Below are 115,343 nucleotides of genomic sequence, written 5' to 3'. Positions count from 1 at the left end.
ATTGCCGTTGTCTATCAAAGCAGGCTTGGTGCAGGACATTATCAACTTCGTGCTGACCTGTATTGTGTTTGCGGTAGCAACCTACTTTATCGCTTATTTCATGATTGGCAAATTCCAAATGGCAACGCCGGGGCGACTGGGGAACTATACGGATGAGGAGTCTCAGGAGGCTTCCAACGCGGGAAGCACAGCGACAGATGGTGTGGCGGCTGCTTCTACGCAGAATCAACTGGCTGCTGATATTATCAAGACGCTTGGGGGAGAGCAGAACATTGTCGAAGTGGATGCCTGCATGACCCGTCTGCGTGTGACGGTGAAAGATACGGATGCCGTCGGAGACGAAAAGACGTGGAAAGCGCTGGGTGCCCTGGGCTTGATTAAAGTAGACAATGGGGTTCAGGCGGTTTACGGACCGAAGGCCGATGTGCTTAAATCAGATATACAAGACATACTCAACAGGTGATTCGTTTTGAAATTGTTAACCTTAAATACACATGCTTGGATGGAAGAAAACCAGCTCGAAAAGCTAAAGCAGCTGGCTGCTTTTATTGATGAACAGCAGTTTGATGTCATTGCCTTGCAGGAAGTGAATCAGTCCATAGAAGAAGCGCCTTTGTCACTGGACGATTTGGGCTCTTACTATAGTGCTGATCCTGAAATCGTCATTAAGCGTGATAACTATGCCTATGTGCTGAACAGGTTATTGTCCAATGCCTATCATTGGACGTGGGCTCCCGCACATGTTGGTTTTGTCAAATACGACGAGGGTTTGGCGATTTTGTCCAGAACACCGATTACAGATACGGTGAACGAATATGTTTCCTCGCTTCGCGATTATGACAACTACCGCTCGCGTAAAGTTGTGGGCATTCAGACTGTGGTGGACGGCGTGCAGTCCTGGTTTGTCAGTGGACACTATAACTGGTGGAATGATGAGGAATCCTTCCGTGGACTCTGGGATCGTACTACGGAAATATTGAACCCTTTGGCGCCCGCTCCTGTTTTCATGATGGGGGATTTTAATAATGCTGCCGAAGTGCGTGGAGAAGGATATGACTATGCATTGCAATCCGGTTGGTCGGATACTTATTCGAACGCAGCCGTACGTGATGAAGGGCATACCGTCATCAAAGCCATTGCAGGCTGGGAAAGCAACGCGGAGCCGCTGCGGATTGACTATGTTTTTTCCAATAAGGCCCTGCAGGTTCAATCTTCAACTGTTGTGCTGAACGGGAAGACAGGGGCGGTTGTATCCGATCATTTCGGGCTTGCCGTGGAAGTGAAGCTTTAATTCATAGGAAAAGGGAATGGGCCGCCTGCTTATGCAAGTGGCCTGTTTCTTGAGGTTTGCGATTTTAATCGAATGAAATATTGGATCACAATCGCAATAAACACCAAAATCATATTGTAATAAAAGGGGGCGTTTATGTTAAAACGTTCAAGGAGCACACCTGCGACGAGCGGAGAAACAATGGCCCCTAATTCAGAGAAAGAGGCAACATTGCCGATAAACAGGCTCCTATGTTCCTCGGGAATGACGTCTCCTAGCTGTGAGTAAAATGAATCGAGATAACTGGCTCCGCCAATGCCTCCTATGAACATCCCCAAGTATACAATCCACTGCTCCGTGAACCAAAGAAATAAAACGATTTCCAGCATGATGAATAACAGACCGATCATACACAGGATTAAGCGATCTTTGAGTATATCAGATATTTTTCCGATCAAGGGTGCCGATACAAAGGTTGATATGCCGATGATTGTAAAAGCTAGGCTGATTTCTGCTGGACTCCAGTGTAGCTTGTAGGTTGCATATATGGAAAAATACGTTAAAAAGATAGCGAATGCACTCATTTCAAGGAAATGAACGGTGGAATAGAGCAGTAACTGTTTCGTTAGCATGGTTTTTCTTTTGGATTCCTGAGGAAGCGAATGCTGTTGTTGAGGCTGTGCGGGGGAATTGAAGAAGAAAGTCATTCTTGAAACAGCTACGAAGGATATACAAGAAAAAAGAGCAACGATATAAAACGGAACCGCTAGAGAAAAATAAGAAACGATCACTCCACTCATAAGGGGACCCAAAATCATACCCGCACCTTCACTGCTGCTGATATATCCATTAAGCGTTCCTCTATTTTCCATGGTGCTGATGTGGTTGATCGTGACTCTTACAAAGACAGTTAATCCTATAGCCACCAAGCCTTGAAGAAGTCTAAGAATGGATAAAATGATAAAGCTTTCTGCAACCGGGAACAGAAGCATACAAACGATTTCAGCGATGAGCAAGCTCAACCCCAGGCGTTTTGCGCCAACCTTTTCATAAATCCGTCCTGCCAGGCCTCCACCCACAAATCTTCCTACATAAAACAGAGAAAATAAAATACTCATACGGAATGCGGATATCCCGAATTGTTCTACATAAATAGCAAAGAGTGGAAGGATCATACTCCCACTCATGTTAGCAATAAGGCTGATAACGATCATGCAGGCGATATTACGATTTAAATATAAGTGTCTTTTCATATTCTCGAAACCTCTCTTTGATCTTGCATCATGGGAACTGTTTTACGGCTTGCTCCTGATAACGCATGAATGGCTTCAAATCGAGCTAGGATGAATATGAAATAAGCAGGGCACAAGGAGAACGGGTTCCCACTTAAGATACGCGGGTGTATACCCCACTGTGCCTAAATTCCAATGCTTTTATGGAGGGAGGGAGCAGTTGGTTGGGTGTATAACAAGGGTAGGGTGCAGCCTTTAAGCGGGATATCTGCCGCCAGGTGGCGGCCAAGCCCCATAAATCCGGCGCAGTAGTACGATTTCGCCCAAATGGTAGGAGTTGTGGGAAGCGATATTCCGCAGCAGTCCCGCTTTCGTCTCACCGGGGAAATGAGCCAGTGAATCATCCAGCTGCGCGGTTTCAGCAATCTGTACCGCTCGATCTACGCCTTGTAAAAATTCTTGAATGACAGCCTGCCATGCCTCTTCGCTTTGCGGTCCTGTTTCTTCAGGCCAGCTTTCCATGACATTGCCCGGAAGCTGAGGCTTCCGTCCTTCCAAATGCTCCAGCATAAATTGCTGCCAGTAGATCATGTGCTTCAATAGCTGATAAATGCTGTAGGGCATTTCTTCATTTTTCTTCCCTGCCAGTTCGACATCAATGTCTGGTAATGCCCGGGCCACTCGAATATGTCCGCGTTCACCGACCAGCGATTTAACCAGTGTTTGACCGAATAATTGGTTTGCATCTGACATGTATCATCATCCCTTCTATAGAGAGCCGTAGCTAATGAGTTCTCATTTAACGATTATACAATTTAATATTCAAAAATAAAACAGTTCAAAACCTAAAATCAGCGGCTGACGTTGAGGAAAAGGGGAGTGGAAGAACGTAGGGATTATGGAGAAACGAAATGCAAAACTTTTTAAAATTGATATATTTACAGATTATGGTATGTGTGCTATGTTTACTATGGAAGCGACACCATGAGTTGACATATTACGAGATTATTTATCATATTTTACACAGAAAGGAAAGATGAGAATGAAAAATTTGCTCAAAAAGGCAAGCGCATTTATGCTGGCGTTTACTCTGCTGCTTGGATTGATAACAACAGCGCCCGTTCATGCAGACGACACCGCACTTTTCACAATTGAAGGCGAAGATGCCCAGCTCACCTCCGATCTTCAAGTGGCGACTGAAATTTACGGACAACCCAAGCCTGGATTCTCCGGGAGTGGATTTGTCTGGATGCAGAATTCCGGCACAATAACCTTCACAGTGACTGTCCCGGAAACCGGCATGTATGCGATCTCCACTCGGTACATGCAGGAGTTGAGTCCTGACGGCAGGCTTCAATATTTAACCGTTAACGGCGCTACCAAAGGTTCGTATATGCTGCCTTACACGACCACGTGGTCGAATTTCGATTTTGGCTTCCATAAGCTGAAACAAGGAAGCAACACCATCCAACTGAAGTCCGGTTGGGGATTCGCTTATTTTGACACCTTCACTGTGGATTATGCTGATCTTGATCCCTTGAATGTGCAGCCTGTCCTCACCGATTCTAAAGCCACACCGGAAACTCAACGTTTGATGAATTATTTAACGGAGGTTTACGGCAACCATATGATCTCCGGTCAGCAGGAGATTTATGGAGGCGGCAATGACGGCAATACGGAGTTGGAGTTTGATTGGATTCACAATTTAACCGGAAAGTATCCGGCAATCCGCGGCTTCGATTTGATGAACTATAATCCGTTGTACGGTTGGGAGGACGGCACAACCGATCGGATGATCAATTGGGTAAATAACCGGGGCGGGATCGCGACAGCTTCCTGGCATATCAATGTGCCTCGCAATTTCACCGCCTATCAGCTCGGGGAGCCTGTGGATTGGAAGAATGCCACCTACAAGCCGACGGAAACCAATTTTAATACAGCCAATGCGGTGGTTCCCGGTACCAAAGAATATCAATACGTGAAGATGACTATTAAAGATTTGGCAAAACAGCTGCAAATTCTGCAAGATAACAATGTGCCGGTTATTTTCCGTCCCTATCATGAGGCGGAGGGCAACGGCGGATTGAAAGGGGAAGGCGCGTGGTTCTGGTGGGCTTCGGCAGGCGCGGATGTGTACAAACAGCTGTGGGATCAGATCTATACCGAACTTACAGAGACGTACGGCTTGCACAACTTGATCTGGACCTACAACAGCTACGTGTACAGCACTTCTCCCGCATGGTATCCCGGCGACGATAAGGTAGATATTGTCGGCTATGATAAATACAATACGGTCTACAACCGCTATGACGGTTTGTCCGGCGTACCCAATGAGGATGCCATTACTTCGATTTTCTATCAGCTTGTTGATTTAACTGGCGGCAAGAAAATGGTGGCCATGACGGAGAACGACACCGTCCCAAGCGTACAGAATCTGACAGAGGAAAAGTCGGGATGGCTCTACTTCTTGCCCTGGTATGGCGAGCATCTCATGAGTTCCGCCTTTAATTATCCAGCCACCCTGAAAACGATTTATCAAAGTGATTATGTAATCACGTTGGATGAGCTACCCGATTTAAAGGCTGACGATAAAACCCCAAGAGCGTCCATCACACCTACAAGCGTCGAATTTGACACATATGCGCCCAATCAAAGCGATAAAGCCATAACCGTGAATTTTAACGACAATACATTAACCGCTCTCCGAGCAGGCGACAATGCATTGACCGTGACTCAGGATTATACCTTGAACGGAAATACGCTGCTGCTGAAAAAAGAATTCCTGGCTGGATTGCCGGTTGGCGAGCATTCGATCGTCTTTGATTTTAATCAAGGAAAAGATTCCGTATTAAAAGTCAAAATTGTCGATTCAACACCGAGCGCTGCGATTTCGCCTGTGAATGCGACATTTGATAAAGCGGCGAATCCAGGGCAGGATCTTTCCGCATCTCTTACCTTAAACGGACACCAGCTTGCAAGCATAACGAATGGAAATTATACGCTTGCATCAGGCCAGGATTATACGGAATCAGGCGCTGATGTCGTTCTGAGCAAATCCTATCTTGCTACGCTGCCGCTGGGCCAGAATGCGATAACCTTTCATTTCAACGGAGGAAATAACGCTGTTCTTACAGTAAATGTTGTGGACAGCAGTGTTCCTGTACCCGCAGGAGACTTGACGATCCAAGCCTTCAACGGGAACACGAGTGCCTCCACCAATGGAATTTCACCCAGATTCAAATTAGTCAACAACGGTGATTCTGCGATTCAGCTTAGTGATGTAAAACTCCGGTATTACTACACGATTGACGGGGAGAAGGCACAGAGTTTCTGGTGCGACTGGTCCAGTATCGGGAGTGCGAATGTAACCAGCAAATTCGTTAAACTGGCGACTCCAGTTGCCGGAGCCGATTATTATCTGGAAATTGGCTTTACGAGTTCGGCTGGAACGCTTAATCCCGGCCAGAGCGCAGAAGTTCAAGCTCGGTTCTCCAAAACCGACTGGTCCAATTACAACCAGGCTGACGATTACTCGTTTAAGGCATCCAGCAATCAGTTCGCAGACAACGAACAGGTTACCGGATATATGAACGGTCAGCTTGTATGGGGGATTGAGCTGTAAGGAGGTAAGAAATACGGGTTGGATCGGGGGTTATCCCCTGCTCCAACCCGTATTCAATCCAAATGCCAGCTTGGTAGCACTCACGATTACGTGTGGAGTAGTGGCGGCGGATAGAAATGAGGATTAAAAAATAGTTGATAATTATTCTCAATTGAACTAAAATAAAATTGTTTCAAAGGAAACGAAATATCATGGTTTGATATGTTTTTGTATATATACGGAAATGTTAAAGGGGAGCTTTTCGTATGTATATTGTTTCCTGTGAAACAAACATGGGTTATAATGAAAGGAGGAGTACGCCAAAGGAGTGACCATCTGTTTGTATGGAAAAAGCCACGTCAATTCAGCATATCTGTGATTTGCTAATTAAAATGAATCACCAGTTGGAGCAGCATCAGCAGAGAGAGAGCATGTCTTTTCTTGAAGAAATCCATGAGCATTTTGAGGGGATTGCCGGGCTTAATCTTACTGATGTCCACGTGATTGACTGCATCGGGAGACATGAGCCGATTAATGTTACGACATTAGCGGAACGGATTGAGCTTAGCAAAGGTACGGTTTCGAAAGTCAGCACCAAGCTGCTCAAGGAAGGCTGGATTCGCAGAACCCAGCTTAACGACAATAAAAAAGAAATTTATTTCCGCCTGACCCCATTGGGGAAAAAGCTCTTTGTCGTGCATGAACGGCTGCATGCCAAGGTGCAGCGTCAGTTATTTGAATTTTTAAGTCGTTACAGCTCGGAGGAATTGGCTGTCTTGAAACGTCTGCTGTCCGATGGCATTGGTTTTTTGGAAGCTGTGGAGCGGCAGGACAAGAGTCTGGAATCAAAGGACATGTAATAAAACGAATTGCACCTGTTTAATCCTGTGTGATAGACACATGTGGGGGATACAGGTGCTTTTCTATTAGTGTAACAGCCTTTTTGCTTCCGTATAGAGCACTTGCACAAACTTTTTTGTGTTAATTCGCGCTTGGGATAGAGAAGGCTCCACATTATTTTGCAGCTCCAGCATTTTTTTGCGAATTTCCGTAAAATCAAAAAACTTGGACGCATAATTTTCGAATTTGGGATGGGTATAATCGGTTAATCCAAGCGATACAATATGGCTTAGCGTCTGGAAAATAGCGCGGCGGACACGCTGCTCCGACGCCTTGATTTCCTTGCTTAGCTCTGCCGCAGAGGCCGAGGCTCCCAATCGTTTCAACGCCACATTGGCGAATATATCCTTCAGCGGCGGGAGCAGATGAGGTGATAGATTGCCTGTTTCCTCCTCATACTGGTCCAGATATTCCAGCATGTCCAGCAAATCCATACTTCCCGCCTCACCGATCATTCCCATTTCGGAAAGCAGAAACTGTCCAGAGGTCACAATATTTCGAGTCGGTTCCAGCGTTGCTGATGGGCCATTCGAGGTGAACATCGACAACCCTTGCAGTGTGCGCTGGATATCTGTAATCGACTGCTGCATTCGCAGACGTTCGGCCACCTTATGAATCACTGCAATAATCTCCAGTCGGTTCAAGGGCTTGGCGACATAGTATTCAATACCGAGCGAGTAGGCCTCGCCGATCATGTTCTTGGATTCAATCCGAGAGATCATAATGATTTTTCCACTGAATTGATCACCGAGCGCGCGCACCGTCTGAATGCCGTCACGAAGCGGCATCAGCAGGTCAATCAATAATACATCAATCCGGTTCAGCTCCAGCAGGCCGCTGTTCACATAGGAGCCGTCCTCTGCTTCCCCAACGACCTCTCCCAGACCTTCGTCTTCAATAATGTCTGCCAACATAGAACGAATCCCTTGATCGTCATCCACAATATAAAAACGCATCGGACTATCTTCCTTTCTCCGTCAGTTTCCGTAAAGGCAATATGACTCTAAAAGTAGTCTGTGCCCTACCTGCATTCTCTTCTTCATTCTGTAGCAGTTCAATCGTTCCTTCAAGGCTCTCCGCAACCTCCCGCACATAAAACAATCCCATGCCGGTCGAAGGCTGTCCTTTCTCATCATACTTGGTCGTGTACCCCGGTGTGAAGACCATTTTCTGTTTGCGCTGAGGAATACCTGGGCCATTATCGGTGACACTAAAGGATACTACATCCTCTGTTCCCGGCTGAAAGCGAATGGAAACGTCAATCCTTCCGCTGTCTTTCATCGCCTCAACTGAATTGGATGTCAGGTTATTAATCAGTGTCAGAACTGTATAAACATGCAGCTTGGGCAACAAAGGATCGAAATTCAGGGTGAAACGGATAAACTTGTTCAGTGATTGGGCATATTTGCTGTTCGTTCGGATGATTAGCTCGCCGAGCTCTTGCGAAGCCATGTAATGGACATCACTTTCGGAATCAATAAGCTTGGACAAACCGGCAAAAATCCGCTGGCTGTCCTTTTTTATCTCATGGACTTGTCCGGAAATACGAAGTGCCTGTCTGGCGTAATGATCTTTGTCCTTCAGAGATTCCTCCTGCTGCAGCTCACGGTACAGCTCGTAGCTTTCACGGGTGATTTGCTCTGCGTGCGACAGGGTTTTGCCTAGCTGGACGGACTCCTCGTACAGGTCTGATACCAGGAGTAAAATCCGCTCAGTCTGCTGTCTTTGCGCCTCTTCATGCTGGATGGACTGGTTCAGGCGAATCATATTATAGAATCCAAGCACGAAGAAGCTGCGAATCATGGCGATGAGAACCACCTTGCTGATTTTGATGATGTCCCAGAAATCGCCGTCAATGCTTCGCCGGACGCTAAGTTCCGCTACGCTTGCGGCAACCTCTATCCCCACAGACAGGATGCCCACGCGGAGCGCGCGGTAAGGCTCGGCATTAATGCCCAGAAGCTGGAAGAGCAAACCGTAAGCCATGTAATAGAAAAAGGTAGGCCCATGCAATGTCATCAACTCTTCAAAGGAAGACCCGGGATAAAGGTACTGATTAAGCAAGATGCGAAAGGCGACTACAGCTATTCCTGTAAGCACTCCCGATAACGCAGGTGGAATATGCCGAATCGATAATAGAAAGAAAAAAAATACAGGCGTACCGAAGCTGAGACGAAATGTATTAGAAAACGGGTGAATATTCAGCTCACCTGCCAATGGTACAAATATAAGCATCAGCAGGAAAAGGAGTGTATTCATTTTCATTCATATTCACCTCCGTGTATTTATTTCAGAAAGGCAATGTAAGATAAATTCACAGGCACCTCGTTAAAGCTTGTGAATTTATAGAAAAAAATAAATAAATGTGTAGATAATTGTCGGTTTTTATAGTTCAGATTGTAGTATAAATAACATCATTTGAATATTAAGAGCAACATAATGCAAAAATATACAGCCAGGGGGGTACAAAGTGAAAAAGATAAATTTGACGATGCAAATCTTTATTGGACTGGCTTTAGGTATTTTTGTTGGCGCTTTATTTTACGGCAATCCAGGGGTGGAAGTCTACTTAAAGCCAATCGGCGATATTTTCATCCGTCTGATCAAAATGATTGTCGTGCCCATTGTAATTTCAACGCTCATTATCGGCGTAGCTGGCGTCGGGGATATGAAAAAGCTGGGCAAGCTCGGCGGCAAGTCTATTCTGTACTTTGAAATTGTGACGACCATTGCGATCCTTTTCGGATTACTCGTTGCGAATCTGGTTCGTCCCGGGGAAGGCGTGGACATGTCCCACCTGGCCAAGAGTGATATCCATAAATACGTGGAGACGGCGGAAACTACAGGTCACAGCTTCATAGATACCATTGTCAATATTGTTCCTACTAATATAGTTCAAGCGCTGGGCGCAGGGGATATGCTGGCTATTATCTTCTTCTCCGTCTTGTTCGGACTAGGAGTAGCGGCGGTTGGCAACAAGGGCAAACCTGTGCTGAATTTCTTCGAAGGCGTAGCCGATGCCATGTTCTGGGTGACCAATCAGGTTATGCGCTTGGCTCCATTCGGTGTATTCGCACTGATTGGAACGACAGTAGCCAAGTTTGGGCTGGCCTCATTGTGGCCGTTATTGAAGCTTGTTGTGTCGGTGTATGGGGCCATGCTGCTATTCATTGTGATTGTTTTTGGAATTATCGCCAAGCTCTGCGGTACTCGTCTCTGGACCATGGTCAAAATTTTGAAAAGTGAGCTGTTGCTTGCCTACTCAACGGCCAGCTCGGAAAGCGTTCTGCCCAAGATCATGGAGAAGATGGAGAGGTTCGGATGTCCGAAAGGGATTACTTCCTTTGTCATTCCAATAGGATATTCCTTTAATTTGGACGGCTCCACCTTGTATCAGGCGCTGGCTGCGATCTTCATCGCCCAGATGTATGGTATTAATCTGCCGATCACTACACAGATCACGCTGGTGCTGGTGCTGATTATTTCCTCCAAAGGTATCGCAGGCGTACCGGGCGCCTCCTTTGTCGTTTTGCTTGCTACACTGGGAGCAGTGAACCTTCCGCTGGAAGGCTTGGCCTTTATCGCTGGTATCGACCGTATTCTCGATATGGCGCGTACGGTAGTCAATGTATTAGGCAATTCGCTTGCCGCCGTGGTTATGTCCAAATGGGAAGGCGAGTATGATAAGAAAAAAGGTGAGGAATACGCCGCTTCCTTAAATAACAGCCAATGAGCTGAATGATTAACGAAAAAGAACACCCTTGCGAAGAATGCAAGGGTGTTCTTTTTGTCCCCTCTTTTGTAAATTTTATGATTTTTTCGACATATTTCGATGTTTTATGTATGAATATTTAGGCATAGGGGCTTGAAAAATAGTTCTTTTTACCTAATTAAATTAAAGTTTAATTTATAACGATTATTGATTAAATTCCGATATTAAACTATACCGTTTTATATATTGGCCTAGAAGGGAAGATCATATATGTTTCTCAAGAAAAATGAGACCCACTCACTTGCTCCTTTGGTAGAAGAAAGCCGCAAACTATTGCAAAAAACACAGCAGAAGGATTATTCCGCCACAATACGAGTTGCCTCAGCATCTTCCGAGGTTCAGGAAATCGCAAACAATGTCAACCAAGCGCTTGAGTCCATCAAAAATGATGCCAGGCACATCGACATCCGTTTGAAGCTTGTTACCAAGGCCATAGAAGTCGGCTTATGGGATATGGAAGTCATTGCGGGTGATCCTGTCAATCCAAGTAATACATTCACATGGACAGATGAATTCCGTTTCATGCTGGGGTATCAGGATGAAACGGATTTCCCCAATGTATTGGACAGCTGGGCATCCCGACTGCACCCTGAGGATCGTGAATGGGTAGTGACAGCTTTGTCAGATCATTTGCTGGATCATTCGGGTAAGACTCCTTACGACATTCAGTATCGCTTGAAGCTGAAGCATGGAGAATACCGCTGGTTCCGGGCCACCGGAACGACGATTCGTGATCACCAGGGGGTTCCGCTTCGTATTGCGGGCGCTCTGCTGGATGTACATGACCAGAAGATCAAGTCTGAGGAATTGGAAGCAATGGTTACCAGATATGACCTTGTTAACCGTGTATTAATCGAAGCTCCATATGACATTATCCTGGTTGACGGAGATGTGGAAAATCCAAATAGTAAATTTTGGTGGTCGCCGCAATTTCGCAATACGCTGGGTTTTAGTGATGAGAAAGACTTTCCGAGTGCGCTTAGCAGCTGGAGTTCGCGCTTGCATCCAGATGACGTTGAAATAGCGCTTAAAGCGTTGAACGACCATTTGAATGATTATTCAGACCGCACCCCCTATGAAGTAACTTGCCGTTTGCAGAATAAAAATGGCGAATATCGCTGGTATTATAATAGTGGAGGAAGCATACGTGACAGCAAGGGAGTGCCAATTCGCATGGCAGGTACTATCCGTGATGTAACGTTGGAAAAACAAAAACAGTCCGTTGCGGACGAGCTCACGCTCAAAATACAACATCTCTCCGATTCCATTGCGGAAATGGTGAACGGCGTCAATTCAGTTAGCAATCAGGCGCAGGAGCTGGCTACGGCCCAGGAGCAATCAACAGAGGCAGCGAATCAAGCCAAAGTTAGCGCAGAAGAGACGCAAAACATCTCCAATTTCATTAAAGAGATTGCCAATCAAACGAATCTGCTCGGTCTAAACGCTGCAATTGAGGCTTCGCGTGCGGGTGATCAGGGACGCGGCTTTGCCGTGGTTGCAGATGAAGTGAGAAAGCTTGCCATTCACAGTGCTGACGCGACCGGAAATATCGAGACCAGTTTGGACGAAATGAAGACGCTCATCGAGCAGATTTTGCATAACATCAGCAACATGTCTACACTGACACAGACACAGGCCGCGCTAACGCAGCAGGTGAATGCAGCTACGGACGAAATTAACAGCATGTCCAAAGCATTGCTTGATTTTGCGAGAACGATGTAAGTTTTTGTGCAGGAATAAGGCCGGGCTTTAAGCTCGGTCTCTTTACTGTTTTTGGAAGATCCATTATACTTTTTGAGGATAGGTCTGAAAGCTGCCTCCTAATAAGCTTGTGTGGAAAAGAGGAATATACTTGAACCTGATCAGTTCAATATTGGTTGGAATTGTGGCTCTGGAGCACGTGTATATTTTGATATTGGAAATGTTTTTATGGACGACTCCGCGGGCGATGCGTACGTTCGGCACCTCGAAGGAGCTGGCGGAAGCAACCAAATCTCTGGCGGCAAATCAGGGATTGTATAACGGTTTTTTGGCAGCTGGATTGGTGTGGGGCTTGTGCTACCCGGATGCTGTGATTGGCTGGCAAATTCAGCTGTTCTTTGTCATTTGCGTGGTGGTGGCTGCGGTGTATGGTGCACTGACGTCCAATAAGTCTATTTTATTGAAGCAAGGATTGCCCGCTATTCTGGCATTAACCAGTTTGCTGGTCTTCTAAAAGAAACAGACACTCTTGAAGACACCCTTAATGGGTGTTTTTTTGCTAAATTCGATCACATAATGTCTGTACTGCTAATGAAAAGGGTATTATGCAGTTTTTAATTGATTGTAAATCCGACTATTCCGATTTATAATAACTTTTATTACAAACTCAGAGAATTCGGAGGCTAGAGCGATGCGTCGTAATGGGATTGGTGTATTGGTATTGATGGTATTGATGTTGGTAGTAAGTGCATGCTCCGGCGGGAATTCGGGCACCTCGTCTGCGACGGATGGCAGTACGTCCAATGCAGATGCCACGACAGCAGATAATGGACAGCCCAAGGATGGCGGCAGCCTGATTATTGGCGTGCAATCCGATCCGGTGGTACTGAATCCGAACTATGCGGGGGACCGGGTAAGTCTGACGATAGATCAGGCTATATTCGCACCTTTGTTTCAGGTGAACAATGGCAAGAAGACATTTTATTTGGCAGATAGCCTGACTCCTTCGGCTGACAAGCTGACTTACACGCTGAAGCTGAAAAAAAATCTGACTTGGCATGATGGCGAGAAGCTGACAGCCGACGATGTCGTTTTCACCATTAACAAAATTTTAGACGAGAAGCAGCACAGCTTCTTGAGAAGTAATTTTATAATTAATGGCAAGCCGGTGCAGGTGAGCAAGGTTGACGATACAACGGTGGAGTTCAAGCTTCCACAAGCAGCTCCTGCTTTTGAAGCGACACTTGTACAGGTATCCCCGATTCCGAAGCACATTTTCGAGAACGAAGCGGATATTGAGAAAAGCACGAAAAACAACACTCCGGTTGGATCGGGGCCTTTCAAATTTAAAGAGTACAAAACTGGCGAGTACATCACGCTGGAACGGTTCGATAACTATTTTGGCGGCAAGCCTCATCTCGATTCTGTAACGTATCGGATTGTAAAAGATTCGAATGCAGCGAGCTTGGCGCTCCAGAATGGTGAAATCAATGTAAATTATGTCGATCCGCAAAATGTGGATACCATTAAAGCAACGGGTAAGTTTGACATTTATCCTTACAGCGAAGGCCGCTTGGCTTACCTGATGTTCAATGAAAACAGCGACACCAAGCAGCTCAACAAAAAAGAAGTACGTCAGGCGCTGTCTTATGCGCTGAATCAGGATGAATTGATCCAGGTATCGTATGGCTCCAAAGATTATGCGGATACTGCAAAGTCCGCTTTGACACAGGATGTGCTGTATCACACGAATGACGTTCCATTTTTCAATAATGATGTAAACAAGGCAAAAGAGCTGCTGAAATCGGCTGGAGCCGAAGGGCTGAAGCTGCGCATTATCATTCCGGGCGGCAACAAGGTACAGGAAGCACAAGCGCTGTATATCCAGCAGAAATTCAAGGATATTGGCGTTCAGTTGGATGTGAACAGCATGGATTCCTCGGCATGGTCGCAAAAATTCGTCGATACGAATGCCAAGGACTTCGATCTGGCAATCAGCGGCTATATCATGGGCTATGACCCGGATGCGTACCGTATCCTGTACAGCACCGGATCTTCCTCCAACTATTCGCACTATTCCAACAAGGAAGTGGATAAGCTGCTGGAAGAGGGCGCAGGTGAGTCGGATACGACCAAACGCGGCGAAATTTACAAAAAGGTACAAGAAATGTTGGCTGACGATGCAGTCATCTATCCGATTGCCTACACCAAAACGATTGTGGCGTTCGACAAGCAGTATGGCGGTATTGAGCAGGCTGTGCTGAAACCAGTCGTGATTTTCGAGGATTTGTCCAAAATTTATCACAAATAAGACAGGGTTTTCAAAAATAAGCTGGGAGAACCAGCTTATTTTTTTCGAAAACAGCAAGGGAAGGGGAATGTATGAGACAGCTCATCGCCAGAAGATTGCTGCAAGTTATACCGATGCTATTCTTCATATCCATCATCTGCTTTGGCTTGATCAAGCTGGCTCCAGGCGATCCGGTTCTCTCTTTTGTTACACCGAATATGCACCTGGAAGATATAGAACGAATGAGGCATAGCCTGGGGCTGGATCAGCCTGCATATGTACAGTACGTGTTATGGCTTAAAAAAAGCCTGACAGGTGACCTCGGCTATTCGCTAATCAATCACCAGCCTGTGCTGGATCAGATTCTGGATCGCCTCCCGGCTACCGCCGGATTGATGGGGGCATCCATTATATTGGCGGTTCTGATTGCCATTCCACTTGGCTTGCTGGCCGCGGCCAATCGGAACCGTTGGATTGACAAGCTGATTAACCTGATGTCATACATCGGAATTTCCGTACCGCTTTTTTGGCTCGGTATTTTACTGATTTATTTGTTTGCTATTTATCTCCATTGGCTTCCAAGTACAGGGATGCGGACCATTGGAACAGACTCTGTGCTGGATGTACTCAAGCATGGTATTCTACCGTGTTTTGTATTGGCCTTCAGCTTTTTATCTGTATATGTGAGGTATATTCGTTCCAGTACGATTACGCAGCTTAAGGAAGAATATGTACAAATTCAATATGCGTTCGGGTCTGGCAAACGGCTGGTTTTGTTTCGGCATGTGCTCAAGCACGTGCTGCTGCCTATTATTACACTGCTCGGTATGTCGGCTGCAGACCTGGTTGCAGGGGCCATTGTAACTGAAACGGTCTTTTCCTGGCCGGGGATTGGCTCGCTGGGCATGACGGCGGTGAAGGGGATGGATTATCCTGTCATTATGGGGATTACTTTATTTTCCGCGCTGTTCCTGATCCTGGGCAATCTCCTTGCGGATATCCTGTACAGCATCGCGGACCCGAGAATTAAATCAACGAGGTGAACTCATGAATCGGAGCAAATGGCGCAACATCGGGATCGAGCTGCTGACGAGCAAAATGGGCGTCGTCGCCCTCATTATATTGATCGTATTCTCGCTGGGTGCGATTTTCGCGTTTTTATCGCCGCAGGACCCGAATAAGCTGAACGTGCTAGAGCGTCTTCAACCGCCTGGAGCGGCACACTGGTTTGGAACGGACGATTATGGCCGGGATTATTTTACAAGAGCGCTGTACGGCGGTCGTGTATCTTTGCTGGTGGGCTTCGCGTCCATGGTTATTGCGACCAGCATCGGCGCAGCGGTAGGTGTGGTGAGCGGCTATTTTGGCGGGTGGATCGACAATCTGCTCATGCGGATGTTGGAGCTGCTCATGTCGATTCCGTCTTTTCTGGTTATATTGCTGCTTAGTGTGTTTTTGAAGCCGGGGGTTGGCAATATCATTGTCATTATCGCCCTGCTCATGTGGATGAATATCGCCCGGGTGGTACGGGCAGAAACAATGACGCTGCGGGAAAGGGAGTATGTGCTATACGCCAAAGCTTCGGGACAAAGTACGTTTGGCATTATTCTCAAGCACATCGTTCCCAACCTGATTCCGGTGATTATCGTAGGGGCGACGAACAATATTGCTTCAGCGATTATGATGGAATCATCACTGAGCTTCCTCGGCTTTGGTGTTCAGCTGCCGAACGCTACGTGGGGCAGTATGCTGAATAATGCCCAAGGATATATTGCTCAGGCTCCATACATGGCGCTTTTTCCAGGTCTATTTATTTTGCTGACTGTGCTGAGCTTTAATGTACTGGGTGATGTGCTGCGTGTGGGCTTTGAACCCAAGCTGGTAAAACGATGATTCATAGTTTTATATATCTATAGTCCATAATACAGACCCATTACAAATGGCTCCAGGAGCGACAGGAAGGAGCGACAACACAATGACAGAACATCTGCTGTCCGTCGAACAGTTGGAGGTCTCGTTTTTCACTCGTGAGGGGGAGAACCAGGCGGTTCGCGGGGTTAGCTTTCATATTGATGCTGGAGAAACAGTAGGGATCGTAGGAGAATCCGGGAGCGGCAAAAGCGTCACAGCGAAAGCCATCATGTCGATGATTGCCCCGCCGGGCAAGCGGCTGAATGGCGATATCCTTTACCGGGGAGAAAGCTTGACAGCTTTGACGGAAAAGCAATGGCGTAAAATACGCGGAAACCAAATCGCAATGGTGTTTCAGGACCCGATGACCTCGTTAAACCCGGTGAAGAAGGTCGGCTACCATCTGATCGAGGTGATTCGCAGACACCGGGGTCTGAGCAAGGAAGCGGCTGCGAAAGCCGCAGTGGAGCTGCTGCGACAGGTGGGGATTACCGAGCCGGAGCGGCGGATGAACCAATATCCGCATCAATTCAGCGGAGGGATGCGTCAGCGGGTGATGATCGCGATGGCGCTCTCGTGCAGCCCGGAGCTGCTGATTGCTGACGAGCCGACCACGGCGCTGGACGTCACGATCCAGGCGCAAATCCTGGAGCTGCTCAAGACATTGAAGCAGCAATCCGATATGGCGATCGCCCTGATCACCCATGATTTGGGCGTCGTCGCCCAGGTGTGCAGCCGTGTCATCGTCATGTACGGCGGCATGGTGATGGAGGAAGGACGCGTGGACGATATCTTCTATCGTCCGGCCCACCCGTATACGCAGGGCCTGCTGCGTTCCGTGCCTCAGCGCACGAACGGCTTCCGCGAGCGGCTGGTGCCGATTGAGGGTACGCCGCCGGACCTGCTGAACCCGCCATCGGGCTGTCCGTTCATGGAGCGGTGCCCGCACGCGTTCGCCCGCTGTGCGGAGCGGCCCCCGATGATGGAGCTGCGCCCGGGTCAGCGAGCGGCATGCTGGCTGAACGAGCCGGATGCTATGCCTGCCGGAGTCTATGAGACGCCTGACACGGGCAGTGCGGAAGCAGAAGGGAGGGAATGACGTGAGTGGAGCAGTGAGTGAAGGCAATCATGTAGCGGGTGAGCGTCAGCCGTTGGTGGAGGTACATCAGCTTAAGAAGCATTTTGTGACTGCCAAGGATTTGTTAGGGCGCAGCTCCGAGGTGCTCAAGGCGGTTGACGGCGTGAGCTTTCAAATCAAGCGTGGGGAGACGTTTGGATTGGTGGGCGAGTCAGGCAGTGGCAAATCGACCGTTGGGCGCTGCCTGACACGGTTGTATGATTATACGGAGGGCACGGTACGCTTTGACGGTCAGGATATTTCCAAATTGAACGATAAGCAGCTCAAGCCGCTGCGTCGGCGTATTCAGAGTATTTTTCAGGACCCGTATTCCTCGCTTAATCCCGGTATGAACGTGCTTGAACTGATTGGCGAGCCAATGGATATCCATAGATTGCATCAAGGAAGTGAGCGGAAAGACGCAGTTGTGGCTTTACTGGAAAAGGTAGGGCTGAAGCGGGAGCATTTGTACCGCTACTCGCATGAGTTTAGCGGCGGGCAGCGCCAGCGGATTTCCATTGCTCGCGCGCTCTCCGTGAACCCCGAGTTCATCGTCTGCGACGAGCCGATTTCAGCGCTGGATGTGTCCATCCAGGCGCAGGTTATTAACACGCTGGAGGATCTCCAGCAGGAGTTTGGGCTGACATATCTGTTCATTGCCCATGACTTGTCGATGGTGCGTCATATTTCAGACCGAATCGGTGTGATGTACCGTGGGCGACTGGTAGAGGTAGCTGATGCGGATGAGCTGTATGAGCAGCCGGCTCACCCCTATACGCAGGCGCTGCTGTCATCTATCCCCGTGCCTGACCCAAGAGCGGCCGGAGAGCGGGAGGGTGTGAGGGGAGGCTTCGCTCAACCAGATCGTTCATGGTCATGGGACAAGGATAGCAACGGTGCAACCGAGTTACGTGAGATCAGTCCCGGTCATTATGTAGCGTATCCGGTTAACCGTTAGGTTAAGGTCGGTGTGCGATGCACGTGACCATAAAGGAGGTAAAAACGATGACTACTTCAACGAACAGAGTACGTATTTCCCAATGGGATGCGCTCTTGCTGGAATCATTACGCTCATTGGGCTGGTCCAATGAGGAGTTAATCCGCCGGGTGCAGCAAAACGAGCTGCCAACGGACGGACCATCCGATTTTGATTATGCGGAGCTTGCCACCGGGCTGGCGTCCAAAGAGCCGGAGGTATTTGTCAGCGCGGTAACGGACGGATACCAGATCAAGTACAACACAATACGGGGGATCAACTCGTGGATTGCCGCTGCGTTCGGGCGCGAGCCAGAGCTGTCTCTGGAGGAAGGAAGCGAAGCTGTTACATCCGAACTGACGCAAGCCGAGTATGAACGGCTGGAGCGGGTGCTGTCGTTTGGTTGGGGCATACAGGAAGTGCGGCCTGCGACTGGTGATACTGCGGGTTTGTACCGGATAGTGCCTGCTGTGCAGACGAACTAAACCGTGGGTTTTGAGTAAAGCCACTTTGCCGGAAATGAAAACGAGCTGACCGATGAGGCCAACTCGTTTTTTAATATAATCCTTCTTTATTCTTTTCATACAACACGACCAGACTATTGTGAATGATCCGTGTCATGCAGTAAAATACGGCCATTCTGGTGGTTTGCATAATATCTCCCAACAACATGGACATCGATTCCATATCGGAAAAGTGTCGGATAAGAATCCGGTTAATAATCCCTTCACCAAACCAGACAAAATATAGCGGAACAATCATTCTTTGAATGTAACGCGCTTTGCGTTCCAATCCTGAATGGAGCGCAAAGTGCCTGTAGATATGGGTAAATGTATTGGAGAATCCCCACAAGTTGATAAGAGGAATCATACGAACAATGGCTCCAAAGGTGCGAATCGGATAATCGGAATGCTTTTGTCGGATGGCTTTATGTACTTGAACTAGCCAGATCAGATAGGTTACAAAACACAGGTAGTACAGAACGAAGTTAAAAACAGTGAATTTTTGCTCCAGCTCGTATAGATGCTCGTAATAAAAATCATTTGCGTTAATATACACCAACGTAAAAATAAAGATGAGCAATTCGCATATAACTGCCACTGCTAACAAGGCTTGATGCACACTGCCAATGGTCTTCGATGGGAATGCTTTGGAATCTGAATCATTCAAGATGTACTTCCTCCTAGTCTAGTTGCTTCAAATACACGATAGCATCCTCCAGTGTTTCTACGGGAATAATGCGCAGCTTGAGTCTATGCTCCTTTTGAACTCGGGCAGCTTCTGCTTCATTGCCTTCCTCACCAAGCCATTCATAATCTGCCGGTACAAAAAATAGATCAACCTTCGCAGCCTCGGCTCCCAGCAGCTTTTGCTCCAGCCCGCCGACGGACCCGACATCTCCGTACTCTTCCATCGTGCCAGTGCCTGCGATTTTGTGACGTCCCCCATCTGAAAAGTCGATGTTATTGGCTTCCTCATACAGTCCGATGCCTGTCATCAAGCCCAGGGAATTTCCCGCAAGCTCCTGCAAATGAGTCAATAGCTCCGCATAGCGAGCATCCTCCAATTCGCTTATATTCGAGAAAGTCGCCGTAGCCTCACCTGTTTCGCTATCTATTACACTTAATTCCGTCGCTGCATGTACGGCTTGCATCGCCGAATATTTTAGTGTGTCCGTCTCTGTGAGTTCCTTCCAATAAGAGTCCACTTCATCAGGGGCAAGGGATTCAAATTTAATCTCTCCCCCGGATACATTTTCACTGGAATATACATTCCAACGCTCCAGGAGATTGTTGGCAATCCCCGATTGAACAGACGCAAAAAACACGCTTCCCTGAACGCCAAGATCTTTGACCGGATGCATCTCTCCCTGCAAAATATACTGTGCGGGCATAGGCCGTGTTGCAACAAAAGCAGCGATAGCCGGGATTAGCAACAGGGCGAAGATGAGTAGATGTTCTTTGTGTATGCTAAATATCCTTTTGAAGAGATATGGATTGCGGCTTGGCATCCGATTCACAACCTTTCCATCTTTTCTCATACGGTATATCATCGGTTGAAATCGACAGAAAGGTTACATTTTTCACCATAAATGACCGATAAAAGTACAGTGATATTCATATTTTATGGTAAATCAGGAAAGGGGATATTTTAAATCTAATGAGTGAACAAAAAATACATAAGGGTGAATGTGAAGGTGAGGCGCTCGTCGTTGAACTGGAATCCGCTGAGCCAAACACAGTGTTTGAACGTCCACGAAGAATTATTTTAACCTTGGCTACAGGGTTTGCTTTATTGATCCTTGGTTTGTTCCTGTCGCTAATCACAGGTATATTTCCTATCAGCTATGCAGAGGTATTGGAAGTGTTATTTTCTTCAAATCCCAATCCCACGCTTGTGGAAGTTGTATTCCAGATTCGTATGCCACTTGCATTGGATATGTTGTTGCTAGGAGGATGTCTGGCCGTTTCAGGAACTCTTTTACAATTACGAACAGCTAATCAATTTGCATCACCAACCTTAACCGGACTTATGCCTGGGGCAATGGTAGGGCTATGTGTTGTCCTTTTGCTTGGGATGGACATAGATTCCTTTGGTAGTATGGCCCTTTGTATTGCAGGAGCGGTGTTAGGGGGATTCATTGTATTTACATTGAATAAAATCCAGTTCATTCGAGGACGGTCTGCGGGAGTTCATTTATTCATGATTGGTTTTATTATTGATGTTTTCCTTCGTTCAACATTTGGATTTATTATGTTACTTGGAGAATATGGAGAATATCAGCAAGAGTGGGCAATCTCTCAGGGAGGCTGGGGAATAAGAGAAGGATCATTCACGTTTTGGCTTGCACTGCTAACAATCCTCGTTGTGGTATCTGTCTTTGCATTCCCCAAGCAGCTTAGTCCGTTATACATTCCCTTCGCGATTGTGTTGACCGCCGTTACTGTGTGGGCATGTGGTACCATCGGATATATAGGACTTATTGTGCCTTATTTCATGCGTTGTATGATAGGAAACCGTCCACGGCTTCTCATTTTGGGTTCCATTTTGTGGGGGGGCGGTCTGTTGATGCTGGCCAAAGTCATTTCTGCTAAAATCAACGAGCCGGTTGGGCTTCCCGTAACCCCGGTGCTGGCCTGTATCGGCGTACCCTTTTTGATCTTTATGGTGTGGAGGGAATGGAAAAGGTTCGATTGCTAAATCAAAAATCATGCTCTCTTTTTTTATGCTATAGTTTTCATAGATCATGAAGAGAGTTGAGGTGCAGCATGACATCAATGACTATTGTTGAACCATCCGTCAAACCAGGATTAGCAGCTTTTCAGGCAGTCGCCGAAGATCAGGAAGAGGTTCAGGAGTTGATTTTAAAGACGGCCAGATGGCTGCACAGCAAAGGCTCCACGCAATGGGGCAACCTGCTCAAAGGGAAAGATGATCACAACCTGGGCGGCGCTATTGCGCGGGGAGAAGTGATTATTTTCCGCACATCAGAGGATCATGCATTGGCAGGTGCTGTGATCTTGCAGCAGCAGCCCAGTGCGTGGGACCGTAAGTTGTGGGGGCTAGACGATGCTGATTCCGAGGGAGGAACCTCCGTATATTTGCATCGTTTGGTTGTGGATCGAGAGAGGGCCGGGAAGGGACTAGGCCATGAATTGATGCAATGGATTGAACAAGGCATCCGTTTCACAGGCAAGGATCGAATACGGCTGGATTGTATTGCGGGGAATGACAAGCTTAGCCAGTTTTACAGACAATGCGGCTATACGTATAGAGGTGAAACGGACGGCTATAATATTTTTGAGAAGATGCTAATAGAGATGTAGGAAATACAATTTGAATGGAGTACAGGGGCTGTTCCGGAAGTCATCAAAGATGACGGTGGGGCGGCCTCTTTTTGTATTTTTTTAGGATCAGCTCACTCTATTCGAATATACGGCTAACCATAAATTAAAGTGTTTTATAAATAAGTTTATTCACTTATTAAAACATCATAAATGAATATTATAAACATATATTACGTCATATATATTGAAATGACCTCCTGATATGTGTTACAACTTTAGATAAGACATATTGATCAATTCAGGCATGTATCTCGATAAGTGGAGGGAATGAATTCAATGTTGAAAAGAGTGTACTCATTTAACGAAGGTAAGTTGGGGATGAAAGCGCTACTAGGAGGAAAAGGCGCCAATCTCGCGGAAATGACGACACTAGGTCTTCCGATCCCTCCCGGCTTTACGGTGACTACCGAGGCGTGTCGAGCCTACTTTACTTCCGGCGGCAAGCTCCCGGAGGGCTTATTGGGCGAAATCGTAATTGCCCTGCACGATGTTGAGGAAGCCCAGTCGGCTATATTCGGAGATGCGAAGCGGCCTTTGCTGGTATCTGTCCGTTCAGGCTCGGTAACCTCGATGCCCGGTATGATGGATACGATTCTGAATCTGGGTCTGAATGATGAAACCGTGCGTGGACTGGCGAAACAGACGGGAAATGAAACCTTTGCCTATGACTGCTACCGCAGATTTATCCAAATGTTTGGTGAGGTCGTGCTAGGTATAGACGCCATCCATTTTGAACACCTGCAGGAGCAGAACAAGCAAACCAACGGGCGTGCCAGTGACCAGGAGGTTAGCGCAGGAGAATGGAAGCAATTGATCGCAAAGTACAAAGATCTGGTCGCAGAGCGCAGCGGCCAGCTGTTTCCACAGGATGTATATCAGCAATTGCAACTGGCGGTGGAAGCTGTGTTCCGCAGCTGGAACAATATGCGTGCCAAGGTGTACCGGAAGGCTTACGGCATCCCGGATGAACAAGGGACAGCAGTGAACATTCAGGCCATGGTGTTTGGCAATCTCGGCAACGACAGTGGAACCGGGGTACTGTTCACCCGCAATCCCTCCACAGGTGCTAAGGAATTGTACGGCGAGTATATGGTGAATGCCCAGGGCGAGGATGTTGTTGCCGGAGTGCGAACACCCAATCCTATTGCCCAGCTTCTGGAGGAGCAGCCGCTAGTCTATGATCGTCTGGAAGAGCTGGCTTCCTTGCTGGAGCACCATTACCGGGATATGCAGGATATCGAGTTTACGATTGAGAAAGGCAATTTGTATCTGCTACAGACGCGCAGCGGCAAAAGAACGGCGCAGGCGGCTGTAAAAATAGCTGTAGATTTGGTGGAGGAAGGGATTATCAGCCAAGAGGAGGCGATCCAGCGGATCGAGCCGTCCCACATGGATCAACTGCTGCATCGCTCCATTGATACTTCCACACCGCTGGTTGCGATTGCCCAAGGTCTGCCTGCCTCGCCCGGCGCAGCGAGTGGGCGTATTGTCTTCGACGCAGATACGGCAGAGAGCTGGACGAAGGATGGGCAGAAAGTCATCCTGGTCAGTGTGGAAACCTCACCCGACGATGTTCATGGGATCATTGCCGCTGAAGGTGTGCTGACGAGTCGAGGGGGGATGACCAGCCATGCTGCCGTGGTTGCGAGGGGGATGGGTAAACCCTGCATTTGCGGCTGTGACGCGCTGAGCATTGATCTGGATAGTCGGAGCGTCAGCATCGGTAACCTGACCTTCCAGGAAGGGGAAAATATCTCAATCGATTCGACCTCCGGGCAGGTGTACGAAGGCAGTCTGTCCCTGAGCGAGCCGGTCATTACACCGGAACTGCTGAAGCTGCTGGAAATTGCGGATGGCATTCGGACGTTGAAGGTCTACACCAATGCCGATACGCCACATGACGCAGTCAAAGCGCGGGAATTTGGAGCCGAAGGCATCGGGCTTTGCCGGACGGAGCATATGTTTTTCTCGGGCAATCGTCTGCCTATCGTTCAGGCGATGATTTTGGCGGATGATCAGGAGGAGCGGATTACTCATTTGAATCGTTTACTCCAAATGCAACAGTTTGACTTTGAGGCTATGTTCAGTGCGATGGACGGTTTATCGATGACGATCCGCCTGCTGGACCCGCCGTTGCATGAGTTCCTACCGAATCTGGAACAGCTTCAGGAGCAACAGCGGGAGCTTGAGCTTTCTGGCGGCCATGCGGAGGAACTGCGACGTCTTAAAAATACCATCTCCAAGGTGCACGAGCTGCGGGAAATCAACCCTATGCTGGGTCTGCGCGGTGTTCGGCTGGGCATTCTGTTCCCAGAAATATACGACATGCAGATTGAAGCGATCTTTAAGGCCGCGCAAGCGGCATTGCGCAAGGGCGTGGATGTAAGGCCGGGGATTATGATTCCGCTGGTTGGCCACTCCAATGAACTCAAGCAAATGAGGGAACTGGTTGATAAGGTAGCCGCTCAGGTGCTTAGCGAGGAATTCAAAGGGTTCAGATATCGGGTAGGCACGATGATTGAGGTGCCAAGAGCCGCCCTGCTGGCAGATAGCGTGGCCCAGTACGCCGACTTTTTCTCCTTTGGAACCAATGATCTGACCCAAATGACCTTTGGTTACAGTCGTGATGATGCTGAAGGAAAATTCCTCGGCTCCTATATGGAGAAGAATATTCTGGAAACCAATCCCTTCCAGGTGTTGGATCAGGATGGCGTAGGCAAGCTGATCGAATGGGCTGTTGTCAAAGGCAGAGCAAAAAAGCCTTTTCTGGAGACAGGTATCTGTGGTGAGCATGGCGGGGATAGCGAGTCAATTCTCTTTTGTCACCGCAGCGGACTGGACTATGTTAGTTGCTCCCCGTACCGGGTGCCGTTTGCCCGCATTGCCGCTGCTCAAGCAGCCTTGCTTGTCAGAGCGGAGCAGCCTGAGAGAACGTTGTCCGCTTTGTAGCTGAACCATTTCAATAGTATATTGTGTAAAATGAACAAGGCAGCCTTGATCCCAAGGCTGCCTTGTTCGTTATGCATTATATTTTACACACATATCTCGGATCGCGTCTCTTCCTTCTACATATGATGATAGAGAACATTTTTGTAAGCGTTTTAAAATAGCGTGACATATAACTATGCGAAGCTACAGGAGGCGATTACGATGGACGATTACATGAGCTGGATCAAGCTTGGCTTTTTTCTCAGCGTTCTGTTTTTACTGGCAGCGGCATGCAGTACCTCTCCCAAGCTGGAGAGCACAGAAGGTAACAAAGTGCGGCTGACCCTGCAGGTCTGGGGTAATCCTGCGGAGGTGAAGGTGTACCAGCGGGTATTGGATGCATTTGAAAAGGAAAACCCGAATATTGAGGTTAAGCTGGTGCCTGTGCCGGGAGACCAATATGAGCAAAAGCTGCTGACACAGCTTCAGGGAAGTCGCGGACCGGATGTGTTTTATTCGTATGAACCGACGATTGCGCGTTTGATAGAGGCGAAGCAGGTACAGCCTTTGGGTGAATTTCTAACAAGTGATGCGAGTGATGTGAAGGCCGAGGATTTTCCAGAAGGATTGTGGGGCCCGGCGAAGCGTGATGGGGAAATCTATGGGATCACTCCTGACTCGAATCCGATGGTGATGTATTACAACAAAAAAGTTTTTAAAGAAGCAGGTGTGAAGACACCGCAGGAATATGATGACGAAGGCAAGTGGAACTGGGATGCCTTTGAGGAAGTCACATCGAAGCTGAAGGCTGCAGGGAAGCAAGGCTATATTGCGGAAAACTGGTGGGCTCACTGGTATTCATGGGTGTGGTCGAACGGCGGCCGGATTTTTGATGAACAAGGCAAGTATGTACTGGACCACAATGAAAAGGGCAAGGAAGCCTTCCGCTTCATGTACGATATGGTGAGCAAAGGAAATGCAGTATACCTCGGATCACTTCCCAAGGAACAAGGGGCAGATGCGATGTTCATGTCCAATCAGGTCGGTATGCTGGCGGCGGGAAGATGGCTGGAGCCCTTGTTCAGTCAAAATCAAAACCTCGACTTTGATTATATCTACTGGCCTTCCAACACAGGCAAAAATGAACCTGTCGCTATACCGGTTGCCTATGTAGCCGTGAACAAAAACAGTCCGCATCTGCAAGAGGCCATGAAGCTGGCGTCATTCTATGTTTCTGTGAAGGGACAGGAGGCGCGACTGGTTGAAGGCGGGAATGCCATGGGTACGCTTGTCGCCGCAGATGAGAGCATTATGAAAAAGGCGACGATTGAGCATTCCAGCTATTTGACCGAAGGACGCAACAGAGGCCATGCACATGGCTCCGCACTGGCCTATGATGCTCAGGTACCGGGATTAAACTCGGATATCACGGAGACGATGGACCTGATGTTCCTCGGCAAGCAGGATGCTGCGGCAACGATAGAGAAGCTGAATCAGATCATATCCAAGGCGGTCAAGTAGGCACGGGATACAGCCGTGACGCGCTATCGTCCGTTTCTATCCGCCCAGCCGTTTCCGATGGCCTGCGGCCGCTGCAGGTTGCCGTCGCTTTGCTGGTACGGGCGAAGGCCATAGCCCTGGTTATAGGGGGGATAGGCGCAGGAGGCAGGATTAGGCTGCGGCTGATAGTGAGCGCTCTGAGTTGCCTTTTGACAGCCTTTTGGCGGCCCGATGATCACGGTTTGATTCAGCGGGGCAAAAGCCTCTTTTACTTTGGCTTCATCAAGGCAGTAGACATGCGCGAATACTTCGGCCGGCGTTAACCGCAGCATGTCGGAAGCGGGAATGATCTCGGGTACCGGTGCGTCGAAAATCGCCAAAAAATGCGTTCCGTCGGCGGCGGCGGTGTCATAATGCCACCAAGCTTGCGGCACGCTGGCCGTCTGACCGGGCCGGATGGCATAATGCCGAAGTTCCTTAGTGAACGGATTAATGATGGAAACGATGATTTCGCCCGAGATGCAATAAACGAGTTCCGAAGCGTTTTGGTGGTAATGCGGTTCGATAGCATTGCCCTTGTCCAGGTAAGTATCCAGCATCGACATGTTCCCCAACGTATTCAGCTGTTTGATGGACAATAAGTTAAAGTAATTGCGTTCGTCTTTGATGAATGCCGGGTTGTTTCTCAAGTCGAACGCAAATTGTGCGGAAGGTGAAGTAAAATCCATATAAGAAACCGCCACGGTCGTCCCCTGCCTTTCCTTTCGCTTTGGCGTCTCAATTTCTACTGAATATATATGCTTGCGGCGGGGGGAATATGTCCCCGTATTTCTTGACATAATGGCCCAGCGCCAGAAGTGGCCAGATGTACCGATAGCTGTGATAGTGGACGTAAAAATACCCCGGTAAACCGGCACCGGTCGGATACGCGCTTGCCCAGCCGTCTTCGTGCAGCAGTTCGATCAATCTGGCGGCACCTCGCTCGATCTCGGGCGTAGGCCGGTTGTGCACCGCGATCAGCGCGTCGAGCGCCCAGGCCGTTTGCGAAGGCGTGCTGGCGTAAAGCGGCACATAACGCTCCGCCTGATCGCTGCGGCACGATTCCCCCCAGCCGCCGTCCGCGTTTTGGATGGCAAGCAGCCAATCCACCCCTTTGGTTACAGCGGCATGATCGGAAGGAAGCCCCACGGCCTTCAGGCCCGTTAGCGCCGCCCAAGTCCCGTAAATGTAGCATATCCCCCAGTGGCCGTACCATGAACCGTCCGGCTGCTGATGGCTGATCAGCCAGTCGGCCCCGCGTTGGATAAAGCCGTGCCGGACGCCGAGCTTGGCGAAATTCCCCAGGTACTCCAGCGCTCGACCGGTAAGATCCGCCTCCGACGGATCGGTGGCCGCCGATTTTGCCCCTTCGATCGCCAGCCAGGTGAGCATTTCCTTGTTGGTGTTTTTTTCAAAGGCCGGCCAGCCGCCGTCGTCGTTTTGCATCGATATCACCCAGTTTAGGCCGCGGTTCCAGGATTCGAGATAAGCGGGATCGCGTTCAGACAGGCTGTGGATGGCGCGAAGGGCGGCCGTGGAGTCGTCGACGTCGGGGATGATCGTATTGGTGTCGGAAAACCCCCAGCCGCCGGGGGCGGTGCCGGGATTGTGAATCTGCCAATCTCCGGCTTTGCGATGCTGCTTGGACCGTAAATAGACGGCAGCTTTTTGCATCGCGGAATGCCGGACGCTCACTCCGGCTTCCTGCAGCGCATAGGCCAGTAGGGCGGTATCCCAGACGGTGGAGGGGGAGTTTTGGATGGTGGTGTATCCGCCAGTCTTACAGCACATGGCGGACAAGCCGTCAACCGCGTGCGTGATCACCGGATGCTGTGGGTCGTATCCGAGGGCCAGCAGCGCGAACACCATCAGCACGGTGCTGCTGGCGTACGTGTACAGGGTTCCGTCTCCCTCAATCCGTTCCAGCATATACTGCTCCGCCTTTTTTACCGCCGCTTGATGGATTCGCTGCGGTGTGCCGACCAGATGGCCGAGTGTGGACTGGATATACTCCAGCAGCTTGCGGTTTTCCCGGGAAAGCGGCTCCTCGGCTGGGCTTCGGTTGGTATAAAGCTCGCTTAAATCGGGAGTATGGGCGGTTTTAACGGAAAAATCCCGATCGGCCATAATGAGCAGCGGGACCAGATGGACGCGGGAATAGGCGGAAAAATCAAAAAAACTGAGCGGTAAAGAGGAAGACAGCAGCAGCATTTCAAACGGAATGAGCGAAAGCGAGGCGGGCCATTTCCTTTGCCCGGTCGCAGCCAGCAGCGTTTTGGTCAGCAGGCTCGCCGCTTTTCCGATCCCGCCCCGGTCCAGAATGTATTGCTTCGCCCGCTGAACCGGTTCGTCCTTTGGCTGACTGTACCCGGAGCACAACAACGCGTAATACGCTTCGACCGTCGCAGAAAGATTGCCTTCTTCCTCGTCCTTATACCACCTCCAGCAGCCTTCAGGTTGCTGCGCGGCAAGGATGCGGTCATGCAGCCTCCGGATCAGGTCCTCCTTCTCCGCGTTTAACGTGCGAAAAAGAATGATTACGAATGCGTCGAGCATCGTCCCGTTTTCGAAACAAAAACGCCAGGTGCCGTCCGGCTGCTGTGTTTGGATGAGCTCGCCGGACAGCCGGCGGATCTCCTCGTGGATTCCGATAATATTTTGGCCCATTCCCTGCCCCCTCCTTGTTATCGTCATCCCCATTATATGAGGCTCGGGAAACCGATTTTCGTGTTTGTAAAAAATATACCGAGGAAGCGACATGGCGGAATGCGGGCGTAAAGTGGAGACGGTCATCGCGACCACTCGTTACAGGCTGCTGTTCCGTTTTTTTCACGCGCTATCGTCCGTTTCCCTGCTCCTTTTGGTGCTTTTTCCGATACTGTAACGGGGTATGCCCAGTGTATTGCTTGAATACACGGCCAAAGTGAGCGATGCTGTCAAAGCCCGTTTTTTCAGCAATGGAAGTCACTTTCCAGTTTGTTTCTCTCAGATACGCCCGTGCCTGCTGTACCCGGACATCCTGAAGATACTCTACTAAGGTAAAGCCTGTGGTTTGCTTGAAAATACGGCACAAATACGTGCTGCTAATAAAAAAATGCCCTGCCAGTTGATCCAGCGACAGCTTCTCGGCATAGTGTGCATGCAGGTATTCAATGATCGAATATACTCGCTGCTGCTTCTCGCTGCGTTCCGGTGCAATGGTATCGGGAGCGGCCGATTGTATGCGTCTTATTCGGATAAGCAATTGGAGCAGCAAGCTTTGGAGATACATTTGGCGGTATGCATGCTCTTGATGGTATTCATCCAGCATTTGCCGGAACAGGTGCTCCAGCTCGCGTTGTTCCTCCGCCGAAGGTCGCAGCAGGAAGCTTTTCTCAGGTAGAAGAAGCGGGTTGTGGTCGCTGGACGGAGCGACAGGCATAGGCGTGGCTACAAACGATTCATCGAAATTGATTAAAATTCGCTCATGGCTGCCGCTCCCCTTGTTGCTTGTACGGTGAAAATCGTGTTTGCTGATCCAGATCAAATCGCCCTTCTGTAGCGCGTATACCCGCTGATTAATGTAGTAGTATCGTTCTCCTGCCAGCAGATAGTAGATTTCATGCGCTTGGTGGACATGGTCGGCGGACATGCTGAACGGGACCGTCCGCAGCGCTTGCTCGATGGCAAAACGGGGGGTGGTGATCATATTGATAGTCTCCTTTAATGAAAGAATGCACGAGGATAATATATGCATACTTTTTGAATTAATTCACAATAAAAGCGAAGATTTTGCTCTTTTTTATACTATAAAATAAAAGCAATTCATGTAAAGGGTGTGAACCAATTGGCTAAAATCAAATATGCACTTGTGGGCACCGGAGGCAGAGCCGAATTTTTTTACGGTGAAGTTGTTACCGTTTTCAAGGATACCTCGGAGCTGATCGCGTTCTGTGATGTCAATCAGACGAGAATGGATTATGCCAATCGACTGCTGCAGGAGAAATACGACCATGAGCCGATTCCGACCTATAAAGCTCATGAATTCGACCGGATGATCGCGGAAACGAAGCCGGATATCGTGATCGTCACGACCGTTGACCGGGTACATCATCGGTATATTATCCGGGCGATGGAACTGGGCTGTGATGTCATTTCCGAGAAGCCGATGACCGTGGACGAGGACAAATGCCAGGATATTCTGGACGCCATAGACCGCACGGGACGCAAGCTGCGCGTCACCTTTAACTACCGCTATGCGCCGCATAATACGAAAATCCGCGAGATTATTATGGACGGGACGCTTGGCGATGTCTTGTCGGTCAATTTCGAATGGCTGCTGAACACACAGCATGGTGCGGATTATTTCCGTCGCTGGCACCGGGATAAGCGCAATAGCGGCGGTCTGCTGGTCCATAAATCGACGCATCATTTTGACCTGATGAACTTTTGGCTCGGCTCGAAGCCAGAGACGGTATATGCGATGGGCGATTTGAAATTTTACGGCCGGGAAAATGCCGAGCAGCGCGGTGTGACGGAGTTCTACCAACGGGCTTACGGCAGCAAGGCGGCGGAAAATGATCCTTTTGCGCTGCATCTGGACCGTAACGAGCATCTGAAAAGCATGTATCTGGATGCGGAGCATGAGGATGGCTATCTGCGCGATCAAAGCGTATTTGGCGACAATATCAGCATCGAGGATACTCTCAGTGTTATGGTGAAGTACAAGAACAAGGCAGTGATGAACTACTCGCTAAATGCTTACCTGCCTTGGGAGGGCTTTATCATCGTATTTAACGGCACCAAGGGACGGATGGAGGTTCGGGTATCCGAGCAGTCCTACGTTAACTCCGGTGGCAGCAAGGCAGATGAAGGAGCGTTAAAAGAGAAGACCATCACGATTTATCCTCACTTTGCCGCACCTTATGAAGTCGAAGTAGAGGAAGGTGTAGGTGGTCATGGTGGGGGCGATCCAGTCATGCTGCGGGATATTTTCGATAAGCCGGCAGAGGATCGTTTTCATCGTGCGGCTTCACATATCGATGGCGCATGGTCCATTTTAACAGGCATCGCTGCCAACCGCTCTATGCGTACAGGTCTGCCAGTGAAGGTGGAGGAACTGGTGCGTTTGTAGCGAGGCAGCAATGGGATAATAATCAGGTAGCCCCCTCCGTATTGGATTCGCGGAGGGGGTTGCTTTTTCATTGATGATCCGTCGTCAGCTTACGGGTTCCCAGTTGTTGTACAGGACGATGGTTATTGGGAAAAAGGGTGGCGAACCGGCTGATTTGGTCTGCCGACATTTCGATAGGCTGCTCCAGGACTATCCAGTTCACATGCTCGGTACATGGCGGCGTAGTCAGTGATCCGCTGTAGCGAATCGAGTGCAGGTCCTTCGGCAGAAGAGCCGCGAGATTGATTTCCTCCAGAGCTGCTTCCTTGGAAACATCTGTTGGCAGTTTGGACCAAATACGGCTAAAAGCTTTATTTTCATTGCCGTTTTGAATGAGTACTCCTAAGACGGCTGTGCTACCGTTGTCGCTCTGATGGACGAAATGCAGCTCCATATCGGCATTTTTCCCATCTATTTGGTGCTCACTGGGGTGATGAAAATGAAACTGCTTTAAAGTAAATTTAGTACCGTCCAGTACAATATAATTACTGGGGCTGGCTGCATTGATTTGAACGGTGTGTCCATTATTGAGTATGGATACTTTCGTATTGGTGTAGTGAACCTGTATCGGTTGCTGCGTTTGCGAAGCTTCCAAACGGGTATACTCTATATTGACAGGTGATTGTTCTTGGCCGTTACCACAAGCGGCAAAATTTTTTTCCAGCTCTCCCCAATGCTCGGGTCCCTCATTTCCCTCATAAGACCAGTGCGGACTTTCCTGAACGACCGCGTGTACATTGTCAGCTGCTAGGGCTGAGGTGTTGGTGGTGCTAGAAGTCGTGGACTGAGGAGTACATCCTGTTATCCATACGACCAAGAAAATGGAAAACACGCTGGATAGACAAACTTTCCAGTTTTTTTTCATGGCTCTTTAACCTTCTTCCAGATAGAAAATGTGGAACTTTTTACATTGTAAAATAATTCACAAAGTCTCCACAAGGGTACAAGGACTTAGGAAAGAGCTTGAATATATATTTGTTTTCCTTGGGTAAAAATTATTATAATCTGTAGTGTGCATTACAAGATAATTCCATATAGCCGTTAAAGGAGAGATCACATGAAAGCAGCAGTTGTTACAAAAGACAACAAAGTCAGTATAGAAGAGAAGCCTTTACGCTCTTTGAAACATGGAGAAGCGTTAGTCCGGGTGGAATATTGTGGGGTTTGCCACACAGATTTACATGTCAAAAATGCAGATTTTGGTGATGTCACAGGCAGAGTTCTGGGGCATGAAGGCATTGGAAAAGTTATTGAATTAGGTGAAGGAGTAACCAGTCTTAAAATAGGTGATCGCGTAAGTATTGCCTGGATGTTCGAAAGCTGCGGTCACTGCGAATATTGCTTAACCGGGCGGGAAACGCTGTGCCGTGAAGTCAAAAATGCCGGATACACGGTAGACGGTGCAATGGCAGAACAATGTATTGTCACAGCTGACTACGCGGTCAAAGTACCGGATCGTCTTGACCCTGCCGCTGCAAGCAGTGTAACTTGCGCAGGGGTTACAACATATAAAGCAGTTAAAGTAAGTGAAGTCAGACCAGGACAATGGATCGGTATCTTCGGCATTGGCGGCTTGGGCAACCTGGCTGTACAATACGCAAAAAACGTATTCAATGCCAAAGTTGTAGCCTTTGACATCAGTGATGAAAAACTCGAACTGGCCAAAAAAGTTGGTGCCGACTATGTCGTTAATAGCCTGAAAGAAGATCCGGTCGCCCGGGCCAAGGAGTTAACGAACGGTGCTGGTCTGGATGCAACTGTGATTACTGCTGTTGCCAAAACACCTTTCAACCAGGCAATCGACGTTGTGAAGGCTGGCGCGCGTGTTGTAGCTGTAGGTCTTCCAACCGATAAGATGGATCTGGACATTCCGCGTCTGGTTCTGGACGGCATTCAAGTGATCGGCTCCTTGGTCGGCACTCGTGAAGACCTCAAAGAAGCGTTCCAGTTCGCTGCAGAAGGGAAAGTCGTCCCTCTTGTACAAAAACGTCCGATTGAAGACATTAATCATATCTTCGATGAGATGGAGAATGGCAAAATCCAAGGGCGCATGGTCATTGATTTCACGAAATAAAATGATGCCGATCACAGCTCCATAAGTACAGATTGGAATGGAGTTTTCCAAGCGCGTAAGCGCCTGCTGATTGATTGCGGGCGCTTTTTTCTATTGAACCGCTCTTTTTTACTTTACAGCTTGTTCAGAATGTTATCCTCCAAAACAGCGGATTTATCCCCGTATTCTTTAATAATATGCTTTTCTCCCCAGGCACACAGGGCATCCAGAATACTTTTCAGGCTACAACCGTATTCACTAAGCTCGTACTCCACTTTGGGAGGGACCTGATTGTAGCTGATTCGATTGACGATGCCGTCCTGCTCCAGCTCCCGAAGCTGCTGAGTCAGCATTTTTTGTGTAATAGAAGGCATTAGTCGCTTTAATTCACTTGTCCGCATCTTTCCATGTGTCAAATGACACAGAATCACGCACTTCCATTTCCCCCCGATCACCTCTAATGTCGCCTCAACCGAAATGTTGTATTTTTTCTGTCCCAATGTCGATCCCTCCATGTGCTTCACTGCGTGTTATACATATCTTAACTGCCTATTTTGATCTAAATAGTCTTTGATTAAGGGTACTTTTTGGTACCTATATTACTAAAAAGTACGTACTGTTCATACTTGCTTGAATAATTCATAATAACATCTGCTGGTCGAAGATTTCTATAGATAGGGGTGAAAAACATGTCGTCAGATCAACAACGAAGTATTTGGCCGCTGCTTGCTTTAGCTGTAAGCGCCTTTGCCATAGGAACAACCGAGTTCATCAGCGTAGGGCTGCTTCCCCTGATCGCACAGGACTTGCACATATCCGTAACCATGTCCGCGCTAACTGTAACGTTGTACGCATTGGGGATAACGATTGGGGCGCCTGTCCTGACCTCACTAACATCAAGTGTTCCCCGTAAAACGCTGCTGCTGTGGATCATGATTGTATTTATAATAGGCAACAGCCTTGCTGCGGTTTCCGGCGGAATTGTGTTGCTGCTGATCGCACGCGTCATCTCGGCATTTTCTCACGGAGTGTTCATGTCCATCGGTTCTACCATCGCAGCCGACCTTGTGCCGGATGATCGGCGGGCCAGTGCTATTTCGATCATGTTTTCCGGGCTGACTGTAGCCACAGTCACGGGTGTACCTCTGGGCACCTATGTTGGGCAGCAATGGGGCTGGCGGGCCGCCTTCATGGCGATTGTAGTCGTTGGTATAGTGGCACTTATCGCCAATCTGCTGCTGCTGCCGTCTACGCTGCGCAAAGGGAACAAGACTCCTTTCCGCGAGCAGGTCAAACTGGTTGCCAATGGTCGCTTGCTACTCGCATTTATCATTACAGCCCTGGGGTATGGAGGCACGTTTGTCGTGTTTACTTATTTATCTCCATTACTTCACGACATAACCGGATTTAAGCCCAATACGGTAACGTTCATTCTTTTGCTGTACGGCATTGCGATTGCCATCGGGAATGTTATAGGCGGAAAAGCTGCAAACCGCAAGCCGCTTTCAGCTTTATTTTACATGTTCCTGATTCAGGCTGTGGTTCTGTTCCTTCTGCTGTTTACCGTACCTTTTAAAACGGCGGGGCTGATTACGATCTTTTTTATGGGATTGCTTGCATTTATGAACGTGCCTGGTTTACAAATATATGTAGTGATGTTAGCGGAACGTTTTGCCCCCAAGGCTGTGGATGTTGCCTCTGCCGTCAATATTGCAGCCTTTAACGCAGGGATCGCGATCGGAGCTTATGCAGGCGGGCTTGTGACTGACTCGTTGGGACTCATTCATACGACATGGATCGGTGCCATTATGGTTTTTGTAGCGGTTCTGCTCACAGGCTGGAGTCGTATACTAGAAAAAAGGGATACAACTGCCTTGGTAGGCTAAAACTTATAAAAATTGGAGAGGAAGATATGGAATGACACAAAACTTGCAAAGCACAACAACCTTGCACAACGGAGTTCGCATGCCTTGGTTTGGCATCGGGGTCTTTAAAGTGGAGGAAGGCTTGGAGCTGGTAGATGCTATAAAGGCTGCTATAAAGCATGGGTACCGCAGTATAGATACAGCTGCAATCTATGCGAATGAAACAAGTGTAGGACAGGCCATTCAGGAAGCTCTTCAGGAGAATAACCTGTCGAGAGAAGAGTTGTTTGTCACGTCCAAGGTGTGGAATGCAGATTTAGGCTATGAGGAGACACGGGCAGCCTATGAGGCAAGCCTGAATAAGCTGGGCCTGGATTATCTGGACCTGTATCTGATTCATTGGCCGGTCCAAGGAAAATATAAGGAAGCCTGGAGAGCGTTGGAGTCCTTATATAAAGAAGGACGGATCAAGGCGATCGGAGTCAGCAACTTCCAGATTCATCATTTGGAGGACCTCATGAAGGATGCAGAGATTAAACCCATGGTCAATCAGGTGGAATTCCACCCGCAATTAACGCAGGTAGAGCTGCTGCAATTCTGCCAAAAGCACAGCATTCAATTGGAAGCCTGGTCCCCGCTTATGCAGGGCCAATTGCTTGATCATCCGGTGTTGCAAGACATAGCAAGCAAGTATGGTAAATCGGTGGCCCAAGTGATTTTGCGCTGGGATGTACAGCAGGGAGTTGTCACCATTCCCAAGTCTACCAAGCCGCATCGGATTATTGAAAATGCCGACATCTTTGATTTTGAATTGACGCGCGACGATATGGAGCGAATTCAGGCGTTGAATGCCAATCTTCGGGTAGGTCCTGATCCGGATAACTTCGACTTTTAAATTCAGCTTATGATAAGGCGCCGTTTCTTTCTTCGTTGAAAGGAACGGCGTTTTTGTTCATATGAGTATGGAGTCACAGCATTCCACCCCCGCCATATGCTATGATAGAGTTATGGAAAAAGAGACGGTTTGGAAGCTTGTGAAAATGAAAACACTCCGGAGGGCCTCATGAATAAAACAATTGCAGATATAGCCCACATGGCCGGTGTGGCCAAGAGCACGGTATCCCGATATTTGAACGGCGGGGCTGTCAGCGTGGATACGAGACGTAAAATTGAAAAGGTGGTCAAGGCCACGGGGTATGTGCCCAATACCTTTGCCCAGAGCCTGAAGGCGAAGCGTACCAATATTATCGGAACCGTTGTGCCGCGTCTGGATTCGTTTGCGACATCTCATACACTAATGGGGATAGATGAGGAGCTGCGTTCCCGGCATTATCAGATGCTGATCTCCAATACGAGCCAGGATGTAAAGCGTGAAATCGAAGCCCTCTATGAGCTGGGGCGGCAAAAGATTTCCGGCATTATTTTGCTGGCTGCTCAAATTACCGATGACCATCTGACCGCGATTCGTGACATTCGTATTCCGGTGTTGTTAGTGGGCCAGCAGCATGAGCAGATTCATAGCCTGATCCATGACGACTACCATGCGGGCTATGATATCGGCGCTTATGTTCTCTCGCAGGGACACCGTGAAATTGCCTACGTCGGTGTTACGGAGAAGGACGTTGCTGTCGGCGTACAGCGTAAAGAGGGCTTTAGGCAGGCTGTTCGGGATGCATTGCCTGCAGGTTCACATACGGACGATGCGTTGCGGGCTGCCGGGTATGATATCAGATACTATGAAACCGGATTTAAAATGGCCGATGCACGGATTGCTGCGTCTGCCATCTTGGATCAGTTCAAGCCGTCGTTGATGGTGTGTGCTACGGATAATATTGCGCTTGGCGTGATCAATGCGGCTTATTCCAGAGGGATTGCCATCCCGTCGGATTTATCGGTGACCGGCTTCGGGGGATACGATATTACAGAGGTTATTCACCCTGCGCTGACAACCGTGCAATACCCGTATATGGAGGCTGGACGTGTAGCGGCACAAAATATTATGCGGCTGGTAGAGCATAAACCGGTAGAGCAAGTGACAGTCATGAATTATGCACTTATTGAAAGAGAAAGCGTTGACAAACGCTAAACAGGTGGATTATAATTTCTACGAAACCGGTTCCATAGCACTCGGGCACTAGTGGAATCGGTTGCAAATCCATGGATGAAATATTTTTTTAATCAGATCGGAACCGGTTCCGATGTATTTTTTTAATGCGTTTGGAACCGGTTCCTGTTACGAGAGTTTTAATAAAAATGAGGTACATCTATGAAAATGACAAACGAACAGAAGTATCGGCTGATTGAACAGGCAGAGCCAGGTGAAATAGCCAGCTTGCAGGAGAAGGTCAAGCAATGCCATTGGCGGCAGACGTTTCATATTCAGCCATCGACAGGCTTGCTCAATGATCCCAATGGCTTTTCCTATTACCAGGGTGAATACCATTTGTTCTATCAGTGGTTCCCTTTGGGAACGGATCATGGGATGAAGTACTGGTATCACTTGAAGTCCAAAGATTTGGTGACATGGGACAATGCAGGCATTGGCATCACACCAGGGGATACCTTTGATTCACATGGGGCTTATTCGGGCAGCGCGCTGGAACATGAGGGCAAGCTGTATATGCTGTATACGGGAAATACACGGGATGAAAACTGGATCAGACATCCTTATCAATGCATGGCTGTTATGGATGAGAGCGGTCTCATTACAAAATGGGAGCACCCTGTCATTTCCAATGTACCGGAAGGGTACACAGACCATTTTCGTGATCCCAAGCTGTGGAAGGACGGCGACAGCTTTTACTGTGTGATTGGTGCACAAAGAACGAATGCAACAGGCTGCGTCGTCCTTTATCGATCAACGGACCTTCATTCGTGGCAGTTTGAGGGAGAAATACGCACAGGACTTGAGTCGTTTGGCTACATGTGGGAATGCCCGGATTATTTTGAACTGGACGGCTCGGGAGTATTGGTCTTTTCTCCTCAAGGCCTGGAGCCTTCTGGGGATGAATACCACAATATTTATCAATCAGGGTACATCATCGGCAAGCCGCTGAATACCGAGACAAGGACATTGGAGCATGGGGCGTTCCGCGAGCTGGATCGAGGCTTTGACTTCTATGCGCCGCAAACCATGGTTGATCCGCAGGGGCGGCGTATTATGGTGGCATGGATGGGATTGCCGGATATTGACTCTCCGACAGACCCGAACGGTTGGGCGCATTGCCTGACGCTGCCGAGGGAACTTATCCTTCATGAGGGTAAACTCTTGCAGCGGCCTGTCCCTGAGCTGACTGCGCTGCGTAGAAAGCGTGAGGATCGGGTAGCTGACACGTTATCGTCAGAGAGAAAAACCTATGAGGGCTTCACGGGTACGGCCTATGAGCTGATTTGTGAGGTTGATCTTTTGAGCGCCAAGGCGTTTGGTATTGAATTCCGCGCGAGTGCAACTGAGAGAACGGTGATTAAATATGATGCCGTCAGCCGTAAGCTAGTACTGGACCGTTCGCAATCGGGCGAGCCTGTGGCGGCTTCGTATGGCGAGGTACGGCAGTGTGCATGGAATGAAGACCATATCAAGCTACATTTGTTTGTAGATATGTCTTCGGTTGAGATTTTCGTCAATGATGGGGAAGAGGTGTTCACCAGTCGTATTTTTCCGCACCGAGAGAGTGACGAAATACACTTTTTTGCTGACAAGGGAGAGGCTCTCTTCCAAGCGGTAAAATGGGATTTTACGGAGTAGGCTAATTCACCAAGTGGATCGTTAATCATCAATAACATAACGGAATGAACGAGAGGATGGACATCATGGCAGAAAACCGGGAAATTGCCAAAGAAGTGATTGAAGCGATGGGTGGGAAGGAAAATATTGCATCCTTTGCCCACTGTGCGACACGTCTGCGGATTATGGTGCATAACAAGGAGAAGATTGATCAGAAAAAGGTTGAGGAGATCGACAAGGTCAAGGGAGCTTTCTTTAATTCGGGTCAATATCAGATTATTTTTGGTACAGGGACCGTAAATCGGATTTTTGAAGAGGTTGAAAAGCTGGGGATCACGGGTTCTTCTAAAGAAGACGTGAAAAATCAGGCGAAAAAAGAAGGAAACGTATTCCAGCGTTCCATACGCACCTTCGGTGACGTCTTTGTGCCGATCATTCCTGTGCTGGTCGCTACAGGGCTGTTCATGGGTCTGCGCGGCTTGCTCACACAGCCGCAAATTCTCGCTCTGTTTGGCATGACGGCAAAGGACATTTCACCTAATTTTCTATTGTTTACACAGGTGCTAACGGATACCGCTTTTGCTTTTCTGCCTGCGCTGGTCGCCTGGTCAGCCTTTAGAGTATTCGGCGGCAGCCCGGTATTGGGTATTGTGCTTGGTCTGATGCTGGTGAACCCGGCTCTGCCCAACGCTTATGGTGTGGCGGACGGCTCGGCCCACCCCTTGACGATGCTCGGATTCATTCCTGTCGTGGGTTATCAGGGCTCGGTATTGCCAGCCTTCTTCGTGGGCTTGATCGGAGCCAAGCTGGAGCGGGCGCTGCGCAAACGGGTTCCAGAAGCGCTGGATCTGATCCTTACACCGTTTTTGACACTGTTAATCATGATTACACTCGGGCTGTTTGCCATCGGTCCGGTTTTCCATTCCTTCGAAGAATGGGTGCTGCACGGAACGACATTTGTACTTGATCTGCCTTTTGGTATCGCAGGGATTATCATCGGTTTCTTGCATCAAATTATCGTCGTTACGGGTGTGCATCATATATTTAATTTTCTGGAAATTCAACTGCTTGAAAAGACTGGTGTGAACGCATTCAACGCGATCATTACCTGCGCCATGGCTGCTCAAGGTGCCGCTTGTCTGGCAGTTGGACTGAAAACGAAGAACGCCAAGCTGAAAGCGTTGGCACTTCCTTCCTCGCTGTCTGCTTTTCTCGGGATTACAGAGCCGGCTATTTTCGGTGTCAACCTGAGATATATGAAGCCTTTTGTTATGGGGCTGATCGGTGGGGCAGTTGGCGGCTTCATCGCCTCCATCTTCCATTTGGCGGCAACAGGTATGGCCATTACAGTCATTCCGGGCACGTTGCTCTACATGAACCATCAGCTTCCGCTTTACATTTTGGCGAACTTGGCTGCTATGGCTGTAGCGTTTGTCTTGACCTGGATGTTCGGCTATAACGATAAAATGCTGGAGGAAGTCAAAACAGCGGGTTCCTCCAATTAACACCGTCGTGGTGGTACGAATAAGCACACGTATATAAATGAACTGTAAACGGTCGTTCTGTCTTGGAGAGAAGGTATCCAAGCGGGGCGGCCGTTTTTCATAGACTTTATCATTTATGTATCCGGTTATAAGGGACTTCTTTCTTGTTTCCTTCTAAATCTTCCACCCAAGCTTTTGAAGGCCCCAGGCCCTCCCTTCATGCTCCTACGCAGATTCCTCTTCATCGGCTAAAGATTCTTCCCCACAGTCGCTATTCTCACCATATTCTTCAATTGTTAATTCGAATTCATTATTGAGCGGTTTGACGGCTGAAGAATATAATGAAGTTATCGAAAATGCGATACCGATAGAATCAATTGCTGTTGAAAAAGAAAAGACTCAAACCGATCAAAAAATCTCACCGATGGCATCATTGGCATCTTGGCAATTTAGTCACTTTTCTCGAAACGATGGGGGTATTTACTCTAATAAGTTTTCAGTTAATAACGCAGCTACCTTGAATTTCCATGTGGTACAATGGGTAGATGGTAGTTCTTGGTCTCGTCCTGAAGTAGGTTACCTTATTGTGAACAAAAATTATTTGGGAGAGGTTTTTGCCGTTTATGGAAGATATACAGATGAAAGTAGGGATTTTCAACTGAGAGCTCCAAGTGCTGGAGAATATCAGGTAATGGTACTTAACCTCAATGATTATACGATTTCAGGAAATGGATACGTCACGTTTTAATATTATTTTATTTAACGATTGTTAAGTTTTTTATGAACTTGTTATAATACTAATATTTTCAAAAATATGTAATACATCTTTGGGAAGGGAGATGTGTGTGTGAACAAGCGGCTAAGAACAATTGTTGTAGTTTTAGGTCTAACTGTTCTTGTCGGAGGAGTTATAACCGTCATTCAAAGTCAAACATTTGCCAATGAGACCATAACCGGCGTTAAGGTTACCGACAATTCTAACGTCAATGAAACCAAAGCCAGGGCTAAAGCAACCGACGATTCTAACTGGCTCTCACCAGAGAGAAAGAAAGAACTAAATCATCTAGCTCAATCTAAACAACCCCACATCCTGTTAACTGAGCACGGGGATTTTTATCCGGTTAAGGTTCCCAACAAGTACCCAAGTGATCAGGTTGCAAATTTGGACAATGATGGAGAAGAAATAACCGCTAAAACAAAGCAGGTCATTTTAAGAAATTTCACCTACGAAAAAAAGAGGAAGAAAATTGATTTTCCCAGGAACGAGGAACGCTCAAAAAAATGAGCGTTCTTTTTTCGTATCATCCATCTTCCCACAATCCTATTTCTATAATTTGAACACGCCCTAAACGATCGAAGAGCGCTCATCCAGAAATTCGGACGGGGAGCAGCCTGTTAACCGTTTGAAGATTCGATGAAAATAGGAGACATCACTATAGCCGACATACTCTGAAATTTCACGAATCGTCAGCCGGGACTCGGTCAGCATGTAGATGGCCGTTTTGATGCGCTGCGTATGTACATGCTCGCTGATGGTTTGGCGTGTTACCTCACGTAGCAGTGTGGCGGCGTAATTGGGTGTTTTGCGGATGACGTCGCCAAGCTCTTCCTTCGTCACTTTTTCCCGATAATGATTTTGGATATACTGTTTCATATACTCCACATGCCGTTCTTTTTCGCTGGAAATGACGCCTTTGTTCCATTCCTGATTGGTATAAATCATCGTCTCGGTCAGTAGACAGTCAGCCATCAGTTCATAGTAGCTTGGGCGCTCCGTCCATTGGTAATATACCGACTTGATCCGTTCATGCAGCATATCGTAGCATCCGAGCTTGATCGACAGCGGCTTGTCTATATTCAATATGGGAAGTACGTTATGCGTACATGTTTTGCGGCAATGTATCACATACTTGGTATGAAAAAGCGTAGGGATGCTCTTGCCATAGTAGGGTAGATGTCCAGGCAGAATCAGGACCTCTCCCTTGCCGAGAATGAACTTGCGATCGTTCACCCAATATACACATTTTCCAAAGGTGACCAAAACGAACATGAGGTTGTTGTTGTCGCTACCTGGACCAGCCTTTTCGTACCAGTCTACGCCATGGTCCTGTCGTATGTCCAAGATTGTAATCATGAAGCCACTCTCCATGTCTTAAAAATTCACTATACTGTACTATAATACAGTCATCATACTATAGTTCATAGTCTTGTCGCACCGGTATAGGTAAAATAAAGTCATAAAAAGTGTAAATAGATAGAACAGCAAGATGGAATAGAAACCATACTGGAATTACGACCAAATAGTAAAGACATTCAGGAGGATGACATTTCTATGCTTAAAACGAAAATTATTTGTACGATGGGACCTGCCTGTGACTCCGTTCATTTGTTAAAGGAAATGATTCAGGCCGGTATGACAGTAGCCCGCTTGAACATGGCTCACGGGGAACTGGAGGATCACGTTAAACGTATTGAAAATGTGAGACAGGCTGCGAAGGAACTGGGTACCTTTATTCCTGTCATGATGGATATCAAAGGACCTGAAATACGGATCGGCAAGCTGAGAGAAGCATCCTGTCTGCTGAAACCAGGCAGCCAGCTGATTCTGACAACAGAAGAGATTTTGGGGGACGAGCACCGTATTTCGGTGAATTACCCGGATATGCCAAAGGACATTAAACCAGGCGACCGCATTTTGATTGACGATGGTTTGGTTGATCTGACTGTAGCCTCTGTTGAGGGTACTGAAATGATTTGTAATATTGTAAGCGGCGGTGTTTTGAAGCCGAGAAAAGGTGTGAATCTGCCAGGGATTCATACGACTCTTCCAGGCGTGACGGAGCGCGACGTGAAGCACATCCAATTTGGGGTGGAGCAGCGTATCGAGCTTATTGCGGCTTCTTTTGTGCGTAAAGGCGACGATATCCGTGAAATCCGTGAGATTTTGAAAGGACATCAAGCCGAGCATGTACAAATTTATTCCAAGATTGAAAATGCCGAAGGCATGGAAAACCTGGATGATATTATCGAAGCTTCGGATGGTATCATGGTAGCCCGTGGTGACTTGGGCGTTGAGGTGCCGATTCAAGACGTGCCTGTGATGCAAAAAGAAATGATCGACAAGTGTAATCTGGTCGGCAAACCGGTAATCGTAGCTACACACATGCTGGAATCCATGCAGGTCAACCCGCGTCCGACGAGAGCTGAAGTAAGTGACGTATTTAATGCGGTTATGCAAGGAGCCGATGTAGTGATGCTGTCGGGCGAATCTGCCGCAGGTAAATACCCTGTCGAGTCCGTTCGCACGATGGCTGCGGTAGCTGCCAGAGCGGAATCACAGTTTGATTACCAGGAGCAGTTCGATAAGCGCAGAGCGCGCCAAAGCACGAACATTACCGAAGTGATCAGTCAGGGTGCGGTTAGCTCCTCTCTTGAGCTGGATGCCAAAGCGATTATTACCTCGACTGCCAGCGGATTCACGGCGCGGATGGTGTCCAAATATCGTCCGAAGGCTCCGATTATTGCGGTTACCCCGAACAATACGGTGTTCGCTAAAATTTGTCTGTTGTCCGGAGTATTCCCGGTCAAAGGGGATAAAGTAGCGACAACGGATGAAATGTTCGAATCCTCAATCCGCAATGCCCTGAATGCAGGGTATATCCAAAAAGGGGATACCATCGTGCTGTCAGCGGGCGTTCCTGTTGCAGAGGCCGGTGCGACGAATCTGATCAGAGTACATCAAGTATAGGCTAAATATAGATAACAAAAAGGCGCTGATTCCCCGTGGGACCAGCGCCTTTTTCGCGTCTCAAGTTTACAGCCCAAACACACTTTTAGCAACGACCTGTGTCAATTCTGCCTTATGAGCTTGATATTGCTCCAGCGTAATGCTCTTATTGGCCAGTCGTTGATCCAATTGCTCCGTTAACTGAGCTACCTGCAAGTCAACGACAGCCTGAGCGTCCCGTTTATGGGTTGAGGCAATATCCGCCAAGGTTTGACCGTTATATAGTGCATCATACAATTGTTCATCCGAGGATATGCCCAATGTATCCAGCAGCTTATCATCCTTGGATGCTTCATTATCCTGTACCTGCGGGGCTCTCTCCGGAGCCAGTGCAGCAGCATTAGCCCGACTTCCCCATGTAGAGGACTGCCCAATCGACAACGCCAGCAACAGTGTGCAGATGACCATTATTCGTTTTCGATTCATAAGTGTAAATCTCCTTTTGTTTCATTAAAATTGTGACAGGGTGCGAACGGTATATGGATATCCAACGGGAGTCATGTTTATGCCTTTAGTCCATCCGGCTTATGTAGTTACCAGATTGTAAATACATCATACACGCCCAATCTTAGCGCAAGCTTAAGACTCGTTTAAAATAAACTAAAAGAGGACGTTATAAACACCTTTTTTTCTTTGACCAAATTTTTCGTATCCCATGCAGACACAGGAGTAGTAGTGGTAAAATAAGGCCTATGGATAAGATATAAGGTGTCCATATTTTTGCATCCCAGGATTGCTGGTATGGGACATTTGGATATATGATCACTGACATGACGATCAGGATCATCCCGAGAGGGAAAATCAGTGGACGATAATCTTTCAAATTAAAGATTTGGGCAGTGGCTATCATAATAGAGTACATATACAGAGCCAGCCTGAAAAAGAGCGAGATAAACCACATGGCGGCCATAATCGCTTCAATACGCTGTAGAAAATTTCCAATATTAATTTTTTTGGCTAACGAATAGCTTGGATACATATTTTTTGCTGTTAATTCAGGTCCGAAAACCAGAATTGCCAATGTAATGAGCAGAATCAGGATCAATCCGCCAGCCAGGCTTCCTATTAGAAAGGCCTTACGTGCTTGATCGGGATGATCTACAAAAGGAAAAATCATTAACAAAACAATATGAGACAGAAATGCAATGCTTATAAAGGATAAGGCAGCAGGCCAGATGGGCCCCCATCCCCTCTCCAGTATGGGTTGAGCATTCTCCAGCTTAACATTAGATACTACCAAAACGACAAAAGCCGTATAAAGCAAGATGAATAAGGGAAACAACAGCTCGGCCGAACGGGCCAACGTTTCAATTCCAAGATGCACCCCCATCAATACAATGATCGCAAAAAGGATATTGACCGCCTGGATCGGAGTTTCCGGTATCATTTGAGTCGTCAAAAAACTCCCCAAATCATACAGTACCGCAGCAGGTCCACTCAAAAAAAATGTAATGATAAACAGAATAGAAAAAGACTTTCCCAGCCACTTGCCTAAAAGGGTCTCCATAATTTGAACCAAGGTCATCTGTGGATACATGATGGTGATCGTGTTGTACAGCCAGATGATAAGTAATCCGGCGACCACTCCGACGAGTGCCGCGATCCAAGCATCCTGTCTAGCCGTAGTAGCCATAACGGAAGGAACGACGAGGATTGCACTGCCGATTGTAAATAAAATCGTTAAGACCAACAATTGGCGTGGAGAAATTTTGACTGAATTGGGCATCATCTTCACCTATCTCACTTTTATTGATGTCGCTGATTTAAAAATTATGTACTCCCAAGCATGTACAGCATTTTCTATGCTCATCTATTCTGTTGCTGTCGGCTTCTTATCCTTCTTTGTCCACAACTTTTTTAGAGCATGTACCCCGAGCAGCAGCAATGGTAAAAATAATCCTATAGATAATGAAAAAGGAATCCACGTCTTTGTATCGTACGTTTGTTGGTAAGAAACATTGGGATATACGATGATAGACATCACGATCAAAATGATCCCGAGAGGAAGCAGCAACTGCTGACTGCTTTTTAATTGAAAGACTTGGGCTATGGCTGTCACAATGGTGTACATATATATTGTGAGTCTGAAAAAAAGCGAAATAAACCACATGGTAGCCATGATCGCTTCAATGCGCTGTAAAAAATGACCAATATTGATTTTTTTGGCTAATGCATAGCTTGGGTATATATTTCGTGCCGTTATGTCAGGACCTAGCACTAAAATAGCTAATGTCACGATGACGACCAATATTAATCCGCCAATCAAGCTTCCTAAGAAAAAAGCTTTGCGGGCTTGATCGGAACGATTTACAGAAGCCGGGAAAATCATTAGCAAAACGATGTGAGGGAGATATGCGGTACCCACAAAGGACAGCGCCGCAGGCCAGATAGGTCTGACTCCTGCCTCCAGCACAGGCTGTATATTTTCCAGCTTAATATTGGACACCACTAAACCTGCAAAAGAAACATAAAGAAATACAAATAACGGAAATATTATCTCGGCCGAACGGGCCAGCACTTCCAGCCCCAGACGAACAGCAAATAATACAATAACCGCAAAAATAATATTTACGGCTGTAATTGGAGTTTCCGGAATCATTTGGGTGGTCAAAAAATTCCCTAAATAAAATAAAACCGGAGCAGGAGCATTGATAAATAATAATGAAAAAAACAGGAGAGCAACGGCTTTGCCTAACCATTTTCCCAGCAGGGCTTCCATGATTTCAACCAGGGTCATTTGCGGATACAGATCTGTAATTTTGATGTACAAATACACAATAAGAAGCCCGCACCCAACTCCGACGAGCGAGGCAATCCACGCATCCTGTTTGGCTACAAGCGCCATGCCTGAAGGGATGATGAGGATTGTACTTCCTATCGTAAATAAAATGGTTAAGATCATAAGCTGACGTGCGGAAATTTTGACCTGTCCGGGCACCATTTTCACCTCGTTTTTTTTATTTGATTAATCCAATATGGATTAGGAAATTGCTAAATGGTCTATATATGGCTGTGATCCAGTCCAGAGGCGTGGGAATGGTCCATGTGAATGCCTTGGCGCAACTGATTCCGACTCCAAGTACAAGGAGAACGGAAAACAACCAAAGCTCTTTTTTCAATCCCTTTTTCCACATATAGGGAACCTCTAACAAGCAGATCACAACAGCAACCAGCAATATTCCCAACACGTTCACCATATGAGACAGCATCTTTCAGCACCTTCTTTTCCATGGTAATGGTCAATGCAGGGGTTATATCTCAACCAGGGCCGGGCACGGGAATTTACTCTTTAACATCATTCAAAAATGAACTACCAATTGTGCCCAAGCGCCGAAGCTTGAAGTTGACCTTGATATTTACGGGCAAGTCTGCAAAGTACTCACGGCCCCAATTATTTTTAAGTGTATTCCAGGCCTTCGGGTTAGCGCGGCGAATGGCTTCGCCGAATCCAAAGATGTCAGACTTGTACGATTTTTGAGCTTTTCTGACGGATGCTCTCATAATCTCTTCTAACTTTTCTTCCTCCCTCTTCTCAATGTCATAAATCGTGCTCACCTTGGTCAGATCCAGATCGGTACATTCGACTTCTCCCACGTTGGCCTCAACCTGCATTTTAATATTGATTCGGGGCTCCCCCCGATTGACCGCTCCTTTTATGGTAGTTTGAGTCCGAATGATCTCCGTTACGACTTTGCCGCCTCCGGGGCAGCCCACAAAGCCGACAGAGCTTTTCACTTTGCCGGTAATATAGTTGTAGCCCCTACTTTCATCCTCATTTAACCAGCCGATTAATTTGTCTTTTTTGAACACAGCCATTCCGGAATATTCTAGTTGGGTGGGAGGGGCGATCTTTTCAACATTGTCTTTGGTCTCTCCCGCTTCTTTATTGCCAACGATCTGAAGCCCTGTCAAGACAGGCTCTATTCCTTGATTGGTGAGAGCTGCAATCAATTCATCCAAGGTTACAGTCATACTAGGTGACCAGCTTTTTTCAGATATTTCCAAGGCGGAAAACAAGTCATTCGCCGGAATTGGGTCCAGAGGTGTTAAAATTTTCAGTACATCCTCTGCACTTGTGTCCTTTGACAATACCAAGTAGAAGTCGGTGCGGAAATGATGGTCTCTTGACATAAAATCAAGAGCTTTGGCCATGCCGTCCGTGGCCATCGTCTCACCAATCACACAGATGCGAAGATGGGAAAAATAGATTTTTCGGGGACTCGTTTTCGTCATTTTCCGGACGGCTTCAAAAATGGTCTCGGCTTTGGCTGTATATAACGTGGTAGGAGCCCGCCCAATCCCACCACCACTTTTAGCTGATACCTGACCCGGGTCTACGACTTGGACGGAAACCTGGAATTGATCGCCCAGCTTATCGATTCCCATACCGACAGCGATGGCTAGCTCATTTAATTCCGTGCGGTTCCAACAACCAGTGAGAAGCATGGTCATTGTAAGAATCAGGAGCAGACAGGCGGCCTTTCGTTTCACGATTTTCGACTCCTTTCCATTTGTGCTGATCCTCTCTATTTCATTCTCGTGATTTTCGGGGCGGGGTACTGTTTCGGCGATTCACGTTCTTCTGATTAATTAACCTGGGACGGGAAATCATCATCCAGTGAGGGAGCCGAAATAAGGTATCCTTGGTGTCTGACGGAACCAGAGGTGCCAAAGGAGTCATATATGGAACGCCAAATGAACGAAGGCTGCACATATGCAGGATGAGAGCAATGCCTCCGACAATAATTCCGAACAATCCGAATGAAGCGGCAAGCCCCATCAGAGGAAATCGCAGCATACGAAAAGCAATGGACATATTATAGGCAGGAAGAACGAAGCTGGAAATTGCCGTAATGGATACGACAATGACCATCGCCGCTGATATGATCCCGGCCTGGACAGCCGCTTGTCCGATGACAAGCGTGCCTACGATAGAGACGGCTGCTCCGATGTACTTGGGCATGCGAACCCCGGCTTCCCGCAATATTTCAAAAGTCAGCTCCATCATGAGCGCTTCAATAAAGGCGGGGAAGGGTACGGCTTCCCGCTGTGCGGCCAAACCGATCAATAATGAAGTTGGCAGCATTTCCTGATGAAACGTAGTGATAGCTACATATAAGGACGGTCCAAGCAGGGAAATAAAGACCCCGATGTAACGAAGAAGCCTTATGAAGCTGCTGATGTCCGCACGCTGATAATAGTCCTCAGCTGCATGCAGGAAGGAAACAAACAATGCGGGTACGATTAGCACATAGGGGGTCCCATCCACTAATATGGCAATTTTCCCTTCCAGGAGCTCGGCAGCGATGACGTCCGGGCGTTCGGAATTGTACACGGTTGGAAAAGGGGTAAAGGTTTCATCCTGGATTAACTCCTCGATATACCCGCTTTCGAGAATGCCGTCTACATCAATACGATTCAGCCGTTCATGTACCTCTGCGACCAACTTATCATTCGCGATCCCCTTGATGTACATGACGGCCACATCGGTCTTGGTTACACGGCCGATTTGTTTGGTTTCCAGCCACAGATTTGGATCTTTAATTTTGCGCCGGATCAAGGCCGTATTCGTGCGCAGTGTTTCCGAAAATCCTTCCCGCGGCCCGCGAACGACATTTTCTGAGGCAGGCTCGCTAACCCCTCGATCCTTCCATCCCCGTGCGCTAGCTACGATTCCCTCAGTCTGACCGTCAATTAAAATGACTGCATCTCCCGACAATAGCGCGTTATATAGGTCTTTAAAGTCGGTGATATCATGGATGCCACCGATGGTCAGGGCGTAATCTTTTAAAATTTGCATGACATTAGAAGAGGTTTGGATCCTGCTTTCTACGTCCCCGGACAGGCTATTATCCAACATCATTGACTCCATGATGAAGTCGGAGATTATATTTTTATCCGCTAAACCGTCGGTATAGAGAATCGCGATGATTTGGTCACCGTCCTTGCCAATGCGAACTTCTCTGATGATGATGTCCGTACTGTTACCCACGGTTTGTCTGATCCGCTGAAGGTTTTGTCCAAGACTTGCACTGAACGGTTCCCCTGAATATGTAGGCTGTTTCTCAATATTCTGGACAGGCAATTTATTAAACTTTCTAGGGGTGCTTCTTTTCCGAAAACGCATGAACGTTCTCCCTCTCCTTGAGGATGCTTTTTAATCCAGTATGGACGCAGGGGTCTCCTGATAAACTTATTGATGGAATTTTGGTAGGGAAGGGAAGAAGGGATATGTAATCTGTTGGCGATACCAAGTTTTCGCGTTAAACTGATTGTAATTGAACTGCTGGGAGGAGACCGACTGATGTCCAAAGCAGACCATATGTTATCCATTCTCTGGATGTTAAAGCAGCGTAGACGAACCGCGGGCGAATTAGCGGAAGCGCTGGAAATCAGCGTTCGTTCGGTATACCGTTATATAGATGCGCTGTGTGTCAGTGGGGTTCCGGTTATTGCCGATGCCGGGCCTGGTGGTGGCTACTGTCTGCCTGATAACTTCGTCGAAGCACCGCTGTTCTTCGATGCCGAAGAGCAGAAGGCGCTTGTTCAGGCAGCCGCTTTCGTCCGTGGGACGGGATATCCGTATGTCCAAGCACTTGACCGGGCGCTGGATAAACTGAAGCGTTACAGCAACGTCCAACAAATCGAACGGATGGAGAGCCATGAGCGCGGGATTGAAACGCTTTATACCTCTAATGCGGCAATGGCGGAAATTTTGCAAGAGCTTGAATCAGGCATAGCGAACGGAGATACTCTGGAAATGGAATACCGCAAGGGAAATGAAGAAACAGTCTCCTTACGTTCCATTGATCCTTATGGGCTTGTACTTTGGAAGGGGCAGTGGTACATCGTTGCTTATTGCCACCACCGACAGGAGATCCGTAGCTTCCGTGTCGACAGAATTACCGGACTCCGGTGTAGCGGCACAAGCTTCATACGTCCTGTCGATTTCTCTGCGCGTGATTATCTTCTGCAGAGCTTGCTTCCCGCCCGGGAAAAAGGGGACAAGTTGGTTGCTGTGGTAATTGAGTCATCTGAAGTGGTATTAAATGATCTTTGCAGTCACTGGCTATTCGGGCATACTTTGGAGCAGCGGCAGGAGGGATGGGCCCGGTTTCTACTGGACGAAAGCTCGTTATTCACCTATGCCCCATATTTTCTGTTGCCTTATGGAAAAACGCTGCATATTCGGGAGCCAGCGGCGTTGAAGCAGCGGTTGGTGGTAGTCGCCACGGAAATGGCTCGCCATTACGAAAATTAATTTTATCTCCTTGGGAACACTGACCGTAGCTGTCAGTGTCCTTTTTGTATAGTGTAAGCGTGTCTTAAGCATGCATGAAAGTACAAGCACATATGATTAAGGAGGAATGAAGCATGAAAGAACTGAAATATGAGTTCTATATTGGGGGAACGCCGGAACAAGTATGGGCCAGCCTGGTTTCCCCGGAGTACGTGCAGCAAATCTATTACGGAAGCATAATCCGTTCCAGCTTCAAGGAGGGGGAATTGCTGGAGTATATCGGGCCGGGCGCTGAAGGTAAGGAAACCGTTCACGTGTACGGGACGCTGCTGGAGTACGCTCCCTTGAAAGCCCTGCGTTTTACGCATAAGGTAGGCCCCTCTTACCTGAAAGGGCAAGAGAACTATGAATCCCGTATTTCCTGGCTGCTAGAGCCAGTGGGTGGATGCACGAAGCTGTCTCTTATCCATGATGAGTGGCATCCTGACGATCCTTCCTATGAACCTAGCGACAGTGCATGGTGGCATATTCTAAGTAATATAAAAACGTTAATAGAGACTGGCCATACGCTTGATTTCGGAAGCAACAAATAACAAAGACTGTACGGTAAACGGAAATAGAAGCAGTCGGTACCATTAGAAGTTTGGCTGGAATAACAGCGTATTGGTTTCAATTGGAAGGCACAATAGATTTATATAAATATTAAAGCCAGGACGCATCTTTAGCGCATCCTGGCTTTAATGCTTTAACAGGTAGTTGAAGTTAACTTATGCGGAACCATTAAATCTGCAGTGTTAGAAAGGGGAAAAGAGGCTTCGCAAAGCTAAATTAGTATAATTAATGATTTTATTAAAAAGTTCATGAAAATATAAAACTACATATTGAATTTCCCATTTCTTTTGCATAATATAAAGGTACGGTTTAAATGAAAGCGTTTTAATTTTATTGGGGGTGATGCTCTTTACTTATTTTATAGGTGATGATCAACGGATAGGAATAAATTAAACGCCTAATTTATCAGGTATTCAAAAACGAGAGGAGATAGTTTATGAAGCCATTATTTTTCCGCAAGGTAACGGCCGCTTCTCTGGCGGGTGCGCTGCTGTTGCCTGCCTCTTTTGCAGGTGCCGAACAAACGCTCAATCCGAATACAGAGGGGATTCAAGCTGCGGGGCAGATTGCCCTCCAAGATCTAAGCCAAGAGAACATTTCAATTCAAAGCAAAAAGACTGTTTCTTTTAAGGAAACTTCCGTACATGATCCATCCATTCTGAAAGTGAAAGATACATTTTACATTTTTGGTTCCCATCTTGCGGCTGCCAAGTCCAAGGACCTGATGAATTGGGATACGATTGCCGCAGGAGTAGCAAATGGCAATGCACTGATTCCTAACGTCAAAGAGGAATTAAAAGAAGCGCTGGATTGGGCGCAGACAGACACGCTGTGGGCAGCGGATGTTATTCAACTGGCCGATGGCAAGTTTTACATGTACTATAACGCCTGCAAGGGCGACTCCCCGCGTTCAGCAATGGGTGTAGCGGTTGCCGATAAAATTGAAGGGCCTTATAAAAATAAAGGTATCTTCCTGAAATCCGGCATGTGGGGCCAACCGGGTGAGGATGGGACAATCTATGACGCGACCAAGCATCCGAATGTCGTGGACCCGGACACTTTTTATGATAAGAACGGCAAGCTGTGGATGGTGTATGGCTCCTACTCAGGAGGTATTTTCATTCTGAAGATGGATGAAAAAACAGGAAAACCGCTGCCTGGACAAGGATATGGGAAAAAGCTGACAGGCGGTAACCATGCCCGTATGGAAGGGCCGTACATACAGTATAGTCCGCAAACGGACTATTACTACTTGTTCCTGTCTTATGGCGGCTTATCGGCAGATGGCGGATACAACCTTCGTGTGGCTCGCTCCAAAACACCGGATGGTCCTTACTATGACGCCGAGGGGAACGACATGATCAAGGTCAAGGCGAATCCTGACAAACCTCTTTTTGATGACGCTTCCATTGAGCCGTACGGTGTCAAGCTGATAGGCAATTACCTGATTCCAAGGGAAATTGGCGATCCGGGTACAGGACTGGGTACTGGCTATGTTTCGCCTGGACATAACTCGGCTTATTATGATCCCAAGACGAAAAAGCATTTTCTGATTTTCCACTCCCGTTTTCCGGGCAGAGGCGAGCAGTATGAGGTACGGGTGCATGAGATGTTCATGAACACTGACGGTTGGCCTGTAGTAGCTCCTTATCGTTATTCGGGTGATGAGGACTCACTGAAGAAGTTGTCGGAAAAGGATGTTATCGGTCAATACTCGTATGTCAATCACGGGAAAGAAATCTCGGCCAATATTAAGCAAGCTGTGACCGTTAGCTTGGATAGCGGCGGGAGGCTGTCTGGAGGAGCGAATGGTACATGGAAGCTTGGCACAGGCAACCAGTTGGAGATTACAGCGGATGGTACGAAATATAAAGGTGTATTCCTGCGACATGTCGATCCAGACACGGGCAAAAAGACGCTTGCTTTCACTGCCCTGTCCTCCAGGGGTGTTGCGGTCTGGGGAACGTTAAAGCAGGAACTAAAGGCCAGCAAGATCGTGGCTGCTGTGCAGAAGGATCTGAGTCTGGGCGATTTGAGCAATGTTTTATATGATTTGACGCTGCCTACTCAGGCTGCACAGGATACCACTATTTCGTGGGAGTCCTCACGCCCTGAGAACATTTCCGTGACAGGTGAAGTGTACCGTCCCGAAGCGGGTTCTCCGCCTGTGGCAGTCACATTGACGGCGACCATTAAGAAGGACAAGGCAACAGCGAAGAAAAGCTTTACAGCCATGGTTCCCGCACAGGCTCAAGGTCCACAGCTCGCGAACTATTCCTGGAATGAAGATCAAGGAACACATGTCGTGGACAGCACATATAACCATTTCGACGGCAACACCTATGGTGGTGCAGCATGGGACAAGGATGGAAAGCTTGGCGGCGCACTTGTGCTGAACGGCAAAGATGGCTACGTGCAGCTACCGGCGACGGTCACAGATGCAGACGATTTTACCTTTTCCGCCTGGGTGAATTGGAAGGGCGGTGGAGCGTGGCAACGGATTTTTGACTTTGGAAATGCTCAGGCCCGCCATATGTTTCTGACTCCTTCCCAAGGAAGCGGCGTGCTCCAGTTTACGATTCATGAGGGTACGGATCAAAGCTTGCTTGCCAAATCAGCCTTACCTTTAAACCAGTGGACGCATGTAGCAGTTACACTAGAGGGGAATACCGGGAAGCTGTATGTAAACGGTGAGGAAGTGGCTGTTAATGACAGTATGACCTTTAATCCAAAAGAGCTGCTGACAAGCGAGGCTTATCTCGGCAAAAGCCGCTTTGCCGCCGATGCTTATTTTAACGGCAGTCTCGATGAGGTCCAAATATATAACAAAGCGCTGACAGCAGAGGAAATTAAAGAATTGTCGGAGCTGTGATTCCGATGAAGTAATATGAGCAGAACAAACGCAGGAGACGGGCATATTTTTAAAAGTTCGTCTCCTGCGAAATGTTTTGTATATTTATTTTTTGTTCACTGGTATAATTAAAGAAAAGTGTGGATATAATGTTTTAGGTAGACGTTGATGACTGGCTTTCGTTCTACTGAAAATATGGCTTAAAATCAATAAAGAAACAAGAGCACTCTGCATAATTTAATTTCACCAGTGCTTGCGTTTTCAATACACTTATGGTAATATGAGTATATTGAAATTGTGACCTGAGATTCACGTATTGTAGAGGGTTATTGTTTTAGGTTGAAATAACCTTGTACAATATGTGAATTTTTATTTGTAAAAAATAAAGGTCATATAAATATATTTTGGAGGTAATTCCATGCAAACAGGTACAGTTAAATGGTTTAACGCAGAAAAAGGTTTCGGTTTCATCGAAGTTGAAGGTGGAAGCGATGTATTCGTACACTTCTCCGCAATCCAAGGCGAAGGTTTCAAATCTTTGGACGAAGGCCAACGCGTAGAATTCAACGTTGTTGAAGGAAACCGTGGACCACAAGCTGAGAACGTTGTAAAACTGTAATTTAAAATTACAGCCTACTTCAGATGCCCCGAACATAGCGTTTGGGGCATTTGTTTTTATCTGTTCACAAGACCGTTTTTGAACTGATTACATCTTATCGCTTTATAAATCATGAAGAAAGAGGGATGTTTATGTACAATTCACGGAAAAAGCCAATGGATGAGATTCCTGAGGAAATTACAGCTGTCTGGAATTGCGCTAGCGATACGTGCAACGGATGGATGCGGGATAACTTCGCTTTTTCTGTCGAGCCGACATGCCCCATTTGCGGTTCTGCCATGGTAAAGGGCGAGAAAAAGCTGGCCGTATTAAATAATACGAGCTTTAATCATACAAAACAATCCTAAGCGGATGCATGTTTGTAGTAAAAGATGCCCCATAGCCACTAACGGCGCTGAGGCGTCTTTTTTGCTTTATGGAGATATAAGCCTGTCCCTTGCTGCTGTATGGCAGCAGAGGACAGGCTTACGTTTTTTCCGATCCGTACAGGGAAGCCGGATGGAATTTTATTTACATGGAGTGACTACGTCGACAGGAGCTTTGACTATTTCTTCTTGACGGAGGTTTTAGCCGCATCTGTTTTAGCAGGAGCTTTGGCTGCATCTCCTTTAGCAGGAGCCTTGCCAGGATCGGCTTTATCTCCATCTACTGGTGGCTTGGACGGTTTAACGCCGTTCACCATATCTGTAATCATTTGCTTTAGATTCGAGACACGCTGATTATATTCGCTGTCTGTAATTTTGCCGTTTTGTTTTTCCGTAGACAGCTTTGCCTTCATGTCAGAAACCAGCACATCAACAACGGAATTCACGCTCACGCCTTGTGCTTTGGCGATTGTGGCAAGGGATTTACCTGCCTTCAACTGTGCTTCCAATTGGCTGGAGGACAATTTCAATAATTTCAGGAGAGCTTTGTTTTCGGCAAAGTTCCCTCCTGCCATTTTAGGGCCGTTAGCATCGCCGGGGTTCCCCTTAGGAGCTTGTGTTTTGTCTGCAATGGGAGCCTTCTCAGGTGTAGTTGAAGCAGCATGGGCTGCGCCTGTGGAATACAGTGCACCGCCTCCTAAAAATGCCAATGCCATCGTTCCAGCCAAAATTGCTTTCTTGCTGATCTTCATCTTCATTTTCCACCTTTCGGTTATGGTTTGTTTGGTACGTGATACATCATAAGATATCAACTTGAATGCTATCTGAGCGCAAGCTGAGCATTTACTGAATGAAAATTAGGTGGCATGACTAAAATTTCAGTTAAAATAAACTTGTATTACGTGTATTAAGTGATATAATACACTACAGGCACGATAGATGCAGCCGATTAGGGGGAAATACCCATGGAAGAGCAACGGGTTGGCTCGTTCCGGTTTTTAATTGACTTTAGCCAACCATTATATGAACAAGTATTGAATCAGGTACGAAGCTCCATCGCCAAAGGGGAGATTGAAATGGGAAGTAAAATGCCGTCCGTTCGTGATCTGGCTCAGGAATTGCGCATGAATCCGAATACGGTGATGCGGGCATATCAGGAGCTGGAGCGGGACGGGCTGACAGAGAAGCGACGTGGACTAGGCACCTATGTCACGTCGTCCGGTGAGCGGATTAACAGCTTCCGGGAGCAGCTGGCCAGGACATATATCGATCAGTTTCTCGGACAAATGAGCAGTCTGGGACTGTCCTGGGAGGATGTACAGCAGTATATAAGCAGCAAGCAGAGCGGGGATGATAGGAAAGGAGGCGAAAGGGCATGACGGAATCTATTGTGGTTGCGAGTCATTTGACAAAGCGATATGACAGTAAAAAAGCGCTGGACCACTTGGATGTCGTCATTCCGGCGGGACGCATCGTAGGGGTGCTTGGACCCAATGGCTGCGGGAAGTCAAGCTTGTTTCGGGCGATCACCGGATTGATTCGGCCCGACGAGGGCGAGCTTCACGTGCTGGGGCAAAAGCCCGGCTGGGAAACCAACCGCCGCATATCCTATCTTCCTGACCGGGCCCGTTGGTATCCCAATCATACGGTTCAACAGACGTTGGAGTGGGGGCAGTCCTTTTTGCCTGGCTTCAATATGAAGGATGCGCATAAGCTTGCTGATCATATGGACGTGGAGCTGGAGCTAAAAATGACCGGGCTGAGTCGCGGGCAGGAGGCACGTGTGCTGCTGATCTTGTGTTTGGCGCGTGAGGTTCCGCTCATGATCCTCGATGAACCGTTTGCGGGCATTGATATCCTCTCCAGAGAGGCGATTGTAGCCGGGATTATTGATTATTTGCAGGATCGGCAGCAGTCTATACTCATTAGCACGCATGACATTCAGGAAGTGGAAGGCTTGTTTGATTACACGGTCATGATGGACCGCGGACGGGTCATATGGTCTGGTGATTCGGATGATCTGCGTGCAGAGCACGGATCGCTGAATCAGGTGTTCCGCAATTTGTACAAAAAGGAGTGGAAGGCGTGAATTCATCAGGGCTGTTCAAAGATTTGATACGCCATGAATTTCGGAATAAAGGAAGCTGGAGAAAGCAGAGCCGCAATCGACTGCCCAGATCGTGGAGACTTGTGTATTTCTCACTATTTCTAATTGCGGCGTTCGTTATTTCCTTGTATTTCGCGCTTCACAACCAACTCGAATTGACAAGGCTGTGGTATGTGACCCTGGGCTTGCCATATGTGATCATTTTCATGGGTGTGGGAAGTCTGAGACGAGAATGGGAAAATGACACCTACGGATGGTGGCTGACCCTTCCCTATCCGCGCATGTGGCTGATCAGCGCCAAATGGATTGCTGCCATTTTACAAACCATTGTCGTGATATTGTTCCTGTTTGTGGCAGGTTCTTTGTTCGCGCTGTTCATCTCATCAACCATAGAGCCTTATACGTTTGCGGATGCAGCGTCCTTTATCATAGCCGGATTGGACTGGTTTGTGATGATTATCGCTTTCACACCGTTTGTTGTTGCGTTGGGTCTGCTGACGGCCAGTACCCGATACAGTACCTTGCGTCCGATTAGTCCGATGCTGTGGGTCCTTTTGATGGGTGGCGGGAGTGTCTTTTATTGGTCAGGCGATCAGCGGATTTATGAGCAATTTGGCCATGTTCAGGCAGGACAATGGTTTCCTTTTACCTGGCACTTCCTGGTTGCAGTGTTGATCAGTTGGGTTGCTGCCTATGTATTAATCCGCTTGAACGCTTATTTGCTGGAGAAAAAACTGTCGATTTAGCATCGAGCCAATGACTATTTATACTAGAGAGGATTTTCACCATGACGACGATATTCATATATGCCTTGATGGCGGTTCTGGTGGGGCTGATGATCTGGCTCAGAACCAAAAGAAGAAGGGGACCGGTAAAAGGAAACGGAATCCGGATTCTGCTTCCCTTGTTTATCGCATTCCCGGTTATGATGATATCTGTATATCAATTGCTGCATATTCCCGGTCAGACGCATGTGCTTCCCGCCTTTTGGGAGCTGCTGGTCGCCGGGCTGCTAGGGGTTGCTTTTGGCTATGTCATTTTGCTGCATACGGCGTATGAAAGACGAGAGGACGGTCTCATTTATCCCAAGCCGAACCAATATTTTAAATACATTATTATCGCCATTATCTTGATTCGCGTCGTTTTGACCCAGTACCTCAGCAGCTTGGGTACAAGCGAGATTAGCATGTTGGCGATTACGATGGCGCTCGTATATATCTCAATCTGGCGGATTGGGAGCTTCATCAAGTTTCGGAGAACGTTATCGGTATAACGATATAACTCAATCATGATATAACGATGTAAAGAAGCGGGTTTCCTGTTCACAAGCGTACATTGCTTGGCGATAGGACCCGCTTTTGTGCGTTAATTTCTTGGGTGCATTTTATTTATAATAAAATTTTTAAAGTTTATGGCTGCAGGTGGCAAGTATCTTTCATTCATCCATGCCAAGCCGATGGTTCGATGACTTTCAGGTGCTTTTAAACGGATTTGGGCAACCTTATTGGTGTCTAATCCTTGTAGGTCAGGTAGTAACGACACGCCCAATCCCGAACCAACAAGTCCTGCTACAGTGGCAACTTCTTCACCTTCAAATGTAATGTTGGGGTCAATGCCGTGCTCCTGAAACATGAGATCGGTGGTTTGACGCAAGGCATACCCTTTTTTTAACAAAATAAAAGATTCATTAGCCAGTTCATCCAATTTTATGGATGCAGCTTTAGCAAGTCGGTGAAAAGAAGGTACAACGGCGAGAATTTCTTCTTTCCATAAGGGGGTCCACTCAATGGAGGGCTCCGGATCTCTGGGTTCAGCCAACAAGCACATATGCAATTCCCCGTTCATTAATTGATTTAATAAAGAATAACTATGATTCTGTACGAGTTGAAATTGAATATGTGGAAAGCCAATACGGAATTCCCCAATTAAATCAGGAATGTGGTTCGTTCCTAAAGTGTGTATAAACCCAAGAGCAACCTCGCCGCGTTCGGGGTGCGTAACTTCAAATAGTTCCTGCTTACCCTCTGACAGCTCTTTCATTACACGTTCCACACGTACCAAGAACATTTGACCATATCGGTTTAATTTGATGGAACGGTTATAACGTTCAAATAAGGGAACTCCCAGTTCTTCTTCCAGTTTGGCGATGGATCTGCTTAATGCGGGTTGAGAGAGGCTCAGCATCTCCGCAGCCCGAGTTACATGCTGGCATGCCGCCAAAACCTGAAAATATTTCAATTGCTGAATATCCACACATATAACCCCCTCAGTTCACTCAAGAATATCATTACTAAAATGCATTAAAAACATAAATACAATAAATTATACTTTGGTCTTTGTTGATGATACCATAATAACAGGTTGAATTGAGAACACGATGGGGGCTTATACATGAGTTATCTTGAACAAGGCACTTCTGCTTTTAGAAAAGCAAATGTGGCCTTTTTTGCTGCGGGTTTTAACACGTTTGCCATCCTGTACTGTACACAGCCTTTACTTGCTGAATTCACCAAAGAATTCAATATTTCACCGACTACTGCAAGCCTCGCACTTTCAGGCACCACCATGTCTCTTGCCGTAAGTATGTTGTTCTTTAGCTCTTTATCCGAGAAATGGGGAAGGAAGAACGTCATGTTTATTTCCATGCTAACAGCGTCCCTGCTCTCCATTCTAACGGTGTTTAGTTCGAGCTTTGGATCACTCTTGGTGTTAAGAATTATACAGGGTGTAGCGTTGGGGGGGCTTCCTTCCATTGCAATGGCTTATCTGGGGGAAGAAGTTGCGCCGCAAAGTTTAGGGGTGGCCATGGGGTTGTATATTAGTGGAAATTCACTCGGAGCTGTTGCCAGAAGGGTGATTACGGCTGTTAGTAGTGACTTGTTTAACTGGCATGTTGGTTTGGGTATCATCAGTATAATCAGTTTATGCGGAAGTATTATTTTTGGGATAACCTTACCCAGGTCACAGCACTTTCAGTCAAGTACACTGAATAGCAATAAACTTGCGGCTGTTTTTATGTCTCATCTTAAAGATCCCGCACTATTATGCTTATTCGGTATCGGCTTTCTGATCCTGGCAAGCAACATTGCTATGTACAACTATGTTGGCTATGTATTAAGCGGTCCTCCGTATCATGTTCCACAAGCACTACTGGCGTGGATTTATCTGTTCTTTCTGGTGGGTACGGTCAGCTCAATCTGGATGGCGAAGCTGGCACAAAAATTCGGAAGATCAAAGGCGCTGGTGATTTCCCTGATTATCACCATGGCCGGCGCCTGTCTGACTCTGGAGCCTTATCTGTGGTTTAAAATTGCGGGATTGCCTATATTGACTTTCGGCTTTTTTGGAAGTCATTCGATTGCAAGCGGATGGGTTAGTCAAAGAGCCGTAAGCAACAAGGCTCAAGCTTCGGGACTTTATTTGTTTTTTTACTATATGGGCTCCAGTTTTGGAGGAACATCCGTTGGAGAAGTTTGGCTATGGTTCGGATGGGGAGGCGTAGTATCCGCCATTATGGTCTTCTTGCTGTTGGCTTTATTATGTACTACTTTGCTCATGAAACGAGTTAAAACTACAACGGTGCATTCCCGTTGATAGTCAATGCTTTGGGAGTAAATGAGTAAGGGTTATGGAGGTTTCAAAAGATTTAAATCAGGTTTAAAGTTAGGTAGGCGGGGAAGAGTTGCTTTTTGCGACTAGATGTAACTATAATAGTTACATAAAAGGAAGTGTTTATTCTATACTTTATTTTACAAAATGAGAGGGGCTTACATTCATGAAAAAACATACGGTTACTGCTGCACTTGCTGGCTTGCTCGTGCTATCTTCTGCTGTGCCTGCCTTGGCAGCCGAGATAAAACCCGCTACAGGTATCCAGGTTTGGGTAGATGGCAAGAAAGAGGCTTACAAGATTGCTCCTATCGTGCAAAATAAGCAGGTTTTGATTCCTTTGAGACAATTGGCTTCCAGTTTGGGGATTCCACTGGATTCCAAGCATATTACGTTCAATACGGCGCGTCAAAGCACGACCATTCGTTATGATCAGGCGACGGTTGTATTGGTGTCAGGCAATCCGGAAGCGCAAATCAACGGGATTAAGGTACCACTGTCCACCTCGCCCATCCTGACTAAACAAGGGATAACCTATGTTCCAGTTGATGTTATCAAAGAAGCGTGGGGCAAGCAAGTGACCTGGGACCCAGCCAGCCAAACGGTGCAAATCGGGGTGAGCAATAAGGATAAGGTCGTTGAAATCCTGAAAAGCTTTGAAACCGGAGATACCAAAGCGGCCGAGACCTGGATCAGCAAAGATCAGTACATTCAGCACAATCTGGGCTTCGCCAGCGGAAGAGACGCCTTGCTGCAAGGAATCAGCCAATTGAAGGGAGCCAATGTACAGGTTGAAATACACCGGGTCATTCAGGATGGAGATTATGTAGCCGTTCATTACAAGGAGACGGATGCAGGGAAACCAAGCGTGTTGTTTGATATTTTCCGGTTCGACAAGAACGGGAAAATTGTAGAGCACTGGGACAACAGCCAAGCGCTGGCTCCAGCTAATCCAAGCGGACGTACAATGATTGACGGAACAACACAAATCACAGATCGCAACCAAACCGAGAAGAACAAAACGTTGATCCGCAAGTTTGTGGATGATATCCTGGTTGGCAAGAACCGCGCCGCACTGGAAAGCTACTATAACGGTGATCATTACATCCAGCATAATCCTCTTTTTGGTGACGGTGTATCCGGTCTGAAACAAGCGTTTTCCGCAGCGGGAGGTCAGGGGGCTTCCTTTGGATATGATCAGGTACATATGGTCATTGGAGAAGGAAACTTCGTGCTGGTTGTGAGTGAAATCAAATCACCACAGGGAACCTCAACGGCTGTCTATGATATGTGGCGTGTGGAGAACGGAAAAGTAGCAGAGCATTGGGATGTAGTTCAGGACGTTCCGCCTAAAGCGGAGTGGAAAAATACGAACGGAAAGTTTTAAAAATACGCTTGTAGTAGAGCGAGCAAGAGCATAACCCAAAGAACTTCCCACCCGTACTCCGGGGCTGTGGAAGTTCTTTTCATTACATATTCTGTTTATTTTGCGGAATGCATACTGCACCTGCGGATTCTCTTTGGACAAGCGTAACGTACAATCGTTCATGATCCACGTCTTCCCCTGCAATGATTTTGAGAACCTGTTCGGCGGCTACAGCGCCCCATTTGCGCTTGGAATAGTCAATGGTGGTCAGGCGGGGCTGAATATATTGTGCCAGCTCAATATTATCGAAGCCGACGATATGAATATCCTTGCCGAGCGTTAGCTCAGACTGAGTCATTCGATTATAAAAGCCTACGGCCATTTCATCATTGAGGCAAAAGACGGCTACAGGTTCCGAATCCGGGCTGACATGCTGCTGCAAAATGATCTCGGCCGCCTGCTCGCCACCCGATTTTTCAAAATCGCCACGAATCTCGATCATTTCGGCAATGCCACTCCGTTCAACGGTCTGTTTGACCGCCTGCATCCGTTGCCATGAATCGTAAGAACCGTCTGGTCCGGTGACAACATACAGCTTGCGGTGTCCCAATTCCAATAGATGCTCTATCGCAAGCGCAGCACCCGCTTTGTTGTCCAGCAGCACCTGATTAATGTTAGGGTGATTCAGTTCACGGTCCAGCACGACAATTTTATGTCCCCGCTCGGCGTAGCTTAGCAGCTCCTGACTATCAAACGTCTGATCCAGCACGATGGCTCCGTCGATCATGCGCTCCGGCAGCATTCGATGAGACTGCTTGCCGCTGCATACGATGAGGTCATATTCTTTGCGGTTCAAAATTTCCTTGATGCCATACAATAAATCTCCATACACGTCTCCGCGAAAATCAGTCAGGAAAACGCCAATAATTTTGGTTTGCCTTTTCTTGAGATTACGTGCGGCGGCATTTGGCACATAGTTAAGTTCTTTGGCAATCGCCAAAATACGTGCGCAAGTCTCTTCTGTTACCTTATCGCTGCCGTTCAAAGCATATGATACGGTGGATATGGAAACGCCCGCCTGTTTGGCGATGTCTTTAATGCTGACCACATCGCCACCTCCTTTTCGTCCGTTTCTGTTTATTTATTATTAACCACAAATTAATTTCAAATATCGTAGCCTCGCAGGCAAGCAGCAAAGGGCGATCCTGCAAGATCGCCATCGCTTTGTTGCCTATACCTGGTTTAGCATTTTGCATAATTCGAATCCCAACTCTTTATAAAATAATCTCCAGACGATGTACACCATCATAGTCTGCCAGCGCCTGCTCGAAAGTGTCGCGCTTGATGCGCATGGCGCCGGAGCGGTAGCGATTATCATTGGCTGGCTTACTTTCCAGCAGCATTCCGTTCAATACTGCACGGCCTTGCTCACCGTTATGATGCTCCTGCAGCATACGGTAAACAAAGGTGATCGGTTTCCCGGCAAAGGAAAACTCAAATTCCAATCCGTCGAGATCGTCCGGCAGCACAGGGTCCAAAATCAGGTCTTCGCCCGACTGACGAATACCCAGAACGTTCGAAATAAGCTGGTTCATGTAGATCCCCGGACCGCTGGAGTAGATTCTCCAGCCGCCTTTGACCGGTACGGTTCCTTCACGCAGTTCACCAAACCGTTCCTGTGCCTCATAGCGGGTATTGAATTTGCCGTCCGAGCTGCTGAAATAGGCGTTGCTCTGACGCCATTCGGCGTTCGGGACGGACGTGCGGATGCCAACCGGATTGATGAGCTTCAGGCTGTGCCAGGCGTCATCCTTGCGCCCCAGCTTGGCCATCGCCTCCACGAAGCGGATATGGGCATGCACATATTGCAGCCCGACCTCACGTCCGAAGTTGGCCGCTTGCTCTGCGCGCTTGAAGTGCGAGCTGACACCGCCATCGTATTGCGCAGGGCGGTTCATCAGACGCACCCCATCCGGGCAGAGGAACTGCTCGCGGATGAGCTGCTCATGAGCCAAAGCTTGCTCAGGTGTGAGCAGCTGGCTGATCATGCTGCGTGTCATCGGCAGCAAGCGGTAGTGAATACCCGTCTCGGGATCGGACGGGTGAAGCATCAGCTTGGGCTGGCCAGGCTCCTCCATATACACGAAGCCTGGGATGGTACCGCTTTCCAGCATGTAGCGGTTGAAATCCTTGCGAATACCCTCGGCCATCTGGTGCAGTTCCTGGGCAATCTTGTCTGCTTCGTCGACGACGCCCGCCGGGGCCTCTTCCAAAGCAGCAGCAAAGCTGCTAATCACCTGATAGGTGAGTGCAACCGTCCAGCTGCTCGCCATGTACTGCTTCAACTGAGCGTTGGCCGGCTGGAGCGTGTCGTCCCAATCTCCGTCGCCGTAGGCCGACAGATGGGTGTCATGAAGGAAATTCGCCCGAATATACTCGATTTCCTTCTTTGCATGCTCCATGAGGGTCGCGGTCTGCTTGGTAAAATCGAAAGAATGCCGATGGGTGTAGGGTACATTTTCTCCCAGAATACTGTAATCCCGCGTCGCGGTCAAATAATCGCCCAGTACCTTGAGCGGCCAGACGATGATATCACCGTGGCTTTCTTCCTGCTGCACGCGGGTATAGTTGTCGAACATAAACCATTGCGGCCAGCTTCCGCTGTCCTCGTACTGGTGGCTGAATACAGTCAGCAGTATGGAACGGACCTCATCATATTTTTGTACGGCTGAGAAATATTCCACCGGTCCCTGACATACGTCGCGCGTTCCCCAAGCTGCACCGCCATATTGCTCCAGACCATGAGGCACGGAATAGTGGACGAGCATATTGTGGGTATACCACCAAGCCACCGCGTTCACACGGAATAGCTCGCTGGTTTCATGACCGTCCTGCGTTAGATGGAAGCCGTTCATAAGCTCGGCCAAATATTCGCGATAGCGCTCACGCTCGTCCTCAAAGGAGATGCGGCGCTCTCTGCGCGCATGGTTTTTCCTGGCCGAGCGGCCATGCAGCCAACCCTGCACGGTGCAGGTCCATTCGCTGCTGTCGCCCAGTTCCAGCACGACCAGCGATGGATCAGGGCAGGCTGCGCCCTGCAGCAGTGCGCGAGCGTCGCTCACTTGCTGTAGCGGAGCGCCTTGTACCTGCATGCGGTACAGCAGGTCCGGGTAGGCTTCGGCGCTCAGTGAAGCGGAGTCTGCCCGGAAGAGCAGGTCGTCACCTTCGCGTTCCATATGAAACGGAAGCTCATATTCGTTCACATGCATGGATAGCTGCTGAGTCACAAGGAACGGATAGGCTTTGCCGCTTGCCGAGCGCATGTGCAGCCTTACTTCTAGTGTGTCGGCGTTCGTATGGTTTGTAATGATGAGCGTATCGCTAGCGATTTTGTAATACCAGCGTACATAATTAAAGCCAATCTCGAACAGGGAAGGCATCGTAAGCAGACGGTATTTCCCTTCGATTCCGACATAGATACGCTGTCCGGATGTTTTGGGAATGTTAAGTGCATTACGCGTGTTTGTGATCATTTTGTTGAAGTTTGTGTTCCCGATGACGAGTTGGGAATTGAACACTCCATACATATAGGAGGTGGTGGTAATCGTTTCTTCCTTGCCTCCTGTGTAATGCCCACCCATTAAAATATGCCCGTGGGGACGTTCTACACGAAGCTCTTTGGATTTGAGTACGACATGCTCATAGCTGTCCGTAAAAAAGGATAGCAGTGTATCGCCATCCCGTTCTTCCTCCTGCCGATTCGGGAAAAGCTGTTCCACCTCGGCATCGGTCAGGTCCAGGGTGTGCAGCGGCTCACCGATCGTTTGAGCTGGAGCTACACGCATTGCCTGTAAATTACCTGCGGCATGTGCTGGAATGGTAGCATCGGAAGCGATGGCCAAAATGGCAGCGACTTCTTCGCGTGCTTTTGTCACCAGTTCCTGATACTCCAGCTTCGTCACTGCAGTGGGATGATTCGGCTGGAACAGGCCGTAAAAGGTAAAGCGAGCTTCCCCAGTAAGCTTCACCCGCTCGGATTGCAATGCTGTATAGGCGAATTCGTATTGGTACACTTCATTGGCGAGCGAGTCGCGGCGCAGGGCTTCCGGCTCATTCGTTTCTTTGTACGAAAGTCCAAAGAACTGAAATCCGTCCGTCGAGTAGCCGATGGTACGGGTTAACGAGCCTTGCTGGAGGTAAGGGAATGCCTGATTTTGCGGCTGATTTTGACGGGAGCAAACCGTGTAGCCTCTTTGTTCGTCATGGTAGACTGTATGGTCAATATATTGAGACAAATAGGCTTCATTATTGCGTACAGCAGCGGTATCCGCAATGCCGACATCCTGACCGTACACGATATCTGCTTCAACATTATCGCCTTGTAGGACTATATCCCAGAACCATACTCCCAGACTGCTTAGTGTAAAGGCTACCTGATAGCCTACACCAGCGGTGAAGCCTTCCCAAATAATCTGTCGATCCGTCTGGCGGATCACTCCAGGTGAACGAGCTCCAAGCAGTGGAGTGATGCTCACGCCGGACGGACGGTACAGTCTCAAGTACAGATTGTTCAGGGAACCGTCGACCGAATTGGTCAGCAGCTGGTTGATCATGGTTGAGCCATGAGCGATTTTGTACACATCACCACTGCTCAGAAAGGTAAAGGACAGGTCGCCTGCCCGCAGCAGAATATTTTGATCCAGACTTGTATTCATCAAAGGTTGCGCCTCACTTTCCGGTTTCTTTCACTAATCGAAAACGTCCTTCGGTCGTATCCCGGCTGTTAGGTCCTGTAAGGACAGCAAACTCACCGCTATCACTGCTAAAGCTCAGGTCTGCATGGTGATAGCGCAGCTGCGGCTTGGTCAATGCAAATTCCACTTCCCGGCTTTCGCCCGGGGGAAGAAGGACTTTGCGGAAATCCTTCAGTTCCTTCAACGGGCGAACCGTATCTCCGCTGATGTCACGGACATAGCACTGAACGGTTTCTTCGACGGGACGAGCCCCTGCGTTCGTTACCCGCACTTTAACCGTTAGCGCCTGACCGGGTACAAGAGTTTCGCTGGAAAGCTGTATGCTGTCATAGGCTACTTCGGTGTAGCTCAGGCCATATCCGAACGGGAATAAAGGCTCGTTCGGTACGTCCAGGTATTGGGACACGTAGCGTTCCTTGGTATTCGGATCTAGCTGCGGACGTCCTGTATTAAAATGATTGTAATACACGGGCACTTGTCCAACTGATTGCGGGAAGGACATCGTCAGGCGACCCGTAGGCTCGGCATCGCCGTACAGCAAATCGGCAATCGCTGCGCCGCCTTCGCCACCGGGGAACCAGGCCTCCAGTACGGCGTCTGCTTCTTCAATGACACCGTGCAGGTCCAATGGGCGACCATTAAACAAGACGGCTACCATAGGCTTATTCAGCGTTTTCAAGCGCTTTATCAGCTCCAGTTGGGCTTGGGGCAGGCGAATATTTGAGCGACTGCCTGCTTCACCGCTCATATCCGAGCGCTCCCCAAGCGCCAGCACGATAATTTCTGCTTGGCTGGCAGCTTGCAGAGCCTCTGCATATTGCTCAGCGGTCATATCTTCTGCGGTCACATCTTCTATGGAGCAGCCTGTCGCTACTGTGAGCAGCGAGGAAGAGATTTTCGATTGGAATCCGTCAATCACACGAATCGCTTCGTCCTGCGAGCCGCTCCAGGACCAAGAGCCGAGGATATCACCGCTCTGTGCGAACGGTCCGATCAACGCAATATGCTGGCTGCGCTTCAATGGAAGAACGGAATCATTTTTGAGCAGCACGCATGACTTGATCGCCAGCTCCTTGGCAACCGCCCGATGGGCATCGCAGAACACAATCTCACGTTCCCGCTCAGGGTCCGCGCCGCGCAGCGGATTGTCGAACAAGCCCAGCTTTTGCTTGAGCTTCAACACACGCATCACCGCTTCATCCACGAGTGCTTCGTCCAACTGTCCGCTGCGAACCAGCTCAGGCAGATGCCCGTTATAGCAGGAGGTCATCATTTCGATATCCACGCCTGCCAGCAATGCTTTCTGTGCTGCTTCGCGCTCATCCTCGGCGATGCCGTGGGGGATCAGCTCCTTGATGGCGGCCCAATCGGAGATGAGTACGCCATCAAAGCCCCATTCATCGCGAAGCAAATCGCGCATCAGGCGCTTATTGCCCGTTGCGGCTACACCTTCTACGGTATTGAAGGAGGTCATCACCATTTCGCAGCCTTCATCCAGCGCAGCTTTGTAGGAGGGGAGATAATATTCCCGCAGCTGCCATGCGGACAGATCGACAGTATTGTAATCCCGCCCGCCTTCTCCGGCTCCATAGGCGGCAAAATGCTTCACGCACGCGGCCACCCGGTCGGTATCGTTCGTCAGATCCTTGCCCTGGTAGCCACGCACAAACGCACGGGCAAATTCGCTGTTGAGGTAAGGGTCTTCTCCTGTAGATTCCATAACACGGCCCCAGCGCGGGTCACGCACCAAATCAACCATCGGGGCAAAAGTAACGTGTATCCCCGACACAGCTGCCTCTCTCGCAGCAATGGTAGCGCTCTCTTCTGCAAGTCGCATATCCCAGGAGCAGCCTATAGCCAGCGGTATCGGAAAAATCGTTTTGAAGCCGTGTACAATATCTGCCATAATTAGAAGCGGAATGCCCAGACGGTTTTTGCTCAAATGGGCCTGCTGCACACGAATCACTTCCTTGGCTCCTGCGAGGCCAAGCACGGAACCGACGTTGTGGACGGTTTCCTCGGTGATGCCAAGAGAAGCCATAGGCCCGGTAATTTGTCCTTCTGTTCCGGCATCCTCGAAAAAGGCGCCCACAAGCTGAAGCAACTGGTCGACCTTTTCTTCAAGGGTCATGCTTTGCAAATAGGAATTGAGTTGTTGTTCCATCATAATCCTCCATAAGCTGCGTTGGTGGACAGCTTTCTTTTTCAGATTCATGAGATTTTTTGGCGAAAATGGTTTCATAAAAGTGCTGAACAGGCTAATAGCTTAGTATGGATGCATAATTTTCTGTTGTATTATTTATCGAAACGTTTCTATTGTTGAACTCAGTTGGATTATATACGCTTTCAAATCGAGAGTCAAATCCATATTAGAGGTTGTTTTATGGGAAAAATAACGTGTTTAAGATGAAATAAGGGCGTTGTTTTGGCGAAATAAAAAAATAATATTCCTATTGAATACGGTTTCAATTTGTTCTATAATGACTATCGAAACGTTTCTATTAATGAGTTTGATCCTTAGATATTGGAACATAATTGCTATAACGGTATGCTGTAACCATTGTATGTATTTAAATCCGTTATCATATTTCGTGATCGGTAAATCGGTCATGTCGGGAGGAATTCGTATGATGAAAAGAACGTTGGGGATCATTTTGGCAAGCACTCTATTACTGGGGGGCGCATTGGCTGGCTGTTCGTCCAAGGATGAGTCATCCGGCAAGGATGCGAACGGAAAGACAACCATCACCCTATGGGGGATGGGGGCAGAAGGAAAGCTGCTGCCTGAGATTGTGAAGGATTTTGAAAAAGAAAATCCCGATATTCATGTAGAGGTGCAGGCACTGCCTTGGGACAACGCCCACGATAAGCTGCTAACGGCAGTTGCCTCCAAATCCGGTCCGGACGTGGTTCAGTTGGGTACGTCTTGGGTTCCTGAGCTTGCGGCTGCGGGTGCATTGACGGATATCACTCCTTATGTCAGCAAATACCCTGAGCTGGAGCCGAAGAATTTCTTCCCGGGTGCTGTGGATACGGCAAAATTTGAGGGAAAACCTGTAGGTGTTCCTTGGTATACCGAAACGAAAATTTTGTTCTACCGTTCAGATCTATTGAAGCAAGTCGGATATAATGAAGCACCTAAAACGTGGGAAGAGCTTTCTGACGCTGCTCAAAAGCTGGCAGCGCGTGGCAAAGGGAAATACGGTATTGCCATTAATGCGAAAGAGCAGTCTCTGGGCTTTATGTTCGCTCTTCAGAACGGCTCCAAGCTGATCGATGAGCAGGGCAATCCGCTGTTCAACCAGCCACCATTTGTAGAGGCTGTGAAGTATTTGAACACCTTTTTCCAAAATGGCTCTAATGCCCTCGATCTTGGGATAGATTCCGTTCAGGGATTGCAAGGTGATGGTATCGTTCCGATGTTTATCAGCGGTCCTTTTATGATTAGAGAAATCAAGAGCAAAGCACCGGAACTGGAAGGCAAATGGAATGTAGCCGAGCTTCCGGGCAAAGTAAACAACCTGTCTGTTTTGGGCGGGTCGAACCTTTCGATTATGCAGTTTAGCAAGCACCCAGAGGAAGCGGCCAAATTCATGGCTTTCATGAGTAAACCGGAGACGCAACTGAAATGGATGGAGCTATCCAGTACCTTGCCTGCTGCTACCAAGTCATGGGACGATGCCAAGCTGAAGAGTGATCCGATGCTTCAAACGATTCGCAAACAGCTCGAGCATTCCGCATCTTTACCGCAACTGGCCGCATGGGAAGAGGTTTCTCAGCAATTCATCAAGAGCTTCGAACGCATTTACCGTGGTCAAGCCGACGTCCAGAAGGAAATGGATGACTTTAATCAGCAGGCTGCAAGTATGATGAAAAAATAATGATCCGTATCCGTCATTGTCAAAGGGAGTGAAGACATGAAAGGAAGCTCGCAGAAGCTTGCGCCATACTTGTTTATCGGTCCCTCCATCATCCTGCTGACGCTGTTTTCGCTATTGCCGATTTTACTGGCGCTCGTGATCAGCTTCACCGATATGGATCTGTCAGGACTCGTTAATTATGATAGTATTCGCTTTATCGGACTGGAAAATTATAAGAATGTGCTGCTAGATCCTTCTTTTATAAAATCCATGGGTAATACCCTGTTCTTCGTTATTATCGGTGTTCCGTTGGTGCTGTTATTTTCGCTAAGCATTGCGATCCTGATTAATATGGGTAAATCACGTGCTTTCAAAATATTCCGCGTCGTGTTCTATCTGCCGTCCGTAACGAATGTGGTTGCAGTCGCGGTCGTATGGAGCTATCTGTATAATCCGACGCTCGGATTATTCAACTATGTGCTTGGCCTGGTGAATCTGAGCCCTGTTCCATGGTTGACCGATCCGACCGTGGCGAAAATTTCGCTGATTGTGCTGGCGGTTTGGCGGGGCATAGGCTTGAATATGATTATTTTTATTGCGGCTATTAAAGGGATTCCAGGCTCTTACTATGAGGCGGCTCAGCTTGACGGGGCCAACACATGGCAGCAAATTCGTTATATCACCCTTCCGCAGCTGCGTTACGCTATTTTCTTCGTCTCCATTACGACGATGATCGGCTGGCTGCAATTTTTCGAGGAACCGTTCGTCATGACCAAAGGGAAACCGCTTGACGGCACGCTGACAGCATCTCTGTTTATATACAATAACGGCTTCCAGTTTAGTAAATTCGGTTATGCCGCGGCGGGATCATTTATTCTGTTCTTTGCGATCATCGCGGTGACGCTGATTCAGTTCCGTTTGCAAAATAAAGCGGAGTCCTGATAGAGAGAGGTGATGAACGTGAAAACAGCTGTTCAGCAAGCCCGCGCCAACTCGCGCAGTGGTGAAAAAACATTTCAATCGTTCGTGGCAATTCTCCTGACCGTGGGAGGTTTGTTGATGGTGCTGCCTTTTGCGTGGATGATTCTATCCTCCTTTAAGACCGAGGGCGAGGTAACCCAAATTCCTCCGACCATCTGGCCGCAGCATTTCACATTGGACAATTTTAAAATTCTGTTCGATAGCATGGCTTTTGGCACCTATCTGACCAATACGCTGGTCATTGTATTAGCTTCCTTTTTCGGATTATTCCTGAACGCCATGGCAGGCTACGGGTTTGCCAAATTCAAATTTAAGGGCAGAGGTTTTCTGTTCTATCTGGTGCTGGCCACAATGATGATTCCGGGGCAGGTAACGATGATTCCCGTGTATTTGATTCTGAACCAGATGGGATTGACCAATACCATGATGGGGATCGTCCTGCCTGGTCTGGTGGGAGCATTCGCCATCTTCCTGTTCCGGCAGTTCATGTCGGATATTCCCGAAGAATTGCTGGAGGCGACCCGTCTGGACGGGGCAGGCGAATTTCGAACCTTTCTGCAAATTGTACTGCCTATTTCAACACCGATTTTGGCAGTGCAGGCCATCCTGACCTTCATTGGCGGCTGGAACAGCTTTCTGTGGCCACTCATTATTGCGAACGATGAGAAGCTGTACACCTTGTCCGTCGGTCTGTCGCTGCTCAAGGGACAGAACGAGAGCCAATTTGCGCTCCAGATGGCCGGCTCGACCTTTATGGTCTTACCGATTATGATTATCTTCATTGTTTTTCAAAAGTATATTATCGAGAACTATACAATTTCGGGTATTAAGTAGTAGTACAACGGCGGAGTCTCCCTTTTAACCGAAGGGACTTCGCCGTTTTGTTGTTTTATAAAAAAGAAGAGCACCACTTTAAGGGCACTCCTCGTAGAAATTCTCATATTTGAATAGATTTGATCTCTTTCTCGGTTAATCCGGTGGCCTTTGCAATGGTTGCAATGTCCAGACCCATGGACAGCATATTTTTGGCGATATTCTTTTTCTCATCTTCTTTACCTTTGGTTAGACCTTTCGCCATACCGATAGATTCTGCTCTATCGATCATTGAGGCTTCATCGTGCAGGTATTTCTGCCGAGCTTCATACAGACGTCTTGCTTCTGAATCCTGACTCAAGAATTGCAGTGTGTCCATGGCTTTTTCCAGTCCTGGCTCGTTCGTTTTCAAAACCTCCCATTTGGATGGATCTGCGCCTTTGAGAAACAATAACCAGTTGATAAGCCCTCCGTTTAGTATCAATTTTATCATCTTTTTTAGGATATCAGAATGGCTAAGCTTCTCTTCCGAATGATACTGTTTTGGGGTTTCATAACATATTCTTAGGGTAAAAATGAACTTGGGATGTGTATATATGAACGATAGCTCATTTTTGCCCAGATTCCTTGAACAGCCTAATTTTCTGGTGCTCCTTGTGGATGAGGAACGGTATCCCGTGGTTTATGAAAACCCGGAGATCAAAGAATGGAGCAGGCAAAACCTTATTACGCAAGGGCTTTTGAGGTCCCACGGGCTGGAGTTTCACAGGCATTATATAGGAAGCGCTGCGTGTAGCCCCAGCAGAACAACCTTGTTTACTGGCCATTATCCGTCACTCCATGGTGTCACTCAGACAGACGGAGTGGCCAAGGAGGCATTCGACTCCGATATGTTCTGGCTGGATAGAAACACGGTGCCCACCATGGGAGATTATTTTCGCGCAGCTGGATACCAAACCTATTATAAAGGAAAATGGCATATATCCGACGAGGATATGATCATCCCGGGTACACACCAGGCGCTTCCTAGCTACCATCCGCTAACGGGGGTACCCGATAGAAAACGGCAAGACCTATATGAGCAAGCTGACCGCTTGAATAGCTTCGGCTTTTCCGGATGGATCGGTCCTGAACCGCATGGGCGAAACCCGCGAAACTCCGGTTCCTCTGCTGGTTTTGGTTTACGCGGGAGAGACGAGGTATATGCTGCGGATACCGTAGAACTCATCGAAGCCCTTGACCGCCAGAAGGAATATGACAATTATGCCAATCCTTGGTTGGTCGTAGCTTCATTTGTGAATCCACATGACATTGTTTTATACGGTGCGATTACTGCACAATTGCCCATGTTTCGGTTTGAGGTGGAGCCGATGCCCGCAGTCGCTCCTCCTCCGACAATCAACGAATGGCTGGCTACAAAGCCGCGCTGTCAGGCAAGCTATCGGGATATTTACCCTAGAGCTTTACAGCCCATTGTGGATCAGCCTTTTTACCGTAAGCTATACTACCAGTTGCAAAAAAATGCGGATCGCCAAATGTTTAAGGTATTTGAAGCGCTGACCCGTTCTTCTTTTTACGATAATACCATTGTTATTTTTACATCCGATCATGGAGATTTGCTAGGGGCTCACGGCAATCTTCATCAAAAATTTTACTGTGCCTACGAAGAGATTGTGCACGTGCTTTTGGTTATCCATAACAGGCATCTGTTTCCACAGTATAAAAGCGAGCATACCCTGACAAACCACGTGGATCTCCTGCCTACCATGCTTGGACTGGCGAATGTAGACATCACTGCGATCCAGAGCCGCCTGCAAAACAGCTTTACCGAAGCACGTCCTTTGGTCGGGCGTGACCTTACTCCTGTTATCCGAGGACAGAACCAAGGTGAAATAGCTAACCAGCCGGTCTATTTTATGACCGATGACGACATTACCCGAGGCCAGCGGCAGATCAATGTACTGGGGGAGCCATATCCGTCTGTTATTCAGCCCAATCATATCGAGACGGTCATTGCGCCCCTGCAAAGAGATGGCGTGCAGGAGCTGTGGAAGTTTAGCCGCTATTTTGACAGTACCCAATTCTGGAGTCAACCGGGAGTGAAGGATGTGACTATACGGCCCGTGGGTGATCATACATGCGGACCATATTCTAAATGGGCTACACAGGTCAAAACTCAACCAGATCATGACGAATATGAATTGTATAATCTAACCAACGACCCTTTGGAAACATGCAACCTTGCCTATCCTGCATTTGCAACGCAGCAGACCAGAAGCGTTCAACAACAGATGATGCACTTACTGGAGGAACAGCGTAAACATAAGCGTTTATATCCCGCTCAAACATGTATATGGTGAAAAACAACGCGTTTCCCCTTTTGGGTCATCGAAAACGCTTGATGTTTCTATTAAATGCTATCTGATCGATAATTTTGTATCCGGCTAATGTCACAATACGAACAGCGGATTTGCGTGGGTGCATCAGCCCCAAATTGACGCTTTAATTGATGCTCCACGATATGCGCAGGCTGTCAGGTCGGCTTACGCTTCTTCCACCCTGACTCGGCTATAGCTCTTCGCGCTGAATAATCCGCTGTACGCACTTGTGATTAATTGTCTATTCCCTTCCAAGCAGCGCCGTGATCTTTCGGTATCCCTCCTTAACCCGTAGTCCTCCTCGGTTCGATTCCATCTATGTGATGGCGATTGCTGGCGACACCTCTTCAACACCTCTTCGCCGGAACACTTACCAGTCTCAATTCTATGGTTTTCATCTTTACTTCGAGTAGATAGTTTACTCTTGTTATCAATGCAAAAACATCTCCAAATGCATACAGAGTTATCCTAATTATATCAATAAAATCCAATTGAATAATCAAAGCAATTATTATAGATAGGGAGGGAAGCCTGTGCTCCTCATTATTATCTCTAAGTCGGATAAACAAGAGGACATCGATTTTTTCACAGAATTATACATAAAGTTCTACCCAATTATGAAAACAAAGGCTTACGAAATCACTCAAGACTACAGTGTTACGGATGACTTGATTCAAGAAGCGTTTATTCGATTAATTAAAAAAATTCCGATTTTAAAATCATTAAATTCTTGTAAAAGGTCCTCATATATTGTACATACAATACGAAATACTTCGTTTAACTACGTAAGGAAGTATTCGAATGAAAAAAATAAATGCACATATGGATTGCTTGATGAAGGAGCGGAATATATAGCTGATTCTCAACTGAGTATTGAGGAGAAATATAATTTGAAGGAGGAATATGAGCAATTAGGGAGTATCATAGGATTGTTGTCTGAGAGGGACCAACTACTGTTAATTAATAAATATATTTTAGAATTAACTGATACAGAGTTATCCAAGGCTATAGATGTCCCAGCGGCCAATATCCGTTCCTATTTAACTCGTGCTAGGCGGAGAGCACTGAAATTATTTCTGCGGAAAGAGGAGGACAAAGATCATGACAGATCATTCCGTTAATAAGTAAAAAACCAATAGTTTCAAAAAAATCTTATTTAATCGATATTTTTTCTTCTTAAGCTGTTGCGAATTGAGCATTTGATTTGTCTTTTATAATAAGAGTGAAAAGTTAGCATAGCTAGGGGGGGGAGGGAACTTGGCAAGTTGATACTCTGTCATTTTTTGAAAGTGCTTACCAAGTGGCTTGTATTTAAGTGAAATTGATCACAATAGGCATAAGTTACAGGTCATCGGAATCCTTATTATGGTAGTGACGATCATTTGGGGGGAGTTTTTCATGGATAACCAAGAAGCCATGAAAAAGCTAGTTCGTTTGTTCAAACCGCACATTAAAGCAGTAGTTATGTTGGTCAGCTTTATTATTGTTTCGAGTCTGGCCAATCTACTTATGCCGCTTATTAGTAAACGCATTATGGATGAGGGATTATTAAAACAAAATTTTAAAGCTGTTCTTCTATACTCTTCAGCTATATTGTTCTTATTCTGTATTGATAAAGGGATGAACTTGTTCAAAGAAATGGTACGAACCCGAATTAGTGCCAAAATTAAAAAGAATCTGTATCAAAAGGCTTATTCACATATTCAGCGTATAAAAATTGCTTATTTTAAAAATGTAAACAACACATCTACATTAAATAATGTGAATCAAGATATTGAAAATATGTCTAGAGTAACCGACGATTATGTATTTTTTGTCGTCACACAAATTTTTAGCATTTTAGGTGGGATGGTTGGATTATTACTTATTAGTTGGAAAATGACACTAATTGTTCTTAGCTTCATTCCTTTAAAAATTCTAATTACCTATAAATTTTCTCGAAAAAAAGAGCAACTTATGAACGGCTATCTGAAAAGGAGTCATGAATATGCACATTGGTTTGGAGACATGCTTGGAGGCATTAGGGAGTCTCGTATATTTGGATGTGCTAGTTACAAAGAAAAAGAATTTGAGCGAAAAATTGATAATATAGTTGAAATCGAAAAGAAATCATCTATGATGGATGTTTTTAATACTACCTTTGAACTGACAATTATGCAGTTTTTAACTACTGCCCTTTATATTGTTGGTGGAAGTATGTTCTTTAGCTTGCAGTTAACTGTAGGAGGGATTTTTGCATTTATCACCTATAGTAGCTATGTCACTGCCCCGATTGCTGCAATTGTAAATTTAAAATACATTTTTTCAGGTATCCTACCTTCAACAAAGCGGTTTTATAGTTTTCTAGAGCTTGAACAGGAAAGTAATGCGATCACTCGTGACTTTTTGTTAACCCAGGATTTTGAGCCATGTGATCAAATAGTCTTCGAGAATGTTAGTTTCTCATATGGTACGGGAAATCAAATATTAGAAGATGTTAACTTCTCAATTAAGACTGGAGAAAAAGTTGCAATAGTGGGTGCAAATGGCTCTGGTAAATCTACACTTCTAAATTTACTATTACGTTTTTACGAGGCTAAAGGTGGAGAAATCACTCTAAATGGTATAAATATTAGGAATCTTGATATACAAGATTACCGTCTCCACTTCTCTGTTTTAGATCAGCATTTCTATCTTTTTGATGGAAGCATTGAGGAAAATGTGAAGCTTTATACTAACCTGAGTGAAGCTGATTTACGTCAGTCTATTAACGACAGCGGTTTAACGAAATTTGTTAATTCTCATTCCCTTGATTACCAAATTGGCCCTAATGGCTCTCGATTATCTGGTGGTCAGAGACAAAAGTTGGCATTAGCCAGAGCTTTGGCTCATGAGAAAGCCATTTTTATTTGGGATGAAGCCGATACTCATCTGGATGCTGAGTCAGAAGCGAGCTTATATGCATTGCTTGAATCAAGATTGAAAAATAAGACCATCATTATGGTTACGCATCATTTAGACTTACTTGAACGGGCTGATAAAATTTTGTTACTTTCCAATGGTAGTGTAATACAGTATGAAAATAACAATGAATCTTGGAAGGATCATAAAGAATACCGTCAAGTAGCAATGGCGTTCAGTAAATAGAACCTAAATTCCACAGTCATTTCAACAAATGCATCGAATTAAATTGGCCAATCTATTGCCTTTGTATTTCAAAGGTAATTATCAATAGATTGAATAAAATGAAGGGAGGTAATCCAGATGAGAAAGCTTGGAAAAAAACAAGTGGAAATGCCTGAAACACTGGAAGCCTATGCAGCATGCTCTTGTGCTTCATGTGGCTGCTATAACTGCACTTGTTCTTCGACGAATTCTTCTGCTCTGAACTATGCAAGATATCTCCAAACCTATAATTCGTTCTATGTCATTAGTGCCCTCAGCTAAAACTGCTGCTTGCCATTTGCTACAGCCAAGGAATAGCTATTATTCCTTGGCTGTATTATAAAAAATAAGCGAGGAGTGACTATAATGTCAGGAGATACCCCGTTAATTTACTTATTTAGGACAGTGCAGGCTTGCTATATATACGATACGAACACAAATGAACTGATTAATGTGGATCCTGTTACATATGAATCTGTAAAAAATTTTATGGAGGACAATAATAAGACAACACCGGAATTAGATGCATTAAGAAAAAAAGGATACCTCACCGGCGAACGAGATTTTATTATGGTTCATCCAGCAGATGAATTGCTTGAATCTATTTTAGATCGAAAGCTGTATACCATGGCGTTGCAGTTGACTCAGAATTGTAACTTGCGATGTAAATATTGTGTGTACTCAGGTAGCTATACGAATCGAACGCATACGAATAAACGGATGAGCCGGAAAGTAGCCTTTAAAGCTATTGATTTTTTGATTCTCCATTCAGCGGATTCATCCACTATTAATTTGGGCTTTTATGGAGGGGAGCCGTTACTGGAATTTCCGCTAATTCGTGACTGTATTGAATATGCTAAAAAAAATATATTTGGCAAAGAATTAACTTTTAGTATTACAACTAATGCTACTCTTTTTTCTCCAGAAGTGATTGATTTTCTAAGTGAAAATTCAGTGAATATAACGATTAGTCTGGATGGTCCGGAATTGCTGCATGATAAAAACCGCAGGTATGGAGTTAATGGACGCGGAACATTTGCTGATATTATGAATAATATTGAGATGATTAAGGAAAGACACCCCGATTATGTAGAAAAAATTAATTTCAATACAGTTATTGATCCCCTTAATGACTACTCTTGTGTAAGCGATTTTTTTGGATCATATCATACGGTAAAGGAATTTCTGGTTACATCAGCCATTATTAATGACATCTACCGTAATGACTCGGTTTCCTTTAGCGAGAACTATCAGAAGAATGTAAATTACGAGCTATTTAAAATGTATTTGTGGAAACTAGGGAAATTAGATGAACGACATGTTTCCAAACTGGTTCTGCCTACATTTTCGCAGATTAAAGAGAATGTCCATAAGAGAATGAAGCTGCCGACATCAAAGTTCAAGAAAGATCATCCTTCTGGCCCATGTGTACCGGGAGCGCAAAGACTTTTTGTTGATGTGGAGGGGCAATTGTATCCTTGCGAGCGAGTAAGTGAAAGTTCCCAAGTGATGCGAATCGGCGATGTATACGAGGGGTTTGACTTTGAAAAAGTTCGATCAATTCTCAATCTAGGAAAGTTGACGGAAGAAGCATGCAGAAGCTGCTGGGCTTTTCGAATGTGCAATCAATGTGCTGCAGCGGCGGATGGAATTGAGGAATTATCTGGACCATTAAGAATGGAATTATGCCAGAATGTAAAAAATTATGTTGCTGATATTCTGATGACTTACTGTACATTGAGGGAACTTGGATGTAATTTTGAAGATCAAGCAGAGACGGAGGAGAGCCTTGATGAAGAAAAGAACAGTTGTTTTTCCTTATAATGGAGAGTCCTTGCCTTTATTGAGGTACCGTCATATGCTTGTTGAATTTGATGTGGTTGGGGTGGTTTCTCCGCCAGGATTGGGAGTCTTGAATGAGGAGTCCCGTTACGGCGGTGCGTTTCAAAATTTAGAGACAAGTAGCCATTTTTCTTCATTGTACTGTGAATATGATGTAGTACTTATAGCTAATCCTGATGTGAGCTTCGATATGAGCGAGTTGATTCTGGCAGAAATTCTTCCAGTTTTGGAGGCTAAAAAAACGATTGTTAGTCTTTACCCTTTTAATTCTGAAACCTACTGTAAGCTTCAGGACATGTGTTTGGCACAGGGGAGTCCACTGATCAATGTAGTCGATATTATTAATCATAAACAAGAACATTTATCAGAGTTAATTGATACTGAGGATGAGCGACTGACGACCATTCAGACCCCGGTGTTGATGGTGGCAGGGGTATACGAGCATACGAATAAATTTGATATCCAGCTTTGTCTAAGAAATCATTTTATGCAAAGAGGATATAAAATTTCACAGATTGGGACAAGAACAGGCTGCGAGCTTTTTGGTTTTCACTCTTTTCCCCGGATTATGTTTGATTCCTTCCCGGAGTGGCAAAAAGTTTTACTTTTTAATTGTCTATGCAAAGGAATTGAGATGACTGAGAAACCGGATTTAATTCTTCTCGGTATACCAGGAGGGATTATGCCCTACAATAACGAGTTGACCAATAAGTTTGGTGTACTGGCGTTCGAAATTGCCAATGCTGTGACGCCGGATGCGGCTATTTTAAGTCTGTTGTATGAAGATATTAATGAACTGTATTTGGAGAACATATATACATCTGTGAAATACAAGCTGGGCTTTGAAGTGGATTGTTTTAATTTCTCTAACCAAAAACTTGATCTCAATTCCAGCAAAAGAGAACAAAAGAATAGTTTTGTCACGTTAAAAACAGAATTAGTAGACTCAAAAGTAAGAAATTTGGGAGATTGTCAAATCCCCGTTTTTGATAGCTTGAATACGGATGATGGTATGAGGATGTTTGAATATCTGGAGAATAAACTTATACGGAATGCACAAACAATAAGAATATGATTAAAGGGGACTTTATCATGACTAAACTAGATATTGCCGCTACTCTCAACACATTGTTCTTTGAGCTTTTCAAAGTAGATAAAACAAAGTTGATTTCCAGCTACTGGGATGAGGATTTGATGGGGGAACGGGTTGGTCTCGCTCCCCGCGATTTGCTCTATTTATTCACCGAGATTGAACGGGAATTTAATATCTTGATACCTGAGGAAGATGTCGTACAGGGTCATTTTCGATCTTTAAAAGGAATTGAGGGAGTAATCACGAAACAGGTTAATCTCTTGTGCCAGTAGGTTCAATACATGTTGTTGATTAGATACGAGAGGATGCTGTAAATGCCCCGGGAAGTTCACATAGCGATTATTGATGACGGTGTTTCAGCTGATGAACTGGGAATTCACCTTGATTATAATATTGAAATTGATAGAAATTTGGGAACAACGGTTCGAGCAAATGACAAAATGGGGCTCTCTCACGGAACATTATGCGCGGCTATTGTACTCAAATATAATCCTCACGTGAAAATTAGTAGTATCAAAATATTAAATCATCATCTAAAAGGAGAGCCAGCTCAGTTCTATGCCGCACTTCATTGGTGTGTGGACCATAACATAGATGTCGTCAATGTAAGTTTGGGGAGCACTTATCTAAATGAAAAAAAGCAGATGCGTGAAACAGTAAACCAACTTGTTGAAGCAGGCTTAATCATTGTCTGTGCATGTCACAATGATGGTTATATTACTTACCCGGCATCCCTATCCAATGTAGTGGGTGTAAAGTGTCATACCAGTCAACAATTATCACAAAATGATTATGCATTTAATTATTACTCTGATGAGGGAATTGATGTTACTGCATCTGCAATGCACGAATTAAATCTACCGTTTTTCGGATCAATGATTTGTTCAAATAGCAATAGTTATGCTGCTCCGTTTATAACAGCTTATATTTCTAAAATTCTGTATGATGCCTCTTCAAGTTATATTGATGATGTAAAGATTCAATTACTTCAGAACGCCAAAAATCATAATGTAACCGGATATGTATTGCCAGTATCAGAATCTCCTGACTGGATAACGGGCGCTTTTATTTTTCTGAAACCGAATGCTTTGTTAGACTACAACAGTTTGTATTTTCCTCATTTTAAAACTATCTTCGTGTATGAGCCTAAAGCTATAGCTGCTTATGTTAGAGAAGAATTGACTTCATTAGATAAACATGAATTTAACACCATAATAATTGATGATGTTCTAATGAATGAGAAAATGTTCGACTGTATCTATCGAATTGCTTCGGAATATCAAATGAACATTGTATATGTTGGAGAGTCCTTCTTCGACATTCCTCCCCCCGTTCAATCTATTAATATAAAATTATGGCATTGGAGCTATAAAAGAAACATTATTCGCTATAACTCCTATGCAACTGCTTCATTAGCTATTCCGCTAATTGCCATTTTTACTTCTGGACAAATTGAATCTTTTAACTTATTGAATCGATTAAAAGAATATTTTTTAGGGGAGCATTACGAATGTTTTGCCGTTTCGTGCGAACCTGCTGCAAACCTATTTGACATTGAGTATTTGCCCAAATGGAGCATGGTGCACTATGCGGAAGATACCGCAGGGTATCTATCTTCTTATTTAAGAAGAACTAGTTCGGATTTATGTGTTACCACATTTGAGGTCGATAGCCGCCCAGAAATTGAAAAATTTTTATGTTTTCTGGAGGTTGATATTGAAGTTTATTTGTGTACAGAAAATGAGCTTGTGAGGATCATCGACCATACAGATGAAGCAAAAGAAATATTGACTACAACAGTGAAAACAGAAAATTTTGTAGAGATAGTAGCCGGTTTCTTGTTTAAATATTTAAAACAGCAATTAACTTGAACCGTTCAATACACGGCAAAAACAAATTTTGTGCATAAATGGATAATTCATAAAAAAATATTCATAAACCTGCCAATATTACCGATAATTATAGTAAATAAAATGTCGGAGGTATGTTGAATGAATATTACGTTACCTACTATGAGTAATGTTTCTTTAACAACACGTTCAGAACAACAAAAAAATAAGATAACGGCTGGTGCTTCTTCCGTTGGTTTTGACAAAGTTTTGACTTCTGCCACTGAAAAAGAGGCACAAGCCATTTCAGAAAAATATGGCCTTACGGTTGGGATTGAGAACATTCCAAAGAATGAGAAAGAGATCGTCAGACGCGGAAGAAGCGGAAGCTTACAGGATGTGGTCATTGCACCTGGTATCTTGGAAAAAATGAAGACGGATCCTGCCCTGAGAGAGAAAGTATACGGGTATATTAATTATTATACCAATGAGGATCAATCAGCGTTCATGCAAATGGAGCAAATGTATGGTGTAAAGTTAGTTGGTCGCAGTATGATTATTCATGAGGATGGCACCTATACTATATGGTCGGCCAGCGAAACCTCTCCAGAGGAAGTAGAGAAGGGCAAAAAAATCGAGGCAGAGAAGCAAAAAGAAAGAGCGGAACAAGAACGTAAAGCATCTGAGGATGCTGAGGAATATACATTTGTGCGTCCACTTCATTTAACAGACTTATTGCCTGCTCAAACGCTCAGTGCTTTGAGTTCTGATTCCAGGGGAGTTATGTCAACTCAGGATTGGATACAACAGAATTTGCTTTTAAAGACGAATAAGCTGAACAGATTTTATTAAGGGAAGCACTGGTCCGAGTTCGTTCTTTTTCAGAAAAAGCTTATTTTTTCAAAGCCAAATCCGTTCATTTGCGAATGGATTTGGCTTTGTTTTCAATAAGGACATAGTGCGAATGATTGATATATCTCTAGAATAACTGATTAGAAGAGAATTGGAGGTTTTAGAATGAATGTATCATTTACATCATCTCATCAATCGCCGTTCCGCAACACAGATAACAACCGAATTGAGCTACGGCATCCCATTTCCACTCAGGCTGAAAGGAAGAGTATAGGCAAGCCGCAAAACAAAATTATTCAACAACTGACAGAGCAAAAGCAAAATTTGATGGAGAGGCGTTCGGACTATTTAAGTAATGCGCTCAAGCGTGGTCTCGGTCCAGAAGCTGTAAAAGCTGAAATGGAAGAGATAGAAAAGCAGATTCAGCAAATTGACGAGAATATTCAAAAGCAATCACTGGAAGAGCAAAAAAAAGCTTTAGGCATGGATGAGGAAAGTAAAAAAGAGGCTCAGAAAGGTAAAAGGGAAGAATATCAAAGTCTGATCACCTATACAATGCATAGTGTTATATCTGCAAACAATGAGTTGAAGAATGCCAAAATAACTAAAATGGCACAAATTACATTGGGAAGCGAAGCTAAGGGTTGGGAGAGCACTAACCCTGCAAAGTCAGCGGCTTTGCGTGAGAAGGCAGAAGGGCTTAATGGAAAAATCATGGAAGTCGCTGCGAATATTAATGATCGTGTCAGAGAAGCAGTAAAGCAGGAATCGACGAGTACAAATCAGGATGAACAAAAGGATGAGAAGGAAGTAAGTGCCGAGGTTGGCAGGGTGTGGACTGAACAAGAGCTTAATGCCTATCTGGACTCGGCTAAAGATGGGGCGAAAACAGCAGGCACGAAGATAAATATTGCAGTCTGATCCGGCTATCATGTGCATGGTACGCTAAATTAGGAGGGTGCTTTCAGACGAACGCTATCGTTCGCAGAGGCACCCTCTGCTTACTCTTATGGAAACGGACAGAGCAGGAAAAGTGAACAGCAAGTCTATTTATTACTACTTAGTAAAGTAGTTATTTGCTCAATAGGTTCGTTTATAAAACGAGGCATTCGGAAAAGCGTAACCAATTTCTTATCGTTTATCATTATGCTTAACTAAAATATTAAGTATTTAATAATAATATTGACCATCGTAATTATGGTGTGTTATATTAACAGCGTAAATAAAACGGCTTGTTAGTCTTAGAGGTACAACGGATTTTATTTTCGCATTCAGAGAGGATGGTTTAGATGGCAGCAGCTGTAAAAGCAAAAATGATTGTAGACAAATCTTTTCGTATTGCTGAAGTCGATAAACGCATTTATGGTTCTTTTGTAGAGCATCTCGGACGTGCGGTATATGGCGGTATTTATGAGCCCTCTCATTCATCCAGTGATGAAGGGGGTTTCCGTAATGATGTGAAAGAATTAGTAAGACAGCTTGATGTTCCAATTATTCGCTATCCGGGAGGTAATTTTGTATCCGGTTACAATTGGGAGGATGGTGTCGGTCCTGTCGCATCCAGACCTAGACAGCTGGAGTTGGCATGGAGAACGGTCGAGCCCAATGAAGTGGGTACGAATGAATTTTTTAAATGGGCCAAGGATGTTGGTTCCGAAGTGATGATGGCGATAAATCTGGGTACGCGTGGAATTGATGCGGCGCGTAATCTAGTTGAATATTGCAACCATCCGGGCGGTTCCTATTGGAGTGATCTGCGTCGGAGTCATGGGATAGAGCAACCGCACAAGATCAAAACGTGGTGTCTTGGCAACGAAATGGACGGTCCTTGGCAGATCGGACATAAGACAGCGGAAGAGTATGGCCGTCTGGCTGTAGAGTCTGCCAAAGCCATGAAGCTGATTGATCCTGACATTGAGCTTGTATCCTGCGGCAGCTCCAGTTCGACGATGCCGACGTTCCCGGAATGGGAAGCGACGACGCTGGATCATACCTATGAGGTAGCTGACTATATTTCCCTGCACCAATACTATGGCAACCACGACAATGATACTCCAAATTATCTGGCGCGTTCCATGGATATGGACCATTTTATTCAAACGGTTATTTCGACCTGCGATTATATCAAAGCGAAGAAACGCAGCAAGAAAAAAATGATGCTCAGCTTTGACGAATGGAATGTGTGGTACCATTCCAACGATGCGGACAAAAAAATCGATCCATGGTCTGTGGCACCGCCGCAGCTTGAAGATATCTACAACTTCGAGGATGCGCTATTGGTGGGCAGCATGCTGATTACGTTCCTGCGTCACGCGGATCGTGTGAAGATGGCTTGTCTCGCCCAACTGGTCAACGTTATTGCTCCGATCATGACCGAAAATAACGGAAGAGCGTGGAAACAAACGATTTTCTATCCGTACCTGCATGCGTCCCGCTATGGTCGTGGAATATCGTTGATGCCTGTGGTGGACTCCGAAAAATACGATTCCAAGGATTTCACAGACATCCCTTATCTGGATAGTGCTGTGGTATATGATGAAGAGGGAGACGCTCTGACCATTTTTGCGGTTAACCGTCACTTGTCCGAGTCGCTGGAGCTGACGGTAGATGTGCGCAGCTTTGAAGGCTACCGCATTGTGGAGCATACCGTGCTGGAGCATGACGATCTCAAGGCGACCAACAGCCCCGCAGGGGAAAAGGTTGCGCCTCACAATGGCGGCAATGCCAAGCTGGAGGATGGAATTGTAAAATCTCACTTGGGTAAAGCATCGTGGAATGTCATTCGTCTCGCTAAGTCTCATTAATTCTTTTCTATAATAAGTAGGCCTCATTGTAGCTAAATAAAGCTCGCATTCTCTCTTGTAATGGCATACAGGAGTAGAAGTGCGGGCTTTTTTTATACAGCGCAAACAATGAGCGCGTATCATCTTCTTGTGAAATGACAGGAGGGATCAGGCTGTGACTACGACCGAAAAGGTGATTAATTTTGCACATCGCGGAGCTTCTGGGGGATGTCCTGAAAATACGATGGCAGCGTTCCGACACGCGCTGGAGTTGGGAGCAACAGGCATAGAAACGGATGTGCAGCGTACCCAAGATGGACATCTGGTACTGATTCACGATGAATCGCTGGAGCGTACGACAGGTTCACCGCTGGATGTAAGGGATATTACGCTGCAAGAACTGAATACGCTGGATGCGGGCGGCTGGTTTGACGAGAAATTTCAGGGCGAGCGGGTGCCATTGCTGGATGAGCTGTTGGAACTGGCGCAGTCCTCTGATACAGTGATTAATCTTGAATTGAAAAATAGCATTTATCGCTATCCCGGTATGGAAGAAGAGGTCGTTGCTGCCGTGAGGCGTTTCGGGTTGGAAAGGCGGGTGATCCTATCCAGCTTCAATCACGAATCGCTGGCGCTCTGTGCGCAGCTCGCTCCTGAGATTAGGACGGGTGCGCTGTATATCGAGATTATGGTTCGTCCATCGGAGTATGCAGCCCAATTCGGAGTCACAGCACTTCATGCCCACAAGCATGCTGTTACACCAGAAGCCGTAGCTGAGGCTTTGGCAATAGGTGTAGTCTACCATCCGTGGACAGTGAATGAGCCGGAGGAAATGAAGCGTCTGCTGGAGGCTGGGGTGAGCGGCATTATCACGGACTATCCTGATCGGTTGTCGCACATTTTAGCTTCCCGTTCGTCCTGATCGGAAGCAAACTGAACTGAAGCGAAAAGACTCTCCTGCACGCACTCATGTTTATGAGGCGAAGAAGAGTCTTTTTTTTGAGAACCTGATTCCTTTCCTACTTGATGCCAAGTCGCATACGGTAGCTGAACAGGATATCCAGTGTTTTGCCCTGAAAATGATCCTCTACCTGTTTCACAAAGCGTGCCAAATCGTCATCCAGTGTCCGGTTGCCGAGCTTGAAGACACTCTGAATGCCACCTTGGCTCAGAGCAAGCCCTGTATAGCGAGCGGCGTCACACTGCTCACGATTATGGAAGACAATTTCCCGGGTGTAGCGAAATTGTCCGCTGCGCTGCAGATTAGCCAAATGTTGATCCTTGCTCCATTTGTGGGCTTGTTGCTCTACAGGGGTTACCTGCTCCAAAATGGCATCCGCTTTGGCGATAAGCTCTATATACGCCTGCTCTATCTGCCATTGCAGCACCGGAGGCCAGTCACAGTCATAGGCTGCGAACACGCCGCCCTGAGCCAAGACTCTGCCCGCTTCCTGGAGCGTGCTCTCAGGGTCCATCCAGTGAAAGGACTGAGAGCAGGTGATGACGTCTACAGTTCCATCCTCAAAAGGCAGGCTGTTGGAGAACCCGCTTTGGAAGGAGATGGTTGCTGCTGTTGTCGTTCCTGCTGCCTCTAGCTTGCGCTCAGCTTTTCCTCTCATGTCAGGGTTAGGCTCAATGCCGACGATCTGCCGAGCTGCGTCTTTCCAGATGAAGGTCGAAAGCCCTGTACCACAGCCAATATCGACCACAAGCTCTACGTTTCGTTCCAAATAGCGGCTGATGATTTCCACGACGAGTGACGGTGCTTCTGGGCGATGCTGATCATAGTTGTCGGCAAAACCACTGAAACGGTCCACGTTACTTTGCAGATTTCCTTCAGGTATCATAAGAGCTTTTTCCTCCTTGGCCTCGACCGGGTGGCCGAGCAGATTCCGATGCTGCTGTACTCTTACATTGTACAGTTTTATATGTTTATTCATCTACTGTTGTGATTGCACAGCAACTATCGGATTTCAGAGGAGATTTCCCTATTTTATCGTGAAGCCAGCGCTTCACGTATCATGGAGTCCAGCATAGGGCGCAAATCTGCGCGCTGCATGCCCATGTGGAGCACGGCTTCCAGATATCCAGCCTTATCACCAATATCATAACGCGTGCCTTCCAGTTCTAGGGCAAGGAGTTGGTTCTGTAATGCTACCTGATGGAGGGCATCTGTCAGTTGGTATTCACCACCCGCACCGGTGGACATATTTTCCAATATGGAGAAAATGGAAGGCTCCAATACATACCGTCCAATGACTGCCTGCCGTGAAGGAGCATTTGCAGGGGAAGGCTTTTCAACAAGTCCACCGACTTCGTGTATAAGGCCATTCTGGTGGGTGGAGTCAATAATGCCGTATTTACTTACATCCTGTTCTTCTACCGTACGCACGCCGACCACTTGCTTGCCCGTCGCCTCGTAGACATCCATCATTTGACGAATGGCCGGGGTAGAGGAATTCATAATATCATCACCCAGCAATACAGCGAAGGGCTCATCGCCAATGAACTGACGGGCACAGCGTACTGCATGTCCCAAGCCGAGGGGTTCTTTTTGACGGATATAGTGAATGACTGCTTTGCCCCCGATACTTTGAACCTCACGCAGAAGGTCGTACTTACCTTTGCTCTCCAGCACTTGCTCCAATTCCACAGATTTGTCAAAATGATCTTCGATGGCTTTCTTATTGCGACCCGTGACGATTATGATGCTTTCAATCCCGGACTTGATGGCTTCTTCTACGATATATTGAATAGCCGGCTTGTCGACTATTGGAAGCATCTCTTTGGGTAAAGCTTTTGTGGCAGGCAGAAAACGGGTTCCTAGTCCGGCGGCTGGAATAACGGCTTTTGTAATTTTTCTCATAGAGATTCACTTTCCTTTCGGGATGGGGAACCAAATACCCAGTATCGGCTCCCGATATAATTAATGATCATTCCGGCTGCGGTGGCGATCAGCTTGCATAAGGCAAGAGGCAGCTCGGTTCCAGCGTGAAGCAGTTGCAATAATAAGGCGGTTAGACCCAATACGATCAGGTTGATGACGATAAATTTAGGTAATTGACTTTTGTTAGTATCGTCTGGTCGTTGTTTGTTGAATGTCCATTTGCTGTTTAAAATATAACTGTTGGCTGTGCCGCAGCTATACGAAATGATCTGTGCCACCAGGACCGGAACCCCGGCCCAGGCCAGTAGCATAAAAATGATGTAATCTACGCCCGTATTGACCAATCCTACCATGCCAAAACGGATTATAGGAAGCAGCGGGGCAATGCGACTTTTCATGGGTTATGCTCCATGACCGGATTTGGGGCCGGGATATACCGCACTGTTGCCGCGTACTGTACGTCCGGCAGAAATCAGACTGTCTCGGGCTCCTTGATACAGGGAGTCACGTTGTTCAGGAGCTTTCTTGGCATGTGTCGGTCCGTTTTCGTATTGTCCACCCAGATGCTCACGTACAATGTAGAGCGGACGGGCTTTGGTCTCATCATAAATCCGTCCTACATACTCACCCATAATACCGAGAATGATCAGGATTACACCGTCAAAGATCAGGCTGATGCTAATCATGGACGACCAGCCCTTCATCACGTAGGAATCGGTGAAAAAGTTGAGGAATAACACGTACATCAGATACAGGAAGCCGGACATCGACAGCAGTGCTCCAATGTAACCCGCCAGCTTGAGTGGTTTAATCGAAAAGGATGTGATCCCGTCCAGGCTGAGCTTGATCATGCGTTTCAGCGGATACTTGGTTTCGCCTGCGAGCCGCTCATCGCGCTCATACTCAACAGCAGTTTGCTTGAAGCCGATCCAGCTGACCAATCCACGGACAAATCGGTTATTTTCCGGCAGTCGCTTTAATTCATCTATAACCTTGCGGTCCATCAGGCGGAAGTCCCCGGTGTCCACCGGGATATTGATGTCCGTGGAGGCTTTGAGCACACGGTAGAAGAGGCTGGCCGACCATTTCTTGAAGCGAGTTTCGCCATTGCGTTTCAGCCGTTTGGCGTAGACCACCTCATAGCCTTCCTTCCATTTGCTAGCCATCTCAACAATTAGCTCAGGTGGGTCCTGGAGATCGGCGTCAATGACGACGACCGCCTCTCCCACCGCATAATCCATCCCGGCGGTAATGGCCAGCTGATGACCGAAATTGCGGGAAAAATCAATCAATACAATGGTGTCATCTCTGAGACTGAATTCCTTGATGAGCTGGACGCTGCGGTCCGAACTCCCATCATTTACGAAGATCAGCTCGTAGGGCTCGCCCATCGAGCCCATGACTTGTTTTAGCCGCCGATAGGTTTCAGTAATGACGGCTTCCTCGTTGTACATCGGTATAACTATGGAATAACGAATTTGTTCACTCATGAGTAATTCCTCCCTAATTTATAATGTGATTTCGTATAAAGTACCGCTTCCGCCACGCTCGTCTCCGCCAGGTCCACCTTGGCCATCCTGAGCATTTGAATTGCTGTTCGTTTTGTCGCTTCCGCTGTCGGATGCCTGAACATCTGTACTTGCTTCGCCAGTTGTTGTTTTCCACTCATCTGTAGGGATTACTTTGCCATGATCTTTGATCCATGTGGTGACTTCGGAGTTGCCGCTGTCTGGTCCACCGCCGCCTCCACCATTGATCATGAAGTATTTCACCTGACCGCTTTCGACCAGCGCCTTGATCTTGTCGACGGTATACACCGGATCGGAGGATACAAAGCCGTTCATAATAATCACTTTTTGTCCGGCTTCAATCATGTAAGGAGCGGCTGTTGAATAATTGCTTGCTGCGAAAAGGTAGGTTTCACCTGTGTTATGCTGTTGCAAATAGCTCAACGTTTTTTGATCTAAGCTTTGACTTCCGTTCGGTCCACCCATTCCTCTGGAGCGGGCAGAAGATCTCTGTTCTGTGTCTGTGCTTGTTTGAGTTCCTTCAGCTTGTTGTCCATTGGCGCTTTGGCCTCGATTGCCATCATTGCGGCCTGGCATTCCGCCACCACCGCCACCGCCACCGCCAAATTGAGTCGGCCCTGCTTGTGGAATCATGCTGTTCCCCCCGTAGGTGATCGGTGTCAATGCCCAGTACACAGGGCCGATGAACATTGCGAGTACACTTGTAATGACGGCAAATTTCGTCAGCTTCTCTGATTTCAGTCGTGCTATTACCAGTAACGCTGTGCCAACGATCCCCAAGATTAATACCGCGATGGACCAGCCGCTGCCAATGGTATCGTTGTAATTTTGCAAAACAAACCAGCCAAATACCGAGGTTGCCAATACCGCTGCCGGTAACAGCCAGGAGAGCCAGCTGGAACGCTCGCGATACTGCTGCCACAATTCTACGAATCCAGCTCCAAAGAGCGCTGAAATCGGTGGTGCGAGCATAATCAGGTAATAATGATGAAAGAAGCCGGCTACGCTGAAAAATGCAGCGACAGGAAGGAGCCAGGCCAGCCAGAAGATGATCTCTCTGTGCTTCTGGGTTATATTGCGACGACGAATGCTTGCCAGCAGTCCGATCGAAGCAATCAATGCGAATGGAAGCAGCCAGCTGGCCTGACCTGACAAGGCAGATTGGAATAACCGTAAAGGCCCCTTTTCACCAGTGCCGAACATGCCACCACCGGAATTCCCGCCCGGTCCACCACCAGGACCACCAGGTCCACCTTGCCCGTCGCCAGGACCGCCTTGCCCGTTGCCGCCAAATCCGCCCGGCGGCATTTGGCCACCTGCACCGAATCCACCTGCTGCCGTGTTGTTAGTAGCAGCGTCGCCAGTTGCTGTAGCATCACCCGATGGTGTAGCTGTCTGAGTCTGCTCCGAATTTGTACTGCTGCTATTGGTTGTGGCGTTTTGCTTCCACTCCGAGCGCTGGCCACCACGTCCACCGCCTGTTCCCTGATCTCCTGTCAGACGGGACAGGCCGTTATAGCCAAAGGCCAAATTCAGTACAGAGTTTGTACCGCTGCTTCCCATATAAGGGCGTTGGTCTGCCGGAGTGGAGTCCACCACAACTGCCCAAGAGAGCGATACGATCAGAAGAACCACTGCCGATCCTGCCAGGGTTACCGCTTTACGCTTCCAGTTAAACTTGGAGGCCAGTAGATAAAACAATCCCAAAGCGGGAACGATCATATAGGCTTGCAGCATTTTTTCATTAAAGGCAATGCCTACGACTGCGAAAGCCGCGAGGATCAGCCCGGTTTTGCTATTTTTGATGCCTCTGAACAAAAGCCATGTGGCAAGTAGCAAGGTGAACACCAGCATAGCGTCGATGTTATTTGTGCGGCTGACCGCTACTGCTATCGGTGTAGTTGCCATGGCGAAGGCGGCCAATCGAGCAGCCATCGTACCGAAGCTCGGTTTCACGAGCAGGTAAACGAGCAATACCGACCCGACCTGAGCCAGCGCTTGCGGCAAAATAACGCTCCAGCCGTGCAGCCCGAATATGTAGGCGCTCGCGGTCTGAATCCAGAACACGACTGGCGGTTTGTCTACCGTTACCGATCCGGCAGAATCGAGTGAGGCGAAGAAGAAGTTGTGAAAGTTCTCTAGCATGCTCGCTACGGCCGTCGTGTAGTAGGTGTTGACGTATTTGTCTTGCCAGATGTTGTATCCGTTCAAAAATGCAGATATCAACATGATGATGATCAGGGGGATATCCGCCCTGCTTTTAAACCATTTCTTAATCATGTACATTCCACTCCCTGTGAAAATTCTTTGTATTTATTCCGTTGTTCTAGCCGCTATCTTCAGGACTGCGGAATGACCAGTCGCTTCTGATCTTGGCCCGGTGAACTACCGGCTTGCTATTATCTTGCCAGACGTACCTTAATTGGTTATGAGCGCTCCCTGAACGTTAGCTGAAAGCTTATCAGAGGTGCTTTTTTTACGGCGGGATTCAGGTATATTAGATACAGGTAAAAATGAACCGACTTTTTATAGGGAAAAAATGCGACGTTATGAAAGGGAAGATTAACCATGAAACCAATACACGGAGTTAAAATTATGCTGGCCGACGATGAGCCTCATATTTTGCAATTTTTAGAGCTTGGACTAATTAATGAAGGATATGAAGTCAGAACCGCCGAGAATGGGAGTGATGCGGTTGATCTGGCAAAAGAGTTTCGTCCGCATGTAGCGGTACTGGATGTCATGATGCCTGAAATGAACGGTTTCGAGGTATGTCAAAGTCTCAAGGAGACGGAGGATAATATCGCGGTCATTATGCTGACAGCCAAGGATGATGTGGATGATCGGGTAAAAGGCTTAAAACTCGGCGCGGATGATTATGTTGTAAAGCCTTTTAGCTTTAATGAGCTGCTGGCTCGCATTGAAGCGCGTTTGCGCAACCAGTTTCCCGATCTGCTGGGAGAAGTGGTTCACGGACCCTTTCAAGTGGATGATCGCCGCAAGGAGATTCGCTATCAGGGTCAGGTGCTGGAGCTGTCGCCTACCGAATATGAGCTATTGAAGTTTCTGGTGCTGAACCACGGTATTGTTTTAAGTAAAAGCCGTATTCTGGACCGGGTGTGGGGGTACGATTTTGGGGGCGAGGATAATATCGTTGAAGTGTATATTCGCTCGTTGCGTGAAAAACTTAAAGACAAGGAGCATCGGGTCATTCGTACGCTGCGCGGTGTTGGATACCGTGTGGATCTGCTATGAAGGCGGGGGGCAAACATCGGAGCAAATATGGACTCCGTTCTCTCCGGTCCCAGCTTTTAGCCAGAACATTGCTTATTTTGGCTCTGATGCTCGTATTGATCGGCTTTCTACAATATTTTCTGATGAAAGATTTTCTGTATCGGAGTCGTGCAGATGCTATGGGAACGCAGTTAAACTCCATTCCTGCTGATTTATTGATTAGGGACTCGCAAGAGCAGAGTGGGGGTGTTGCTCCCCAGGGAGGAAACAATCGAAGGGATGATCGACCGGGGCCGTTCCTGTTTTGGCCGGATATGTCGCTCGCAGCTATAGGCATAGATGGAACCTTCCGGAGCTTGTCCAGTGAAAACGGACTTAACCCACCGCGTCTCACCACTGAGCAGTATCAAGCGATGCAGCAGAGCAAGCGCATGCGTCATGGCTATCAATTGATCACGGATGCTCAAGGGAATGAGCAACTGGTTGTGTTCCGCCCGCTTGGCCCGCCTGACCGCTCGTCAGGTTTGCTTCAAATGGGCGTATCCACGACTTCCATGCAAGAGCAGCTGATTAATCAGCTCCGTACCTTTATTTTATTGTCTCTGATTGCGCTTGCGATTGGTCTGGCCCTCATGCTTCCTGTGCTGCGCCGTACGTTGGTGCCCCTTTCGCGGATGGTTGAGGCGGTCAAACGTATTGATGCCGGGAATCTGGACGAGCGTTTTGACGCCGAGCAGGGCCAGTATGAAGTGGATCGGTTGGCGGTTTCATTTAATGGAATGCTGGAACGGCTGGAGCATTCATTTGCTGCAGAGCGGGAGTTGCAGATGCAGATGAGACGATTCATAGCGGATGCTTCTCATGAGCTACGAACCCCGCTCACGTCGATCCACGGCTTTTTGGAGGTATTGCTTCGCGGGGCGGCAGCCAATCCCAAGCAGCTTCAGTCCGCACTAGAAAGTATGTATGGAGAATCCAAGCGGATGAATAAACTTGTCTCCGACTTGCTGTTGCTGGCTAAGCTGGACCGAACGCCGGAGTTGAAGCTGGAATGCATATCGCTGGATGGGTTGCTGCTGGAAATGAAACCACAGCTTCTCATGCTGGCAGGCACGCGTAAGGTGGTTTTTGATATGACGGCAGGTGTACGGGTGCTGGCAGAGGGGGATAAAATCAAGCAGGTGGTGCTCAATCTGTTCCACAATGCTGTTCAGCATACGGACCTGGAGAACGGTGTGATCCATGTGAATTTGTCCGCCAGCAAGAAGTTGGCGGATATCCAAATTCGTGATAACGGACCAGGCATGAGTCAAGAACAGCTGGAGCGGATATTTGAGCGATTTTATCGTGGAGATGAATCACGTACACGCAGCTCGGGCGGAGCGGGGCTTGGCTTGGCTATTACAGAGTCTATCGTGGAAGCGCACGGCGGAAACATCACAGCCGAAAGTACACTGGGAGTCGGTAGTGTATTCAAAGTAACGCTGCCTTTAGCAGGAACGGTATAGTATTGTACATGATGGCGCAAGCTAAAAACAGCCTCCCGAACCGCAGCTTTACTTGTTACACGGCTCGGGAGGCTTTTGAGTTGTTAGTTAATCAGTGCAGCTTTTTGTAAAAGCACATGCAGCACTTTGGCGGATGCCTCACGTGTTGTAGGTGCATTCGGCTTGAAGTAGGAGGAGTTTTGAATCGTTTCTCCGTTGATAATACCTGCTGCACTCACTTTTTCAATGCTGTCCTTGGCATAGCCTGCAAAGGATGAAGCATCATGATACGGTGTACGTGCAGGGCCATCGACGGGGGCTTTAATTTGAAGCAGGTCTACAGCTTTACCCAGTATGACAGCAATTTCCTGACGACTGATATTAGCGTTCGGATCAAACTTGTCGCTGTTGCGGCCTGTAATCAATCCGGCTTCATAAGCGGCCGCCACATCGCCGGTATACCAGCTGCCTGCAGGAATATCACTGAATGGCGCAGCAGTGCCTGGTGTCAGGCCAAGTGCCCGGGTTGTCAGAGCTGCAAATTCTGCCCGTGTCACGTTTTTTTTCGGTGAGAAAGTTGTATCGGTTGTACCGTTAATCAGCAGCTTGTTCGCTAATGATTGAATTTCGGATTGGGCATACGATGTTGAAATGTCTTCGAAGCTGACAGGACGCGTCGCTGCCGCATACGTCGAGAAGCCCGGACGGCTTACCTTGACAACGGTAGATCCATCTGCCTGCTTGGTAAAGACGGATGGAACAGGATATATATTTCCGTTCGCTGTATAGAGCACACCGGCTGTACTCGGCTCAATTTGTCCTGGTACGGTAAAGGAACGGGTAATAAACTGCCCTGGAGCAATTTTGAGTGGTTGACTCTTGCCGCCAGTAATAACGTTAGCTTCAAACCCTACCGGTGTACCGATCACGGTCAAGCCTTTCAGCTTGTCTGTAAATGCGCTGCTATCCTGGGCCTGGCTGCTGATAACCACTTCAATGCCTGCACCTGCAGGAGCATTTTTCAGAACGGATATCGGCAAGGCCAGGGATGAACCTGTATGGCTGACAATCAGGCTGCTTCCTGCCGGAGCTTTGCCCAGCGTTGCCAGTTGTGCAGAAGTGAGCGCTGCTTTGGTTGTTTGGCCCGCCTGGCTGGCAGCTGATAATACGATAGCTGCTGGGCTGGAGCCTGCTGCCGTGACGGCAGCCTGCAAGTCTGCATCGGTTACTGTCAGCGATTGTACATTATTGTTGACCGCAACGGCTGTAGTCACAGCTTTGACAGCCTGTCCTTGCTTCACTACGGTTTGAAGTGAAGGAGCAGATGTAGCGACAGGAGTGGATGTGTTGGCTGCAGCAGAAGGTGTCGTATTGCTTCTGCCGCCACCACCACCACCTCCGCCGCCGCTACTGCCGGAAGAAGTATTATCCACTCGGATAGATATCATAGCGGTGAAGAATTTAGGGCCGTTTGTATTGGACTCAACTTCGCCTTTTGCATTCAGTTCAGGAGCACTTACTTCCAGCTTGTACACGCCGTCCTTCAAATGCTGAATGGCGAGCTGACCGCTAGCGTCCAGAACAGGCATTCCATTGGAATCAAATTCAACGTAGCTTCCATCGATATTATTGAAGGAGTATGCGCCTTGTTTGAGGCGGGCGTTTGCTCCTTGCTCCTTGGTAGTTGTAATTCCGTTGATCTGACCGATTAGCTTATCATCCAAACCATATATATAAAGTCCGATCTGGTTCGTTTTATCCGTAGTCAGGCGGAAAGTAAGATCTGCTGAGCGTTGAGTAGTTGTTCGATTTGGATAAATAATCGGGTTGTTGATGCTCAGATCCTGCAAACCGAAGCCTGTTGCCGGATTTTCTTTGCCGACATGAACGACGAATGGCAGATGTAGTGTTGGCAGTCCGGCGCTTTTCAGCATAACTTCCCCTTCATATACACCTGTGGCTGCTCCCGAATTGGGTTGTACAGACAGGAAGAATGGCTGGGATTTACCTGGTTCCGCCGAGATTGCGCCATTCGCGCCGACACCTTGCAGCTGCACGGCAATGTTGCTCACGTCAGGTGTAGCAATTGGTTTCGTGGGATCAGAGGTTACATTTTTATGCAAAATGTAGCTGGCTTCATATTTTACAGGGCTAGCGGACAAATTTTTGAGCTGAAGCTGAATTTGCTTCGCATCACTACCTGGTCGCATCACCCCGAAGCTGGCGGAAGGATTGTAATTCACAACCTCCTGCCGATTAAAGTTTTTGTCGAGAATCGTAATCTTTTCGACAGTTTCCAGCAGGGCTGGCGTCTGAATTGCATTCGCGATGTTTACAAGGCCTGCACCTTGGGAATACACATCATATTGGATCTTATCCTCATTAAAAAGTGTAACCGAAGTGTTTGCGAGAGCAGCACGGATATCGAAAGGTGTCCAGTTTGGATGCTGCTGCTTCAACAGCACAGCAAGTCCGGCCACATGTGGAGAGGCCATACTGGTTCCGTTGCTGCGTTTGTAAGCATGCTCATAAGAAGCATCCGGGTAGAACTTGGCGAAGGCAGGATAGGTTGACATAATGCCAACACCCGGTGCGCTCACATCCGGCTTGATACTAAGCAGCTCATCTCCGTTTGGTCCGCGGGAGCTGAATGCGGCCATGGTATTGCCTGCATTATCTGTCCGAATATAATCTTTTCCAAAACTGATAAAGAATTTCTGTTTGCTGTTTTGGCTTTCAATGATTTGTCTTGCCAGCGCCCGGCCTTCCTTTCCTATCATGTCAAAGGTAGGGATGTAATCCACACCATCACCCTGATTTGAATTAATGTAACCGTCGTAACCAGGGATAGCTTCGTTCAGATTGGCTTGAGTGCTGTCGTCAGATTTGGGTTGACCATTAAAAATAATAATAGCCTTCGCACCATTTTGTTGTGCGTTCGCGATTTTGTCTACGAAGCCCAGGGCGCCACGTGAAACGATTACAACTTTACCTTGTACATCTTTAGAAGTGAAATCATCCGGATATCCCAAATTGGCATATACTAATTCCAATGGTTCTGTCCCTAAAATAGAAGCGAAATCCTCATGAAACGTTTGCCAACTCATCGTGTTAAGATTGTAGTAGGTATCTGATGTAACTGTCATAAGCTTCCCATCATTTCCATAGGTAGAAAAATTAACCGATGCTCTATTAGAGTAGCTATGGCTCGGAGAAGTTGCTGCACCGACGGAAATTGCCAACTGGGATGTTGCGGGGGAACCCATCGAATAGAAATATGGGCCTTCCTGCGCAGCATTACCGTTCGCAACGACCGCAACTACGCCGGAAAGCACGGCATTATTGATGGCAATGGAGTCCGGAGAGTTCGGGTCTTTCTCAGAGTCGGAGCCGAGTGACAGGTTAATAACGTTCATGCCGTCTTTGACAGCGCGCTCAATACCGTCAATGACCTGTGCGGAGGAACCGGAGGAGCGCCCCGTCTTGGCATTGCGTCCAAGCACTTTATAAACGTATAAGTCCGATTTATAGGCAATGCCTTTTTGCACAATTTCCGAAGACGTATTCGCTGCTTGACCAGCGATTGTACCGGAGACGTGAGTACCGTGTGTTGTTCCGCTAAAACCTGTGCCATAGGGGTCGTTCTCTTTATCAAGCAATGGTTCCTCGTAAGGATCGTTATCCTGCTCAAAAGAGTCATATCCACCCTTGTAAGCCGCTTTCAAATCCGGATGCTCATAATCGATACCGGTATCGATAACCCCGACCTTGATTCCTTCACCTGTTAATCCTTTTGCCCAGGCTTCGGGAACACCAATTTGATCCAGCGGTGCATTGTCATAGGTTGCTTCATTGGCTGTAAGTGTTGGTGGGTCCTGTACGGGGATAGAATAATATGTTTTGTTTTCGTGAATGGACTTTACGCCTGGCAGTTTAGCCAGTTCAGGAATTTTATTGGCTGGCAGCGTGACCTCCAAGCCATTAAGCACCGTGTTGTATTGGTAATTCACCTGAAGAGAAATACCGTGCTCTGCGGCTTCGTCCACGAATGTGGTTTGTTCCGTGTCAATAGCGGCTTCGGCTTTTTGCTCAGACTGGGCAGTGAAGGCTCGGGCGACTGACCGTGCGGCGTACTTGTCCACGGCTATAGGCTCACCATCAAGCTGCACAATGACCCTGACCTGGCGGGAAGAATCCGTGCTCAGCTCTGGCGAGATGAAGGCCGGAGCTGCCTCGACTGTCAATGCCTCCTGGGCTTTCAAAAACGAACCGATTTGCAGATCTGCGGTAGCAGCAGAGCTGATAGACGGCAGAGACAAGCTTACCGTCAAGGCAAGAGCGAGTGATACGACAGGTATCTTTCTCAAAACGATCGGCTTTTTCAAAGATTTCCCTCTTTTCAATCAAAATATGATATGTCTACATACTAGGATTTGAAGCCACTGCCGCTGTTCTTACGCCTCCCTTAATAACAAAAATAATAGAATTGACCACTGGTGACTAACTTGCCAGTTTTGAGGCATATCTTACCATATGGGTGGGATATATTACTATACGTTTTTAATATTTTTAGAAAAATTAAGGGGAATTTCATGTATATATTCCATGGAAGTGTTATGAGTTTACTAGATTATTTTTGAAATTGTTCGAAGGGGAATGGGAGAATGCGAGATTTAATGATATAATCTGCATTGGAATTGTTGAGTTTCACAATCATGTAAAATGATTAACGCAAAGGAGTCGATTATGTTGGCAAAAACGTTGATTTTCGGGCATAAAAATCCGGATACGGATACCATTTGCTCAGCTATTGCTTATGCACATTTGAAAACCAAACTGGGTGCGGACGTAGAGCCGGTCCGTCTGGGTGAGGTAAACGGGGAAACGCAGTATGCACTGGATTATTTCAAAGTGAGCGCACCGCGTCTGGTTGAGCAGGTTGCTGAAGAAACGGACAGCGTCATTCTGGTCGATCATAATGAACGCCAGCAAAGTGCTGTTGATATTGACAAAGTAACGGTAACTGAAGTCATCGACCATCACCGGATCGCTAACTTTGAAACAAGCCAGCCGTTATACTTCCGTGCTGAACCTGTGGGCTGCACCGCTACCATTTTGAACAAGCTTTACAAGGAAAACGGTGTTGCGGTTCCGAAAGAAATCGCAGGTTTGATGTTGTCGGCGATCATTTCGGATTCCCTGCTGTTCAAATCCCCAACCTGCACCGATCAAGACGTAGCTGCTGCTCGTGAGCTGGCTGAAATTGCTGGTGTAGATGCAGATCGTTACGGTTTTGATTTGCTTAAAGCGGGTGCTGATTTGAGCGGTCACACGATTGAGCAGCTGGTAAGTCTGGATGCAAAGGAATTCCAGATGAACGGACGCAAAGTGGAAATTGCACAGGTGAACGCGGTAGACGTGAACGACGTGTTATCCCGCCAAGCTGAACTGGAAGCTGCCTTGTCCCAAACCATTGAAGCCAAAAACCTGGATCTGTTCCTGTTCGTCGTAACGGATATCGTGAACAGTGATTCCATTGGTATTGCGCTGGGAAGCCAGGCACAAGCGGTTGAAAAAGCCTACAATGTGCAGCTGGACGACAACAAAGCTGTTCTGAAAGGCGTTGTATCCCGCAAATCGCAAATCGTCCCTGTATTGACAGACGCCTTTAACAGTCTGTAAATTTCATAGATTGGGATGGCAAGCTACACGCATGCGCGACTATCGGGCTCAGGATGCATGTTAGCTGCCATTACGAAAATAAGCCTCTTAAACCCAACTGCGTCAAAGCAGGTGGAAGCAGGAGGCTTATTTTTTCTTTAGTCTTCATACCATTTGTCTCCCGTCATTTTGGGGTCTGTCAGACCATAGCCTTTAACATCTTCAAAGGCGGAACGTACGTGAGATAAATAGGTTTGAAACTGATTAATTTCCGATTCACTAAAGTCCGACATCAGACGTGAGGCCAGTCCTATGAAAAAAGGGTCCATCTGTTTAATTTTCCCTCTCCCTTTGTCATTCAGGGAAACAAACACGCCTCGTTTGTCATTGGGATCATCGTACTTGTTAATGTATCCATCCTGTTCAAGGGAAATAACCATAGAACTGATTGCTGCCCGGCTTACACCCATCTTTTCAGCCAAGGTAGAAGGAGAAGACATTTCATCCCTTTGCGCAGAGAGTACACAAAGCGCTATATATTGCCCGTAGGAGAGACCAAATTCACGCGAGCGTTTCTCCATGTTTTTACGTATTTCATATGTTATGGAAAATAAATCCACTAAAACGCCAATCGGCTTGTTGCCACCCGGAAACAAATTATAAGCCAGTTGACGAATTTCGGAGTCCAAGAAAAAGAACATACGATTCACCTCAATGTAGTTAATTAGTTAACTGTAATTTAATTAACCACTGGTTGCAATGATTTATACAAACTTTATTCCGCATTTTTTTTGAAAGTGTATCTGCCAAGCGTCATATCCAAGGGCCGATGCACTGTTCAATGTTCTGATTGACAAAGGCTTGTATGGAGGGCTGGCGAAGGGTGCGTCCTTCCTGCCATCGCCACTCACTATATTGAACCTTGGCGGTATACATGGGCTGCACCCAAATTGCGTCTTGATGACGATCCGGTTTATTGACAAAAGGTCGCTCCGAAATCGTATGTGGCATGAGGCGCTCGGTAAGCTGACGCCAATCTTCCCGAGTCAGCTTGCCCGTACCTGCATGTCCAATGTATCGCAGCTTTCCCTGCTTATCATACTGACCCAGCAGTACAGCATTAATAACGCCACCGTTTAGGGTATAGCCTCCGATGATGGCAATGAGATCGCCATAATTTTTGACCTTGATCCATCGTCCGTCCTGCCCACCCAATGTGTATGAGCTGTCCAACCTTTTACATACGATGCCCTCCATACCTTGGCTGCACATGACCTGGAATAGCGCTTGTCCGTCAGGATGGGCAGGAGCCAGTTGGATCCGTTCATTTGGTATTATGATCTGCTGCAGCAGATCAAGCCTTTCTTGCAACGATCTGCGATGAACCCACTCCCCGTTCAGATAAACAATATCAAACAGCATATAGGTGGCGGGCACAGCTCTATAGGCTGCTTGAATCCGATCCGTTCGGCGAATCAGATCGCGTCGCATGATTTCATGGAATGATGGCTTGCCATCGGCACCGAGTGCGATCATTTCCCCGTCCAGTATGACCGAGTCTGCCCGACAGTAGGAGGAAAAGGGAGCCAGCTCCGGGTACAAAGGCGTTCGTTCATGCTGCTTGCGGTTGAACAGACGCGTGCTGCCATGGTCGTGATACGTCAAAATTCTCGTGCCGTCCCATTTTATTTCGTAACGCCAAAGATTTTTATCTACAGGAATTTCTTCACTTTGCTCGGGTTCAAACGGGATGACAGGCTTCATTTCCGAATGCAAATGCGACACCTCCCTTAGCCTTTGTACAATACATGTAGTGTCGACGACAGGTCTTTTTTTATGTATAAGATGTTTCGCTGGTCCCCAAATCGGGGAATGATAAGGATATCCTGCATTACAGGATTTTTTTTCAGGTAGAAAGGGGAGCGGTTGCATGAGGCAAATTCGTGAGGAGGACCATGCGGTAGTCATGGTGGAGGATGGACAGGTGGTTGCAGAAGTAGGCTATAAATCCATAGATGACCACTCTTTGGTCATTGACCATACATTTGTATCGGAGCAGCTGCGAGGGCAAAAGATCGGCAAGGAACTGATCGACAAGGTTGTGGACATGGCGAGGGATCAGCATAAAAAGGTTGTTCCAGCTTGCTCCTATGCGCTGGCCTTGTTCAAGCGCCATCAGGAATACAGTGACGTTTGGCAGCAGTAAATGCGGGACATGGCTCAGGTGTACAATCGTCGCCGCAACACCGGATCAGGTAATCAGACCTTCCGGTGTTTTTTGGTGTAGCACATTTTCAGACAGAACGCTGTGAAATTGTTCATACTGTTGTCACTTCACAGGCTGTACTTGTGTTCTATATAATATATTAAGGTTATGACTCTGACAGAAAATGAAAACCTGAATTTGAACGAAGGAGACGCTTATTATGAGTAAAGCGAGTGAGGACAAGCAGTATGTTCCAACGAGCAATCGTAATTTTACAGCCTTGATTATCACCGTTTCCATTATAGCCAACGTGATTATTTTGCTGCTATTCTTTTCGCCGATCGGATACCAGGGAGGTGTAAGCTTCGATATCACGATTTTCCCAAGGCTAAATGCGATTTTTAACAGCTTCACCTTTATTTTTCTGGTGGCTGCGCTGATTGCTATTTTCAAAAAGAACATCAAGGTGCATAAAACTTTTATTTTGCTGGCCTTTGCCAGTACCGTTTTATTTTTATTTTCCTATCTGACCTTCCACTACATTTCGCCGGAAACTGCAAAATATGGCGGGGTGGGGATTCTTCGGCCGATCTACTTTACGCTGCTGATTTCCCATAGCATCCTAGCGGCAGTTATCGTACCGCTGGCGCTGTTCACGGTTGTTTGGGGATGGACCATGCAGGTGGCCAAGCACCGCAAAATTGCGCGCTGGACCATGCCAATTTGGCTGTATGTCAGCTTGACCGGGGTGCTCGTGTACGTATTTATGGCTCCTTATTATTAATAGCTAACCTTGATTCAACCCTCCGTAGGTTCAATGAAGCAAAAAAGACGTCTCTGCTGTCTGAGGCGTCTTTTTTATGCTTATATAAGCCAAACGCGAAAAACGAACACAAGAAAAATTATTCCTTCTTAATTTATTTTATTGAAAAAATGTTCCTTCTCTACCGGCAATTCTGTTATAATTTACCTTAATCAACTAAGAACAAGGGGGTCACCATGTGATAAAGAAAGCGAAAGGCAGGTTGCGGTTGCTTGTATCTATGCTGGCGCTGGTTGTACTGCTAAGCAGCTGCGGTGGCGGAAGCTCAAAACCGGAAAACGTAAACGGGGAGAAAGTGACATTGCAATTTTGGACGATTGCGTTACAACCCACATTTACCCCGTATTTTAACCGAGTGATTGCCGATTATGAGCAGAAGAACCCCGATGTCAAAATTGACTGGAAGGACTACCCTTACGATGCGGTGACCAACAAGCTGTTGACGAGTATTGCTAGCGGGAGCAGTCCGGATGTGGTCAATCTCAATACGGAATTCGCCAGCCAAATGGGCTCCAAGGGTGCTGTTGTTGATATGAATGAGTATTTGTCCCCAGAGGAGAAGGCTGCTTATTTCGAAGGTATCTATAATTCCACAGTCATTAATGGAAAGGCTTACGCATTACCTTGGTATACGGGCACGGAAGTGCTTTACATGAATACGAAACTGGTGAAGGCTGCCGGATTGGACCCTGCCCATCCGCCCAAAACACGGGAAGAGCTGTCAGAATGGGGCCGCCAGGTCAACAGAAAATTAGGCAAAGCAGGTTATGCGCAGCAGCTTGTATCCAAGCTTTTTGCCATAGATGGCATTCCGATTTTGAATAAAGAAAAGACTGCCGCTGCGTTCAATACGCCGGAAGCGGTCACTATGATCAATAATCTAAAAAAACAAATGGAAGATGGCGTCATCCTTAAAGAAGACGCTGATTTTGCACAGCAAGTGAAATATTATGCCGGAGAGCAGGTTGCTTTCGAGCTGGCAGGCCCAACGTTTATCAATTTTATCAAAACGGCGGCGCCGGACGTATATAAGAACACGATCGCTGTTCCTGTACCTACAGGTAAAGCCGACGTACGACTGTCCAACTCCATGGACCTGGTCGTACCGACCAAGTCTGCTCATGTGAATGAAGCGGTGAAGTTTGCTGTTTTCCTGACAAATGCGGAGAGCCAGACGGCTTTTTCCAAAGCGGCTAATACGCTGCCTTCTACAAAGGATTCCATTAAAGACCCGTACTTCACGCAGTCAGATCAATCACTGGAAGCACAGGCGAAGGTGGTATCTGCGCAAAGCCTGGATAAGGCGACAGACTACATGGTCGGTGTGCCTAATGCCAAGGACGTGAACAGTGCTGTTACACGTGCTTTTCAGAATATTTTATTAAACGGAACGGACACGAAGCAAACGCTCACTGCTTTGGAGGAGGAAGTGAATGACATTTTAAAGCAGTAGGCTCAGCAGGGGAGTGAAGTGAATGCTCCCCTGTTCATTTAACAAAAACGGGTGGTGATGCAGCATGATCAAATGGTTGAGGTCGGAATCCTTTACGGCCTGGGCCTTTATGACGCCGGGACTGTTGTTGCTTGCCGTCTTTGTATTTTGGCCTATTATCTACAGCATCCCGCTGGCCTTGACGGACTATTCGGTCATATCGGATACCCATTATGTCGGTCTCGCTAATTTCGAGGCAGCGTTTAAGGACCGCAACTTCCTCATTTCGGTCTGGAACTCATTAGTGTATGTGCTCATTGTTCCCTTTCTCCAGATTTTCTCCATCCTGATGGCTGTGCTGGTGAATAGCCGTATACCGGCCATTAAAATATTTCGAACGACCTATTACATTCCTGTCGTAACTTCCATGGTAGCCGTGGCCTTAATATGGAGCTGGCTGCTGGGCAATAACAGCGTCGTGAACTATCTGCTCATCAAGGTCGGCATAATCAGCAGGGAGATACACTGGTTATCGGACAGTAATTTGGCCTTGTATGTACTCATGTTCATCACGATGTGGAAGGGACTCGGGTATTATATGATGCTCTATCTGGCAGGCTTACAGAACATTCCACAAGATCTGTACGAAGCTGCCAGAGTGGATGGGGCAAGCCGCTGGCGGCTGATCGTTCATATAACCCTACCGTTATTAAGGCCCTACATCCTGTTTTGCACACTCATTTCGCTTATGGCGGCTATTCGTGTATTTGACGAAGTGTATGTGCTGACCAAGGGTGGGCCGGGGACGGCCACGTTGACCTCCAGCTTGTATATTTTCCAAAAAGGGATGGAGCAGTTTAACTTTGGTTATGCCTCGGCGCTTGGCTTGATTGTCGGCGCAGTGATTGGGGTGCTCAGTATTATCGTATTCCGATTCAATAGGAAAGGTGGTGTCAATCCCTATTGATGACTCTACAAAATGACCAAAAGCTACACTCACCCCTTCCGAAAAACAAAAATAGCCGGATCACACGCAGCCTGGGGCGAATGGTGAGAATGATGGTGATCTATGTATTGCTGGTGCTGCTCGCTCTTTTTTTAATGGGACCGTTTCTGTGGCTGCTTAGCGTATCGCTCATGCCGGGCCGCAACATTTTTTCATCGCCGCCCGCCATTTTCCCGACCTTTATTGATTTTGACAATTATGTTCAGGTGTGGCAGTTTATGAATTTTCCAAAGTATATCCTGAATACGGTGATTATTACAGTGCTGGGTGTTGTGCTTAATGTAATACTCGCCAGCCTGACGGGATATCCCTTGGCCGTATTTCATTTTAAGGGTAAAAACCTGGTGTTTACACTGCTGATTGCCACGATGATTATTCCTTCTTACACCGCATTTATTGTGCATTATTTGACCATTCAAGGACTTCATCTGGGCAACACCTATTTGGGTGTGGTACTGCCCGGAGCGGTCTCAGTGTTTAACATTTTTCTGATGCGGCAGACGTTTATTCATATTCCTACCGATGTGCGTGATTCCGGCAAAATGGATGGCGCTTCGGAGTTTCGAATCTGGTGGCAGCTGGTGCTTCCGTTGGTGAAGCCGGCGCTCGCCGTGATTTCTTTGCTGGAGGCCATGTCGTTCTGGAACAGCTTTCTGTGGCCTATCGTTATTTTGAACGACACGGAGCTATACCCGCTTGCGGCTGCGCTCACCTATCTCAACGGCCAATTTGCCTATAACTTCGGCTGGATTGCAGCGGGCACGATGATTTCAGTGCTGCCGATTATTATATTGTTCCTGTTTACGCAGCGCTACTATATGGAAGGTCTGGCAGGAGCGGTGAAAGGCTAGGCTGGAAATTCCCGCTACAGATAGCCCGTGAATGGAAGGAGAGGCGATTGCAATGGGATTAACACCGCAGGAGATTCAATATTATTTTCGGGATGCATATGACAGTGGAGAAAAACTGGTTGTACCTGAACCGCGTCTGATCTGTGAGCTGTCCTCCCGCTTTGCGATGAATCAGGAGTATGAAGGTGTGTTGGACCCCGAGGGACCGATCAAGCTGATTTTGCCTCCGGGACCGGGTGTGCCGACTGAAACACGAGGCAGCGTGCAGCTGGTACTGGAGTATGATGGAGCACTCGTTGCAGACGGATATCGTCTGGAGATTCAGAAGGAGGGCCGGATTGAAATCCATGCTTCCAATAAAAGAGGGCTCAAATACGGCATGGATGCCCTGCATCTCCTGCTTCAGGTTGAACAGGAGCGATGTACTCTGCCCGTGATATCTCTGAGAGATGAGCCTTCATTTCCGGTCAGAGGAATTATTGAAGGCTTTTACGGAGAGCCGTGGAGCTTCGCAGATCGGCTGGATGCCGTCTCTTTTATGGCTGCGCATCGGATGAACACGTTTATGTATGCCCCCAAGGATGATCCGTATCATCGCGAGCTATGGCGGGAGCCGTATCCTGAGGATACATTTGCACAGATTCGCGAATTAAAAGAAGCCTGCGACCGGAATGAGGTTGATTTTCATTACTGTATCAGTCCAGGGAATGATCTGAGCTTTGGCAGCGATGAAGATTTTGCTAGGCTGACAGAAAAGCTGGCGGCTGTGGTAGCTATTGGCGTAAGGCACTTTGCTGTCTTAATGGATGATATTGACTATGTGCTAAAAGGGGAAAACCGACATTTGCTGGGTCGCTCGGGTCACGCTCATGTCTTTTTGACCAACAAGGTGCATACATGGCTGACCGAGCGGCTGCCTGAGTTTACACTGACGGTGTGCCCTTCGGAGTACTGGTCGTATTGGGATACGGAATATAAAAAGGATTTCCGTGAGCGCCTGCACCCGGAGATTAAAGTGTTTTGGACGGGGTACTTTGTTTTTGCCCCGCAGATTAGTCGAGAGCATGCCGCTGAGAATCATGCATTCTTTGGGCATGAGCTATGGCTGTGGGATAACATCCCGGTAAATGATTGCGACCGTGATCGCTTGTTTCTCGATCCACTACGTGGAAGGTATTCCAGGCTTCCGGACTGTGGACATACCGGGATGGTAGCCAATCCGATGAATCAATGGGAGTGCTCCAAAGTGACGCTCATTACGATGGCCCACTACATGTGGAACAGTGAGCGGTACATGCCGGAGCTCTCTTGGGCATGGGCTGCGCGTGAGCTGGCGGGCGAGCGCACGGGAGAATTTATGTTTTTCTGCCGTCAAAACAGGAACAGCCGCCTGGGCGGCAACACGTATGAGGACGTGGATTTTGCCTTGCAATCGCGCGATATTCCTGCGCTGGATATGTACTTTGAGCGGCTGCTTCAGGCCGTGAACGTCCTGCGGAACGTACCGGCCGATGACCCTGCGGCCGGGTTCGTGTCCCAGGCAGCGCCATGGCTGGATCGTGCCGAGCTGGACGTGAGCCTGTGGCGAGTGCTGCGACAAGCCGTGCTCAGCAGCGGACGGCAGGATGATGCCCGATCACGGGGGAGCGGCACGCAAAGCGAAGTGACTGGCGGGCAAGAGCCGCCGCCGTTGAAGGACGAAATCATAGCCGAGCTGCGTAGCGGCATAACCGCTTGTCTGGAGGCGACAGCCCGGCTGGGCAGCAATCCGGCTATCCGTGCTGCCGAGCAGTGGGGCTACGTCTGTCAGGATGAACCGGGCAAATATCGGCTTAATCTATAGGCTTTAGCTGTTGGAGAGAAACCAGACAGCGTAATTGCTCTGAAAATCATGACCGCTGTGAGCATAGCCGTAAGCATAACAGTAATTTTCAGGAGAGGTGGAGCGTGTGGTGAAGCCAAACACCCGTGTACTTTTTGTACCGCTGGATGAACGGCCCTGTAATTATGAATTTCCTTATTTATTGGCCCAGGGCACAGATTTGCAAATGGAGCGGCCTCCATTGGAATGGATGGGACAAAAGAAAACCCCCGGCGATACGACCAGACTATGGGCGTGGCTCGAAGAGCGTGCGGCTGCTGCTGATGGAGCCATTATTGCGATGGATACGTTGCTGTACGGTGGAATTGTACCTTCTCGATTGCATGAAATGACGAGTGAGCAGGTCAGAGGCAGGGTGAATCGCCTTCGCAGGCTCAAACAGCTTTATCCGCAGCTGACTTTGTATGCATTTCAACTGATTATGCGTTGTCCACAATACTCTTTGGCTGATGAAGAACCGGATTACTATGCCGATTGGGGGCGTGAGATATTCAGGAAGGGCTTCATTGAGCATCGTCAGGAGCTGGGAATCGCTATCTCAGAGGAAGTGCTTGAATTAACCGACATCAATCAACGCTTGCCTGTAGAAATACTAGGGGATTATTTAGGTCGTCGCCGTGTGAATCTGGAGGCTAATGAAGCGGCACTGGAGCTGGTGGCAGAGGGCGTTATTGATTTTATGGTTATTCCACAGGATGATTCGGCCCCCTATGGCTATACCGCCAAGGATCAGCAGCAGCTAAGAAGTCGTATTTCCGAACTCGCTCTAGATTTAAACGTGTATATGTATCCAGGAGCAGACGAGGTCGGATGTACGTTGCTGGCGCGTTGGGTTAACCAGGCGAATCAAGCTGTACCGCTGATATATCCCCGCTTGTCCGCCTTGCAAGGGGCATTCGTTGTTCCGCTTTTTGAGGATCGCTACTTTTATGAAACTTTAAAATATCAGATTATGGCAGCAGGCGGGCTGATTGCTTCCTCAGCAGCGGAGGCTGATTTGATTTTGTTGGCTAATACCCCTGGCGACACGATGGCAGAAGCTTCATCCCAGCAGTGTGCAATGGCCGGATATGATGTACATCGGAATGTAGTAGAGCTGGTCGAATACGGCGCTCACATGCTGCATTATGAGGGCAAAAACATTGCCGTCGCTGATGTAGGCTATGCCAATGGTGCAGATCTCAAGCTGCTTAGACTATTGAAGCAAAAAGGACTGCTTTTTAAGCTGGCAGGCTATGCAGGCTGGAATACCAGCTCTAATACGCTCGGTACGGTCATTGCCCAGTCTATGCTGTATACCCGCTATGGGCCTACGATAGAGCATCTGGACTTTCTGGCACTGCGTTACGCCGAAGACGCCTGTTATTGCGCTGTGGTGCGTACCGCTATGAATAATGGAATTGTGGAACAGATGGGCTTTAACAAGTTTATGCTCGATGGACAGAGGGGCTCGGTTGCTGCGGTTATTCGCGAGCGGCTGGAGCGGGCGCTTGAGGAGTATGTGAACGGGCCGGAGGGCTGCGTGAAAATAACAGATTGCTATATGCCGTGGAACCGCACCTTTGAAGTCGGATTGACCGTACGGCATGATGCCGAGGAGAGAGGGTGATCCCCATAGGAATAGAAGGTGTTCTATCACAAGTGCAGCACGGCCTGATCGTATCCTGTCAGGCGCTTCCAGATGAACCATTGCATGGAGCGGATTCCATGGTTAAAATGGCGCGTGCCGCACAGCAGGGCGGAGCCGTAGCGATTCGCGCCAACGGGGCAACAGATGTGCGTGCGATTAAACAGGCGCTTTCTCTGCCAGTCATCGGTTTGATTAAGCGCGAATATGAAGATTCTGATATTTACATTACGCCGACTCTTCGCGAGATGGAGGAACTGGTTGAGGCGGGCGCGGATATCATCGCGCTGGATGCCACACTGCGTCCGCGTCCGGGAGGATGCAAGCTCAAGCGGCTCATAGATTACGCCCATGAGCATGGAGTAACTTCCATGGCGGATATATCGACATTGGAGGAGGCGCTTCATGCGGCTTCCCTTGGTGTAGGCTGCGTATCCACAACATTGTCCGGTTATACGCCATACTCTGCTCAGATGGATGGCCCTGATCTGGAACTGGTTCGAAGAGCGTCGGAACTGGTTCCCGTTCCTTTAATTGCAGAGGGCAGAATCCATGATCCGGCACAAGTAGAGGAAGCATTTCGGCTGGGTGCACATGCAGTGGTTGTAGGCTCGGCGATTACCAGACCTCAATTGATTACGCAGCGGTTTGCCGATGCCGCAAGGAAGGCAGTGAAGAGCATCTATGGAGATGAACGACAGAATTAACACGTATTTTCCTTCATTAACAAAATCGGAGCAAAAAGTCGCCTTGTGCGTACTCGAGCGCCCCGCAGATATCATCTATTTCTCCGTAACGGAGCTGGCTGATTTTGCAGGCACAGGTGAAACGACCGTCATGCGTTTTTGCCGGAAGATTGGTTTCAAAGGCTATCAGGATTTCCGGCTGTCCCTGGCGCAAAACCAAACTTATCGCAAAACCGATATAGGCGGGGAAAGCTTTGACCCGGATAACGAACATGATATCACCCGCACAGTGTATCACAACATGCTCGATATTTTGCACTCCAGCATGGGGCTTCTGGACCATTCAGAGCTGGGACGCGCGATAGCGTGTCTCAATCAGGCGGGCTATGTACAATTTTTTGGTGTAGGCGCTTCGGGGATTTCTGCGCAGGATGCCAAAAACCGCTTCTTACGAATCGGGCGGCGCGCCGAGGCTGTGGCAGATAGTCATATTCAGTCGATGATGGCGGTATCCATGAAGTCCGGGGATGTGGCTATCGGAATAAGTGTATCGGGAAGTACGCTGGATACGAACGACATGCTGTACAAGGCCAAGCAAAACGGTGCGACCGTTATTGCCATTACGAATTATGCAAAATCGCCAATCACCTCTATTGCAGATATCGTGTTATTGACTGCGGGCAAGGAAGCCCCGATGGAGGGCGGCTCAATTGGCGCTAAAATCTCACAGCTATTCGTGATTGACCTCCTCTGTGAAGGACTTGCACGCAAGCACACCAATCACACCAAGCAGATGAAGGAAAAAACAGCGAGGGCGGTTATTGAGCGCAGCTATTGAGATTTTAATGTGGAGTATTATATTTTGGTTCAACACCAACGTGTGAATGAAATACAAGGCAGCTACCTTAAGAAGGCTTATATAAATGCTTATATTGTGGGGCAATGGGGAGGACGCTGTGGTGGCAGATGCTGTGAACAGAGTCATTGGAATTGACATTGGAGGTACATCGGTAAAAGCCGCCCTAGTGGCGCGGGATGGAGCTGTACTTGATGAGATCCGACTGGATACAGACGCTTCCCGTGGACGTGAATGGGTACTATCGCGGGTGTCCGAGTCGGTATGTCGACTGACGCGTTCTTTTGGAGACACCAGCGTGAATATTGGTATAGATGCTCTGGGAATTGCCACCGCAGGCAGAGTCAATGTGGAGAGCGGTGAAGTTGTGTATGCCACCGACAACCTGCCTGGCTGGCAAGGTACATCCTTGGTAACGTGGGCTAGAGAAAAGCTGGCTGTACGCGCCATTGCTGATAATGATGCGAACGCCGCTTTGCTTGGAGAGGCGTGGCAGGGAGCAGGAAAGGGCAAGCAGCGCCTGGCTATGCTCACCTTGGGAACAGGTGTCGGCGGTGCATTTATGGAGCATGGCTTCCTGTGCAGAGGGGCTCATTGGAGCGGCGGTGATTGGGGACACAGTATTTTATTCCCGGGCGGTCTCCCCTGCAATTGCGGAAAAAAAGGCTGCGCTGAGCAGTATGTATCGGGCACAGCCCTGTTACGGCGGGGCGCGGAATATACGGGCAAGCTCTACCGCTCGGGGAACGAGATCATGCAGGAGGCCGCTCACGGTAACCTGGAGGCCATCCGGGTGCTGGACGAATACACCGCAGATTTAGCTGTGCTTTTGGCTAATATTTCGGTGACGCTTGATCCTGAGGCGATTATTGTAGGCGGGGGAGTGGCAGACGCAGGAGAGGTCTGGTGGCCCTTGCTGGAAAAGCAT

The 115,343-nt window shown here is 47.4% G+C and carries 96 protein-coding genes and 1 pseudogene (2 of these 97 running past the window's edge); 66 read left to right on the top strand and 31 right to left on the bottom strand.

The genetic code is table 11. From position 1 onward, the window contains the following. Window positions 1-463, top strand: partial view of a PTS transporter subunit IIBC gene (locus tag B4V02_RS23755; RefSeq protein WP_094156669.1) — the end only. Its footprint begins 1,202 nt before the window's first position; only the last 463 of its 1,665 coding nucleotides appear in the window; the start codon falls outside the window, past its left edge; its stop codon occupies window positions 461-463. A gap of 6 nt (window positions 464-469) precedes the next feature. Continuing rightward, complete coding sequence (locus tag B4V02_RS23750) at window positions 470-1,291, top strand: endonuclease/exonuclease/phosphatase family protein (RefSeq protein ID WP_094156668.1); 822 nt, start codon at window positions 470-472, stop codon at window positions 1,289-1,291. A gap of 29 nt (window positions 1,292-1,320) precedes the next feature. Here B4V02_RS23750 and B4V02_RS23745 read toward each other — a convergent pair whose 3' ends face one another. Next, a complete protein-coding gene (locus B4V02_RS23745; protein WP_094156667.1) occupies window positions 1,321-2,523 on the bottom strand; it encodes an MFS transporter in 1,203 nt (400 codons plus the stop codon). Window positions 2,524-2,757: 234 nt separating this feature from the next. Continuing rightward, window positions 2,758-3,255: a DinB family protein gene (locus tag B4V02_RS23740; RefSeq protein ID WP_094156666.1), complete on the bottom strand. Its 498-nt coding sequence runs from the start codon at window positions 3,253-3,255 to the stop codon at window positions 2,758-2,760. Window positions 3,256-3,544: 289 nt separating this feature from the next. On the opposite strand from B4V02_RS23740, the gene B4V02_RS23735 reads away from it, so the two are divergent. Together B4V02_RS23735 and B4V02_RS23730 are read left to right on the top strand one after the other, a co-directional pair. Beyond that, window positions 3,545-6,124 carry a glycosyl hydrolase gene (locus tag B4V02_RS23735; RefSeq protein ID WP_094156665.1) on the top strand — a complete coding sequence of 860 codons (2,580 nt, stop codon included), beginning with the start codon at window positions 3,545-3,547 and terminating at the stop codon, window positions 6,122-6,124. A gap of 323 nt (window positions 6,125-6,447) precedes the next feature. Continuing rightward, window positions 6,448-6,963 carry a MarR family transcriptional regulator gene (locus B4V02_RS23730; protein WP_007428242.1) on the top strand — a complete coding sequence of 172 codons (516 nt, stop codon included), beginning with the start codon at window positions 6,448-6,450 and terminating at the stop codon, window positions 6,961-6,963. Window positions 6,964-7,029: 66 nt separating this feature from the next. Here B4V02_RS23730 and B4V02_RS23725 read toward each other — a convergent pair whose 3' ends face one another. Both B4V02_RS23725 and B4V02_RS23720 read right to left on the bottom strand, forming a co-directional pair. Continuing rightward, on the bottom strand, window positions 7,030-7,959 hold the full coding sequence (locus B4V02_RS23725; protein ID WP_094156664.1) for a response regulator: 930 nt from the start codon (window positions 7,957-7,959) through the stop codon (window positions 7,030-7,032). A 4-nt stretch (window positions 7,960-7,963) separates the two neighbouring features. After that, window positions 7,964-9,268, bottom strand: a complete 1,305-nt coding sequence (locus B4V02_RS23720) for a sensor histidine kinase (protein ID WP_094156663.1) — start codon at window positions 9,266-9,268, stop codon at window positions 7,964-7,966. A gap of 205 nt (window positions 9,269-9,473) precedes the next feature. Here B4V02_RS23720 and B4V02_RS23715 point away from each other — a divergent pair, with 205 nt between their 5' ends. The 9 genes from B4V02_RS23715 to B4V02_RS23675 all read left to right on the top strand — a co-directional run bounded on the left by B4V02_RS23715 (window position 9,474) and on the right by B4V02_RS23675 (window position 19,255). Further along, window positions 9,474-10,736 (top strand): cation:dicarboxylate symporter family transporter, encoded by a 1,263-nt coding sequence (locus tag B4V02_RS23715; protein ID WP_094156662.1) that lies wholly within the window; start codon window positions 9,474-9,476, stop codon window positions 10,734-10,736. 249 nt (window positions 10,737-10,985) lie between these two features. Beyond that, window positions 10,986-12,497 carry a methyl-accepting chemotaxis protein gene (locus B4V02_RS23710; RefSeq protein ID WP_094156661.1) on the top strand — a complete coding sequence of 504 codons (1,512 nt, stop codon included), beginning with the start codon at window positions 10,986-10,988 and terminating at the stop codon, window positions 12,495-12,497. Between the two features lie 130 nt (window positions 12,498-12,627). Further along, window positions 12,628-12,990 carry a DUF1304 domain-containing protein gene (locus tag B4V02_RS23705; protein WP_094156660.1) on the top strand — a complete coding sequence of 121 codons (363 nt, stop codon included), beginning with the start codon at window positions 12,628-12,630 and terminating at the stop codon, window positions 12,988-12,990. A 177-nt stretch (window positions 12,991-13,167) separates the two neighbouring features. Continuing rightward, a complete protein-coding gene (locus B4V02_RS23700) occupies window positions 13,168-14,787 on the top strand; it encodes an ABC transporter substrate-binding protein (protein WP_094156659.1) in 1,620 nt (539 codons plus the stop codon). A gap of 71 nt (window positions 14,788-14,858) precedes the next feature. Continuing rightward, a complete protein-coding gene (locus B4V02_RS23695; protein WP_094156658.1) occupies window positions 14,859-15,809 on the top strand; it encodes an ABC transporter permease in 951 nt (316 codons plus the stop codon). A gap of 4 nt (window positions 15,810-15,813) precedes the next feature. Then, window positions 15,814-16,659, top strand: coding sequence for an ABC transporter permease (locus tag B4V02_RS23690; RefSeq protein WP_094156657.1), 846 nt, complete (start codon window positions 15,814-15,816; stop codon window positions 16,657-16,659). Window positions 16,660-16,741: 82 nt separating this feature from the next. Continuing rightward, a complete protein-coding gene (locus B4V02_RS23685) occupies window positions 16,742-17,776 on the top strand; it encodes an ABC transporter ATP-binding protein (RefSeq protein WP_094156656.1) in 1,035 nt (344 codons plus the stop codon). A 1-nt stretch (window position 17,777) separates the two neighbouring features. Beyond that, the gene (locus tag B4V02_RS23680; protein ID WP_094156655.1) at window positions 17,778-18,752 is read left to right on the top strand and encodes an ABC transporter ATP-binding protein; all 975 of its coding nucleotides are present in this window, start codon (window positions 17,778-17,780) and stop codon (window positions 18,750-18,752) included. 47 nt (window positions 18,753-18,799) lie between these two features. Then, window positions 18,800-19,255, top strand: a complete 456-nt coding sequence (locus B4V02_RS23675; RefSeq protein WP_094156654.1) for a hypothetical protein — start codon at window positions 18,800-18,802, stop codon at window positions 19,253-19,255. A 70-nt stretch (window positions 19,256-19,325) separates the two neighbouring features. Here the strand turns inward: B4V02_RS23675 and B4V02_RS23670 are convergent, their stop codons facing one another. Together B4V02_RS23670 and B4V02_RS23665 are read right to left on the bottom strand one after the other, a co-directional pair. Further along, entirely contained in the window at window positions 19,326-19,940 is a 615-nt protein-coding gene (locus tag B4V02_RS23670; protein ID WP_094156653.1) for a hypothetical protein, read from the bottom strand. 13 nt (window positions 19,941-19,953) lie between these two features. Continuing rightward, complete coding sequence (locus B4V02_RS23665) at window positions 19,954-20,811, bottom strand: S16 family serine protease (protein WP_244188397.1); 858 nt, start codon at window positions 20,809-20,811, stop codon at window positions 19,954-19,956. A gap of 119 nt (window positions 20,812-20,930) precedes the next feature. On the opposite strand from B4V02_RS23665, the gene B4V02_RS23660 reads away from it, so the two are divergent. The 4 genes from B4V02_RS23660 (at window position 20,931) to B4V02_RS23645 (ending at window position 27,067) form a co-directional block, all read left to right on the top strand. Beyond that, window positions 20,931-21,971 (top strand): iron ABC transporter permease, encoded by a 1,041-nt coding sequence (locus tag B4V02_RS23660; RefSeq protein ID WP_094156651.1) that lies wholly within the window; start codon window positions 20,931-20,933, stop codon window positions 21,969-21,971. Between the two features lie 68 nt (window positions 21,972-22,039). Then, complete coding sequence (locus tag B4V02_RS23655; protein WP_094156650.1) at window positions 22,040-22,597, top strand: GNAT family N-acetyltransferase; 558 nt, start codon at window positions 22,040-22,042, stop codon at window positions 22,595-22,597. A gap of 297 nt (window positions 22,598-22,894) precedes the next feature. Further along, window positions 22,895-25,567, top strand: a complete 2,673-nt coding sequence (ppdK, locus tag B4V02_RS23650; protein ID WP_094156649.1) for a pyruvate, phosphate dikinase — start codon at window positions 22,895-22,897, stop codon at window positions 25,565-25,567. 201 nt (window positions 25,568-25,768) lie between these two features. After that, window positions 25,769-27,067, top strand: a complete 1,299-nt coding sequence (locus B4V02_RS23645; RefSeq protein WP_094156648.1) for an ABC transporter substrate-binding protein — start codon at window positions 25,769-25,771, stop codon at window positions 27,065-27,067. Between the two features lie 23 nt (window positions 27,068-27,090). On the opposite strand, the gene B4V02_RS23640 is transcribed toward B4V02_RS23645, so the two are convergent. The 3 genes from B4V02_RS23640 to B4V02_RS23630 form a co-directional block, all read right to left on the bottom strand. Then, entirely contained in the window at window positions 27,091-27,789 is a 699-nt protein-coding gene (locus tag B4V02_RS23640; protein ID WP_094156647.1) for a cupin domain-containing protein, read from the bottom strand. A 34-nt stretch (window positions 27,790-27,823) separates the two neighbouring features. Then, window positions 27,824-29,752: a squalene--hopene cyclase gene (shc, locus tag B4V02_RS23635; RefSeq protein WP_094156646.1), complete on the bottom strand. Its 1,929-nt coding sequence runs from the start codon at window positions 29,750-29,752 to the stop codon at window positions 27,824-27,826. 169 nt (window positions 29,753-29,921) lie between these two features. Beyond that, window positions 29,922-30,773, bottom strand: coding sequence for a helix-turn-helix transcriptional regulator (locus tag B4V02_RS23630; RefSeq protein WP_094156645.1), 852 nt, complete (start codon window positions 30,771-30,773; stop codon window positions 29,922-29,924). Window positions 30,774-30,911: 138 nt separating this feature from the next. On the opposite strand from B4V02_RS23630, the gene B4V02_RS23625 reads away from it, so the two are divergent. Beyond that, complete coding sequence (locus B4V02_RS23625; protein WP_094156644.1) at window positions 30,912-32,198, top strand: Gfo/Idh/MocA family protein; 1,287 nt, start codon at window positions 30,912-30,914, stop codon at window positions 32,196-32,198. Between the two features lie 67 nt (window positions 32,199-32,265). Here B4V02_RS23625 and B4V02_RS23620 read toward each other — a convergent pair whose 3' ends face one another. Further along, a complete protein-coding gene (locus B4V02_RS23620) occupies window positions 32,266-33,102 on the bottom strand; it encodes a carbonic anhydrase (protein WP_094156643.1) in 837 nt (278 codons plus the stop codon). A 192-nt stretch (window positions 33,103-33,294) separates the two neighbouring features. On the opposite strand from B4V02_RS23620, the gene adhP reads away from it, so the two are divergent. Continuing rightward, window positions 33,295-34,311, top strand: a complete 1,017-nt coding sequence (adhP, locus tag B4V02_RS23615) for an alcohol dehydrogenase AdhP (RefSeq protein ID WP_094156642.1) — start codon at window positions 33,295-33,297, stop codon at window positions 34,309-34,311. Window positions 34,312-34,424: 113 nt separating this feature from the next. Here adhP and B4V02_RS23610 read toward each other — a convergent pair whose 3' ends face one another. Continuing rightward, window positions 34,425-34,790, bottom strand: coding sequence for a winged helix-turn-helix transcriptional regulator (locus tag B4V02_RS23610; protein WP_007428268.1), 366 nt, complete (start codon window positions 34,788-34,790; stop codon window positions 34,425-34,427). A gap of 189 nt (window positions 34,791-34,979) precedes the next feature. Here B4V02_RS23610 and B4V02_RS23605 point away from each other — a divergent pair, with 189 nt between their 5' ends. The 7 genes from B4V02_RS23605 (at window position 34,980) to B4V02_RS23575 (ending at window position 42,648) form a co-directional block, all read left to right on the top strand. Then, on the top strand, window positions 34,980-36,176 hold the full coding sequence (locus tag B4V02_RS23605; protein ID WP_094156640.1) for an MFS transporter: 1,197 nt from the start codon (window positions 34,980-34,982) through the stop codon (window positions 36,174-36,176). Between the two features lie 31 nt (window positions 36,177-36,207). Then, a complete protein-coding gene (locus B4V02_RS23600) occupies window positions 36,208-37,050 on the top strand; it encodes an aldo/keto reductase (protein ID WP_007428270.1) in 843 nt (280 codons plus the stop codon). Window positions 37,051-37,218: 168 nt separating this feature from the next. Then, window positions 37,219-38,241, top strand: coding sequence for a LacI family DNA-binding transcriptional regulator (locus B4V02_RS23595; RefSeq protein WP_007428271.1), 1,023 nt, complete (start codon window positions 37,219-37,221; stop codon window positions 38,239-38,241). A gap of 180 nt (window positions 38,242-38,421) precedes the next feature. Then, window positions 38,422-39,900: a glycoside hydrolase family 32 protein gene (locus tag B4V02_RS23590; protein WP_094156639.1), complete on the top strand. Its 1,479-nt coding sequence runs from the start codon at window positions 38,422-38,424 to the stop codon at window positions 39,898-39,900. Between the two features lie 65 nt (window positions 39,901-39,965). After that, entirely contained in the window at window positions 39,966-41,384 is a 1,419-nt protein-coding gene (locus B4V02_RS23585; protein ID WP_094156638.1) for a sucrose-specific PTS transporter subunit IIBC, read from the top strand. A 292-nt stretch (window positions 41,385-41,676) separates the two neighbouring features. Continuing rightward, complete coding sequence (locus B4V02_RS23580) at window positions 41,677-42,111, top strand: hypothetical protein (RefSeq protein ID WP_167383782.1); 435 nt, start codon at window positions 41,677-41,679, stop codon at window positions 42,109-42,111. A gap of 99 nt (window positions 42,112-42,210) precedes the next feature. Next, window positions 42,211-42,648 (top strand): hypothetical protein, encoded by a 438-nt coding sequence (locus tag B4V02_RS23575; RefSeq protein WP_094156636.1) that lies wholly within the window; start codon window positions 42,211-42,213, stop codon window positions 42,646-42,648. 60 nt (window positions 42,649-42,708) lie between these two features. Here B4V02_RS23575 and B4V02_RS23570 read toward each other — a convergent pair whose 3' ends face one another. Next, on the bottom strand, window positions 42,709-43,497 hold the full coding sequence (locus B4V02_RS23570) for a helix-turn-helix domain-containing protein (RefSeq protein WP_094156635.1): 789 nt from the start codon (window positions 43,495-43,497) through the stop codon (window positions 42,709-42,711). A 198-nt stretch (window positions 43,498-43,695) separates the two neighbouring features. Between B4V02_RS23570 and pyk the strand changes: the two genes are divergently transcribed. After that, window positions 43,696-45,111: a pyruvate kinase gene (gene pyk, locus B4V02_RS23565; RefSeq protein WP_094156634.1), complete on the top strand. Its 1,416-nt coding sequence runs from the start codon at window positions 43,696-43,698 to the stop codon at window positions 45,109-45,111. A gap of 66 nt (window positions 45,112-45,177) precedes the next feature. Here the strand turns inward: pyk and B4V02_RS23560 are convergent, their stop codons facing one another. The 5 genes from B4V02_RS23560 to B4V02_RS23535 form a co-directional block, all read right to left on the bottom strand. Beyond that, complete coding sequence (locus B4V02_RS23560) at window positions 45,178-45,576, bottom strand: hypothetical protein (protein WP_094156633.1); 399 nt, start codon at window positions 45,574-45,576, stop codon at window positions 45,178-45,180. 187 nt (window positions 45,577-45,763) lie between these two features. After that, on the bottom strand, window positions 45,764-46,879 hold the full coding sequence (locus B4V02_RS23555) for a GerAB/ArcD/ProY family transporter (protein WP_341865687.1): 1,116 nt from the start codon (window positions 46,877-46,879) through the stop codon (window positions 45,764-45,766). Window positions 46,880-46,960: 81 nt separating this feature from the next. After that, a complete protein-coding gene (locus B4V02_RS23550; RefSeq protein ID WP_157739771.1) occupies window positions 46,961-48,091 on the bottom strand; it encodes a GerAB/ArcD/ProY family transporter in 1,131 nt (376 codons plus the stop codon). Between the two features lie 341 nt (window positions 48,092-48,432). Continuing rightward, the gene (locus tag B4V02_RS23540; protein ID WP_094156630.1) at window positions 48,433-49,641 is read right to left on the bottom strand and encodes a Ger(x)C family spore germination protein; all 1,209 of its coding nucleotides are present in this window, start codon (window positions 49,639-49,641) and stop codon (window positions 48,433-48,435) included. Between the two features lie 40 nt (window positions 49,642-49,681). Further along, window positions 49,682-51,277 (bottom strand): spore germination protein, encoded by a 1,596-nt coding sequence (locus tag B4V02_RS23535; protein ID WP_094156629.1) that lies wholly within the window; start codon window positions 51,275-51,277, stop codon window positions 49,682-49,684. Window positions 51,278-51,454: 177 nt separating this feature from the next. Between B4V02_RS23535 and B4V02_RS23530 the strand changes: the two genes are divergently transcribed. The 5 genes from B4V02_RS23530 (at window position 51,455) to B4V02_RS23510 (ending at window position 56,819) form a co-directional block, all read left to right on the top strand. Then, the gene (locus tag B4V02_RS23530; protein ID WP_094156628.1) at window positions 51,455-52,411 is read left to right on the top strand and encodes a helix-turn-helix transcriptional regulator; all 957 of its coding nucleotides are present in this window, start codon (window positions 51,455-51,457) and stop codon (window positions 52,409-52,411) included. Between the two features lie 113 nt (window positions 52,412-52,524). Then, window positions 52,525-52,983 carry an SRPBCC domain-containing protein gene (locus B4V02_RS23525; protein ID WP_094156627.1) on the top strand — a complete coding sequence of 153 codons (459 nt, stop codon included), beginning with the start codon at window positions 52,525-52,527 and terminating at the stop codon, window positions 52,981-52,983. A gap of 455 nt (window positions 52,984-53,438) precedes the next feature. Next, window positions 53,439-55,874, top strand: coding sequence for an arabinan endo-1,5-alpha-L-arabinosidase AbnB (gene abnB, locus B4V02_RS23520; RefSeq protein WP_094156626.1), 2,436 nt, complete (start codon window positions 53,439-53,441; stop codon window positions 55,872-55,874). Between the two features lie 397 nt (window positions 55,875-56,271). Beyond that, complete coding sequence (locus tag B4V02_RS23515; RefSeq protein ID WP_007428290.1) at window positions 56,272-56,472, top strand: cold-shock protein; 201 nt, start codon at window positions 56,272-56,274, stop codon at window positions 56,470-56,472. A gap of 131 nt (window positions 56,473-56,603) precedes the next feature. After that, on the top strand, window positions 56,604-56,819 hold the full coding sequence (locus tag B4V02_RS23510) for a cold-shock protein (RefSeq protein WP_007428291.1): 216 nt from the start codon (window positions 56,604-56,606) through the stop codon (window positions 56,817-56,819). A gap of 197 nt (window positions 56,820-57,016) precedes the next feature. Here B4V02_RS23510 and B4V02_RS23505 read toward each other — a convergent pair whose 3' ends face one another. After that, window positions 57,017-57,589, bottom strand: coding sequence for a hypothetical protein (locus B4V02_RS23505; protein WP_094156625.1), 573 nt, complete (start codon window positions 57,587-57,589; stop codon window positions 57,017-57,019). 213 nt (window positions 57,590-57,802) lie between these two features. Here B4V02_RS23505 and B4V02_RS23500 point away from each other — a divergent pair, with 213 nt between their 5' ends. Genes B4V02_RS23500 through B4V02_RS23485 form a run of 4 tightly spaced genes read left to right on the top strand, consistent with a single transcriptional unit; the run spans window position 57,803 to window position 60,217 of the window. Continuing rightward, complete coding sequence (locus B4V02_RS23500; protein WP_094156624.1) at window positions 57,803-58,216, top strand: GntR family transcriptional regulator; 414 nt, start codon at window positions 57,803-57,805, stop codon at window positions 58,214-58,216. Continuing rightward, entirely contained in the window at window positions 58,213-58,926 is a 714-nt protein-coding gene (locus tag B4V02_RS23495) for an ABC transporter ATP-binding protein (RefSeq protein ID WP_094156623.1), read from the top strand. Before B4V02_RS23500 ends, B4V02_RS23495 begins: the two co-directional genes overlap by 4 nt. Beyond that, window positions 58,923-59,690, top strand: coding sequence for an ABC transporter permease subunit (locus B4V02_RS23490; RefSeq protein WP_094156622.1), 768 nt, complete (start codon window positions 58,923-58,925; stop codon window positions 59,688-59,690). Before B4V02_RS23495 ends, B4V02_RS23490 begins: the two co-directional genes overlap by 4 nt. 41 nt (window positions 59,691-59,731) lie before the next feature. Beyond that, complete coding sequence (locus B4V02_RS23485; RefSeq protein WP_094156621.1) at window positions 59,732-60,217, top strand: cytochrome c biogenesis protein CcdC; 486 nt, start codon at window positions 59,732-59,734, stop codon at window positions 60,215-60,217. Window positions 60,218-60,309: 92 nt separating this feature from the next. Here B4V02_RS23485 and B4V02_RS23480 read toward each other — a convergent pair whose 3' ends face one another. Further along, entirely contained in the window at window positions 60,310-61,197 is an 888-nt protein-coding gene (locus B4V02_RS23480; RefSeq protein WP_094156620.1) for a LysR family transcriptional regulator, read from the bottom strand. Between the two features lie 138 nt (window positions 61,198-61,335). Here B4V02_RS23480 and B4V02_RS23475 point away from each other — a divergent pair, with 138 nt between their 5' ends. Both B4V02_RS23475 and B4V02_RS23470 read left to right on the top strand, forming a co-directional pair. Next, the gene (locus B4V02_RS23475) at window positions 61,336-62,538 is read left to right on the top strand and encodes an MFS transporter (RefSeq protein WP_094156619.1); all 1,203 of its coding nucleotides are present in this window, start codon (window positions 61,336-61,338) and stop codon (window positions 62,536-62,538) included. A gap of 181 nt (window positions 62,539-62,719) precedes the next feature. Next, the gene (locus B4V02_RS23470) at window positions 62,720-63,940 is read left to right on the top strand and encodes a stalk domain-containing protein (RefSeq protein ID WP_094156618.1); all 1,221 of its coding nucleotides are present in this window, start codon (window positions 62,720-62,722) and stop codon (window positions 63,938-63,940) included. A gap of 82 nt (window positions 63,941-64,022) precedes the next feature. Here B4V02_RS23470 and B4V02_RS23465 read toward each other — a convergent pair whose 3' ends face one another. The 3 genes from B4V02_RS23465 to bglX all read right to left on the bottom strand — a co-directional run bounded on the left by B4V02_RS23465 (window position 64,023) and on the right by bglX (window position 70,837). Continuing rightward, complete coding sequence (locus B4V02_RS23465) at window positions 64,023-65,027, bottom strand: LacI family DNA-binding transcriptional regulator (protein WP_007428300.1); 1,005 nt, start codon at window positions 65,025-65,027, stop codon at window positions 64,023-64,025. 166 nt (window positions 65,028-65,193) lie between these two features. Further along, on the bottom strand, window positions 65,194-68,634 hold the full coding sequence (locus B4V02_RS23460; protein WP_094156617.1) for a GH36-type glycosyl hydrolase domain-containing protein: 3,441 nt from the start codon (window positions 68,632-68,634) through the stop codon (window positions 65,194-65,196). 13 nt (window positions 68,635-68,647) lie between these two features. After that, a complete protein-coding gene (gene bglX / locus B4V02_RS23455; protein ID WP_208618737.1) occupies window positions 68,648-70,837 on the bottom strand; it encodes a beta-glucosidase BglX in 2,190 nt (729 codons plus the stop codon). A gap of 463 nt (window positions 70,838-71,300) precedes the next feature. Between bglX and B4V02_RS23445 the strand changes: the two genes are divergently transcribed. From B4V02_RS23445 to B4V02_RS23435, 3 genes are read left to right on the top strand one after another with little or no spacing between them, the layout of a single operon-like run. Next, window positions 71,301-72,554, top strand: coding sequence for an extracellular solute-binding protein (locus B4V02_RS23445; protein WP_094156614.1), 1,254 nt, complete (start codon window positions 71,301-71,303; stop codon window positions 72,552-72,554). A 36-nt stretch (window positions 72,555-72,590) separates the two neighbouring features. After that, complete coding sequence (locus B4V02_RS23440) at window positions 72,591-73,475, top strand: carbohydrate ABC transporter permease (RefSeq protein ID WP_094156613.1); 885 nt, start codon at window positions 72,591-72,593, stop codon at window positions 73,473-73,475. Window positions 73,476-73,487: 12 nt separating this feature from the next. After that, entirely contained in the window at window positions 73,488-74,348 is an 861-nt protein-coding gene (locus tag B4V02_RS23435) for a carbohydrate ABC transporter permease (protein ID WP_370629384.1), read from the top strand. A 103-nt stretch (window positions 74,349-74,451) separates the two neighbouring features. On the opposite strand, the pseudogene B4V02_RS23430 reads toward B4V02_RS23435, so the two are convergent. Then, window positions 74,452-74,802: pseudogene (locus tag B4V02_RS23430) on the bottom strand (Rpn family recombination-promoting nuclease/putative transposase); the annotation flags it as partial. A 121-nt stretch (window positions 74,803-74,923) separates the two neighbouring features. Between B4V02_RS23430 and B4V02_RS23425 the strand changes: the two are divergent. The 12 genes from B4V02_RS23425 to B4V02_RS23370 all read left to right on the top strand — a co-directional run bounded on the left by B4V02_RS23425 (window position 74,924) and on the right by B4V02_RS23370 (window position 89,170). Further along, window positions 74,924-76,687 (top strand): sulfatase family protein, encoded by a 1,764-nt coding sequence (locus tag B4V02_RS23425; RefSeq protein ID WP_094156611.1) that lies wholly within the window; start codon window positions 74,924-74,926, stop codon window positions 76,685-76,687. 551 nt (window positions 76,688-77,238) lie between these two features. After that, window positions 77,239-77,826 (top strand): RNA polymerase sigma factor, encoded by a 588-nt coding sequence (locus tag B4V02_RS23420; protein ID WP_094156610.1) that lies wholly within the window; start codon window positions 77,239-77,241, stop codon window positions 77,824-77,826. A 277-nt stretch (window positions 77,827-78,103) separates the two neighbouring features. After that, window positions 78,104-79,831, top strand: coding sequence for an ABC transporter ATP-binding protein (locus B4V02_RS23415; protein WP_167383781.1), 1,728 nt, complete (start codon window positions 78,104-78,106; stop codon window positions 79,829-79,831). A gap of 117 nt (window positions 79,832-79,948) precedes the next feature. Next, entirely contained in the window at window positions 79,949-80,131 is a 183-nt protein-coding gene (locus B4V02_RS23410) for a CLI_3235 family bacteriocin precursor (protein WP_084011677.1), read from the top strand. A gap of 84 nt (window positions 80,132-80,215) precedes the next feature. Further along, complete coding sequence (gene ccpM, locus B4V02_RS23405) at window positions 80,216-81,673, top strand: Cys-rich peptide radical SAM maturase CcpM (protein ID WP_094156608.1); 1,458 nt, start codon at window positions 80,216-80,218, stop codon at window positions 81,671-81,673. Next, on the top strand, window positions 81,642-82,766 hold the full coding sequence (locus B4V02_RS23400) for a TIGR04066 family peptide maturation system protein (protein WP_094156607.1): 1,125 nt from the start codon (window positions 81,642-81,644) through the stop codon (window positions 82,764-82,766). The genes ccpM and B4V02_RS23400 overlap by 32 nt, the downstream gene beginning before the upstream one ends. A gap of 17 nt (window positions 82,767-82,783) precedes the next feature. Further along, entirely contained in the window at window positions 82,784-83,056 is a 273-nt protein-coding gene (locus B4V02_RS23395; RefSeq protein ID WP_157739770.1) for a peptide maturation system acyl carrier-related protein, read from the top strand. 42 nt (window positions 83,057-83,098) lie between these two features. Then, window positions 83,099-84,655 carry a S8 family serine peptidase gene (locus tag B4V02_RS23390; RefSeq protein WP_094156605.1) on the top strand — a complete coding sequence of 519 codons (1,557 nt, stop codon included), beginning with the start codon at window positions 83,099-83,101 and terminating at the stop codon, window positions 84,653-84,655. A gap of 120 nt (window positions 84,656-84,775) precedes the next feature. Continuing rightward, on the top strand, window positions 84,776-85,465 hold the full coding sequence (locus tag B4V02_RS23385) for a DUF6033 family protein (RefSeq protein WP_094156604.1): 690 nt from the start codon (window positions 84,776-84,778) through the stop codon (window positions 85,463-85,465). Between the two features lie 165 nt (window positions 85,466-85,630). Next, on the top strand, window positions 85,631-86,386 hold the full coding sequence (locus B4V02_RS23380; RefSeq protein WP_094156603.1) for a muscle M-line assembly protein unc-89 Uncoordinated protein 89: 756 nt from the start codon (window positions 85,631-85,633) through the stop codon (window positions 86,384-86,386). 368 nt (window positions 86,387-86,754) lie between these two features. After that, window positions 86,755-88,269 (top strand): arabinosylfuranosidase ArfA, encoded by a 1,515-nt coding sequence (gene arfA / locus B4V02_RS23375; protein ID WP_007428314.1) that lies wholly within the window; start codon window positions 86,755-86,757, stop codon window positions 88,267-88,269. Window positions 88,270-88,423: 154 nt separating this feature from the next. Further along, window positions 88,424-89,170, top strand: a complete 747-nt coding sequence (locus B4V02_RS23370; protein ID WP_094156602.1) for a glycerophosphodiester phosphodiesterase — start codon at window positions 88,424-88,426, stop codon at window positions 89,168-89,170. A gap of 97 nt (window positions 89,171-89,267) precedes the next feature. Here the strand turns inward: B4V02_RS23370 and B4V02_RS23365 are convergent, their stop codons facing one another. From B4V02_RS23365 to B4V02_RS23345, 5 genes are all read right to left on the bottom strand, one after another. Continuing rightward, entirely contained in the window at window positions 89,268-90,095 is an 828-nt protein-coding gene (locus B4V02_RS23365; RefSeq protein ID WP_094156601.1) for a class I SAM-dependent methyltransferase, read from the bottom strand. 146 nt (window positions 90,096-90,241) lie between these two features. Further along, window positions 90,242-91,114 (bottom strand): UTP--glucose-1-phosphate uridylyltransferase GalU, encoded by an 873-nt coding sequence (gene galU, locus B4V02_RS23360; RefSeq protein ID WP_007428317.1) that lies wholly within the window; start codon window positions 91,112-91,114, stop codon window positions 90,242-90,244. Continuing rightward, window positions 91,111-91,533 carry a GtrA family protein gene (locus B4V02_RS23355; protein WP_094156600.1) on the bottom strand — a complete coding sequence of 141 codons (423 nt, stop codon included), beginning with the start codon at window positions 91,531-91,533 and terminating at the stop codon, window positions 91,111-91,113. The genes galU and B4V02_RS23355 overlap by 4 nt, the downstream gene beginning before the upstream one ends. A gap of 3 nt (window positions 91,534-91,536) precedes the next feature. Further along, on the bottom strand, window positions 91,537-92,625 hold the full coding sequence (locus B4V02_RS23350; RefSeq protein ID WP_007428319.1) for a glycosyltransferase family 2 protein: 1,089 nt from the start codon (window positions 92,623-92,625) through the stop codon (window positions 91,537-91,539). 18 nt (window positions 92,626-92,643) lie between these two features. Then, window positions 92,644-94,944, bottom strand: a complete 2,301-nt coding sequence (locus tag B4V02_RS23345) for a glycosyltransferase family 39 protein (RefSeq protein ID WP_094156599.1) — start codon at window positions 94,942-94,944, stop codon at window positions 92,644-92,646. A gap of 288 nt (window positions 94,945-95,232) precedes the next feature. Here B4V02_RS23345 and B4V02_RS23340 point away from each other — a divergent pair, with 288 nt between their 5' ends. Further along, window positions 95,233-95,919: a response regulator transcription factor gene (locus B4V02_RS23340; RefSeq protein ID WP_043890679.1), complete on the top strand. Its 687-nt coding sequence runs from the start codon at window positions 95,233-95,235 to the stop codon at window positions 95,917-95,919. Then, window positions 95,916-97,406, top strand: coding sequence for a sensor histidine kinase (locus B4V02_RS23335; protein ID WP_094156598.1), 1,491 nt, complete (start codon window positions 95,916-95,918; stop codon window positions 97,404-97,406). The genes B4V02_RS23340 and B4V02_RS23335 overlap by 4 nt, the downstream gene beginning before the upstream one ends. A gap of 83 nt (window positions 97,407-97,489) precedes the next feature. Here the strand turns inward: B4V02_RS23335 and B4V02_RS23330 are convergent, their stop codons facing one another. Continuing rightward, the gene (locus B4V02_RS23330; protein ID WP_094156597.1) at window positions 97,490-101,770 is read right to left on the bottom strand and encodes a S8 family serine peptidase; all 4,281 of its coding nucleotides are present in this window, start codon (window positions 101,768-101,770) and stop codon (window positions 97,490-97,492) included. Between the two features lie 361 nt (window positions 101,771-102,131). Here B4V02_RS23330 and B4V02_RS23325 point away from each other — a divergent pair, with 361 nt between their 5' ends. Then, window positions 102,132-103,067: a manganese-dependent inorganic pyrophosphatase gene (locus B4V02_RS23325; protein WP_279628254.1), complete on the top strand. Its 936-nt coding sequence runs from the start codon at window positions 102,132-102,134 to the stop codon at window positions 103,065-103,067. A 137-nt stretch (window positions 103,068-103,204) separates the two neighbouring features. On the opposite strand, the gene B4V02_RS23320 is transcribed toward B4V02_RS23325, so the two are convergent. Then, window positions 103,205-103,747 (bottom strand): MarR family winged helix-turn-helix transcriptional regulator, encoded by a 543-nt coding sequence (locus B4V02_RS23320; RefSeq protein ID WP_007428327.1) that lies wholly within the window; start codon window positions 103,745-103,747, stop codon window positions 103,205-103,207. A gap of 112 nt (window positions 103,748-103,859) precedes the next feature. Beyond that, a complete protein-coding gene (locus B4V02_RS23315; protein WP_167383817.1) occupies window positions 103,860-104,810 on the bottom strand; it encodes an ATP-dependent DNA ligase in 951 nt (316 codons plus the stop codon). Window positions 104,811-104,976: 166 nt separating this feature from the next. Here B4V02_RS23315 and B4V02_RS23310 point away from each other — a divergent pair, with 166 nt between their 5' ends. From B4V02_RS23310 to B4V02_RS23265, 10 genes are all read left to right on the top strand, one after another. Then, window positions 104,977-105,252 (top strand): GNAT family N-acetyltransferase, encoded by a 276-nt coding sequence (locus B4V02_RS23310; protein WP_094156595.1) that lies wholly within the window; start codon window positions 104,977-104,979, stop codon window positions 105,250-105,252. A gap of 220 nt (window positions 105,253-105,472) precedes the next feature. Next, on the top strand, window positions 105,473-106,036 hold the full coding sequence (locus B4V02_RS23305) for a DUF420 domain-containing protein (protein WP_007428330.1): 564 nt from the start codon (window positions 105,473-105,475) through the stop codon (window positions 106,034-106,036). Window positions 106,037-106,253: 217 nt separating this feature from the next. After that, complete coding sequence (locus tag B4V02_RS23300) at window positions 106,254-107,528, top strand: ABC transporter substrate-binding protein (protein ID WP_094156594.1); 1,275 nt, start codon at window positions 106,254-106,256, stop codon at window positions 107,526-107,528. A gap of 64 nt (window positions 107,529-107,592) precedes the next feature. Continuing rightward, on the top strand, window positions 107,593-108,474 hold the full coding sequence (locus B4V02_RS23295) for a carbohydrate ABC transporter permease (RefSeq protein ID WP_094156593.1): 882 nt from the start codon (window positions 107,593-107,595) through the stop codon (window positions 108,472-108,474). Then, window positions 108,474-109,364 (top strand): carbohydrate ABC transporter permease, encoded by an 891-nt coding sequence (locus B4V02_RS23290; RefSeq protein WP_094156592.1) that lies wholly within the window; start codon window positions 108,474-108,476, stop codon window positions 109,362-109,364. Before B4V02_RS23295 ends, B4V02_RS23290 begins: the two co-directional genes overlap by 1 nt. Window positions 109,365-109,416: 52 nt before the next feature. After that, window positions 109,417-111,207 carry a protein O-GlcNAcase gene (locus tag B4V02_RS23285; protein WP_094156591.1) on the top strand — a complete coding sequence of 597 codons (1,791 nt, stop codon included), beginning with the start codon at window positions 109,417-109,419 and terminating at the stop codon, window positions 111,205-111,207. Between the two features lie 106 nt (window positions 111,208-111,313). Beyond that, window positions 111,314-112,855 (top strand): DUF4127 family protein, encoded by a 1,542-nt coding sequence (locus tag B4V02_RS23280; RefSeq protein WP_094156590.1) that lies wholly within the window; start codon window positions 111,314-111,316, stop codon window positions 112,853-112,855. Window positions 112,856-112,860: 5 nt separating this feature from the next. Continuing rightward, window positions 112,861-113,580, top strand: a complete 720-nt coding sequence (locus B4V02_RS23275) for an N-acetylmannosamine-6-phosphate 2-epimerase (protein WP_094157074.1) — start codon at window positions 112,861-112,863, stop codon at window positions 113,578-113,580. Next, the gene (locus tag B4V02_RS23270; protein ID WP_094156589.1) at window positions 113,558-114,397 is read left to right on the top strand and encodes a MurR/RpiR family transcriptional regulator; all 840 of its coding nucleotides are present in this window, start codon (window positions 113,558-113,560) and stop codon (window positions 114,395-114,397) included. Before B4V02_RS23275 ends, B4V02_RS23270 begins: the two co-directional genes overlap by 23 nt. A gap of 85 nt (window positions 114,398-114,482) precedes the next feature. Continuing rightward, window positions 114,483-115,343 carry the 5' portion of an ROK family protein gene (locus B4V02_RS23265; protein WP_094156588.1) on the top strand. The gene runs 105 nt beyond the window's last position, so 861 of the gene's 966 nt are visible here — the first part of the coding sequence; the start codon lies at window positions 114,483-114,485; its stop codon lies off the right edge, out of view.

The sequence above is a fragment of the Paenibacillus kribbensis genome, assembly GCF_002240415.1.
Taxonomy (GTDB): domain Bacteria; phylum Bacillota; class Bacilli; order Paenibacillales; family Paenibacillaceae; genus Paenibacillus; species Paenibacillus kribbensis.
Note: the sequence above shows the minus strand (reverse complement) of the source record. Positions and strands in the feature narration are given on the sequence as shown.

Excerpts from the sequence above, each read along its gene's own strand:
- B4V02_RS23550 (WP_157739771.1), bottom strand. The coding sequence starts at position 48,091 with ATGGTGCCCGGACAGGTCAAAATTTCCGCACGTCAGCTTATGATCTTA.
- B4V02_RS23535 (WP_094156629.1), bottom strand. The coding sequence starts at position 51,277 with ATGCGTTTTCGGAAAAGAAGCACCCCTAGAAAGTTTAATAAATTGCCT.
- B4V02_RS23620 (WP_094156643.1), bottom strand. The coding sequence starts at position 33,102 with ATGAAAAAAAACTGGAAAGTTTGTCTATCCAGCGTGTTTTCCATTTTC.
- ppdK (WP_094156649.1), top strand. The coding sequence starts at position 22,895 with ATGTTGAAAAGAGTGTACTCATTTAACGAAGGTAAGTTGGGGATGAAA.
- ccpM (WP_094156608.1), top strand. The coding sequence starts at position 80,216 with ATGTCAGGAGATACCCCGTTAATTTACTTATTTAGGACAGTGCAGGCT.
- B4V02_RS23425 (WP_094156611.1), top strand. The coding sequence starts at position 74,924 with ATGAACGATAGCTCATTTTTGCCCAGATTCCTTGAACAGCCTAATTTT.
- B4V02_RS23555 (WP_341865687.1), bottom strand. The coding sequence starts at position 46,879 with ATGATGCCCAATTCAGTCAAAATTTCTCCACGCCAATTGTTGGTCTTA.
- B4V02_RS23485 (WP_094156621.1), top strand. The coding sequence starts at position 59,732 with ATGACGACGATATTCATATATGCCTTGATGGCGGTTCTGGTGGGGCTG.
- B4V02_RS23700 (WP_094156659.1), top strand. The coding sequence starts at position 13,168 with ATGCGTCGTAATGGGATTGGTGTATTGGTATTGATGGTATTGATGTTG.
- B4V02_RS23695 (WP_094156658.1), top strand. The coding sequence starts at position 14,859 with ATGAGACAGCTCATCGCCAGAAGATTGCTGCAAGTTATACCGATGCTA.
- B4V02_RS23745 (WP_094156667.1), bottom strand. The coding sequence starts at position 2,523 with ATGAAAAGACACTTATATTTAAATCGTAATATCGCCTGCATGATCGTT.
- adhP (WP_094156642.1), top strand. The coding sequence starts at position 33,295 with ATGAAAGCAGCAGTTGTTACAAAAGACAACAAAGTCAGTATAGAAGAG.
- B4V02_RS23710 (WP_094156661.1), top strand. The coding sequence starts at position 10,986 with ATGTTTCTCAAGAAAAATGAGACCCACTCACTTGCTCCTTTGGTAGAA.
- B4V02_RS23270 (WP_094156589.1), top strand. The coding sequence starts at position 113,558 with ATGGAGATGAACGACAGAATTAACACGTATTTTCCTTCATTAACAAAA.
- B4V02_RS23505 (WP_094156625.1), bottom strand. The coding sequence starts at position 57,589 with ATGAAGATCAGCAAGAAAGCAATTTTGGCTGGAACGATGGCATTGGCA.
- B4V02_RS23310 (WP_094156595.1), top strand. The coding sequence starts at position 104,977 with ATGAGGCAAATTCGTGAGGAGGACCATGCGGTAGTCATGGTGGAGGAT.
- B4V02_RS23340 (WP_043890679.1), top strand. The coding sequence starts at position 95,233 with ATGAAACCAATACACGGAGTTAAAATTATGCTGGCCGACGATGAGCCT.
- B4V02_RS23530 (WP_094156628.1), top strand. The coding sequence starts at position 51,455 with ATGTCCAAAGCAGACCATATGTTATCCATTCTCTGGATGTTAAAGCAG.
- B4V02_RS23460 (WP_094156617.1), bottom strand. The coding sequence starts at position 68,634 with ATGAATACAAGTCTGGATCAAAATATTCTGCTGCGGGCAGGCGACCTG.
- B4V02_RS23600 (WP_007428270.1), top strand. The coding sequence starts at position 36,208 with ATGACACAAAACTTGCAAAGCACAACAACCTTGCACAACGGAGTTCGC.
- B4V02_RS23740 (WP_094156666.1), bottom strand. The coding sequence starts at position 3,255 with ATGTCAGATGCAAACCAATTATTCGGTCAAACACTGGTTAAATCGCTG.
- B4V02_RS23335 (WP_094156598.1), top strand. The coding sequence starts at position 95,916 with ATGAAGGCGGGGGGCAAACATCGGAGCAAATATGGACTCCGTTCTCTC.
- pyk (WP_094156634.1), top strand. The coding sequence starts at position 43,696 with ATGCTTAAAACGAAAATTATTTGTACGATGGGACCTGCCTGTGACTCC.
- B4V02_RS23510 (WP_007428291.1), top strand. The coding sequence starts at position 56,604 with ATGTACAATTCACGGAAAAAGCCAATGGATGAGATTCCTGAGGAAATT.
- B4V02_RS23350 (WP_007428319.1), bottom strand. The coding sequence starts at position 92,625 with ATGAGTGAACAAATTCGTTATTCCATAGTTATACCGATGTACAACGAG.
- B4V02_RS23585 (WP_094156638.1), top strand. The coding sequence starts at position 39,966 with ATGGCAGAAAACCGGGAAATTGCCAAAGAAGTGATTGAAGCGATGGGT.
- B4V02_RS23685 (WP_094156656.1), top strand. The coding sequence starts at position 16,742 with ATGACAGAACATCTGCTGTCCGTCGAACAGTTGGAGGTCTCGTTTTTC.
- B4V02_RS23295 (WP_094156593.1), top strand. The coding sequence starts at position 107,593 with ATGATCAAATGGTTGAGGTCGGAATCCTTTACGGCCTGGGCCTTTATG.
- B4V02_RS23475 (WP_094156619.1), top strand. The coding sequence starts at position 61,336 with ATGAGTTATCTTGAACAAGGCACTTCTGCTTTTAGAAAAGCAAATGTG.
- galU (WP_007428317.1), bottom strand. The coding sequence starts at position 91,114 with ATGAGAAAAATTACAAAAGCCGTTATTCCAGCCGCCGGACTAGGAACC.
- B4V02_RS23470 (WP_094156618.1), top strand. The coding sequence starts at position 62,720 with ATGAAAAAACATACGGTTACTGCTGCACTTGCTGGCTTGCTCGTGCTA.
- B4V02_RS23630 (WP_094156645.1), bottom strand. The coding sequence starts at position 30,773 with ATGATCACCACCCCCCGTTTTGCCATCGAGCAAGCGCTGCGGACGGTC.
- B4V02_RS23495 (WP_094156623.1), top strand. The coding sequence starts at position 58,213 with ATGACGGAATCTATTGTGGTTGCGAGTCATTTGACAAAGCGATATGAC.
- B4V02_RS23410 (WP_084011677.1), top strand. The coding sequence starts at position 79,949 with ATGAGAAAGCTTGGAAAAAAACAAGTGGAAATGCCTGAAACACTGGAA.
- B4V02_RS23570 (WP_094156635.1), bottom strand. The coding sequence starts at position 43,497 with ATGATTACAATCTTGGACATACGACAGGACCATGGCGTAGACTGGTAC.
- B4V02_RS23345 (WP_094156599.1), bottom strand. The coding sequence starts at position 94,944 with ATGATTAAGAAATGGTTTAAAAGCAGGGCGGATATCCCCCTGATCATC.
- B4V02_RS23285 (WP_094156591.1), top strand. The coding sequence starts at position 109,417 with ATGGGATTAACACCGCAGGAGATTCAATATTATTTTCGGGATGCATAT.
- B4V02_RS23415 (WP_167383781.1), top strand. The coding sequence starts at position 78,104 with ATGGATAACCAAGAAGCCATGAAAAAGCTAGTTCGTTTGTTCAAACCG.
- B4V02_RS23730 (WP_007428242.1), top strand. The coding sequence starts at position 6,448 with ATGGAAAAAGCCACGTCAATTCAGCATATCTGTGATTTGCTAATTAAA.
- B4V02_RS23400 (WP_094156607.1), top strand. The coding sequence starts at position 81,642 with ATGAAGAAAAGAACAGTTGTTTTTCCTTATAATGGAGAGTCCTTGCCT.
- bglX (WP_208618737.1), bottom strand. The coding sequence starts at position 70,837 with ATGGAACAACAACTCAATTCCTATTTGCAAAGCATGACCCTTGAAGAA.
- B4V02_RS23320 (WP_007428327.1), bottom strand. The coding sequence starts at position 103,747 with ATGTTCTTTTTCTTGGACTCCGAAATTCGTCAACTGGCTTATAATTTG.
- B4V02_RS23305 (WP_007428330.1), top strand. The coding sequence starts at position 105,473 with ATGAGTAAAGCGAGTGAGGACAAGCAGTATGTTCCAACGAGCAATCGT.
- B4V02_RS23720 (WP_094156663.1), bottom strand. The coding sequence starts at position 9,268 with ATGAAAATGAATACACTCCTTTTCCTGCTGATGCTTATATTTGTACCA.
- B4V02_RS23325 (WP_279628254.1), top strand. The coding sequence starts at position 102,132 with ATGTTGGCAAAAACGTTGATTTTCGGGCATAAAAATCCGGATACGGAT.
- arfA (WP_007428314.1), top strand. The coding sequence starts at position 86,755 with ATGGCAGCAGCTGTAAAAGCAAAAATGATTGTAGACAAATCTTTTCGT.
- B4V02_RS23380 (WP_094156603.1), top strand. The coding sequence starts at position 85,631 with ATGAATGTATCATTTACATCATCTCATCAATCGCCGTTCCGCAACACA.
- B4V02_RS23515 (WP_007428290.1), top strand. The coding sequence starts at position 56,272 with ATGCAAACAGGTACAGTTAAATGGTTTAACGCAGAAAAAGGTTTCGGT.
- abnB (WP_094156626.1), top strand. The coding sequence starts at position 53,439 with ATGAAGCCATTATTTTTCCGCAAGGTAACGGCCGCTTCTCTGGCGGGT.
- B4V02_RS23655 (WP_094156650.1), top strand. The coding sequence starts at position 22,040 with ATGACATCAATGACTATTGTTGAACCATCCGTCAAACCAGGATTAGCA.
- B4V02_RS23590 (WP_094156639.1), top strand. The coding sequence starts at position 38,422 with ATGAAAATGACAAACGAACAGAAGTATCGGCTGATTGAACAGGCAGAG.
- B4V02_RS23525 (WP_094156627.1), top strand. The coding sequence starts at position 52,525 with ATGAAAGAACTGAAATATGAGTTCTATATTGGGGGAACGCCGGAACAA.
- B4V02_RS23290 (WP_094156592.1), top strand. The coding sequence starts at position 108,474 with ATGACTCTACAAAATGACCAAAAGCTACACTCACCCCTTCCGAAAAAC.
- B4V02_RS23365 (WP_094156601.1), bottom strand. The coding sequence starts at position 90,095 with ATGATACCTGAAGGAAATCTGCAAAGTAACGTGGACCGTTTCAGTGGT.
- B4V02_RS23735 (WP_094156665.1), top strand. The coding sequence starts at position 3,545 with ATGAAAAATTTGCTCAAAAAGGCAAGCGCATTTATGCTGGCGTTTACT.
- B4V02_RS23395 (WP_157739770.1), top strand. The coding sequence starts at position 82,784 with ATGACTAAACTAGATATTGCCGCTACTCTCAACACATTGTTCTTTGAG.
- B4V02_RS23445 (WP_094156614.1), top strand. The coding sequence starts at position 71,301 with ATGATGAAAAGAACGTTGGGGATCATTTTGGCAAGCACTCTATTACTG.
- B4V02_RS23725 (WP_094156664.1), bottom strand. The coding sequence starts at position 7,959 with ATGCGTTTTTATATTGTGGATGACGATCAAGGGATTCGTTCTATGTTG.
- B4V02_RS23560 (WP_094156633.1), bottom strand. The coding sequence starts at position 45,576 with ATGAATCGAAAACGAATAATGGTCATCTGCACACTGTTGCTGGCGTTG.
- B4V02_RS23315 (WP_167383817.1), bottom strand. The coding sequence starts at position 104,810 with ATGAAGCCTGTCATCCCGTTTGAACCCGAGCAAAGTGAAGAAATTCCT.
- B4V02_RS23665 (WP_244188397.1), bottom strand. The coding sequence starts at position 20,811 with ATGAGAAAAGATGGAAAGGTTGTGAATCGGATGCCAAGCCGCAATCCA.
- B4V02_RS23385 (WP_094156604.1), top strand. The coding sequence starts at position 84,776 with ATGAATATTACGTTACCTACTATGAGTAATGTTTCTTTAACAACACGT.
- B4V02_RS23440 (WP_094156613.1), top strand. The coding sequence starts at position 72,591 with ATGAAAGGAAGCTCGCAGAAGCTTGCGCCATACTTGTTTATCGGTCCC.
- B4V02_RS23675 (WP_094156654.1), top strand. The coding sequence starts at position 18,800 with ATGACTACTTCAACGAACAGAGTACGTATTTCCCAATGGGATGCGCTC.
- B4V02_RS23660 (WP_094156651.1), top strand. The coding sequence starts at position 20,931 with ATGAGTGAACAAAAAATACATAAGGGTGAATGTGAAGGTGAGGCGCTC.
- B4V02_RS23500 (WP_094156624.1), top strand. The coding sequence starts at position 57,803 with ATGGAAGAGCAACGGGTTGGCTCGTTCCGGTTTTTAATTGACTTTAGC.
- B4V02_RS23355 (WP_094156600.1), bottom strand. The coding sequence starts at position 91,533 with ATGAAAAGTCGCATTGCCCCGCTGCTTCCTATAATCCGTTTTGGCATG.
- B4V02_RS23435 (WP_370629384.1), top strand. The coding sequence starts at position 73,488 with ATGAACGTGAAAACAGCTGTTCAGCAAGCCCGCGCCAACTCGCGCAGT.
- B4V02_RS23645 (WP_094156648.1), top strand. The coding sequence starts at position 25,769 with ATGGACGATTACATGAGCTGGATCAAGCTTGGCTTTTTTCTCAGCGTT.
- B4V02_RS23390 (WP_094156605.1), top strand. The coding sequence starts at position 83,099 with ATGCCCCGGGAAGTTCACATAGCGATTATTGATGACGGTGTTTCAGCT.
- B4V02_RS23690 (WP_094156657.1), top strand. The coding sequence starts at position 15,814 with ATGAATCGGAGCAAATGGCGCAACATCGGGATCGAGCTGCTGACGAGC.
- B4V02_RS23605 (WP_094156640.1), top strand. The coding sequence starts at position 34,980 with ATGTCGTCAGATCAACAACGAAGTATTTGGCCGCTGCTTGCTTTAGCT.
- shc (WP_094156646.1), bottom strand. The coding sequence starts at position 29,752 with ATGGGCCAAAATATTATCGGAATCCACGAGGAGATCCGCCGGCTGTCC.
- B4V02_RS23595 (WP_007428271.1), top strand. The coding sequence starts at position 37,219 with ATGAATAAAACAATTGCAGATATAGCCCACATGGCCGGTGTGGCCAAG.